86 protein-coding genes (2 of these 86 only partly in view) are annotated in these 115,343 nt (G+C 50.6%); 31 read left to right on the forward strand and 55 right to left on the reverse strand.

Translation table 11 applies throughout. The annotated features are described in order from the left end of the window. A protein-coding gene (locus tag BP71_RS08765; RefSeq protein ID WP_496378187.1) for a choice-of-anchor A family protein crosses the window boundary here: on the reverse strand, positions 1-1,691 show its 5' portion. Its footprint begins 391 nt before the window's first position; the window shows 1,691 of its 2,082 coding nt (coding positions 1-1,691); it begins with the start codon at positions 1,689-1,691; its stop codon lies off the left edge, out of view. 385 nt (positions 1,692-2,076) lie between these two features. Then, a complete protein-coding gene (locus BP71_RS08770) occupies positions 2,077-2,898 on the reverse strand; it encodes an XRE family transcriptional regulator (protein ID WP_496378189.1) in 822 nt (273 codons plus the stop codon). Positions 2,899-3,112: 214 nt separating this feature from the next. Between BP71_RS08770 and idi the strand changes: the two genes are divergently transcribed. Continuing rightward, the gene (idi, locus tag BP71_RS08775; protein WP_496378191.1) at positions 3,113-3,640 is read left to right on the forward strand and encodes an isopentenyl-diphosphate Delta-isomerase; all 528 of its coding nucleotides are present in this window, start codon (positions 3,113-3,115) and stop codon (positions 3,638-3,640) included. Positions 3,641-3,657: 17 nt separating this feature from the next. Here the strand turns inward: idi and BP71_RS08780 are convergent, their stop codons facing one another. The 6 genes from BP71_RS08780 to BP71_RS08805 form a co-directional block, all read right to left on the reverse strand. Next, positions 3,658-4,791 (reverse strand): NAD(P)/FAD-dependent oxidoreductase, encoded by a 1,134-nt coding sequence (locus tag BP71_RS08780; protein ID WP_496378193.1) that lies wholly within the window; start codon positions 4,789-4,791, stop codon positions 3,658-3,660. Next, positions 4,784-5,470: a methyltransferase domain-containing protein gene (locus tag BP71_RS08785; RefSeq protein WP_496378195.1), complete on the reverse strand. Its 687-nt coding sequence runs from the start codon at positions 5,468-5,470 to the stop codon at positions 4,784-4,786. The genes BP71_RS08780 and BP71_RS08785 overlap by 8 nt, the downstream gene beginning before the upstream one ends. Next, a complete protein-coding gene (locus BP71_RS08790; protein ID WP_496378197.1) occupies positions 5,463-7,421 on the reverse strand; it encodes a UbiA family prenyltransferase in 1,959 nt (652 codons plus the stop codon). The genes BP71_RS08785 and BP71_RS08790 overlap by 8 nt, the downstream gene beginning before the upstream one ends. A 121-nt stretch (positions 7,422-7,542) precedes the next feature. Continuing rightward, positions 7,543-8,379: a serine O-acetyltransferase gene (locus tag BP71_RS08795; protein WP_496378199.1), complete on the reverse strand. Its 837-nt coding sequence runs from the start codon at positions 8,377-8,379 to the stop codon at positions 7,543-7,545. A 15-nt stretch (positions 8,380-8,394) separates the two neighbouring features. Further along, on the reverse strand, positions 8,395-10,269 hold the full coding sequence (locus tag BP71_RS08800) for a family 2A encapsulin nanocompartment cargo protein cysteine desulfurase (protein ID WP_496378201.1): 1,875 nt from the start codon (positions 10,267-10,269) through the stop codon (positions 8,395-8,397). Next, on the reverse strand, positions 10,253-11,173 hold the full coding sequence (locus BP71_RS08805; protein WP_295923518.1) for a family 2A encapsulin nanocompartment shell protein: 921 nt from the start codon (positions 11,171-11,173) through the stop codon (positions 10,253-10,255). The genes BP71_RS08800 and BP71_RS08805 overlap by 17 nt, the downstream gene beginning before the upstream one ends. Before the next feature lie 402 nt (positions 11,174-11,575). Between BP71_RS08805 and BP71_RS08810 the strand changes: the two genes are divergently transcribed. After that, the gene (locus BP71_RS08810) at positions 11,576-12,025 is read left to right on the forward strand and encodes a transposase (protein ID WP_496378203.1); all 450 of its coding nucleotides are present in this window, start codon (positions 11,576-11,578) and stop codon (positions 12,023-12,025) included. 4 nt (positions 12,026-12,029) lie between these two features. On the opposite strand, the gene BP71_RS08815 is transcribed toward BP71_RS08810, so the two are convergent. Both BP71_RS08815 and BP71_RS08820 read right to left on the reverse strand, forming a co-directional pair. Beyond that, the gene (locus tag BP71_RS08815) at positions 12,030-12,455 is read right to left on the reverse strand and encodes a hypothetical protein (RefSeq protein WP_496378205.1); all 426 of its coding nucleotides are present in this window, start codon (positions 12,453-12,455) and stop codon (positions 12,030-12,032) included. Between the two features lie 115 nt (positions 12,456-12,570). After that, positions 12,571-13,650 carry a glycoside hydrolase family 26 protein gene (locus tag BP71_RS08820; RefSeq protein ID WP_496379013.1) on the reverse strand — a complete coding sequence of 360 codons (1,080 nt, stop codon included), beginning with the start codon at positions 13,648-13,650 and terminating at the stop codon, positions 12,571-12,573. A 240-nt stretch (positions 13,651-13,890) separates the two neighbouring features. On the opposite strand from BP71_RS08820, the gene BP71_RS08825 reads away from it, so the two are divergent. The 4 genes from BP71_RS08825 (at position 13,891) to BP71_RS08840 (ending at position 15,953) form a co-directional block, all read left to right on the forward strand. Further along, positions 13,891-14,370 carry an Lrp/AsnC family transcriptional regulator gene (locus BP71_RS08825; protein WP_496378207.1) on the forward strand — a complete coding sequence of 160 codons (480 nt, stop codon included), beginning with the start codon at positions 13,891-13,893 and terminating at the stop codon, positions 14,368-14,370. Positions 14,371-14,377: 7 nt separating this feature from the next. Continuing rightward, positions 14,378-15,325 (forward strand): EamA family transporter, encoded by a 948-nt coding sequence (locus tag BP71_RS08830; RefSeq protein WP_496378209.1) that lies wholly within the window; start codon positions 14,378-14,380, stop codon positions 15,323-15,325. Positions 15,326-15,432: 107 nt separating this feature from the next. Further along, positions 15,433-15,519: a chromate resistance protein ChrB domain-containing protein gene (locus BP71_RS08835; RefSeq protein WP_496379015.1), complete on the forward strand. Its 87-nt coding sequence runs from the start codon at positions 15,433-15,435 to the stop codon at positions 15,517-15,519. 47 nt (positions 15,520-15,566) lie between these two features. Then, positions 15,567-15,953 carry a hypothetical protein gene (locus BP71_RS08840; RefSeq protein ID WP_496378211.1) on the forward strand — a complete coding sequence of 129 codons (387 nt, stop codon included), beginning with the start codon at positions 15,567-15,569 and terminating at the stop codon, positions 15,951-15,953. A 9-nt stretch (positions 15,954-15,962) separates the two neighbouring features. Here BP71_RS08840 and BP71_RS08845 read toward each other — a convergent pair whose 3' ends face one another. From BP71_RS08845 to BP71_RS08870, 6 genes are all read right to left on the reverse strand, one after another. Further along, the gene (locus tag BP71_RS08845) at positions 15,963-16,214 is read right to left on the reverse strand and encodes a hypothetical protein (protein ID WP_295923500.1); all 252 of its coding nucleotides are present in this window, start codon (positions 16,212-16,214) and stop codon (positions 15,963-15,965) included. A 138-nt stretch (positions 16,215-16,352) separates the two neighbouring features. After that, on the reverse strand, positions 16,353-17,795 hold the full coding sequence (locus tag BP71_RS08850) for a SusD/RagB family nutrient-binding outer membrane lipoprotein (protein ID WP_496378213.1): 1,443 nt from the start codon (positions 17,793-17,795) through the stop codon (positions 16,353-16,355). A 13-nt stretch (positions 17,796-17,808) separates the two neighbouring features. Continuing rightward, the gene (locus tag BP71_RS08855) at positions 17,809-21,006 is read right to left on the reverse strand and encodes a SusC/RagA family TonB-linked outer membrane protein (protein ID WP_496378215.1); all 3,198 of its coding nucleotides are present in this window, start codon (positions 21,004-21,006) and stop codon (positions 17,809-17,811) included. Positions 21,007-21,121: 115 nt separating this feature from the next. Next, positions 21,122-22,300: a cysteine desulfurase family protein gene (locus tag BP71_RS08860; protein WP_496378217.1), complete on the reverse strand. Its 1,179-nt coding sequence runs from the start codon at positions 22,298-22,300 to the stop codon at positions 21,122-21,124. Positions 22,301-22,344: 44 nt separating this feature from the next. Then, on the reverse strand, positions 22,345-23,604 hold the full coding sequence (locus BP71_RS08865; RefSeq protein ID WP_496378219.1) for a peroxiredoxin family protein: 1,260 nt from the start codon (positions 23,602-23,604) through the stop codon (positions 22,345-22,347). 662 nt (positions 23,605-24,266) lie between these two features. Then, positions 24,267-25,655 carry a sulfatase family protein gene (locus BP71_RS08870; protein ID WP_496378221.1) on the reverse strand — a complete coding sequence of 463 codons (1,389 nt, stop codon included), beginning with the start codon at positions 25,653-25,655 and terminating at the stop codon, positions 24,267-24,269. Positions 25,656-25,847: 192 nt separating this feature from the next. Between BP71_RS08870 and BP71_RS08875 the strand changes: the two genes are divergently transcribed. Next, the gene (locus tag BP71_RS08875; RefSeq protein ID WP_496378223.1) at positions 25,848-30,170 is read left to right on the forward strand and encodes an FG-GAP-like repeat-containing protein; all 4,323 of its coding nucleotides are present in this window, start codon (positions 25,848-25,850) and stop codon (positions 30,168-30,170) included. Positions 30,171-30,375: 205 nt separating this feature from the next. On the opposite strand, the gene BP71_RS08880 is transcribed toward BP71_RS08875, so the two are convergent. The 13 genes from BP71_RS08880 to nirB all read right to left on the reverse strand — a co-directional run bounded on the left by BP71_RS08880 (position 30,376) and on the right by nirB (position 48,959). Beyond that, complete coding sequence (locus BP71_RS08880; RefSeq protein WP_496378225.1) at positions 30,376-31,797, reverse strand: sulfatase; 1,422 nt, start codon at positions 31,795-31,797, stop codon at positions 30,376-30,378. Between the two features lie 426 nt (positions 31,798-32,223). After that, on the reverse strand, positions 32,224-33,852 hold the full coding sequence (locus BP71_RS08885; RefSeq protein WP_496378227.1) for an arylsulfatase: 1,629 nt from the start codon (positions 33,850-33,852) through the stop codon (positions 32,224-32,226). 133 nt (positions 33,853-33,985) lie between these two features. Continuing rightward, the gene (locus tag BP71_RS08890) at positions 33,986-35,419 is read right to left on the reverse strand and encodes a sulfatase (RefSeq protein ID WP_496378228.1); all 1,434 of its coding nucleotides are present in this window, start codon (positions 35,417-35,419) and stop codon (positions 33,986-33,988) included. A gap of 614 nt (positions 35,420-36,033) precedes the next feature. Beyond that, the gene (locus BP71_RS08895; protein WP_496378230.1) at positions 36,034-36,717 is read right to left on the reverse strand and encodes a LamG domain-containing protein; all 684 of its coding nucleotides are present in this window, start codon (positions 36,715-36,717) and stop codon (positions 36,034-36,036) included. Positions 36,718-36,771: 54 nt separating this feature from the next. Then, a complete protein-coding gene (locus BP71_RS08900; RefSeq protein ID WP_496378232.1) occupies positions 36,772-38,154 on the reverse strand; it encodes a sulfatase family protein in 1,383 nt (460 codons plus the stop codon). Positions 38,155-38,170: 16 nt separating this feature from the next. Then, the gene (locus tag BP71_RS08905) at positions 38,171-40,501 is read right to left on the reverse strand and encodes a sulfatase-like hydrolase/transferase (protein ID WP_496378233.1); all 2,331 of its coding nucleotides are present in this window, start codon (positions 40,499-40,501) and stop codon (positions 38,171-38,173) included. A 68-nt stretch (positions 40,502-40,569) separates the two neighbouring features. Continuing rightward, positions 40,570-41,502, reverse strand: coding sequence for a hypothetical protein (locus BP71_RS08910; protein ID WP_496378235.1), 933 nt, complete (start codon positions 41,500-41,502; stop codon positions 40,570-40,572). A gap of 431 nt (positions 41,503-41,933) precedes the next feature. Then, the gene (locus BP71_RS08915; RefSeq protein WP_496378237.1) at positions 41,934-42,767 is read right to left on the reverse strand and encodes a hypothetical protein; all 834 of its coding nucleotides are present in this window, start codon (positions 42,765-42,767) and stop codon (positions 41,934-41,936) included. 37 nt (positions 42,768-42,804) lie between these two features. Next, positions 42,805-43,716, reverse strand: a complete 912-nt coding sequence (locus tag BP71_RS08920) for a ThuA domain-containing protein (RefSeq protein WP_496378238.1) — start codon at positions 43,714-43,716, stop codon at positions 42,805-42,807. Between the two features lie 82 nt (positions 43,717-43,798). Beyond that, the gene (locus tag BP71_RS08925) at positions 43,799-44,461 is read right to left on the reverse strand and encodes a response regulator transcription factor (RefSeq protein ID WP_496378240.1); all 663 of its coding nucleotides are present in this window, start codon (positions 44,459-44,461) and stop codon (positions 43,799-43,801) included. A 30-nt stretch (positions 44,462-44,491) separates the two neighbouring features. Then, on the reverse strand, positions 44,492-45,922 hold the full coding sequence (locus tag BP71_RS08930) for an ATP-binding protein (RefSeq protein ID WP_496378242.1): 1,431 nt from the start codon (positions 45,920-45,922) through the stop codon (positions 44,492-44,494). A 75-nt stretch (positions 45,923-45,997) separates the two neighbouring features. Continuing rightward, positions 45,998-46,351: a nitrite reductase small subunit NirD gene (gene nirD, locus BP71_RS08935; RefSeq protein ID WP_496378244.1), complete on the reverse strand. Its 354-nt coding sequence runs from the start codon at positions 46,349-46,351 to the stop codon at positions 45,998-46,000. 91 nt (positions 46,352-46,442) lie between these two features. Next, on the reverse strand, positions 46,443-48,959 hold the full coding sequence (gene nirB / locus BP71_RS08940; RefSeq protein ID WP_496378246.1) for a nitrite reductase large subunit NirB: 2,517 nt from the start codon (positions 48,957-48,959) through the stop codon (positions 46,443-46,445). A 275-nt stretch (positions 48,960-49,234) separates the two neighbouring features. Between nirB and cobA the strand changes: the two genes are divergently transcribed. The 6 genes from cobA to BP71_RS08970 all read left to right on the forward strand — a co-directional run bounded on the left by cobA (position 49,235) and on the right by BP71_RS08970 (position 58,394). Next, positions 49,235-49,993, forward strand: a complete 759-nt coding sequence (cobA, locus tag BP71_RS08945; protein ID WP_496378248.1) for a uroporphyrinogen-III C-methyltransferase — start codon at positions 49,235-49,237, stop codon at positions 49,991-49,993. Between the two features lie 33 nt (positions 49,994-50,026). Then, positions 50,027-51,388, forward strand: a complete 1,362-nt coding sequence (locus tag BP71_RS08950) for an alginate export family protein (protein WP_496378250.1) — start codon at positions 50,027-50,029, stop codon at positions 51,386-51,388. Positions 51,389-51,427: 39 nt separating this feature from the next. Continuing rightward, positions 51,428-52,744, forward strand: a complete 1,317-nt coding sequence (locus BP71_RS08955; RefSeq protein WP_496378252.1) for an MFS transporter — start codon at positions 51,428-51,430, stop codon at positions 52,742-52,744. Between the two features lie 103 nt (positions 52,745-52,847). Then, the gene (locus BP71_RS08960) at positions 52,848-56,393 is read left to right on the forward strand and encodes a molybdopterin-dependent oxidoreductase (RefSeq protein WP_496378254.1); all 3,546 of its coding nucleotides are present in this window, start codon (positions 52,848-52,850) and stop codon (positions 56,391-56,393) included. Positions 56,394-56,406: 13 nt separating this feature from the next. After that, complete coding sequence (locus BP71_RS08965) at positions 56,407-57,891, forward strand: rubredoxin (RefSeq protein WP_496378256.1); 1,485 nt, start codon at positions 56,407-56,409, stop codon at positions 57,889-57,891. Between the two features lie 2 nt (positions 57,892-57,893). Beyond that, positions 57,894-58,394, forward strand: a complete 501-nt coding sequence (locus BP71_RS08970; protein ID WP_496378258.1) for a nitrate reductase associated protein — start codon at positions 57,894-57,896, stop codon at positions 58,392-58,394. Positions 58,395-58,419: 25 nt separating this feature from the next. Here BP71_RS08970 and BP71_RS08975 read toward each other — a convergent pair whose 3' ends face one another. From BP71_RS08975 to BP71_RS08985, 3 genes are all read right to left on the reverse strand, one after another. Then, positions 58,420-60,435 carry a metallophosphoesterase gene (locus BP71_RS08975; protein WP_496378259.1) on the reverse strand — a complete coding sequence of 672 codons (2,016 nt, stop codon included), beginning with the start codon at positions 60,433-60,435 and terminating at the stop codon, positions 58,420-58,422. 81 nt (positions 60,436-60,516) lie between these two features. Next, positions 60,517-62,742, reverse strand: coding sequence for a M1 family aminopeptidase (locus BP71_RS08980; protein ID WP_496378261.1), 2,226 nt, complete (start codon positions 62,740-62,742; stop codon positions 60,517-60,519). A gap of 105 nt (positions 62,743-62,847) precedes the next feature. Next, positions 62,848-63,555 (reverse strand): hypothetical protein, encoded by a 708-nt coding sequence (locus BP71_RS08985; RefSeq protein WP_496378263.1) that lies wholly within the window; start codon positions 63,553-63,555, stop codon positions 62,848-62,850. 329 nt (positions 63,556-63,884) lie between these two features. On the opposite strand from BP71_RS08985, the gene BP71_RS08990 reads away from it, so the two are divergent. After that, positions 63,885-64,274: a hypothetical protein gene (locus BP71_RS08990; RefSeq protein ID WP_496378265.1), complete on the forward strand. Its 390-nt coding sequence runs from the start codon at positions 63,885-63,887 to the stop codon at positions 64,272-64,274. Between the two features lie 8 nt (positions 64,275-64,282). On the opposite strand, the gene BP71_RS08995 is transcribed toward BP71_RS08990, so the two are convergent. Then, positions 64,283-64,477, reverse strand: coding sequence for a hypothetical protein (locus BP71_RS08995; protein WP_496378267.1), 195 nt, complete (start codon positions 64,475-64,477; stop codon positions 64,283-64,285). 14 nt (positions 64,478-64,491) lie between these two features. On the opposite strand from BP71_RS08995, the gene BP71_RS09000 reads away from it, so the two are divergent. From BP71_RS09000 to BP71_RS09040, 9 genes are all read left to right on the forward strand, one after another. After that, positions 64,492-64,896 (forward strand): hypothetical protein, encoded by a 405-nt coding sequence (locus BP71_RS09000; RefSeq protein ID WP_496378269.1) that lies wholly within the window; start codon positions 64,492-64,494, stop codon positions 64,894-64,896. A gap of 436 nt (positions 64,897-65,332) precedes the next feature. Continuing rightward, positions 65,333-66,109, forward strand: a complete 777-nt coding sequence (locus tag BP71_RS09005) for a DUF899 domain-containing protein (RefSeq protein ID WP_496378271.1) — start codon at positions 65,333-65,335, stop codon at positions 66,107-66,109. A 165-nt stretch (positions 66,110-66,274) separates the two neighbouring features. Further along, positions 66,275-66,925 (forward strand): RNA polymerase sigma-70 factor, encoded by a 651-nt coding sequence (locus tag BP71_RS09010; protein ID WP_496378273.1) that lies wholly within the window; start codon positions 66,275-66,277, stop codon positions 66,923-66,925. Between the two features lie 8 nt (positions 66,926-66,933). Continuing rightward, positions 66,934-67,920 carry a FecR family protein gene (locus BP71_RS09015; protein WP_496378275.1) on the forward strand — a complete coding sequence of 329 codons (987 nt, stop codon included), beginning with the start codon at positions 66,934-66,936 and terminating at the stop codon, positions 67,918-67,920. A gap of 4 nt (positions 67,921-67,924) precedes the next feature. Continuing rightward, positions 67,925-71,422, forward strand: coding sequence for a SusC/RagA family TonB-linked outer membrane protein (locus tag BP71_RS09020; protein WP_496378277.1), 3,498 nt, complete (start codon positions 67,925-67,927; stop codon positions 71,420-71,422). Positions 71,423-71,453: 31 nt separating this feature from the next. Continuing rightward, on the forward strand, positions 71,454-73,019 hold the full coding sequence (locus BP71_RS09025; protein ID WP_496378279.1) for a RagB/SusD family nutrient uptake outer membrane protein: 1,566 nt from the start codon (positions 71,454-71,456) through the stop codon (positions 73,017-73,019). Positions 73,020-73,070: 51 nt separating this feature from the next. After that, positions 73,071-73,958 (forward strand): DUF4380 domain-containing protein, encoded by an 888-nt coding sequence (locus BP71_RS09030; protein ID WP_496378281.1) that lies wholly within the window; start codon positions 73,071-73,073, stop codon positions 73,956-73,958. An 86-nt stretch (positions 73,959-74,044) separates the two neighbouring features. Then, entirely contained in the window at positions 74,045-76,213 is a 2,169-nt protein-coding gene (locus BP71_RS09035) for an outer membrane protein assembly factor BamB family protein (protein WP_496378283.1), read from the forward strand. 129 nt (positions 76,214-76,342) lie between these two features. Then, positions 76,343-76,753 carry a winged helix-turn-helix transcriptional regulator gene (locus BP71_RS09040; protein WP_496378285.1) on the forward strand — a complete coding sequence of 137 codons (411 nt, stop codon included), beginning with the start codon at positions 76,343-76,345 and terminating at the stop codon, positions 76,751-76,753. Here BP71_RS09040 and BP71_RS09045 read toward each other — a convergent pair. After that, positions 76,728-77,657, reverse strand: a complete 930-nt coding sequence (locus BP71_RS09045; protein ID WP_496378287.1) for a hypothetical protein — start codon at positions 77,655-77,657, stop codon at positions 76,728-76,730. The two genes, BP71_RS09040 and BP71_RS09045, sit on opposite strands and share 26 nt — an antisense overlap. A gap of 419 nt (positions 77,658-78,076) precedes the next feature. Here BP71_RS09045 and BP71_RS09050 point away from each other — a divergent pair, with 419 nt between their 5' ends. Beyond that, complete coding sequence (locus BP71_RS09050; RefSeq protein ID WP_496378289.1) at positions 78,077-79,666, forward strand: DUF4394 domain-containing protein; 1,590 nt, start codon at positions 78,077-78,079, stop codon at positions 79,664-79,666. Between the two features lie 196 nt (positions 79,667-79,862). Here BP71_RS09050 and BP71_RS09055 read toward each other — a convergent pair whose 3' ends face one another. From BP71_RS09055 to BP71_RS09070, 4 genes are all read right to left on the reverse strand, one after another. Continuing rightward, positions 79,863-81,122, reverse strand: coding sequence for an ankyrin repeat domain-containing protein (locus BP71_RS09055; protein WP_496378291.1), 1,260 nt, complete (start codon positions 81,120-81,122; stop codon positions 79,863-79,865). 163 nt (positions 81,123-81,285) lie between these two features. Then, the gene (locus tag BP71_RS09060; RefSeq protein WP_496378293.1) at positions 81,286-81,630 is read right to left on the reverse strand and encodes a hypothetical protein; all 345 of its coding nucleotides are present in this window, start codon (positions 81,628-81,630) and stop codon (positions 81,286-81,288) included. A gap of 156 nt (positions 81,631-81,786) precedes the next feature. After that, positions 81,787-81,966, reverse strand: coding sequence for a hypothetical protein (locus tag BP71_RS09065; RefSeq protein ID WP_496378295.1), 180 nt, complete (start codon positions 81,964-81,966; stop codon positions 81,787-81,789). A 53-nt stretch (positions 81,967-82,019) separates the two neighbouring features. After that, complete coding sequence (locus BP71_RS09070) at positions 82,020-84,986, reverse strand: glycosyltransferase family 117 protein (RefSeq protein ID WP_496378296.1); 2,967 nt, start codon at positions 84,984-84,986, stop codon at positions 82,020-82,022. 267 nt (positions 84,987-85,253) lie between these two features. Here BP71_RS09070 and BP71_RS09075 point away from each other — a divergent pair, with 267 nt between their 5' ends. Further along, complete coding sequence (locus BP71_RS09075) at positions 85,254-87,605, forward strand: ABC transporter permease (RefSeq protein WP_496378298.1); 2,352 nt, start codon at positions 85,254-85,256, stop codon at positions 87,603-87,605. Between the two features lie 63 nt (positions 87,606-87,668). Here the strand turns inward: BP71_RS09075 and BP71_RS09080 are convergent, their stop codons facing one another. From BP71_RS09080 to BP71_RS09095, 4 genes are all read right to left on the reverse strand, one after another. After that, positions 87,669-87,794, reverse strand: coding sequence for a hypothetical protein (locus BP71_RS09080; protein ID WP_496378300.1), 126 nt, complete (start codon positions 87,792-87,794; stop codon positions 87,669-87,671). Positions 87,795-87,987: 193 nt separating this feature from the next. Next, positions 87,988-88,638 carry a response regulator gene (locus tag BP71_RS09085; protein ID WP_496378302.1) on the reverse strand — a complete coding sequence of 217 codons (651 nt, stop codon included), beginning with the start codon at positions 88,636-88,638 and terminating at the stop codon, positions 87,988-87,990. Between the two features lie 81 nt (positions 88,639-88,719). Beyond that, positions 88,720-90,033 (reverse strand): sensor histidine kinase, encoded by a 1,314-nt coding sequence (locus BP71_RS09090; RefSeq protein ID WP_496378304.1) that lies wholly within the window; start codon positions 90,031-90,033, stop codon positions 88,720-88,722. A 473-nt stretch (positions 90,034-90,506) separates the two neighbouring features. Then, positions 90,507-90,713 carry a hypothetical protein gene (locus BP71_RS09095; protein ID WP_496378306.1) on the reverse strand — a complete coding sequence of 69 codons (207 nt, stop codon included), beginning with the start codon at positions 90,711-90,713 and terminating at the stop codon, positions 90,507-90,509. Positions 90,714-90,967: 254 nt separating this feature from the next. Between BP71_RS09095 and BP71_RS09100 the strand changes: the two genes are divergently transcribed. After that, complete coding sequence (locus tag BP71_RS09100) at positions 90,968-92,794, forward strand: DUF1800 domain-containing protein (protein WP_496378308.1); 1,827 nt, start codon at positions 90,968-90,970, stop codon at positions 92,792-92,794. A 19-nt stretch (positions 92,795-92,813) separates the two neighbouring features. After that, positions 92,814-94,082 (forward strand): DUF1501 domain-containing protein, encoded by a 1,269-nt coding sequence (locus tag BP71_RS09105; protein ID WP_496378310.1) that lies wholly within the window; start codon positions 92,814-92,816, stop codon positions 94,080-94,082. Between the two features lie 228 nt (positions 94,083-94,310). Here the strand turns inward: BP71_RS09105 and BP71_RS09110 are convergent, their stop codons facing one another. The 4 genes from BP71_RS09110 to BP71_RS09125 all read right to left on the reverse strand — a co-directional run bounded on the left by BP71_RS09110 (position 94,311) and on the right by BP71_RS09125 (position 97,182). Further along, on the reverse strand, positions 94,311-95,009 hold the full coding sequence (locus BP71_RS09110) for a DUF4097 family beta strand repeat-containing protein (protein WP_496378312.1): 699 nt from the start codon (positions 95,007-95,009) through the stop codon (positions 94,311-94,313). A gap of 24 nt (positions 95,010-95,033) precedes the next feature. Next, entirely contained in the window at positions 95,034-95,822 is a 789-nt protein-coding gene (locus tag BP71_RS09115; RefSeq protein ID WP_496378314.1) for a DUF4097 family beta strand repeat-containing protein, read from the reverse strand. Positions 95,823-95,921: 99 nt separating this feature from the next. Beyond that, positions 95,922-96,680 carry a HEAT repeat domain-containing protein gene (locus BP71_RS09120; protein ID WP_496378315.1) on the reverse strand — a complete coding sequence of 253 codons (759 nt, stop codon included), beginning with the start codon at positions 96,678-96,680 and terminating at the stop codon, positions 95,922-95,924. Next, positions 96,667-97,182 (reverse strand): GFO_1088 family ECF-type sigma factor, encoded by a 516-nt coding sequence (locus BP71_RS09125; protein WP_496378317.1) that lies wholly within the window; start codon positions 97,180-97,182, stop codon positions 96,667-96,669. Before BP71_RS09125 ends, BP71_RS09120 begins: the two co-directional genes overlap by 14 nt. A 203-nt stretch (positions 97,183-97,385) precedes the next feature. Here BP71_RS09125 and BP71_RS09130 point away from each other — a divergent pair, with 203 nt between their 5' ends. From BP71_RS09130 to BP71_RS09145, 4 genes are read left to right on the forward strand one after another with little or no spacing between them, the layout of a single operon-like run. Next, entirely contained in the window at positions 97,386-97,730 is a 345-nt protein-coding gene (locus tag BP71_RS09130) for a PadR family transcriptional regulator (RefSeq protein WP_090156215.1), read from the forward strand. A gap of 1 nt (position 97,731) precedes the next feature. Continuing rightward, positions 97,732-100,365: an ABC transporter permease gene (locus BP71_RS09135; protein ID WP_496378319.1), complete on the forward strand. Its 2,634-nt coding sequence runs from the start codon at positions 97,732-97,734 to the stop codon at positions 100,363-100,365. Between the two features lie 59 nt (positions 100,366-100,424). Beyond that, entirely contained in the window at positions 100,425-103,046 is a 2,622-nt protein-coding gene (locus BP71_RS09140) for an ABC transporter permease (RefSeq protein WP_496378321.1), read from the forward strand. A gap of 32 nt (positions 103,047-103,078) precedes the next feature. Beyond that, positions 103,079-103,894 carry a tetratricopeptide repeat protein gene (locus BP71_RS09145; RefSeq protein WP_496378323.1) on the forward strand — a complete coding sequence of 272 codons (816 nt, stop codon included), beginning with the start codon at positions 103,079-103,081 and terminating at the stop codon, positions 103,892-103,894. A 3-nt stretch (positions 103,895-103,897) separates the two neighbouring features. Here BP71_RS09145 and BP71_RS09150 read toward each other — a convergent pair whose 3' ends face one another. From BP71_RS09150 to BP71_RS09190, 9 genes are all read right to left on the reverse strand, one after another. After that, positions 103,898-105,529 (reverse strand): hypothetical protein, encoded by a 1,632-nt coding sequence (locus BP71_RS09150; protein WP_496378325.1) that lies wholly within the window; start codon positions 105,527-105,529, stop codon positions 103,898-103,900. Between the two features lie 37 nt (positions 105,530-105,566). Beyond that, a complete protein-coding gene (locus BP71_RS09155; protein WP_496378327.1) occupies positions 105,567-107,792 on the reverse strand; it encodes a hypothetical protein in 2,226 nt (741 codons plus the stop codon). Further along, positions 107,785-108,909, reverse strand: a complete 1,125-nt coding sequence (locus BP71_RS09160; RefSeq protein ID WP_496378329.1) for a BatA domain-containing protein — start codon at positions 108,907-108,909, stop codon at positions 107,785-107,787. The genes BP71_RS09155 and BP71_RS09160 overlap by 8 nt, the downstream gene beginning before the upstream one ends. Continuing rightward, positions 108,909-109,802 carry a DUF58 domain-containing protein gene (locus tag BP71_RS09165; RefSeq protein ID WP_496378331.1) on the reverse strand — a complete coding sequence of 298 codons (894 nt, stop codon included), beginning with the start codon at positions 109,800-109,802 and terminating at the stop codon, positions 108,909-108,911. The genes BP71_RS09160 and BP71_RS09165 overlap by 1 nt, the downstream gene beginning before the upstream one ends. A 21-nt stretch (positions 109,803-109,823) precedes the next feature. Then, the gene (locus BP71_RS09170) at positions 109,824-110,804 is read right to left on the reverse strand and encodes an AAA family ATPase (protein WP_496378333.1); all 981 of its coding nucleotides are present in this window, start codon (positions 110,802-110,804) and stop codon (positions 109,824-109,826) included. Between the two features lie 39 nt (positions 110,805-110,843). Beyond that, a complete protein-coding gene (locus BP71_RS09175; RefSeq protein WP_496378335.1) occupies positions 110,844-111,461 on the reverse strand; it encodes a DUF4159 domain-containing protein in 618 nt (205 codons plus the stop codon). 2 nt (positions 111,462-111,463) lie between these two features. Then, positions 111,464-112,801 (reverse strand): TldD/PmbA family protein, encoded by a 1,338-nt coding sequence (locus BP71_RS09180; RefSeq protein ID WP_496378336.1) that lies wholly within the window; start codon positions 112,799-112,801, stop codon positions 111,464-111,466. Positions 112,802-112,806: 5 nt separating this feature from the next. Beyond that, on the reverse strand, positions 112,807-114,444 hold the full coding sequence (locus BP71_RS09185) for a TldD/PmbA family protein (RefSeq protein WP_496378338.1): 1,638 nt from the start codon (positions 114,442-114,444) through the stop codon (positions 112,807-112,809). Between the two features lie 137 nt (positions 114,445-114,581). Beyond that, on the reverse strand, positions 114,582-115,343 hold the 3' portion of the coding sequence (locus tag BP71_RS09190) for a TldD/PmbA family protein (protein ID WP_496378340.1). It continues 558 nt past the right edge of the window; the window shows 762 of its 1,320 coding nt (coding positions 559-1,320); its start codon lies off the right edge, out of view; the stop codon is at positions 114,582-114,584.

The following is a 115,343-nucleotide window of genomic DNA, read 5'->3' on the forward strand; positions in this document are numbered from 1 at the left end:
TCATAATCTATTCTGGCAACGGCGCTGTATGTCCTCGCATCTGTTGAACGTTCGACTACAAAGTGTGAAAAATCGATCGCTTCGGATACCTTCCATTTCAGTTCCACGCTGCAATTTACATTTTGTGCGGTAAAACTCGCTAACTTAACCGGCAAAACTGTTGGCGGCGGCGGAACAGTGTAACATGTTGAGGTTGAAGCGGGGAAAGTAACTTCGACAACCTTCCATGAATCAACGGTCACTTTGATCTTCGCTCCATCATTACGCATCGATCCGTAACGATCGTCGATTTCCACCCATTTGCTACCCTGCTTTTCCCAACCAGGCCAAACAGCCCCGTTTCCGTTGATGTCCAGGGATGCTCCCGGAAAGAGGATGCTTCCGCTCAAAGGCTTGTCGTTGTCTTCCTGAATTACCTTTCCTTCTGAATTAATCCATTCGATTTTGGCTGTCAACCCGGTTGCATCAAAGTTAGGCGTTACGTTGTAATCCAACCAGGGCGCATTTTTATCACACTTGGAAGATACCGTTACATCGATTTTCTTCTCAACCGGCTCCGGAATCGACGGTAAAAACGGCCAGAAGTGAACTTCGTCGCGGTTGTGTACAAAGCTTTTTGCAATGATCTGCCCGTTGATGTTCCCGTTGTTTTCCTTAACTACATCGGCCTGTGGAGCGAAAATGGTCCCACTGATCTGTGCATTGCCGGCCAAAGTGATCGATTTTGTTGCGTCCGGAAAGTTGTAGAGCACATATGCACCCTGCGCATCAGACAGCCCGCCGAAACCTGGAAAATTGATCCGGGGATTGCCACCATTGGCCGCACAGAAAGTCGGGAAGTCTACGATATTGATGATCAATCCGAATTTTCCACCATAAGAAGCGTCTCCCAGGGAAGGACCGGTAGGGATTCCTTCTATATTTGAGTTCCCTATCTTGTTCCAAACGGCCGCTGAGACGGTCAGGATATTGATTTTGTTCGGATCTACTATGATTTTGGGATTGTTGCCGATTGCGCTGGGGTCGAGGTATGGGCCCATGGGCGCGGATGCCATGATGTTACCATTCTGATCTCGGATCGGCAGATTGTCCGCCATTTCTTTTAACTGGTTCGACCTTTTGGTCATTGTGACAAAGGCGGCGTCGATATCGATTTGTCCCGGACCTGTGCCGAATACGTTTTCACATACCGGGTTTACCAGATCGTTGACACTCGGTGACCAGGTATTAATATTTGCATTGATCGTGATATTGGGCGTTTCCCAGTACTGCCTGCTGCTTTCTGTAATTCGAATAGTCGAAGCTGCATTGTTGTTGTCTTTGTACCAGACTTTCAGGTTGGTACCCGAAGCATCCGATGGATTGCAGTTACCTATCTTGACATAGTTGTCGCCATTCACAGTCAGGCTTCCGTTGTTCAGTGTTACAGCTCCACGCACTGCGAGACCAATGGAGGCATTATTCACGAAAAACACGCCATGCTGCTTGTTGAAGCTGATCTGATACTGGTTGGTGGTCACATTTCCACCGACTGCAATGGGCCCTTCCGTTTCGTTAGACACCAGGGTGGCATTGCCTTTTACAAATATGTTGAACCGCTGAGCGGCAGAAGTTGGGCTTTGAGCTGATACATTAAGATTGTTCAGTGCTAATAGCGCTAGGAGGATTACGAATAAAGGTCTGACGAGCATGTTGAGTCTTTTTGATTTCTGACTCAACGAAATTAGACCGCCTGTTCCGATCAATTATTCTTTTTGTGACCACCTGGGGGTACTTTGGGGTGACAAAGGACATTCAAGGGGTTAACGAAACCTGAAAAATTGCACTTATCGAAGATTACGCACAACAACAAGCCAAGTATTCCTAGTCACATATCCGCAGATCTAACACTTCATTAGCATAGTAGTTCTACAAAAATATCTTAAAAACCCTCCATACTTGTAAATTTCTATGACTACCCGTGTTCAAAATGTTTTAAACCACTACCTTAACCCACTTTAACAATTATAACAATATCAAGATGAGCCAAGCTAACGTATAGCTACTGGTTATCGCCAAACGGCCTCCTGCATCCAATTATTTGTACGATGACCGTCTTTTCAATTCCTTGATCTCGTTCTGCATTTCCTGTAACATCCGCATCAGCTGTTGCATGTCGGTCTGCGGCTCAGGAAGCTGCTTACTGTGGAAACTGTAATACTCCCAAAGTTCAATCACTTCAGCGGCGGGGACGGTATAGGCAAAATACTGTTTATTGAACGATTGCAGCAGCATGGTACCGGCGGCATGATTGATCGTCACCTGTTTGAATACAAAATCCTGGTCCCCTTTTAGAATGACGATGCAGGGTGTTTCCGGTTTCAACGCCGTCCAGTCCTGCACGTAACGCGTGATAATGTCCGCACCTTCGGGAACGGGCAGCATCGAATCGCCCACTGTAGGGAACATCCTGAATGTGCCGTTCTTTGGAACGGTGGGCAGATTGAAACGTGGTAACGTCGCCAGGAACTCAGGATCGCTATACCCCGACCGGTAACCGGCCCTTGCCTGAACCGGCACGTATTCGATATTCTCCCTGTCTTCTTTGTCGACGGTAATCGCTAAAACACGGATCTGGTTTCCTTTCATAAATAGCTCACTCCCTTGTTCCAGATCTTTCAATTTCTGTTCAGAAAGCTTTCCGAGGTCCATTTTCAGGAGACTGTCGATACTCATGCGGAAATACTCTGAAAAATTGATCAGATCGTCGATGGTAGGATTGGCCGTCCGCCCGCTTTCATGTGCATTGAGTTTCACCCTGCTGATTCCCAGCTTCTCCGCCAGCGCCTCCTGGCTCAATTTCTCACGTGAACGAAGGAATTTGATATTGACCGACCAAAAAATGTCCTGAGCACCCATGGGTTGATATTTTTAAAATCAAACATAAGATATTAACAATATCAAAAGTAGCAGCAAATTTTAATTTTCCTACAAAAAGCGACTAAATTATTTTAGCTGACCCGTTTAGCCTGTTATTCGGGTACCAGTTTGACCTTTTATGGCGTTTTGGTGTTAAAGTAATTAGTAATCGGTTTGTATTTGAATGCCTGAAAAATCTGAAAACCCACGCCCCATGAATGACCAAGTTGTGCTTGTTGACGAAAAAGATGTAGCGATCGGCCTGATGCCCAAGCTGGAAGCCCACGAAAAAGGGTTGCTGCACCGGGCATTTTCCGTATTCATTTTTAATTCGAAGGGAGAAATGCTCCTGCAACAGCGGGCATTTGGCAAATATCATTCAGAAGGACTCTGGTCCAACACTTGCTGCAGTCATCCTTTTCCGGGAGAATCTGCCCACCATGGTGCCGTGAGGCGCTTACAGGAGGAAATGGGGATGGAAACGGGGCTACAATTCCTTTATACTTTTCAATACTGCGCCGGCTTGGATAAAGGCTTGACCGAAAACGAACTGGATCATGTATTCTGGGGTGTTTCCGATGTAAAACCACGCATTAATCCCGAGGAAGTTAATGACTACCGGTATATGTCGCTGGAAGCCATCAAGGCCGACATCGCTGATAATCCCGATCATTACACCGAATGGTTTAAGATCTGTGTGCCCGAAATTACCTCGAAAATCCGGTTGAAGTCACTGTTTTAAACGGCACTATGACCGGGCTAAAAAGGATCACCATGTGTGAGCGCTATGAGCCGTGAGGTTAGTGCCGGTAATTTATCGAGCACTTTCAATGCAATATCAGTCGTAACCGGCTTCCCGAACAGGCTCTGTAAATAGTAACCTGCCATGATGCGTTTCCGGAAAGCCCGGTTCCATGCCTTTTCATAATGCGTTGCTGCTTGCTCACGCGTTTGTTTCTTTTCAAAAAAATGCAAAAGCTCGGTGGCGAGCAATTGGGAGGCCCGCATACCCATGCTCATCCCGTTTCCGCAAAGCGGGGTAATGGAACCGGCCGCGTCGCCCAGGAGAAAAATCCCCTGCGCGCTCGTTTGCTTCTTACTAAAATGAACATTACTGATCACCAATGGCTGAGAAAAAAGGAATTCAGACTCAGTAAAATACCTTTTGAGCCATGGATTCCGGTAGAGCACGCGCTCTTCCATTGCCCCGATATCCTTTCCGCTTTCCTGTAAATTCCGGGCAGTAGTAAGGTAGCAAAGACAGTAGCGATTGTCTTCCACCCTGGAAATTCCGCAATACCCCTGACGGAAATTATGCAATTCGATCCGGTTGGACGGAAAATCTGTCCTGATGTGGTATTTGACGCCTATGTAATTACCGGCATTCTCCTCGGCACCCTGATCCAGATGTACAAACTGCGGAGTGTACTTGCCGTAACTGCCGCACACGACAGCAGCCCGATAATGTCCCCTGGAAGTATTGATTAGGAAATCACCGTTTCCTTCCCTTACGACAGACAACACCCTGCATTGCTCCAAAACAGTCACGCCCTTTCGGACGGCGATCGCAAACAGCTCCTTTTCCAGCATATACCGACTGATGCCAAAACCGCCCATTTTCAGGTCGTGATTCAGCAAATAGCCTTTCTCAGAACTGATTCCCAGCTTGCCGATCACAGGCAAATGCATATCGCTCAGGGCTACACCCAATCTTTCGAGAAAACCCCAGCTTTCCATTGAAATATACTCTCCGCAAACTTTATGAAAAGGATAGGTACCTTTTTCAAAAACAACCACGGGAATACCCTTGCCGGCAAGCTGTATCGCCAGGCAAAGTCCGGAGAGCCCACCACCGATCACGGCACATTCGAAGCGGTCGACCTGTTCATCCATATACGATCACCTCATGCCTGAACGCCCATTTATTCTTCACTGAAAAATGCTCAGCTCCTGCCCTGCGGAGAATATCGAGCCATTCTTTCTTTTTAAATCCGCGCAGCACCGATAGCGGTGCGTCGTTTTTGACCAGATAGGATTTCGAAAAAAGGCGTGTGAGCAGTTTAATGGAATAATGTGCCAATGGGTGACGTTCGAGGTCGTTGATCACTAATACGGCCTGTTGCTCTATGGCAAACTGCACCAAACCCGCCAACTGTTCATCGTACAGGTGGTGACAAAACAAACAGGCATGGATAATATCGATTTTCGGAAGGTGTTGCCCGGCATTGCGATAATCGTCATGAATGAGCACCACCCGTTCGCCCTCCAAGTTTCGGCTGGCATATTCGATGCAATCCTGTTTAAGGTCGATTCCGTACAGATCGAGGTCAAACCCGGCTTTCCGGTTCCAATGCGCTATGCGCCTGAGGGTATCTCCGCTACCGCAGCCGATATCTACCACGGTGTACGCCCGGCCCCTCTTAAGCACTTTTTTTAATGCGTCGAACGATATATTGTAGCCGCCCAGCCAGTGATTGATAAAATCGAGTTCGCGCAGATTCTGAAAAAGATCGTCCCTGGGAATGTCATCCCGATCGAGGAGTTCCTTCTGCAGACTTCTCACCTCAAACATACCGCAACTGCATGGTTTCGATACTCAAACCAGGCCCAAATGCCGCGCTGAAAATGCGGTTACCTTTATGCTCCGGTTTTGCTTTGGCCAACACCTCCTTCAACACAAACAAGACCGTGGGTGACGACATGTTACCATAATTCCGAAGCACATCGTAAGCTGGCGCCATCATACATTTATCCAACTCAAGGGCAGCTGCAAAATCATCGATAATGCGCTTGCCACCCGGATGGACGGCCCAATGCCGGAAATCTCCGGGTTTCAGCCCGACCGCATCGACCATCGGCCGGATATTATTCCGGATCAGGTCGGGCACGTACGACGACAAGTTCATGATAAAGCCCGTTTCCGACAATTGCCAGGCCATATCCGAATAGCCATTATGCAGGATCATTGAATGAAATGCATCGATCTGGACGGGATGGAGGTGCGCATCGTCTGGCCTCGACGATACAATGACCGCGGCCGATCCGTCACCGAAAAGCATGTTCGATAAAAGGTAATCGTCGTTGTACCGCTTTTGAAAGTGGATAGAGCATAGTTCCGTACACACCACCAGTACTTTCGCATTGGTGTGCGCACGACAGATCGCATCCGCACTTTTCAGCGCCAGAATGGCTGCGTTGCACCCCATAAAGTTCACGCTGCTGCGCTCGATCGTCGGGTTCAGTTTCAACTCGCGCATCAGTTCTACGTCCAGTCCGGGCGCAAAAAGGCCAGTGCAGGTCACAGTGATAAGGTGTGTAACTGATTTTTTGATTTGATCAAAATCCGGTATCTGCTCAATGGCTTTGCGGGATAAAGCAGTAGCATGTAACTGATACAGCTGCATCCGTTGCGTAAGCGTAGGCTCCGGCAGCAAAGATGCAGAGCGGTTGAAGAATTCGAACTGTTCGGGGTTCTTATCGAAATCGGCAATCACGGAATAACGCTTCTCGATGCCTGTCTTGCCCGCTACGATCCTGATCTTCCGCCTGGTGCTCGGATCGTCCGTGGAACGCAGATAAAAATCGGTGAGCACTTCCTGTGTATACCCATAATCCGGAACGGCTGTTTCAATAGCGGATAGATAACTCAATGGAATTCTGTTGATAATAATTAATACAATGAAACAACTATTCATGCAAATCGCGGCGATCCAGTTCATCCGCATCGTATTCTTGAAATTAGCCTGTCTGCGATCCTTCCAAACCATCCAAAACCAAATGCAGAACCAGGCTATGATGGGGAAGAAGAAAACCTGGACAATAAAAAAAATCATTCCAAGGTCCCTGGATGTAAAATACAAATAATAAAACACATTGCAGAGCACAAACATCGCCGATGTGAACAGAAACGTGCCAATATATCCCAGCTTATAGCTCAGCGTTGTGATACCGTCACGCAGGTCCTGCTCATGCTGATAGATCTGCGTCAGCGGATAGGCACCCGCAATCTGGAATGAACAGGCAAGCAACACATATACGTTAGTGGTATCCAGCCGTAATGCCGCACCGGAAATTCCGGCAATAGACATATAGTACGTAAATGCCCCCTGGAAAATCACAACCGTCAGAAAACCGATAACCGGATACTTTTTGAGCCTGATCTGCCGTGAGCTATATGCCCGTGATGCCGCAATGTAAAGCACCAGACAGATCGCAAACAAGGTGTTTACGAAAATCAATGCCAACAGGGTTGCGACCGCATCGAGAAAAAGCGTAAGATAAAAGAGTTGAATGGTGGGAAGCGGCGGTTTTTCGAGCCCGCCAATACTCGCGTCATCGCGATCAATATAGCTGTTGTAGCCATTGCTGGCCGGATAAACGAGCAAATGAACGATCAGGAAGCTCCATAATGCCTGCCGGTGCACGACGCTGTCGGCCTGGCTGTAAGCGAAGAGAAACAGCGGGGCCAGAAGAAAAGAAAAGGGTATTCTCAGCAGTTTGATCGTATTGCGGTCGAGGAACATGACGGGGGCTATGGGCGATCGGCCTCTGGCTTTAAGTTTAGGCGTTTGCTTTGGGCGTAATCTCGCCAAATTTAGCCGTAAACCAAAATTCGAAAGCTGATTGCCGGCCGCCTTGCCCTTCCTACCCTTTCCGCGTAATCCTCAATTGATGCGTATTGAACACCTGGGAATCGGGCTCGACGCTCCTTGTAAGAAAAACGCTTCCACCGATCACACTGTTTTCCCCTATCACCGTGTCTCCTCCCAGAACGGTTGTCCTGGCATAAATAATCACATTGTCTTCGACGGTAGGATGTCTTTTGGTATTATAAAGCTCCTTCGCGACCTGCAATGCTCCGAGGGTAACACCCTGATAAATACTGACATTTTTCCCGATCACCGCCGTGGACCCTATCACAATGCCTGTGCCATGATCGATCATAAAAGGAACTCCGATGGTGGCGGCAGGGTGAATATCCACACCTGTTTTCCCGTGCGCGTACTCCGCCAGGATACGGGGCAGAACAGGGATTTGCAAGGTACTGAGATGATTTGCGATACGGTAGACCGCAATGGCATAAAAACCCGGATAGGAAACGATCACCTCGTTCACACTGGTGGCTGCGGGGTCATACGCATGTATTTTACTCGCGTCGAGCCGCAGGTTTTTGTAAATCGTCTCCAGTGACTCGTAAAAGGAGGCTACTGTTTGTTCGATCTCCATTTTCCTGGGGTCGAGGTAGCTGAGCAGAATGTTTTCCAGATCGATCCGGTTCTTTTTAAGAATACCCTCGTAGGAAGTTTTCTTGGGTAAATGATTGCTGGGAAACAAAAACCGGATCAGATCGTCGAGCCAGGCTGTGGCATCATGCCAGGAAGGGGTCGCCTCCCATTCGGCATGATGTGTTTTTTTAAGAAGATCGATGAGTGACGGGGACATGGAGACTTCGGCTGTCAGCTTTCGGCTGTCGGACTTCAAGGGCTTTTTTAGATACTACACTACTCGATTAAAACCTGCAAAATCACTATGCGCCGATCGCCGACCGCCGGTTGCCGAAAGCCTCCTCAACACCCCTATCATCGTATCCACTTCTGCACAGGTGTTGTAGAATGCAAGTGACGGACGGACGGTCGTTTCAACACCAAACCGGCGCAGAATGGGCTGTGCACAATGGTGACCAGACCGCACGGCGATGCCTTCCTGATTCAATGCAGCACCCACCTCTTCCGTTTTATAGCCATTTAGGACAAATGACAGTACGGAAGCCTTTTCCTTTGCCGTGCCAATGATCCGCAAGCCCGGAACGTCTTTGATCAAATGGGTAGCATATTCCAGCAGGAAATGCTCGTACTGGTGGATTAGCTCTATTCCAATTCCCGTCACATAATCCAGGGCCGCCCCCAATCCCACGGCATCCGCAATATTTCCGGTACCTGCTTCAAAACGGGCTGGCGCTTTATGGTACTGAATATGCTCAAAAGTCACGTCGACGATCATATTGCCTCCTCCTTGCCAAGGTTGCGTCGCATTGAGCAGGTCTTCCTTTCCATACAACGCGCCAATGCCGGTCGGGCCAAAAACTTTGTGACCGGAAAAAACAAACCAGTCGCAATTCAGCCCACGCACGTCGGTACGCATATGCGAGACCGACTGGGCTCCATCCAGCAACACCCTGGCACCAACGGAATGGGCCATTTCAATGATCTGCTTCGCCGGCGTAACCGTACCCAGCGCATTGGATACCTGTGTAAATGAAACCAATCGGGTTTTTGGGTTCAGCAACCGGGCGTACTCGTCGAGCAGGACCTGCCCGTCGTCGTCCACCGGGATGACCTGAAGCCTTAACCCTTTTTTATCGGCCAACTGCTTCCAGGGGACGATGTTGGCATGGTGTTCGAGGTGGCTGACGATGATTTCGTCCCCGGCGTTCAGGTTTTGATCCCCCCAGGTTTTCGCTATCAAATTGATCGCCTCGGTGGTTCCCCGGACAAACACCACCTCGTTTACGGACCCGGCATTCAGGAATGCCCTTACTTTTTCCCTTGCCCCCTCATATGCATCCGTAGCGCGCGCTGCCAGCTCGTGGGCCGCGCGATGGATATTGGAATTCTCGTGTTCATAAAAATAGCTGACGCGGTCGATCACCTGCTGCGGTTTCTGAGTAGTGGCCGCATTGTCAAACCATATCAGTGGCTTACCGTTCACACGTTCCCGAAAAATCGGAAAATCAGAACGGATTTTATTGATATCAAACGGTATGCTGCCGATCGGAGATTGTACGGGCTGCCCCAACTGATCGCGTTCGCTTCCCACATGGATATTTCCTGCCGAAAAAGGCGAAAAAGATCTTGGTATCAGACTGGAAATACCAGGAATATTTGATCTGTCCGTCAGATTCTCATTCAAAAAATAGTATGACGGATTGCTGCTTGATCCACCGGCATAAGGTACCTGACTGTAATCGGGTATCTTTTTGAGCACACTGCTCAGATCATGCTCCGCGCCTGGCGAATAAGGCAGATGCTGCGCCTGCGAAACCGGTGCCGCGGCTGTGTTTCCGGGTGATATGCCGGTTCCGGCTGCCGAAGGAGGTACCTTGCCATCCGTAAAATGCGGATCGGGAAGGCTCGTTTGCGGCGCAGCTATGTCGAAATCCTGATGATGAGCGGGCGATTGCGCGCTCCCACCTTGCATGGCCTCCAGCATTTTCTGCATCCTGGGATGATCTTCCAGGTGCGGCGAGAACACCGGTGACGGTATTTCTCCCGGCAAAGCCTTGAAAAGTTCATTGGCAAGGTGTTCCAGTGCCGCTACGTCAGGCAAACCTGCCGAATGGCTGTCCGGAAAACCGTCAGTATTTATACTCATGATAGTTACCTATTTCTACGTTTTCCAGCACTGCAATCGCGTCGTCTACCAGTACCGCCAGTGAACAATACAGCGACACCAGGTAAGAAGCAATGGCCTTGTCATTGATACCCATAAACCTTACCGATAGTCCAGGTGATTGCTCTCCCGGCAGACCTGGCTGGTAAAGTCCGACGACGCCCTGGCGGCTTTCACCCGTCCGTAGCAGCAGGATTTTGGTCTTGCCATTCTCAATAGGAACTTTGTCGGAAGGAATAAGCGGAATACCCCGCCAGGTGATGAACTGCGACCCGAAAAGGGAGATCGTCGGTGGTGGTACGCCTTTGCGGGTACATTCGCGACCGAACGCCGCAATCGCCTTAGGGTGCAAAAGAAAGAAACCGGGTTCTTTCCAGACCTTAGTCAGCAATTCATCGAGATCATCCGGCGTTGGCGGGCCTAGGCGGGTGGATACCTTCTGTTTGTCGGCAATACTTGCCAGCAACCCGTATTCCTGGTTGTTGATCAGCTCGCTCTCCTGCCGCTCCTTAATGCTCTCGATTGTGAGGCGAAGCTGCTCGCTGATCTGGTTGTAGGGTTTGCTATACAGGTCAGAAACACGGGTATGAACATCCAGTACGGTATTAACGGCCGTTAGGTTATACTCTCTCGGATTTTCGACATAGTCAATAAAGGTATGAGGCAGTTCGCGCTCGTCGCGTCCGGAACAATCCACTTCCGCGGTGCTTCCCTCTTTCACTTTATTCAACCGATAAACGCCGGATTCAACAGGAATCCAGTTCAATAAGTGTGTCAGCCAGCGGGGGGTTATGGACTCGAACTGCGGGACGGTCCTGGTTGCAATCGCCAGCTGCCTTGCAGCAACATCGCCCAAAGCAGTTTGATTTTGATTTAACTTAGCCATTCTGTTATGATTGATTATAATGAAAAACGTGCTGCATTGCGCCCGTATGCAAGCCAAGGCGTTATCAGACAACCGATCACAAACATACGTCAACTAAAACTGGCGTGATCCGCGAAACACGCAACCTGCCACATCGTGATCCCCATCTCATTTACCTCGCCCACTGCTCGCCAAAGAAAATTACATCATATTCCAATTATCCTTACATTTATTAAAATATTATCACACAAAAACAACTCATGACCACTTTTAATTCGGCGTACATTTCTATGGTTTTAATAGGTTTTGTGGATTGAAGGATTGGGAAGCATACCACCGAAAATTATTCTATATTAATTCCATAGACTTTATATTATTTAATCTTTTTTGCTAGCTTTGAAAATCTAAAAGGATATATTCATTATGCAAGCGGGCAATCTGGTAGACATATATAAGAACGAGGAACTGGCAGCAGAGGCGTTCAAGGATTTCAGACTAAGGAAAGGTATTACCTGCAAGAAATGTGGCGGGACCCACCATTATTGGCTCGCTCCCAAGCAGCAGTTTCAATGCAAACAATGCCGCTTCCGGACAACGTTACAAAGCGGAACCGTTCTCGAAGGCAGCAAGCTGCCGATCTCCTACTTTTTCATCGCGGTATACATGATCCTGAAAAAAGGAAATGCTTTCACGATCCAGGAATTCCAGGAAGAAACCGGGCATAAATATTATGAGCCACTGTACGATTTCGTCCGGAAAGTAAAGGCCTATCTGAATGCCAACGATCAGAACGCGATCCTGATCGATCTCGTAGAGCTATTCAATTATCACCTCGTGACGCAGAAGTTTCAGGAGCAGGTGCTGCATGATTAGTGACCTAAAAAGTCATAATTACGGGTTCCGCATACTTTATGCCAGCATCTTTCAATTTAACATAGGCCCGGTAACCAAACCAATGCGCTCCTGCCGGAAACCCGACATTTGCTGTTTTCTCATTAGTATATTGTTTAGCGGGCAGATCAAATACGACTTTTTTATCTGTTAAGTCCGGATATTTATCCTTTACATCCTCGTCAAACGTGTAGACAATTCCATATTCCTCTATAGGTTTATCTCCCAGCTCATCGAATACCACCCGAAAAGTATTGATAACTCCACCCAACGCCATAAAAGTAACAGGCCCCGTTTGAAATGCGAGCTCTGCCTTGGGAGCGGCATCATGGCTACTACAAGACAAAACCCCTAAGGAGGAGAGAGATATAATTAAAAAGTAAGCCAGTCTTGATGATGCTTGTGTTTTCATTGCTAAAAAGTTTTCCGCAATGTTAGGCAAGCCTTAACCCTCGATTCATGCTTAATGTGCTACGGCACAATGTCGGTTAACTAAAGGCATACACTCGGTTATCATCTAGTATATCTCATTTATACACCTCCTTCAAATCCTTCTCAAACAATGTATAAGGATCATTGTAAAACTTCACAAAATCCGGGGCGCTGACTTGTCCAGGGAATGGCGCATAATAGTGCGTCGGACTCCTGGTGTCGTTGCGCCATACGAGCACGTAGGCGAGGTTCAGCTTTTCCGCTTTCAGCGTTTTGAGGAGTACCTCCGTCCACCAGACGGGGTTTGGAATGCTTTCGAGACCGGTTTCGGTGAACGCGGCAAGTTTGCCCGCTTTTTTGGCGTAATCCGAAACGATAACAAGCTTCTTCAGGCCTGCTTCCAGGTTATATTTCCCATCCCGGCCAAAGTCACCGTAGTTGTCCATCCCCACCATGTCCACCCATTCGTCGCCGGGATATCTTTCGAGGAATTCGGTCTGGGAACTGAATTTATTGTCGGGCGAGAATGCGTAAAGGAAGTTGTGAACACCCAGCTCGTCGCGCAGGTAGGAGACCGTAAACCGCCAGACTGCAATAAAATCCTCCTTAGCAGTATGTTTCTTGCCCCACCAGAACCAATCCCCGTCGAACTCATGGAACGGCCTGAAAATCATCGGGGCGAGGGTGCCATCCTTACCTTTCACCGAATGTGCAAAATCCGCGATCGTTTTGAGGATCAGCTTGTATTGCTCGTGATGCGAGCCGCCGGGCTTGATGAGCTTCATCGCCGCCACCGACACCGAATCTTTCCAGTAAAAGCCGCCGCCGGAAGCCGGGTTAGAAAAATGCCAGGCCACCGTGGTAATGCCCCCGCGATTATAGGTGTCGACCACATTTTTTCGGATTGCTGCTACATTCTTGGCAACGGCATCTGCCGGCTGCCCGGAAAAACCCATCAGGTCAATGCCGATCACCGCAGGATGAGAACCCGTCACCGATTTCACATCCGACCGCTCCTCGTCGCCGGCCCAGCCATGCCCGTACTCGGTCGCGTGCTGATGACCGAGCAGAATGTGATTTTCCGAAAGTCTTTTCAGGTTGCGGTACAAAGCTCTCGCTTCCGGCGTGGCTTTTGTATCAATCTGGCCCTTCACCAGGGTTACCTGACAGGCCATCCACGCGATGAAAAAAAAGGTACGTTTCATGGGCAACGGAGTTTAGAAATCAGTGACTTACAAATATGAAAAATTTCGGGATCGGCACATTCTACGATATCGACCCAATGCCTTCAAAAAAAATCTGAAAAACAGGGACACGATCGAACTTTTCACGAAACAATCGTGTATACAAAGAACTATATTCAATTATGAAACCACAATATTGAATATTATTCGGAATAACGATAACTTTACAGAATGATGAACGGAACAGATATCATTCTCGATAAAATAGACCTGAACATTCTCAGCCTTATGCAGGAGAATGCGCGTATGACCAATGCGGACCTTGCCCGCGAACTGGAAATGGCGCCTTCCGCCGTGCTGGAAAGGGTTAAAAAGCTGGAACAAAAACAGGTCATTCTCAAATACACGACCCGGATCAATCCCGTGGCCTTGCACCAGACCCTACTGGCATTCATTTCGATGAAGTCCTCTGAAGGAATGGGCAGCAATAATACGGCCAAGGAGCTGGCGAAGATTCCCGAAGTCCAGGAAGTACACCACATTGCGGGCGAAGACTGCTACATGGTGAAAGTCCGGACGGCCGATTCGGCATCGCTGATGGATCTGATGCGCAATAAGTTCAGCAAAATACCGAATATCCTGTCCACACGCACGACGATCGTTCTCGAAACGGTCAAGGAAGAGCAACAAATCGTTATACCAATTAAATGAAATCGCCATGCAAACATCAACAAAAGCTCCGTCCACACTCATGGTGGTGATCGCCTTCGCTACCGTGTACATCGTTTGGGGATCTACCTACTTCTTCATCCAGCGCGCACTGGCCGGCTTTCCGCCGTTCTTTCTGGGTGCATTTCGTTTTATCATCGCAGGCCTACTGATGCTGGGATGGAGCGTCATGCAAGGCGAAAACATCTTTTCCTGGAAAATAATGAAACCCGCCATTGTGACGGGTTTATTGCTTTTATTCGTCGGAAACGGTGTCGTGATCTGGGTCGAACAATTCCTGCCAAGTGCGATGGTGGCCATTATGGTATCTTCCTCCCCGCTCTGGTTTGTGTTGCTGGACAAACCGAAATGGTCTGAAAATTTGAGTAATAGGTCCACGATCGTAGGCTTACTGATCGGTTTCGCAGGGGTGGTTTTATTGTTCAGTGAAAAAATCATGGCGACCATGTCGTCCCTCAACAGTGGCCGCGATCTTTTTGCGATGGTGCTCGTCGTCATTGGCTCCATGGCCTGGGCGGGAGGTTCGTTGTATTCCAAATACAATTCGGTTTCCAACTCCGCTACCGTCAATTCGACCTGGCAAATGCTGGCAGCCGGTATTGCGTTTATCCCCGGCAGTCTTCTCTCCGGGGAATGGAGCTCGATAAATCTGGCTACGGTTCCGACCGACGCGTGGCTCGCCGCAGCATATCTGATCGCTTTCGGCTCCATTGCCGGCTTCAGTGCTTATGTATGGTTGCTCAAAGTTCAGCCCGCCACCAAAGTGAGCACTTATGCGTACGTAAACCCGGTTGTGGCGGTACTGCTGGGTATTTTCTTCGCCCATGAGTCCATTACACCCATGCAAATCTCCGGCCTGATCGTGATTCTGGGCAGCGTTTTGCTTGTTAACCTGCACCAATACAGAAAGCCCAAACAAGTAGCGGCTTCCTGCTAGTTATTACCTAAATTACATTCAAATAATGCGCAGATTATCAGTTTGCGGCATTTTGTATTCATAGCAATCGGTTGCCTATATTTGAAAACATAACTTCACATCATTCAATGAAATGGATCTCCCGTGAACTGCTCAAGATTGACCGCATTGCAAGCACATGGCTTATCCGGCACTTTCTAGATCCGGCGGCGTAGATTATTTACGCCCGAAACGGAAGTGTTGAGCCAGGCAGCATCCCATTGTGACATTTAGTAACGAGGGTACTACCACCAACTTCGACAGCTATTATGTAGTGGGGTTGCCTACCGGCATCAACATCTGGAAAACTCCGAAAATCGGATTTTCAGCGGAATTTGTGCCATTGATAAGGGCGGGAAAAGGGACGAGCAAGATGGCCAACTTTCTCTTTCATCCGGGCGTGCTGGTGACACTGGCGCCCGGACTCATGTTCGCCGGACGGGCCGCATTCGAAACGGCCGGGAGATACGGCTTTACACCGGTTTTGAACAAGATCGTGAAGAAAAACAAGAACAGCGGCTACTTTGTGGCGGTACCGGTGCCATTCCGCTTCGGGAACGGGCACCCGGCTTCCGTCACTGTTGGATTTCAATTTGGGATCACATTCTGATCACATGCATCAACACAAGGAGGCATCCATAATTCGCTCCACTTCCGAAATGTCGCGGTTGCGGCGGATCAGCACCATGATTTTCTCGAAATCGATCAGTTGGGACGCCTCAAAAGCGATCACTCCCACAAAACTTCTACCCTTACTGATAAAATTCAGGTGTTTGATCTTCGCGCCTTTCACAGACTCCACACTCGAAGTGATTTTGTGCAGACTCACGGCATTCCGGTAGATGATCCGGAGGAAAAAGGTTTTGCTCATTGTGCTAACGTTTAAGTGGTTTGTTGAGAATTTTACTGGCGGTCGGCTTGCGGAAACATTGTCCGGAAGCCGACCGCCTATTATTGTTACGCGATTAGGCACGGTTTGGTGCCAATTGGGCATATTAAATTTTGTTAATCAGAAAGCGTCGAACCAGAGTTTGGTTGTAAGCCGGTCTTCTCCCTGCGCTGCGACGGCCGCTTTATAGCTGGCTGCATTCAATGCCTGCTCACCGGTGGGGTAAGTCAGTCGGGAGGGAATTTTACCGTTCAAAACACCCGCATAAGCCGGTTTCAGCTGCGGATAATCCAGCCGGCGCCATTCTGCAAATGCTTCCAGGCCCTGACTGAACAATGCCAGCCACTTCTGATCTCCGATCGATTTCTTGTAGTTGGAGGCGTTGTAGGCGACTGAGGGCTGTGCCAGGTAAGCCGCTATCTCGGCATTGCCTACTTTAAACTGCTGCAACGATGCGGTTACGGCTGCTTTGTAAAGCTCGGCGGCATTGTCGGAAATGAAACCACGCTGCGCAGCTTCTGCCAGGTTGAAAAGCACTTCGGCGTAGTTCAGGAAAACGGCCGGGGACGTAGGCGCTGTAAAGTAATCGCCGAGTTTGGATGTTTTGGTGAAACCCAGTTTCGCTGCCGAATCCGCAGGGAGCCCATTCGTCACACCGATGTAACCTGTCGGCGTAGCATCGACGGTCTTGTTGGCAAAAACGGCGAGCCGCGGGTCTTTCAGCTCCTGCAACTTATCGATCACCGATTTGCTGACCCGGTAATCGTCGCGCGTTTCACGATCGCGGGCCACCGGATTCTGATTCGGGGAAGCCAGGTATACCAGCTGGGCAATTTCGTCGTTCGAGGCGATCAATCCGCTTCTGTTTGGGGCGAGTTCCGCCACGACAGCCTTGGCTGTCGCCGGATCTTTGTCCGCAATGCGCAACGCAATACGCAAGCGCAGGGAGTTCGCAAACTTTTTCCATTTGTTCAGATTGCCATTGTACACCAAATCTCCGCTGATCGGGCTGCCTGCCGGATCGATCAGATCAGCTGCTTTTTTCAGGTCGTTCAGCAATCCGATATACACATCCTTCTGGTCATCGTATTTGGGCGTCAGGGTGGTTTCCAGTTTTAATGCCTGACTGTAAGGAATGCTTCCGTACAAATCTGTCAGCAACTGGAATGACCACGATTTCAGGATCAGACCCACAGCCTGGTAATTCACATTACCCGTCTTCTCCCCGATCTTGATCACCGTTGCAAAGTCCGTCAGCCCCTGCGAATACAGGTTCGTCCAGACGTTCTGCACATTGGTAATACTCACCGTATATTTATCGGGGTCAGTGTACTGAATTTTGGCCCAATGCTGGATAAACAGCGTGGTCGTTTCCATTGATGCGTCCGAACCGAGCGTAATGTCGGCCGTGGACTTGATCGCGTTGGCCAGTACGTAATCCGGCTGCGCGTCGATCGCCTCATTGGGGTTCTGGTTCGTTTTTTCCAGCTCATCCTGGCAGGCGGTCAGCAGCAGACCGGTCGCAGCAATCACAATTCCTTTTGAAATAATATTTTTAAACATTTTAATGGTCGATTTAGAAGCCTATGGAAAGATTAAACCCGTAAGAAGCAGTAGTCGGAAGCTGCAATGATTCGAGCCCCTGACCGGTGTTGGCGGTGCTGAATGCCGTTTCCGGATCTATATTGTCCGCTTTCTTTTGCAGGAACGCCAGGTTTCTGCCGTAGAATGACAGGATCAGGCTTTGCATCTTGTATTTGGAAATCAGCGCCTGCGGGAATGCATAACCGAATTTAACCTCCCTTAACTTGATAAATGAAGCGTCGAAAACACTGGCTTCGTTGATACCGGCACTGTTGCTGTATACCCCCTTATAGTAGCGTTCTGCCGGAACGATGGTGCTATTCGGTTTGCCATCGGTCGTTACGCCTTTTGCGATGATACCGTCATCATACACGATCGCCCCCCCGGGTGCCGCTGCTCCGTTCTCGACCTGCACAGCCACACCAGATTTGTTGTTACCCGGGTAGTAGTAGGTTAAGCCGCCATGTTCGGCATCGCGACCGGGCAATGTCTGTTTCAAAACACCTGTATAGCGACCCGTTGCATTGGTAGCGGAGTAAATGGAGCCGCCTTGCTTGGTATCAATCAGTACGCTCAGATTAAATCCTTTGAATGAGAACGAGTTGGTGACACCACCCATCCATTTCGGCGTATAATGTCCGAGTACTTTCAGGTTTGGATCTTTGGTCGGAATCCCGTTGGAACCGATGATCTGCTCTCCTGCTTCGTTCCGCGCGAATGCCGAGCCGAACAATGCGCCATAGCCCAGGCCTTTGCTTGCATACACCGTCACACCATTTGTCCCCAATTTGTAATCGTTCAGAAAGCCTTCATCGTCCAGTTCTACCACCTTACTGCGGTTTCTTGAAAAATTGATCCCGACATCCCAGCGGAAACTGGAAGTGGTTTCAATGGCCTTTACATTCAGCATGGCTTCTACACCACGGTTATTAATATGCCCCGCATTCAGGAGCTTTTGCTTATAGCCGGTAGCGGGGCTCACATCCGCGCGCAGGATCTGGTTATAACTATCTGTATTATAGTAGCTCACATCCAGTCTCACGCGGTTGCGGAATAATGCGACATCGGCACCTACTTCGGTGGAACGTGTGATCTCGGGTTTCAGATCGGCACTCAGCAATACATCGGAAACTGTCAGCAACGGCGCGCTGCCGAATGGCTGGTTGAACGGATAGGTATTGATCAGCTGATAAGGGTCCGTGTCCTTCCCTACCTCTGCCCAGCCACCGCGTAATTTCGCATAGGTCAAAACGTTGCTTTTGATATCGAATGCGTCCGTCAGCACCAGGCTCGCATTAATGGAGGGATAGAAGTAAGAATTGTCTCCCTGCGGTAATGTCGACGACCAGTCGTTACGTGCCGTCAGGTTCAGGAACGCATAGTTCCGGAAGCCCAGCTGGGCGGAACTGAAAGCACTGTAAACCTTCTGCTTGCGAAGTACATTATAGGATACGAGCGGATCACGGGAGTTGTTGAGCGTATAAAGATTCGCAACGGCAAGCTTGGGTGCCTGCTGGAAGTTTTGTTCGTTGAAATTGCTGCGGAGGTTACCGCCTACCAGCCAGTCGAGTTCGAAGTCATCGCTCAGCGCTTTGCGGAAATTAAGGTTGAAGTCCGTATTATTCTCATTCACCACATAACTGTCCTCGGTATAAGACCCGAACGGTGTACCGTTGGTGCCGTAAGCGACGCGGAATTTGCGTTTGTCGTTATAGTAGTCGTTACCTGTGCGGACATTGGCGGTAAGCCAGTCGGTAACTTTATAGGAAAGGTTGACATTCCCGAAAAAACGGTCGCGGCGCTGCTGGGCAGTGTTTTCATACTGCAACAGGTACGGATTGCTGTAATAGCTGTGGTTCCAGTTATAGTCGAAACCGCCCTTGTTATAGTCCTTCAACAGCTCAGTATCCACCTGCCTCCCAAACCACAGGAATTGCAGCATGACACTGCTTCCTCTCCCCGAGGTACCGGGTAAGTTATCCGAACTGTTACGGGCAAAATTCGCACTGGTGGAGAGCGTCAGTTTATCATTAATGCGATAAGTGGTGTTGACACCGAATGAATTTTTGGAAATATCCGTATTCGGGATCACGCCTGTCTGCTTGCTATTATTGAAGGAGAACCGGTAGTCCAGTTTTTCGTTGGAGCCGGATACCGATACGCCGGTGGTGCGGGTATGGCCGGTTTCAAAGAAGTTTTTGACATTATCAGGATGCGCTACGAAAGGTACCGCCTCGCCGTTGGAAAAAAATTGCGGGATCAGCCGACCGTCCATTCTGGGGCCCCAGCTTTCGTCGGTCGCATCGTTGATACCGCCGCCTTTGCCATTCACATAGGAGAAAGCACCGCCCGTTCCCTGTCCGAATACATTCTGGTAGTCAGGCAGCACCAGCAGTTTTTCGGAAGAATATCCGAAGTTCAGATTCACGCCCAGCCCCTTCTGGCCCGATTTTCCGCTCTTGGTTTTGATCAGGATCACCCCATTGGACGCCCGTGAACCATAAAGCGCCGCGGCATTAGGTCCTTTCAAAACGCTGATGGACTCGATGTCGTTGGGATTAATGTCGGCAATCGCATTCGCGAAATCGCGTGAGCCATTCGCACCCGCTCCCAGCTGAGAGTTGTCGACCGGAATACCGTCCACCACAAACAGCGGCTGGTTGTTGCCCGCAATGGATGTTTCTCCCCGGATCACGATCCGCGATGACCCCATGCCGCCCTGGCTGTTGGTGATATTAACACCCGCTATCTTGCCCGACAATGCATTCACCAGGTTTCCTTCGCGCGCTTCGGCCACGTCTTTGGTCTGCAATTCCTGCACCGCATAACCCAGCGATTTCTTCTCTTTTGCAATGCCCAATGCCGTTACTACGACTTCCTGCAAAATCGTTTCATCGCTTTCCAGCTGCACGTCGAGGCGACCGTTTTGAGGGACAGGTAGTTCTATGGATTTTAAACCGATAAACGAAAATTTCAAGATGGAGCCCGGCTCTGTTTCAATGGAATAATTGCCATCCACATTGGTAGCCGTGCCTTTGGATGTGCCTTTGACGAGGATCGTAACACCCGGCAATGCCTCACCGTCTGTTTTGGAAGTTACCTTTCCGGTTACACTAACGCTTTGTGCCAGGGATGAGTAGGTCTGTAAAGCACTGTACAGAAGGAAGATAAGTACTAAATTTTTCTTCATGATGTGGAAATTAATAATCTATTTTACTAATAGACTTTGTATATAAAAGTAGTAACACTGCGGACGATCGGGGAAGTTCCAGAAAATTGCATTAAAGATAGAATAGCGAACTCGTCTAAGCCCAGCTGGCAATGCGCTTCCAACCGGTTCTGGAAGCGAAAGAAGGTTCAGCTTCATAAATCCTGGCCACAGCCTCTACGACGCGATCAAGCTCTTCGAAGGTATTGAACTTGCTGAATGAAAAGCGGACATTCTCCTTATCGGCCTCACACGCAAGCGCCCGGATCACGTGCGATGCGCCCCCGCCCGAGCACGCACTGCCACCTGAAACCGCAATACCGATCTGGTCCAGGCTATTGACGACGCTGCCTGTAGCGAGGCAGGGAAATGAGACGCTGAGCACAGCCGGCACACTGTTTTCGGCCGACTTGCTTTCGCCATTGTAACAAATACCATCGATTCCCGAGATTGCCAGTTTGGAAATCAGGTATTGTTTCAGTTTGGAGATTTTGGAGTGGCTCTGGGGAAGGTCGCGGTAGGCAACTTCTAGCGCTTTGGCCAGACCGACAATGCCTGTCACGTGCTCCGTTCCCCCGCGCTGGCCCCGCTCCTGCCCGCCGCCGTAGATCAGCGGTTTCAAATGGTGTTTTTGATTAATATAAACAAAGCCGACTCCTTTGGGACCATGGAACTTATGTGCGGAACCTACCAAAAAATCAATGTCGGCATCATGCAGATCGAAGCGCGCTTTGCCTATTGTCTGAGTGGTATCTGTCAGAAAAACAGCTCCATAACGTCTGGCCAGGACGCCTATCGCGTGAATATCCGTAAGATTACCAATCTCGTTATTCCCGTGCATGAGCGCGATGAGCGTGCGCGGGTTGGCGCGCAGGAGGTTTTCGAGATGGTACAAATCCACATTACCCCGCTCGTCGAGTTTTACGAAACTGGTTTCAATATCCCCCTCTTTTTCGTGGCGCTGCAGGGTTTGCAACACCGCTTTATGCTCGATGCGGCTCGTAATGGCGTGACTGAGCTCGTACCCCTGAATGGCACCGGTAATGGCAAGATTGATGCCTTCCGTTGCCCCGGAAGTAAAAACGATCTCTTCCGGTAATGCACCCAACAGGCCCGCCACGGTACGCCGCGCCTGTTCGATCGTTTCCCTGATCTTACGGCCCGGACCGTGTGCTGAAGAGGGATTTGCATAATGTGTGGTCAGAAATGGCAGGATCGCCTCAATCACTTCCGGGTCCAGCGCCGTTGTCGCCGCGTTGTCACAATAGATTTCCATATACCTCTGTGAATTAGTTTGTTGAATGAATTATAATCAGCCCGTTATGGCAGCGGCTCTGCGATCAGTTTCGTCAGATCGGCATTCCATTTGGTCACATAATCCTCGTAAAACTGCCCCGTTCCTTTGCCGGAAAAGCCGGTATGAATCTCCTTTACCTTGCCATCGCGACCAACAATGATCGTCGTCGGATATGCGAGGAACTTGTCGATAGCGGGCAGCTTCTCTGCCACCACATTACCGCCGACTTTGCCCGCAAACAGCAGATCATATTGGATATCGTAGCGGTTTTTGAGCTTCGTGAGTGTGTTTTTGGCAAATGCAAGATCATCTTTTGCTTCGAACGCCAGGCCTATCACTTCCACACCTTTGCTTTTGTTCTCTTTGAACCAGGGCGCCAGGAAAGTCACCTGATCGATGCAGTTGGGGCACCACGTGCCCATAATCTCGATCACTACCACTTTCCCTTTGTATTTTTCGTCGCTCAACGAAACGGCCTTGCCATCGAGGTCAGGAAAGGTAAAATCGAATTTTTCATAGCCTGGTTTCAAAAAAGTGAGCGCATAAGCGTCGGGTAGCGCAGCCTGATCGTCTTTGACAGCATCAAAACGGATTGGCTCTGCGTTAGCACCAATCGCGCCGGATATCGATCCGTCCGCATTAATCTTGCCTTTCACCAAGGCAGGGCTTGATCCCGTGAAACCCGAGAGGATGAATTCATCTCCATTCACGTTCCCCTCCAACTCACGGCTGTCGCCACTGACCGAAAGGATAATGCCGTTGATCTTGTTTCCTTTTTGCTCGAAAACCGCCACCCGGTCGGTCGGCTTTTCACCAGCATCTTTCGATTGGATTTTTACCAGCCATTTGCCTGAAAGGTCTGCCTTGGGGGTAATTTCCTTGCCCGGTTCGGTGAAGCGGTAGTCTCTCCCCGGCTGGGCTTCGAACAGATACACGCGGCTATTACCGGAAACAAGGCTTCGTTGCGCGCCGGTAAGACTTCCGTCGGCCTGAATTTTGGCAAACCAGGCATTTTCAAATGTATTGAGGCTGACCCGAATGGAATCGTTGCCTACCCGGCTCACCTGGAACTCATCCCGTCGCGCGCCGTTGATGGCTGTAAAAACCGGGGTTGGGGTATTGCCATTACGCACTTCAAAATTGAAAGGCACGTCATTCTGCCCTACCTTGAACACGCCGCGCCAAATGCCGTCGCGTATTTTGGCCTGTTGGGCTTGAATACAGAATGTGTGGAAAGAAAGGCCAATGGCCAAAGCATAGGAGCATAGTTTACTGGTCTTCATCGAGTGGTTGGTTATGCATACAAAAATCCTTAATCACTGTCCGCAGCCACGATGGCTCTGCACAGCCACGAATTTTCCCTAAACCAGCTTTCTGGCTGGGATGATAAAGGCACTCCGTTACTCCGGTGGTTGGATCGCAGATTTATCAATAGAATTAGGCTGGGGCACCTTACAAGTCACAGGTTGCCAGAAGATCTCAGAGCCTAACCTCTCCCTTCCTTCTTTATAAATCTATAAATTCGATAGACAAAGATTGTTAAAGATTTTAAGAATGCAAGAAGGTAGAAAAAAGTGTCGGAAAATAATTTTCAGTTTGCAGGAATACTGGTTATACATAAGCCACTAACCGTATGATAATCAAGACCTAAAATAGATTTTTATCAAAGCACCAAACTGGTGTCTTGCTGTTTTACGCATCCCGGGTAAATAATCACACCAAGAAGTTAGCTCTGGTATCGGGTCTAAAAACACTCGTAATGGACCGGCTCAAGGAGGCGGAATGCATGCTCGCGGTGGGGCATTACGATGGCGCATATTACATTGGAGGTTACCCGACCGAACTAGCCTTAAAAGTGATTGCCTGCAAAAAACTGGATGTAGAAATTTTTGACAAGACAGTCGTCCCGGAGAATATTGACAAGACAGATACCGAAAAACAGATGCTATTTTGCCGCGCTTTTCAAAACCTCATACCGTTTCCTCATCTGAACGAGCCGGGCTTTCTCTAACGGATTTTTAGCCAGGTTCGTCGTTTCGTACGGGTCCTTTCGTGTATCGTAGAGTTCTTCATACCCGTTTTCGATGTACTGCATATATTTAAGGTCGTTGGTTACGACGCCCTCCACTTTCGGCAGCCGCGGACTGCCCAGATACGTGTGTTCGTAGAAGTAATCGCTACGGGGAGTTGCCTTCTTTTGTTCAACAGCCATTAAATCGCAGCCCTGCATTCCTTCCGGGAGCAGTACACCGGCAAATGACAGGATCGTCGGCGCGATGTCTATATTCAATGCAAGCTGCCCGGATGATGTTCCTCTCAGGTGCCTCGGTACGCCTCCGCCGGAAACGATCAATGGAACGCGGATCGACTCTTCGAAACCGAACCACTTGCCTTCCAGCCCGTGCTCTCCCAAAGAGAAGCCATTATCCCCCATGAAAATAATAATGGTGTTCCCGTCGATTTTCAGGTTTTTAAGCTGCGCTACAAGATTTCCCACCACTTCATCTACGCCTGTGATGAGCCTGTAATAATCACGGGTTGTTTCCTGCCTGAGTTCAGGCGTGGATAGAAGTGGTTTCCAACGGTCACGGCCGATGTTTTGGTCGGTACGGAAAAATGCCGGCAGGCTGTCCCAATACTGTGGTGCAGCAGTGACCGGATCGGGGATTTTTACATTTTCATATAATGCCTTGAAACGTTCCTGCACCGGATACCTCGGCGGATTACCGTCCAGCTCGTGCGGCGCTTTGAAGCTCACTGAGAGGCAGAATGGCTCCTTACCTGCGAACAGGCCCAGGAATTGGGCAATATCTTTCCCAACGCTGTCTGTGTGGTGGGTGATGCGACCGCTGCCATTGATGAGTTCATAGGATGGCTGTCCTTCTTTTTTAGCCGCCCAATAATCAAAAAGCGTATCAGGCGGGTTCATCACCCCCACCCCGAACTTACCGATAAAACCGATCTTATAGCCGGCTTTTTTCAGCAAAGCAGGATAAGTATTCGCCAATGCTACCGGTTTGAAATCCGCATTGAAATCATTGATACCATGCCTCGACATATATTGCCCACTCAACAAGCTTGCACGGCTGACCATGCAAATCGCAGTCGTTACGTGGGCGTTTCTGAAAAGTATGCCCCGCCTGGCCAAAGCATCCAGGTGTGGCGTCCGGATCACCTTGTTCCCCATTGCGCCTAATGCATCCCATCGGTGATCGTCGGTAAGAAGAAAGACGATGTTGGGGCGATTCCGGGCCTGGACACAGGCGATATCACAAATCAGGAACAGTGTGGCTACCCATCCGAAGGACAATTGGCAAAAGTATCTCTTTCTCATTTCTAAAAGTTATCAGCAAAGACTAAAAAATCTGTGGGGCGTCCTTCAACGAACCGTCAAAACTATTCCTCGTTTACCGCCCACTCATCGTTACCGGCACACCAGTAATTCCTTTCCTATTACAACTAGCGCCAGCCATAATTTGTAGTTCAAATCAAAGCAACCTGTTGTCACTAAATGTACACAACACTTATGAAAAAAATCTATCATCGCGCGCACTATGCATTTATAGCTTGCCTGACGCTCGCAGTTTCGCTCTACCAGGCAGGCTCGTTTCTGCCCCTGCACTTCTCCACTTCCGGCAAAACAAAAAAACAGCCGGTACCAGCTTCAGCTATCTCCGAAGTAAGCAACAATCAGTCCTATTTTGACCAAATCACGTTGATGGAGTACAATATCAGCCCGGAACAAAACAACGGAATATTGCAAGCTCCTAACCGCGCCCAAAATCTGCGTGGCTACTTTCAGCCTGGTTTGGTGACGATCCAAAATCGTGTCGACGTTGCCCGTCCATTCAAGGTTTCCCTCGCTACCAGCGGAGTTTTTGCCGATGGCAATCTTATTCACCAGCCGGAGCACACTGCTGTCTCGAAAATCGACGAAAATCAAGTGCTGATCAGGCATTCCGGGTTTACCGAAGAATTTATCAACAGTCCGCAAGGAATCCGGGAGAATTTCATCATTCATGATGCCCCCGAAAAAACCAGGAATCTGGAAGTAAAATTGAAGGCCAGCGGTGCTACGATTACCCAGGATGCCAACGGAGAGCTGAGCATGCAATATGCGACGTCCGATTCACCTGACGGCTCAGGCCTGCATTACAGCGATCTTAAATGCTGGGACGCAAATGGCAGGATACTAGCCTCTTCCATGTCTTTTAAAGGCCAGGAAATCATTTTACACGTCGAAGCAGAAAATGCCGTGTATCCGGTCACTATCGACCCTATCATTACGCATGGGAATCCGGGAAACGCGGACACCAAACTATATGGCCTTACATCGCGCGACAATCTGGGATACTCTGTCCAGACAGCCGGCGACCTGAATGGCGACGGATACAGTGAAATCGTCGTGGGCGTAGTCGGATGGGACAATGGCATCACTAACCAGGGAGCCGTCTTCGTATATAACGGTTCCTCAACAGGTATACAAACCGGTTCGCTGGTAAAACTCGAAGGAAAGGTTTCTGATGCCCTGTTCGGTTATGCGGCCTCTACCGCGGGAGATATCAATGGGGACGGGCTTGGAGATCTTATTGTAGGCGCCCCACATTATCAGAACGGGCAACAATCAGAAGGGGCCATCTTCCTTTACTACGGCTCGCCATCCGGAGTCAGCACTACTGCCTCCGACACCATCGAAAGTGATTTGGCCAATGCAGAGCTCGGCAAAAGCGTCGCGCTGGCAGGTGATGTCGATAACAACGGCTACAGTGACGTCGTGGTGGGTGCTCCAAGCTATCAGAACAATGATCTTCGGGAAGGTGCTGCATTTGTCTACCTGGGTTCCTCCAATGGCTTGGTTGCATCTCCGACTATCCTTGAAAGTAACCAACCACAAGCTGCCCTCGGGATTTCTGTGGCAGGAGCTGGTGATGTAAATGGTGATGGATACAGCGACATTATAGCCGGCGCTCCGTACTACGACAATGGCGAGGATAATGAAGGGGTCGCTTTTGTTTATCTGGGTATTGCGATGGGTATCAAAACAGTTCCTGTTGCAACCTTGGAAAGTAATCAGGCCGGCGCATTACTTGGATCGTCGGTAGCCTCCGCGGGAGATTATAACGGTGACGGGCAAAGCGACGTCATCGCGGGAGCACCGAAATATGATAACAGTAAAGGAACTGCCTTTCTTTATCAGGGTATTGCAAATGGTGGAGTGTCGGCCACCCCGAAAGATACGCTTGATGCAAATCAACCCAACGCAGAGTTTGGGACCGCCGTGGCAAGTGCAGGCGACGTAGATGGAGACGGATTTTCCGATCTCATTGTAGGAGCACCATTTTATACCAATGGCTCATCCAAGGAAGGAGGCGCATTCGTCTACCATGGTACAGCTACCGGTATCAATTCACACGTCGCAGTCTTGGAGTCAGATCAGAATGAAGCCCAGATGGGTATCTCCGTGGCAAGTGCGGGAGACGTGAATGGAGACGGGTACAGTGATGTTATCAGTGGTGCTAATTTATACGACAATGCTTCCAACACCGACAACGGATCCGCTTTCGTTTTTCATGGTTCTGCTTCGGGTATCTTAGCCGCACCTACCATTATGTTGGGAGTCAACCAGTCCGGCGCACAATTTGGATACTCCGTTACCGGAGCAGGCGACCTTAATGGAGACGGGTTTAGCGACATCGTCGTTGGAGCTCCACAATATGACAATGGTTCAGGCAAATCAGGTGCGGTATTCATTTACTATGGTTCCTCCGCGGGAGTTCCGAAAAATTGGACAAACAAGCTCCACATCAGCCAATTTAACCAAACAGATACACAATTCGGTGCTTCCGTGTCTGCTGCCGGAGACGTGAACGGGGATGGTATCGGTGATCTGATCGTGGGCGCCCCATACTACGACGGATCTAGCTCAGATAACGGTGCTGCATTTGTTTACCATGGATCGCTGAACGGCGTCAGCATGGTTTGGAACCAAAAATTAGAAAGCAATCAAACCAATGCCTATCTGGGAACTTCCGTATCGGGCGCTGGCGACGTGAACGGAGACGGTATTCGGGACGTAATTGTCGGAGCCCCTGGTTTTGACAAGGTAGGATGCAGTAACTGCGGTGCGGCGTTCGTGTATCAGGGAACCACAGCCGGCGTCAGTTCTTTTTATACTGCGCTGGAGGGAACCCAATCCAATGCGCAAATGGGCTACTCCGTTGCTTCGGCCGGTGATGTCAACGGTGACGGCTACAACGACGTTATTACAGGAGCACCGACTTTCTCCAACGGACAGGCCTCAGAGGGTGCTGCGTTTGTTTACTACGGAGGAAAAAACGGAATAGATAAAACAAAATCAGATGTATTCGAATCCGGTGACCCCGGCGCTTGGATGGGATTCTCTGTTTCAAGCGGAGGCGATCTCAATGGGGATGGATTCAGTGAAATTCTCGTGGGCTCCCCCCTGTACCACAACAAGCCTGGGTCCTCGGAGGGCGCAGCTTTCATTTTTTACGGATCTGACCAGGGCCCGCAAGTCAACGGTAGTCTCAGATTGAAAGGGTTGCAAGCCGATGCACATTATGGCGCAGCCGTGGCCGGAGCGGGCGACGTGAACGGAGACGGATACAGTGACATGATCGTAGGCGCTCCCGAACATGACAGCGGCCAACCTAATGAGGGTAGCGGATTCGTATACTACGGATCTTCCACTGGCATTATTCCTGTCAATAGCATTTCAGTCGAAAGCAATTTCCAAGAGGCCCGGATGGGAGTTTCTGTTTCGGGCGCCGGCGATGTGAACGGGGATGGTTATAGTGATGTCATTATTGGGATGATTAATTTCAATCACGAATCAAACGATGGAGGGGTCAATTTGTCAATTGACGGCGGAGCGGCTTTTGTCTATCAGGGCAACCACGGCGGAAATGTGGTAGGAAACAATCTCCGTGTTTACAACTCAAATCTCGCCGCCGATCTCAATTACACCCAAATCCAACAGGCTAATTTTGGAGTAGGATTGCGTGTAAAATCATTCCTCGGTAGAAATAGCGCAAGGCTGGTGTGGGAAACCAAAAAAGAATCCGTTGCCTTTTTCAGCGAAGGAACTATTACAAACAGTACCAGCTTTTCAGGACAAACCAATCAATATGTCGATTTGGGAGGTCCGGGAACGGAGCTTAAGACGCCTGTCAACAAAGTGGGTTTCGACAATAAAATCAGGGCCCGCGCAAAATACAGTATGCTAAAAGCACTTACCGGGCAGATATATGGCCCTTGGAGGTTTCTTCCTACCTATACCCAGTCGTCATATACCATCCTCAATCAGCCGGCCTTACCGGTGACGCTAGTCAGTTTCTCAGCCAAAGCGATCGAAAACAATGTGCTATTGACCTGGGAAACCGCCACGGAAGAAAACAGTGACCGGTTTGAAATCCAGGGTAGCCCTAACGGAAAAGACTGGAAAACGCTGGCAACGCAGAAGTCACATGAAAACAAGCTGACCAGTAGTCAGTATTCCTATCTCGATTCGTCGGATTGGACGGGCTCAAAACGCTACTACCGCCTGAAAATGGTCGACCTCGACGAAACCTTTGCATTCAGTCACATCGAGTCCGTTACCCTGGATAAAAACATCATCACAAATGTTTTCCCGAATCCCACCAGCGGACAGCTTCGTTTTGACATGAAAGAAAAAATTGAAGAGGTCCAGATTTTCGCGGTGACAGGGCAAAAAGTCCATTCAATCAGAAACGCCAACGGAATTTCCAGTGTTGACCTCACTCATCTCCCAGCTGGTATCTATATCGTCAGGTTCAATGGTAAATCGATTCATGTAGTCAAACAATAGAAAATTTGCTTAAAAGAAAATGCTCTCAGTACATGGGAGCATTTTCTTTTTTGAAGTCATCCAATTCCATTGCCACAGTATTCGTCGGCCGGCAGGAACTGATCTTTTGCTTTGCCCCACTTTGTTATGGGCTTTTTCATATAAAAGTCAGGCTCCTTCAAATCTCTTACAGGTGATTACCTGTTGGGCTTTAAAAAGCTAATTATCATTTTCCCTGCTCTGTTACCGCGCCCGGATAACCCTTTTTCAACAATGCAGCCATTTCGTTAACTGTTATGATAAAATTGTTATCCTTTGCCAGATTGGTAAACTCACCGGGGTCTTTGTGATGATCGTACAGTTCCGTTCCCGCATTGCCGCCATCCCATTCGGTATATCGAAAACGCTCCGTGCGGACACTCCTGCCGAATATCTGACCTCTTTTTACCTGAGTATACGCCGGTTTATTCCAAACGGCGGTGGGATTTTTCAACAGCGGGGTTAAGCTCTTTCCCTGCAAATTCTGCTTCGGATCGAGACCGCATAGTTCGGCCAGCGTGGGATAAATATCTACCAGTTCAACCGTTCGGCCGGAGGCTTTTCCTTTGGTCCCACCCGGCACAACAATTATGAGCGGAACGCGGGCAGAATTTTCAAAAAGGCTTTGTTTCATCCATTGCCCGTGCTGGCCTACATTGTAGCCATGATCGCTCCAAAGCACAATGATTGTCTTTTCAGCGAGTTTCAGTTTATCCACCGCATCGATCAGCTTCCCTACTTGTGAATCCATGAAAGTGATCGTCGCATAATATGCCCGTAGTGCTTCGCGACGCTTCGCCTCATCCAAACCCCAATGCGGCGGCTTGGTAAATAATGCAGCCTCCGGCACATCGTCGAGGTCATTCGGGATCTCCTTCGGCAACGGCACCTGGTCTGCGGGATACATGTCGAAATATTTCTTGGGTGCCACATACGGAGTGTGCGGTCTGAAAAAACCTACTGCCAAAAAGAACGGTTCATTTTTCTTCTCCTTCATAATTTTGATGGCCTCATTGGCGATCATGCCGTCGGTCTGCTCGTCATCGGTACCTTCGGTCGCCCGCCACGCCAATGCGCTGCCGAGCCCACGATCAGGTGTCAGATTTTTGATCAGCGGCTCTTCGGTTTTGTCCCGTCCTTTGGGATTTACCCGGTAGTCCCAGGAATCAGGATCGTCCAACCCGTCCGTGCCAATCTGGCCCGGTACACCGTAATGGTAAATCTTCCCGACCCTCGCACTATAATAATTATTGTTTTTGAACAATTGTGGCAGGGTGACAACATCAGGCAGATTTTTGCGAAAATGGGTTTGCAGTTCATAGATCTTCGTTACATCGGGTCGCTGGCCGGTGAGCAACGATGAACGGCTTGGGCTACAAAGCGGAAACTGAGTATAAGCCTTATCAAACCGGACACCCCGTTTGGCCAGACGGTCGATATTCGGTGATTTCACGAACGTGTTTCCGTAAGTACCCAGGTCGTTGTTCAGGTCGTCGACGGCGATGAACAATACGTTATACTTCGGCTTCGCCCTCCCGTCGCCGGCAAATGTTGTAACATGAGTAAGTGAAAGCGCTGCGAGTGCCAGCAATGCGTATTTTTTAATCATCGGACGTTGGTTTAGTTGTTTAATCCCCTTCTCCGCGTCGGGACATCTTTAGCATTCATCACAGGCAACGACTTTGCCAGCCCCTTCCTGATAATCACATATTTTTAATTTTTTGCAAGATTCTTTCATTTCTGCGGATTGCCCTCATGGCCATATGGCCCCTATAATCATCGCTGTGGCATGTGTGTCGATATTTTTCGAACCTCGCTGCTTGATTTCCAATGCCATAAGTTGTAACCGACAAGTGGTTCCGGGTAGTACCCGGATTTTTCAGAAGCGGCACGACATTGTTGCCTTCCACGCCTTTTTGACGGGTAATTTACACAGTTCGGTCAGTGTTGGGTAAATATCCACCAGATTTACAGCGCGTTCCGAAGTACCATTTGCTTTCACGCCAAGGATTACATGCAGGTGCGAAGCAATAGGCTACCTGCCAGTCCCACCCGGTGCAGCCTGCTGTTTGGCTTTCTCATAATCATAAAACCATTTAAAGGTTTTGTCAAACTCCTCGGCACCCACGCGCTTGTACCAGGCCTCATATTGTTCCACCAGTTTTTTGGCAATGGCAGGCTGCTTTTCAAACTGATCGTTGAGCTCAGTCCGGTCCTTTTCGACGTCATATAATTGCCATTTCTCGGTCTTTTCGGCCACCAGTTTCCATTTACCGTCACGAAGTGCCCGATTGCCTTCGTGCTCCCAGAAAATCGGATTCTTCCGGTTCACTGGTTTACCTGTAAATGCGGGTTTCAAACTCGTACCTTCGAGCGGCTGAATGCGCTGCCCGGCAAATGTTTCAGGATATTTTGCTCCGCCCAGATCCACCACCGTAGCCATGATATCGATGATATGCCCTGGCTGACGTTCAAGTTTACCGTTTCTTGACGCTGGAATTCCGGCGGGCCACGACACGATCCCCGGCGATGATATGCCGCCTTCGTGTGTATGGTGTTTGTATGCCCAGAAAGGCGTACAAGCCGCCTCAGCCCAACCCTGCCCGAGAAAAACAGTTGATTTGGCTGCTCCCGGCTTTTCACCTTCGTAGCGCCCTTCGATGCCTGGCTCCGCGTTGCCGCCGTTGTCCGAGACAAACAGGATTACCGTGTTTTCAAACACCCCGCGTTTTTTCAAACCAGCTACCAGGTCGCCGATGCTTTTATCGAGACGGTAAATGACAGCCGCATAGATCGCCATCATGTCGTCATAGCGCTTTTTCTCATCATCAGTCAGGCTATCCCACTTTTTCACATTCGGGTTAATCGGCGGCAGCTTCCACGACGGATCGATCAGCCCCGATTTGATCTGGCGCTCATATCGTTCCTGCCGAAGCTTTTCCCAGCCTTTCAGGTATTTCCCTCTGAACCGGGCGATGTCCTCCTCCGGTGCCTGTAACGGAAAGTGGGGGGCATTGTGCGCCAGATAAAGCATAAACGGCTTCTTTTCGGTCAATGCCTCGTCAATGAAACGCAGGCCGTAGTCCGTCCACAGGTCGGTGGAATACCAGTCTTTGGGTAGTTTGTCGGAGCCATTGGGAATTTCCTGGCCATTCAGGAAAAGCTTTGCATTCTGCCCGGTACCATAGTAAAAACCTCCCGCAGGCGCATGCAGTGAACGGTCGAAGCCGCGATTAGAAGGATACACTCCGTGCTGATGACCCACATGCCACTTTCCGGTCATAGCTGTAAAATAGCCGACATTTTTCATGACCTCGGCGATCGTTACACTATGATGATTCAGCTGTCCGCGATAGGCCGGATGGTCGGCGCCCTTGTCGTCCATCATATGCCCGATGCCAGCCTGATGGCTATAAACGCCTGTGAGTAAAGCTGCACGCGTAGGACAGCAGCGGGCGGTGTTATAGAAATTGGTAAAGCGCACCCCGTTCTTCGCGAGCTGGTCGAGATTAGGCGTCGGTATTTCGCTTCCATAACAGCCCAGGTCCGCGAACCCGAGGTCGTCTGCCAGAATCACGATTACATTCGGTTTCTGCTGCGCCATCCCCGCCGAAACCGGCAGCACCGCAATCAGCAGTGATTTAATAATGTGTTTCAAATACATAATTGAGATGATTTATTGGTGTTACGCAAATTGTAAATGAGCATTTTCACTCACTGCTACCGCACGGCTATTTTTCCGGTGCTCAATGTCGCAGTGATCTGTAATGCTTTTTCATTTGAACAACTTTGAATGCTTATTTTCCGGTTACGGCAGGTGCATACTCCGGGTTCAATTGAGTGGGTACTGGCGCATTCGTCTGCTGTTTCCATACTTCTAGCTTTTCTTTCAACTCTTTTGCCTTGGCAGGATTGGATTTGGCAAGATCCTTCGTCTCGCCGATGTCCTCCCGGACATTGTAAAGCTCGATCCGCCCGTCTTCGTAAAACTGGTGCAGTTTGAAATCCCCGGAGCGGACGGTGCTCGCCGGACGTGTCCTGAATGCGTCCTTATTGCGTTTATCTCCCTTATAGGCTTCCAGATAGGCTGGAAAATGCCAGAAAATATCCCGCTGTGGTGTCTGCTTTTGCAACAGCAACGGCACGAAACTCTGTCCGTCCACTTCAGTATTCAACGGTTTTGGGATATTCGCCACTTCCAATAGTGTCGGGTAGAAATCGATGCCGATCACCGGGCTATCGGTTTGGGTCCCCGGCTTGGTTTTACCCGGCCATTTCACAATCAACGGCACACGTACACCGCCTTCATACAACATGCCTTTCGAACCGCGCAGCGGGTGCTGGGCGGTGACGGCACCCATTCCCCCATTATCTGAGAAGAACACAACCAGTGTATTCTCGGCCAGGCCCAACGCGTCCAGCTGTCGGAGCACACGCCCTATACCCTGATCGGCGCTCTCGATCATTGCTGCATACACCGGGTTATGATGGTAGGCCGTCCCTTTTTTACCTTTGTATTTTTGTATAATGTCGATTCTGGCTTCAATAGGGGTGTGGACTGCGAAGTATGACAGATATAAGAAAAAAGGCCTTTCCTGATGTGTATCCAGGAATTTCACGGCTTCGTCCGTCAGCCGGTCGGTCAGGTATTCACCTTCTTTGCCGGAAGCAATGCCCTCGTGCGGCGACCCTCTGCCATCTTTATTGTAGGGATAAAAATAGGAACTTGTACCACCGGTACCGCCAATCACGTGATCGAAGCCCTGGGCGTGCGCGTCAGCTCCCTTATTTTTTCCTCCCAATTGCCATTTACCGATCAAACCCGTACGGTAACCCGCATGTTTGAACTCTTCGGCAATGGTGACAAATGAAGGATCCAGCACGGTATTGTTTTGGATGGGAATCAGCTTTCTGTCCGCCGACTTGCCACGATCCGAATTACCGACGGTGTAAATGCCGTGCCGCGGCGTGTACTTGCCCGTCATCAGCGACGCCCTGCTTGGAGCACAGTTGGGGCCTACGGAGTATGCTTGCGTGAAGCGCAATCCCTCTCTGCCCAGTTTATCGATGTTCGGCGTCTCATAATACTGGCTCCCTGCCGAACTCAGGTCTGTCCATCCCCAATCATCGACGAGAATGAAAAGGATGTTTGGCTGTTTCTTCACCTGCGAATAGGATGGGTCACTCGTAAGAAGAAGGATCAGAAGCAAATTTGGAATAAGTCTTTTCATTTGATTCATGTCGTGCTATTTATACCAACTCATCATTCCGCTCGTCAATGCCAGTTTTCTGTTGCTTGTAGTTGGTAGTATTGATTCGTAATGTAAAAGGAAAATCATTTGCGGCTGTCACTGGACCTGCTTTAAGACCGATGCCGATGATCGGTAGCGGCCCTTCACAAACAACCATAACGGCATTTACTTGCCTCTGTATTCATCATACCCATCACCATTTCCCGGGCCAAGGAATGACTTAAAAAGCCTGTCAGATACAGAATCAGGTAAAAGCATTTTCTCATTACCGGTATTAAAAGGTTTTTGAAAAGTTCTGAAAGTAAATGACTGCCGTGTTTTCACAAAAAGTCGAACGCTCGCGCTCGCTCCTACCGCTATAACATATACGCAAAAGCGCACTTAAGTATGAAACCCTGCCCCTGTTGCAAAGCTTGACACAGGCATTTGTAAATGTACCGTCTGGAAATGATGGCTATTCCCGGTCGACAGGTTTAAATAAAATACTTACTCTATAAGTTCAATGGGCAAAGTAAATTTAAGGATGTCAATAAAGCAAGGATTAACTTGCTTTATTGATACATTTTTAGGCAACAGGCTTTATTACAACACTACTAGTCCAATTTAGTTACTTTCAAATCCGTGAAATGGCCGATAGTACCTGGCCCGATCCACAGACCAACTCCCCCACGAAGGTCCTTTCCCTGTTTCAGATCGTTGACAATCAGTGTAGGCTGAGCCGCACCATTGACGTAAAACTTCGCTGTTTCATCCTTTACCTCAATTTTCACTTTGGTCCATTCACCCGGAACCATATCTGCGTAGGCTTCATACTTCTCGGGCGTTTCTTTCCGCAACTTCTCCCACGGAAAACCCGGCTGGGATACGTACTGCGTGGAGTGATTACGACGAACCTGATCATCGGCGCGTCCGTTCGTCGGACGAATATAGAAGAGCTCCATTTTAGAAGTGTCTGCCGGGACGCGGAACGCAATGCCTACAAAACCCCTTGCGCCACCACCCGAATTCGCACCGGGCTGCCCTGAAATAGTAGCCTCGATGGTGCCATTGTGGAAACTGACTTCTTTCAGCAACGCGAGGGTTTTTTCATTAGCCGGGGGCTTGGGCATTTCCAGTTTTACAGCGGCTTTCTCCTTATAAGTCACCTCGGCGGCAGTAACCTGAAACGGCACGAGACCCGCAGGCTTCAAGGCGATATTTTGTGCTTCCACTGTGGACATTCCACTTGCGAAAAGAGCCAGGGAAAAGCCCAGGACGGTTGTTGCATTTTTTTTCATGGCCATGACGGTGTTTTCGAATGGTTAATAAATTCCTCCCCATTCGAAAACTACTCATTTACCATTACTTTTCCCAGCAGCCCTTTCTGCCCGCTTTTTAATATGGCTGTCGTCGGAAAGCATGCGTTGCACCAGTGCCGGCGGCGTTGCGCCAATTTTCTTCTTATAAGTTTCCAGCGACAACAGCAATGCGCTGGCTTTCTCCGGGTTAGATTTCAAAAGATTGTTCTGTTCACCAATGTCATTTTTGAGATTAAAAAGCAATGTATCTGTGGCCGGCACGATTACCGCGGCGCCGATTTTCACATCTTTTTGTGGTAACCGGATCTTCCAGTCTCCTTTGCGGTAAGCCTCGATGATGCCATTCGAATAGTAGGCAAACTCATCCCCTTTTCTCTTGCCGGTTCCAAACAGTACCGGGCTGATATCCTCGCCGTCGAGCGCCTTTTTGGTTTGTGTTTTCTGGCTGCCTGTCAGGCTGATAATGGTCGGGTAAAAATCGAGCTGCGACGCTAAATCTTCATAAACCGAGCCAGGCTTAATCTTGCCGGGCCAGTAAGCGACCATCGGCACCCGCTGGCCACCCTCGAATGTAGTGCCCTTGCCCTGGCGAAGCGGTCCGGCCGAACCTCCTTCCACGTCGAAGATCAGCCAGGGGCCATTATCGCTGGTGAATACAACCAGCGTGTTTTCTTCCAGTCCATTCTTTTTCAATGCCTTCACTACTTCGCCTACACTCCAGTCGAGCTCCTCGATCACGTCGCCATAAAGCCCTCTCTGAGATTTGCCCTCAAATGCAGGCGAGGCATAAATGGGCACGTGGGGCATGTTATGCGTGACGTAAAGAAAAAATGGCTTATCCTTATTCTGTCCAATAAAGCGGACCGCTTCTTTCGTGTAAGTCTGAGTAATGTATTTCTGATTGACCTTGATACTGTCGACGTCATTACCACGCAGGTACGCCACCCCCATCATGTCGTTGCTGTATGGAATGCCATAGTACTCGTCAAACCCGTTTTGGAGCGGCAGATACTGTCTGTGATGGCCCAAATGCCACTTTCCAAAAATCGCAGTGCGGTAGCCATTACCTTTCAGTGCCTCGGCTATCGTAACTTCTTCGGACGGGATGCCCGTAAAACTCTCCGGGAAAAACACGTGATCGATGCCCATCCGTCGTGGATAGCGCCCGGTAATGAGCGCTGCACGTGTAGGGCTGCATACGGGAGAACTGGAATAAAATGACGTCATTTTCAGTCCCTTGCTCGCCAGGTTATCAATATTCGGCGTGCGGATGTCGGTGGCACCGAACGTGCCGATATCGCCGTAACCGAGGTCGTCGGCCAGGATCACAACGATGTTGGGCTTACCTCCTCGGGGCTGTGCCTGGGTAGTCAGAACTGCAAGTAGCAGCGCGGCGCTCCATAGTAGTTTTTTCATAGCAGGTAATTGCTGATCATTGTTTATCCTTTAGTATTAAACCCACTTTCTCCCGATTCTCCTCTTGTTGTTCTATGACCAGCGATTTCACTGCTCCCCGGAATGGAAAAGTGCCATTGTACCACGACTTGGTAACCGGCGAATTCAAATCCTTCCCCACACTAAATCCGTCCGAAGACGCCGACGCCAGGTACTTGTTTCCATTGGGGACGGATCGTTCTGCCACTTTCTCCTGATTGATAGCCAGCGAGACTTTGTTATCTGTGGTAAATTCAATGCGGACCGTATTTTTTCCCTCTTTCAAAGGTCTTGGTGCTGTGAGCTGTATCTGTTTGACGCCATCATTCAACAGATAATGCAGCTTGTTTTCACCAATGAACAGGCTGCTCCCGCCTAATAACCCTCCATTGGCAAAAATGACACCCTGGGGATTGGTACCCGTTTCAATATCGGCCGTAATGCTGACCGCCCCCTTACCTATATAGACCCTTGTTTTAATGGTCGTACCTTCATAAATCACCGTTTTGGGCCGAATTGCGGGCGGGGCGAGCCCGGCACGAAAGTTTTTCAGCGGATACACATTGTATTTTTGTGCTTCTTCATCAAAAAGCTTTTTCAACGCTTCCAACTTCTCGGGATATTTCGCCGCGAGGTCATTGATCTCGTTCCAATCCTCGTTGATATGGTAGAGCTCCCATTTGTCGCGTTTGAAATCAGCGATAAAATTGATATCGTTGGTATTTTCCCCAAATGTGTTGCGTGGATGGTAAACACTCGCCTTCCAGCCATCGCTGTACATGGCCCTGCCGCCGTGCAGCTCGTAATACTGCCGGGTATGCCGCGAGGCAGCCTCTGCATTGCCAAAAGAGTAGGCCAGCGACGTACCGTGAAATGGCCATTGCTTGTAGCCGTTGATCTCGGCAGGGACCCGAATGCCAGTCAGTTCGATCGTCGTCGGCAAAATATCGGTTACGTGCGCATATTGCGTACGAAGGCCGCCCTTGTCCTGAACACCTTTCGGGTAATGCACGATCAGCGTGGTATGTGACGCGCCTTCGGCATTGACATCGCTTTTCCAGTACCGAAAGGGTGTATTGGTGGGCTGCGACCAGCCGAGCGGATAATTGGGGTAGCTGTACTCCGTCCCGATCTTGTCATACTGCGAGAACAGGAACTTAATATCGTCCCCCGCCGACTTTTCAGCTGTTCCCGTCGTGCCGGTGTAAGTCCCTTCTTTGCTTCCGCCATTGTCACCCACGATTAAGAATATCGCCGTGTTATCCAATTGACCAATTTGTTTCAGGTAGTCCACCACCCTTCCCACTTCATAATCGGTATAGGAAAGGAAACCTGCATACACCTCCATGAACCGCGCGTAAATTTTCTTTTCGTCGGCAGAAAGCGAATCCCACCGCTTGATACCTATCTGACGTGGTGGCAGTTGCGTCCCTTTTGGCACCAGTCCGGATGCCAGCTGCCGCTTGAAAACTTCCTCCCGGTAATGATCCCACCCACCATCGAATTTGCCCTTGTAACGGTCACTCCACTCGCGTGCCACATGATGCGGGGCATGCGCGGCACCAGTGGCTAAGTAGAGGAAAAATGGCTTGTCAGGATCGGCAGATTTCTGATTGGCCACATAAGAGATCGCCTTGTCGGCCAGCAATTGGTTCAAATGCTTTGTATTGGGCTCGATATCGATGGGCGTAGTCTCCTCTACCAGCTGCGGGTGCCATTGGTCGGTAGCGCCGCCAAGAAACCCGTAAAAGTGGTCGAAGCCGCGGCCTGTCGGATAGCGGTTGTAGGGGCCCGCAATGGTGAGGTCGCGCGGCTGGTTGCCGTGCCATTTACCCAAAGCAAAAGTGTTGTAGCCATTTTCCCGGAAAATCTCTGCCACTGTACCTGCCTCGAAGGGAATATTGCCGTTGTAGCCGGGCGCGCCTATTCCTAGCTCTGCATGATGCCCCATCGCGACAGCGTGCGGATTGCGGCCGGTGAGCAGGGACGCACGTGTAGGGCTGCATATCCCGGTAGTATGGAAATTGGTATAACGCAGACCATTATTCGCCAGTTTTTCAAAGTTGGGTGTCTCAATTAACCCGCCAAATGCGGAAGTGGCGCCAAAGCCCACGTCGTCCAGAAGTATCCAGACCACGTTGGGTGCGCCATTAGGTGCCTTGGGCTGTTCCTGCCACCATTGTTCGGTCTCTTCGATCGTTTTTCCGATTTTACCTCTGAAAGGTTGAACCGGATCGTGCTGCGCCAATGTATTCGCAGAAACAGCAGCGCTAAGCAATAACATGCCTAGCCGCTGCCTGGTCAGGGCGGACAATAGTTGTATTTTCATCAATTGAAGGGGAGAAGAAAAACGAACCCGGAAGCAACCATCCGTCGCGCCCGGGTTTATTATTGAACTTATTTTACAGCCTGAAATCTTTCCAATTTCTCTTTCCCGTCAGCGAGGCGCTTGGCATCTGCTTTCAGGTAGCCAAACTGATGAAGGTCTTTATCCGCGTTTACAGCTACCCAGAGCAGAAATTTCTTTGCCTCAGGATTGGAGTTATGCTTGTCAATGGAGAAATGCAGATCAGCCACCGGAACGTTTTTGATCTTTTCGGCTTCCAGCGCACTCAGCACCTGATCGAGATTTTCCAGGGATTTCTCCTCTTTCGATACCCGTCCGTTTCCGTCGAGATCTACCGGGATGATGGTGAGGCCTTCCACCGGCTTTCTGCTCTGAAGGTCATAGGCTAACCCCGGTGTCGTGTAGGTGATGCCGGTCTCGTCTTTTAGAAGTGCTTTGATCAGGTGTTCATCGGCTCCGGCAATGGCCTTACCTTTGATGTTCTGTTGCTCATATCCAAAGTATCTGGCGAAAGTCAACGGCGCTCCCGCTTTTTGCAGACGCGTGTAAATGGTATACTGCGTCGTCAGCGACTTGTCCTTTTCAGCATAAATGTCGTGGAAGAAGATCTGCTTATAACTCTTCTCATTCAGTCCTTCGTCCGCATACTCCTTAGCAAAGACCGATTTGGCGTTCGCTACCGGGATCAATGCGTAGCGTCCGATGGAAATGTACTCGCGCGTTTCTTTCACCTCTTTATCCTGATCGTAGGCCTCAATGAGCAGGTCGTATTTTTGCGGATCGGTAACAGTCCTGGTTTCTATGACGATCTGCGCCTTGGGATTTGCGGCCGTATATTCTTTGATCCACTTATCCACCAACGGATAGGCGAAACGTACGCCGGTAATAATGACTTTGTTGTCGGCCGGGTCCTGTGCAAAAACGGTTGGCAACGCGGCCAAGGAAAGGCCTGCTGCGAGCAGAATGGTCTTAAAATTTTTCATGATGATCAAAAATGGTTGAACTGTAAGGCCGCCCGGAAAGAAAGCGACCCGGTTAAAATGAAGTAACAGGAGAAAATCTTGGTAAATAGGGTCGTACGCCGCCTTCACGACTATCAACAACAGCAACAGTATACGGACACAGGAAAATTGGAAGAGCCCACCAAAGGCACAACTGAACGGTGCGAAGAATAGCGATTCATCGATTTCATGTTTTGAAAAAGATTGTTGACTCGATCCTGCGGGCTGGTGGTTAACCTGCAAAATCTACTAATTTGATAGACAAAGTAAGTTTAAAGAAATTTAAATAACAAGGGATTGATTTGTTTTTCAGTGAAAATGCGTGTACCAGATGGTTTTCGGTCCGGCAGAGGCGAATTTTGTAATCATCTGTATCAAGGGGCATGTCGTTGGAGATTGCCTGCTTTAATGCACTATTTCTCCTGGGGCACATTTTGATGGCCCCGCGTCCTGCGTTCCCCTTTCCTCCCACTCCATTTCTTTAGGTCCTTCCAGATTGTTTCAGGGTACAGGTTCACACCGTAACTGTAATAAAAACCGCTGAACCGTTTACGGAATTCACCCGATGATAATGCATTGCGATAACCGATTTGCGAATTGATCCCAGCCCAGCGAAACGCCCGATATTCGCCGTAAACTCCTACCTGCAAAGGAATAAAGTAATCCCTCCGCGAGCCGGTAGCCAGTCCGTCGAACAGATCACGGAAGCGGGTACTTTCATTTCCGATACCAATCTCCAAGGGGGTGGAAAGCACCCATCGCCTGTTCCTGATGGCAGTGTGCCAATAAGCGAAGTTGACGAAACGTACGTCTGTGGCGGTATAATAGGACAGGTTGAGTGTTCGTGAGAGGATCTTGCGCCAGTTTACCAGCCTGTGTGCCGCGTTGTACCCCAACCAGTAATAACCCGCCGTGATCCGGTTCCGTTTCTCACCATACGTAATACCCGCATTGACCCCGAAAATATTGATGTGCTTGCGCTGAATAAAAGTACCGCGCGTGTCAAAATTAAAGAATAGCTTCGTTTTCCGCGACGCGGTGATCGTGGAGTCTACCTGCGCCCGTACAATGCCCGTTCCGATCGCCAGGGCAACGATCAGGGCAATTTGAATGAATTTGTTAGGGCGCTTGCGTGGTTTCCGAAAACCGTATTTCATCTGGACTTCAAAACAAAACGGCAAGGCCTTGTCGTCGCATTCGCGTCCATAGCTGCCGGGTATTGCACTTAGCAACGCAAAACCGGCCAAAGTAATTTACGGATTAAAAAAATTTAATGCATGCAGATCAATTCACCCGCTTTGTGAGCGCATTCAGCTCATTCTCAGTGGGTGTCTTCGACGGCACTCCGTTGGCTGGGACGTCCATTCCTGCTGCCCAGGCCATGGCATTCAGTACCAGTTTTCTGAAATTATCATTCTGCCAGTTTTTATGGATATGTCCGCCCGTGAACCCAAATCCCCGGCCTCCATCCACCCGCTGAAAAGCCCAGGCAAGCGTTTGCGGTTCTTTTTTCGTGATCACGGCCTCACGCACCGCCGGGTTGTTGGAATGGGTCCCATCGGGACGGTTGAGCGTCGATTCGGGTGGTAATGCCTGCAAAATAGGTGTAACGCCTTTTGCATCGGCCGGAAAGCGCATATGGTAGTACCATTCGTCGGTGATATTGAAAGGTTTCACGCCCCGCGCAACGGGATGATCCGGAAAGCTGGAAAATTGGGCTTCCCAAACGGGGTTCACCGACCAGTTGATCTCGAAATAACCTCCAATCCATTTCAGGAAACGGTTGCCTGATTCACCTGCGGGCACTTCAAGCGCAAAATGCAGATTCACGATGCCGACTCCTCTGGCAACCAATGCGTCGACCTTGGCGGCATGTGGTAATGCCAGATGATCGCCCCCGCCATCGCAATAAAAAACGATAGCATCCGCGTCGTCGAGCACCGATTCGTCCTGTGGCCAGCCATTGTGGACGACCATCGCCTTGACGCCAGGCAGGCTGTCGTTCAGCGCTTTTGCCAGCAGGGTACTTCCTCCCTGATGCTCGTGTTCGCCTTTGCCATGACTGTCCGGGCCGGCTATCAAAACGATTTTCTTGCTGCTACCAGCATTTTTGCCAGCGGATGGCATCGGATTCTGGCCGAATGCCACCAGGCAGCTCAGCAACAAGGCGAATATGAAAGTGTGTTTCCTGTCCATCGCATCTTCGATTGAAGTGTAGGCCCACTCATGGTGAACTTTAAAATTTCTTCGACGGAGATTAAAAAAATCAGGCCATAGGTTACTTCATTGCAAGGCTGATCAGCTCGGCAGTGTTTTTCACATTGGCCTTTTTCATAATGCTGGCGCGCTGGTTAGCGACGGTATTGGAGCTGATGTCAAACTTTTCGGCGATGTCTTTGCTGCTCATGCCTTCTGTGAGGCATTTGAGGATTTGCTGCTCGCGCGGGGTGATGATTTTCCAAATCGATTTCTCTTTGACTTCCTCCCCGGCAGGCTTGCTGTCGGGAACTCGTGCCAGTTGTTTGAGCAAATTTTTGATGATAACCGAAGACGCATACGGAGGAAAATAGAGTTCACCTTTGGCAATGGCCCTGATGGCCCTCAGCATTTCATCGCGACTGGTATCCTTTTCCAGGTAGCCCGAAGCACCATTCAATGCGGAGGAAAGAACATAGTCGGTATTATTATGCATACTGAATACCAGTATTTTGACAGATGGAAACACTGGTACGATTTGCCTGATCACTTCAAGTCCCGGCATTCGAGGCATCGTCAGGTCGAGCAGGATCACATCGGGTTTTACCTTCTCCACCATCTCCCACACTTCGTCGCCATCGGAGGCTTCCCCTGCAATCACCAGGTCGTCCTCGTCTTCCAGGAGCGTAATAATCCCCTGCCTCACCACCGAATGGTCGTCCACTACCAAGATCCTAATGGCCATATGACAGATCAAATAATCAGTAACAAAAACTTACAAATCCACCTGGACGATCAACCTGGTACCACTGTCCACTTTGGAGATAATTTCCATTTCCCCATGGAGCAGGCTGGTGCGTGTACGGATATTTTCCATACCGTTCCGCGTCAGGAATTGACCATCTTCTGACTTCAAATTACTAATTAAAAAACCTTTTCCGTCATCGGCAATTTCCAAAAAGATGCGATTCTTATTTTGTTCCAATTTAATCTTGATCCGATCCGCATTCGCATGCTTCACCGCATTGTTTAATGCTTCCTGCGCAATGCGATAGAGCCCTATCTCGGTAGAATGGCCCAGTGGAATACGGTGCGCATCATCTCCCTCGAAGTCAATCCGGATCCCCGAAACATCCGCAGTTTGCTTGCAGAGCAACTTCAATGCCGATACCAGACCGAAATCACTTAATACCGACGGCATCAGGTTGAAAGAAATCTGGCGGGTGGTCTGGATGATGTCCTGAATGAGGGTAACCAGCTGGTCGAATCTTTTCTGATGCTTTTCGTCCAGAAACTGGACCGATTTCAATTTTTCCGCATGCAGCTTAAGGCCTGTCAGCATTTGTCCGATCCCGTCGTGCAATTCGAGGGCAAATCGTTTGCGCTCCTCCTCCTGGCCTTCGATGAGTGCGCCGGCCCTGATACGATCCTCCGCCAGCTGAAGTTCATATTTTTCCTCTTCCAGGCGTAACAACTCTTTCTGGGTTTCGAGTAACTGGATATTCGCCCCTTTCAGTTTCTGATTGGAAAGCTGCAGTGCATCTTCCGACTCGGTCAGCATATGTACGACCCGTCGGGTGGTATTAACGACGGGCCGGAAAATCAGCAATCCTTCGGCGATCAGCACGAGGATGGTCATCAGGTCGAGGATCCATTCAATGCGTTCCAGGTTTTCCAGCCGCTCAAAACTCTCTTTATCAAACTGGAAAACGATACGGTCCATTTTGGCCAGAAAGCGCGGTTCGTTTTCAAGTACCTGCCCCAATGCAACGCGCCGGTCGTCCGGTGCGGCCGAATCGCTGGCGACAATCTGAAAATTACTGTAAATGCGATCGAAGATCGGTGCCAGATCACGAAACATCGTATCCAACGGTTGGCTTTTCCAGGTCACAAATCCATTATCAACCGGAAGCTTCCTGTTTGTCAGATATTCATGGCTGCCATTCCAGAGTTCCAGCAGGGCGTCGAAACTGGCCGAATCACGGTGTTCGATCCCGTTCACTTTCAGCAACGCCAGTTTGGTAAGCCGTTGGCTCAGCATCCGCTGACGTCCGGCCACATTCACCACCCGGCTATCGTGGTTAAGACTACTGATTGTCCGCCTGATGAGAAACAACCCACTGACTGTCAGCATAGCTACTACAAAAAGGGCCACCACATAAAAACGTGTCAGGCTGCCCGCTACGCGTTTGTCAAGTCTCTCCATGTGCTCTGGACCCCGGAGTGGAAGCTCCGGGGTAAAAAAGTTTGATGTAGTTGGTGTTTTCACCAACTACCAGGGTTACAATCCGACGTAAACCCGGTTTTCTTTTACCATCACCGGAAACGTGCTGATCTGGTATTCATCGCCATTCAAACACTGTCCGGTTTGCAATGAAAAGGTTTTTTTGTGAAAAGGACAAGCAACTTTCGGTTCATCTTCCTGGCTGCCGATCATTCCGCGCGAAATGGCCATCTGCTGGCGGTGCGGACATTGATTGTCGGTGGCATACCACTCGCCCCTGCGGGTAAAATTAAAGATGGCGATCTGCCTGCCGCTGATGAATGCGCAACCGCCTCCGTCCTCGGGGATGTCGTCGACATAACAAGCCATGTGCCAGATTACTTTGTTGATTGTGTCTGTGATCGTTTCCATGTTTTCTTTGTCTTTCTCCAGGGGTTAAAACCCCTGGTTATGGTTAAAACCCCTGGTTATGGTATACTCTTTTTTTTCTTTATCCGCGGATTTATGCCCATTCGGCGGCACGCTTTTGCTCGCGCATGCCTTCGAATGTGATATTTGGGTCTTTAATGGGGGTGTTCACGAAATGTGTGAAACGCTTGCGCAACTCGGGGCTTTCCACCACTTCGCGCCACTCGCATTTATAAACGTCGATCAGGTTCTGCATATCCTTTTCCAACTCTTCGCAAATTCCCAGCACATCGTCCACCACTACTGCTTTCAGGTAGTTCATGCCGCCTTCCATTTTGTTGAGCCAGGTAGCGGTGCGCGTCAGCGGATCGGCTGTTTTGATGTAAAACATCAGGAAACGGTCAATCAGACGCAGGCAGGTTTCCTTATCTACGTCACTGGCCAGCAGCTGCGCATGCTGCGGCTTCGCTCCGCCATTTCCGCAAACGAACAGGTTCCAGCCTTTTTCAGTAGCAATAATGCCAAAGTCTTTGCTTTGCGCTTCCGCACATTCCCGCACGCAACCGGAAACCGCGGATTTAAGCTTATGCGGCGAACGTAACCCTTTATAACGGTCTTCCACTTCTATGGCAAAGCTCACGGAATCCTGCACACCAAAACGGCACCAGGTAGATCCTACACAGCTCTTCACTGTCCTCAATGATTTGCCGTATGCATGGCCACTTTCAAAACCGGCATCGATCAGCTCCTCCCAGATCGCAGGAAGGTCACCCAGGTGCGCACCGAAGAGATCGATCCGCTGGCCCCCTGTAATTTTGGTATACAACCCATATTTCTGGGCAACCTGACCGATTACGATCAGTTTTTCCGGCGTGATCTCACCGCCGGGAATCCGTGGCACTACCGAATAGGTTCCCCCCTTCTGGATATTAGCCAGGTAGCGGTCGTTCGAATCCTGCGCAACGGCGCGGTCTTTGGCCAGAATATTTTCGTTCCATAAACTCGCCAGCACCGAAGCAACCAACGGTTTGCATACCTCGCAGCCATCGCCCTTTCCGAAATGGTCGAGCACAGAGCCGTAAGTCCGCAGCCCGTTCATTTTCACGAGATCGAGCAGTTCCTGGCGCGAATAGTCGAAATGCTCGCAAACTACATTCCGGACATACACCCCTTTTTCCTTCATCACACCGGCAATGAGGTCTTTCACCATCGGCACACAGCCGCCACAACCGGTTCCGGCCTTGCACGACTTCTTCAATGCGTCGACCGTATTGCATCCGTTTTCACTTACATCGTGACAGATCATGCCCTTCGTCACCGCCTCGCACGAGCAGATCAGCGCGTCGTCGGGCAGGCTCATCACACCCGCACCCGCTTCCTCTTCCCCGCGTGAACCGAGGATCAGATCCTCTGAATCGGGCGGGAGAATGGTTTTGTTCTTACAGGTTTGCAGCAACATATTGTATTGCTCCGCGTCGCCTACCAGGATTCCGCCCAATAGCGTTTTGCCGTCGGTACTTACATTGATGCGCTTATAAACTCCTTTGGCTTTATTTTCATAACGAATAGTCCTGCATGCAGGCTCCTCCACGAAAGGATCGCCAAAGCTGGCCACATCGGTACCGATCAGTTTGAGCTTGGTCGACATATCAAACGGCAAGAACTCTTTTTCTCCGCCAATCAGCTGCGTCGCAACGACATCGGCCATCTCATAGCCCGGCGCAACCAGACCATAAATCATATGATGTGCCAATGCGCACTCCCCGATCGCAAAAATCGCGGGGTCAGAGGTCTGCAATTGGTTATTGACCACAATTCCACCGCGTGGGTGCGTCTCAAGACCGGCCACACGGGCGAGCTCATCGCGCGGGCGGATACCTGCCGAAATCACGAGCATATCCACATCCAGAAAAGAATTATCGGCAAACTGCATCCCTTCGATCTGGTCGCCGCCTATAATTTCCTGTGTGCTTTTCGACAAATGGATCTGAAGGCCGAGACTTTCCAGCTGACTTTGCAACATCCTTGAACCGGCATCATCTATTTGTCTCGGCATCAGTCTTGTCGCAAACTCAACGACGTGTGCCTCCTGTAAGCCCAGATCTAGCAACGCCTTAGCTGCCTCCAACCCGAGTAATCCACCTCCCAGCACTGCACCTTTTTTGGCCTTCCGCGCATGCGACTGGATCATTTCCAGATCTTCGATCGTCCTGTACACAAACACTCCTTCTTTTTCAACACCCGGAATGGACGGCACAAAAGCGCCTGAACCCGTAGCCAGCACCAGGTAGTCATAATATACTACATGACCATGGTGAGATCTCACCAGTTTTTCCTCCCTGTCGATATCCACCACCGGATCCGAAAGAAACAGCCTGATCTCGTTTTCCGAATACCAGTCGGCTCCCGCGAGCGTCAGGTCCTCCGCAGCCTTACCAGCAAAAAACTCACTCAAATGTACCCTATCATAGGCCACGCGCGGCTCTTCACCAAACACAGTTAGCGTCAACTGCTGATCACTTTTTTTCTTGGCCAGCAACTTTTCACAGAATTTGTAGCCCACCATTCCATTGCCCACTACAACGATCCGGATGTTTGAAACAGTTTTCATAGTAAATAATAACTATTAATTTGTAAAAACATTATTATTTTATTGTACTATTTTTATATTATCGTCTTATTATCATTTTTTCGATGAGTCAAAAGTAAATCGTGTTTATTCAATTTCCTAATTTTATATTCGTAAATATGGTTAAAATCAAACATAAATTTTGGCAAAATGATTGTTTTATAAAATTTCAATAGTAAATTTGAACCAACAATTAGCATAGTTACAAAATACTACATATAGTACATTTCCAATATTCACCCTATTATATATAAGAGATGGAAGCTAAACTGACACTGGTAGGCGCAGGCCCGGGAGATGCCGAACTGATCACATTAAAGGGGATTCGCGCGCTGCAAACCGCGGATGTGGTTTTGTACGACGAGCTCGCCAATGCCACGTTCCTGGAATTCGCCCCGGCTCACGCGTTGAAAATGTACGTGGGCAAAAAGGCGGGTAACCCTTCATTCTCGCAGGAAGAGATCAATGGCCTGATCGTCCGCCTGGCACGTAAGCGTGGTCATGTGGTGAGGCTCAAAGGAGGCGACCCTTTTGTTTTCGGTCGCGGACATGAGGAAATGGATTACGCCGGCGACCATGGCATTCCATGTGAAGTAGTACCCGGTATTTCCAGCAGCATCGCCGTTCCCGCCTCATTAGGGATTCCCGTAACCCGACGCGGCGTCAGCGAAAGCTTCTGGGTCATTACCGGTACCACGCAGGCCGGCGAACTATCGGACGACCTGCGCCTGGCCGCACAGTCCAGAGCCACGGTTATCGTCCTGATGGGCATGAGCAAACTGGAAGAGATTTGCGCACTATACAAACACTTCGGCCGGGGACACCTGCCCATGGCTGTCATACAAAACGGTACCCGGCCGAACGAAAAAAGCATTGTCGGGCAGGTATGGGAAATGCCCAGACTGGCACGCGAAGAAGGGATCGGCACACCTGCGATCATGGTTATGGGCGAAGTGGTTGCTCTGAGCCCCTCCTACGCAATGGAATACCTGCAAAGCATGCAAATGGCATTCTGAAATCCCCGCATTTCAACCTAAACGATCATAGAAATGAGAAAAGCTGTTTACCTCTTTTTGCTGGGTATTACCGGGGTTGGCCTGCTGGCCCCCACGCGAACGAATGCCCAATTCAGCCTTACGGGACAGTTAAGAACCCGGACGGAGTTGCTTGACGGACAAGGAAATATGCTTTCCAAAGGAGAAAAACCGGCCTTTTTCACCTCCCAGCGAACCCGGCTCAATGCGGGTTACAAAGGTTACAGGACGCAGTTTTTTGTAGCGGTGCAGGATGTGCGGGTTTGGGGACAGGACGCCTCTACCAACAATCGCATCACCAATTCGGCCATGAATGGACTCATGCTGCACGAGGCCTGGGGCGAGATAAGCCTGCTAGACACCAATCAGACCAAACTCGGGAAGGAATTTGCATTGAAGGTGGGCCGCCAGGAGCTGCTCTACGACGACAGCCGCGTACTCGGCAATCTCGACTGGCTGCAACAGGCACGACGACACGATGCCGCGCTGATCAAGTACGGCAACAATGGTTTCACTGCCCATCTGGGTTTTGCGTATAACCAAAACCGTGAGCTAAAAACCGGCACTTTATACGATGGCGTGCCTGTGGGTTACCCGGCCGGAACGAACGGGATCGGAACCATGTACAAATCGCTTCAGTTCCTCTACCTGGGTAAAAAGCTGAAACAGGGCACCGCTTCTTTCCTCGTTGTAAAAGATGATTTTCAGAAATACACAACAGATACTACCGGTGCGAAGAAACTGGCCAATGGCTCCTGGGGACGGGTGACAATGGGCCCCTACCTTCAGACCAGGATCGGTAAAGGCTGGACCCTGACCGCCAATGCTTATTATCAGACAGGTAAAGACAAGGATGGTCGCTCTCTAAGCGCCTACATGTATTCTGTCCGGGGGTTGTATGCGCTGAGCCGTGCATTTTCCATTGGTCCCGGCTTTGACTACACCTCCGGTACAGCTACCGGTTCACGCAAAAACCACACGTTCGATCCGCTCTATGGTACACCACACAAGTTCTGGGGCCAAATGGACTATTTCTATGCTGCCAATGGCTTTGGTAAAGGCGGCCTGGCTGACTTTTATGTGAACACGACAATCAAGGCCTCAGAAAGGCTTTCCGTCCAGGCAGACCTGCATCAGTTTTCGACTGCCGCAGAAATCAGGGACACAGGTGATAACAAGAAGCTTTCTTCCAACTTCGGCAACGAGCTCGACATTATCGCCAATTATAATCTGACCAAAAACATCAGTTTCCAGGGCGGTTATTGCACTTTCCTGTCCACCAGTAGCCTGGCGCAGGTGAAAGGCATCAAAAACCCGCAGAAAATGTCCAACTGGGCTTACCTGATGATCAATATCAAACCTGAATTTTTGAAATAAGCTTCTGTCACAACCATTAATCTCAAAACTCTTATTACTATGGAAACGACCAATAAGCCGCTTGAAAAATTGAACATATTCAGCTTCAAAGGTGTACAGATGCGTACTTTCCATCTCACCTGGATGGCTTTCTTTCTCTGCTTTTTCGGATGGTTCGGACTCGCGCCGTTGATGACCGTCGTCAAAACGGACCTCGGCCTGACCAAAGGCCAGATTGGCAACATCATCATCGCCTCCGTAGCAGCTACCGTCATTGCCCGCATCGCAATCGGTAAACTTTGCGACTCGTGGGGTCCCCGCAAAACCTATACCGCACTGATGGGTATCTGTTCCATTCCGGTCATGACCGTCGGACTGGTTCATTCCTATGAAGGTTTTTTACTGTTCCGCCTTGCCATCGGCGTGATCGGCGCATCATTTGTTGTCACACAATACCACACATCCGTGATGTTCGACAAGAAGATCATCGGTACCGCCAATGCGGTGGCCGGCGGCTGGGGTAACCTCGGCGGCGGGATCACCAACATGGTGATGCCTCTCATCTTCGCCGGATTCGTTGGCGCGGGTTACCTGCCCGAATCGGCCTGGAGAATCGCCATGGTGATTCCCGGAGCCGCTCTGCTGATCTTTGCTTTTGTTTACTACTTCTTTACCAAAGATACCCCTGCAGGAAACTTCGAGGAACTAGCCATCGCAAATCCTAAGGCAGTGAAAACAAAGGGCACACTAGGCATCGCAATGCGCGATCCACGCACCTGGGCACTATTCCTGGCTTACGGCGCCTGCTTCGGAATCGAGATCACATTCGACAATGTGGCTGCATTGTATTTCTTCGAAAACTTCGATACATCCCTGGCTACAGCCGGCATTCTGGCTGGCACGTTCGGATTTATGAATATTTTTGCCCGCGCTGTGGGAGGCATCGTTGCGGATAAGGTTGGCAACAAATATGGCATGCTTGGAAAAGGCCGCCTGCTGGCGCTGTTGCTCGTCCTGGAAGGAATCGGGATTGCCATGTTCGCGCAAAGCGGCAGCATTGTCGGTGCAGTAATTACCATGCTGTGCTTCGCCATGTTCCTGAAAATGGCTAATGGAGCTACCTATGCAATTGTTCCCTTTATCAACCAGAAAGCGATCGGTTCCGTGAGCGGGATCGTAGGTGCGGGCGGTAACGTGGGCGCAGTACTCGCTGGTTTCCTGTTTAAATCCAGCTCGATCTCCTACTCACAAGCATTCATGTACATAGGCGTAGCCATCGCCTGCATCGCGGCCATCGTCGCATTGATCAATTTCGAAAAAACACAAACCGTTACCGCCGAAAGCGGACAACTGGAACCCGCGGAGGTCAAAGCATAATCCCTTTCCCAACAGCCGAAGCCACCGAATGGGCTCTTGTTTATAGCCACCGGGATGCTCCTCCGAACCACAATCATTCAATTCAATCATTTTACCCATTGCCATGAACTCAGCAACAAACTCCTACAAATCGACCTGCTGCTACTGCGGTGTGGGCTGCGGGGTCGTGGTGACGAAGGAAAGTAATGGCCAACTGAGCCTGGAGGGCGATAAGGAGCACCCATCCAACAAGGGGATGCTCTGCTCCAAGGGAATGAACCTGCACTATACAGTGATGGACCAGTCGGACCGTCTGCTGTACCCGCAGATGCGGCTGAACCGCTCGATGCCGCTCCAAAAGGCAAGCTGGGACGAAGCATTGGAAAGGGCGGCTACGGTTTTCAAAACACTAATCAAAAAGTTCGGACCGGATTCCGTGGCATTCTATGTCTCCGGACAATGTCTGACCGAAGAATACTACCTGGTCAACAAGCTTATCAAGGGCTTTATCGGATCCAATAACATCGACACCAACTCCCGTCTGTGCATGAGTTCGGCGGTGGTCGGTTACAAGTTGGCACTGGGCGAGGACAGCGTGCCGGTTTGCTATGATGATATCGAGGCGGCCGATGTCATGTTTGTGACCGGCGCGAACCCTGCCTGGTGCCATCCCATAATCTGGAGACGTGTAGAGGCACATAAAAATGCCAGCCCGGACATCAAGATCATTTGCGTAGACCCGCGACGCACCGATACGGCGCGTTCTTCGGACCTGCATCTCCAGATTCGTCCGGGAACCGACATTGTACTCAATAACGCGATCGGAAGATTGCTGATCGAAAATGACCATGTCGATACGCAGTTTATCAGCGATCACACCGACGGGTTTGAATCATTCCGGCTGAGGGTAATGCAGCGCACTGTCGCGGAAGCCGCCGAAATATGCGGTGTCGCTTCCGCCGACATTGCCTTGGCGGCCGAATGGATCGGCCAGGCCAAAGGGTTCCTTTCACTCTGGACCATGGGGCTGAATCAGTCGGTGATCGGAGTCAACAAAAATCTCTCGCTGATCAACCTGCATTTAATTACCGGCAAGATCGGCAAACCTGGTAACGGCCCTTTCTCGCTCACGGGTCAGCCGAATGCAATGGGCGGGCGCGAAACCGGCGGGCTTGCCAATATCCTGCCTGGTCACCGCGAAGTGGTGAATCCCGCACATCGCGAAGAAATGGAGCAATTCTGGAACACACCCGTCCGGATTGCCGACAAACCGGGTTTAACGGCTACCGAAATGTTCGAAGCACTGGCAGATGACCGCCTGAAAGCGATCTGGATCATCAATACCAATCCACTGGTGAGCATGCCGGACATCAATACCGTGGAAAGCGCATTAAAAAAGTCCCGTTTCGTTGTGGTTCAGGATGTTTCCAGCCGCGCCGACACCGTACACTTCGCCGATGTGGTGCTGCCGGCGGCCGCGTGGCTGGAAAAGGACGGCACCATGACCAACGCCGAAAGACGCATTACCTATCTCCCCAAAGTACTCGATGCACCGGGCGAAGCCTTGCCGGATTCGGAAATCCTCTGGCGCTTCGCACAAAAAATGGGCTTTGGTGAGGCTTTTGATTACAAAACTACTTCGGAAGTCTACGACGAATACACAAAGGTGACAGCGGGAACGAGTATAGATGTCACGGGCGTAAATCACGCATTATTGCAAGAACGCAGGAGCGTACAATGGCCATTGTCTGCGAACAGCGGTCGACTATCGGCCCCCTCAACTGAATCCGTAGGAACCAAACGTCTTTTCACCGACCATCAATTCTACACACCCAACAAAAGAGCTCAGATCCACTCCCTCAGCGACGAAAACGCATCTGAACCCACAACCCCTCAATTTCCGCTGGTTTTAACGAGTGGTAGGATAAGAGACCAGTGGCACACGATGACCAAAACCGGCCGGGTGGCGAAGCTGAACAAGCACATCCCCCAGCCTTTCCTGCAAATCCATCCAGACGACGCCCGCCAAAGGGGCATTAAGGAAGGCAGTCTGGTGGAAGTAAGAAGCCGCCGCGGGGAGGTACGCGTGAAGGCACAACTAAGCGAGGATGTGCGGGCAGGGTTATGTTTCCTCCCAATGCACTGGGGCAAGATCCTCGGCAGCAATCTCGTTCGCGCCAATAATGTAACCAATGCCTTGGTGGACCCGAAATCCAAGGAACCCGACTTCAAGTTCTCCGCCGTCCAGGTCAGTTTATATCAAAAACCGGTTGAAAAAATCATCATCATCGGTGCGGGTTCAGCCGGGTTAGGTTTTATCAATAGTTATCGCGCCCTGAATGCGGAGGATGAGATCCATGTCTTTTCCAAAGAAATATACCCTTTTTACAACCGGGTCATGCTGCCGGATTATATCAGCGGCTCGCAGACCTGGGAACAACTGGTAAAGCTGCGCGAAGAACAGTTTGCAGAAAACGCCATTACCGTGCATAAAGGCGTGAGCATCCTGCATATCGACCGGAAAAACAAAACCGTGATCGACAGCAACGGACAGGAGCATGCCTACGATAAGCTCATCCTGGGCATGGGCAGCCGGGCATTTATGCCCAAAGGTGTCCCGAATCTCCCGGGGATCTTCAATATGCGCTCACGGCTCGACGCGGATTCGCTGCTGCCATTCCTGAAACAACCCGACCCCCATGCGGTGATCGTCGGGGGCGGTATTCTGGGGTTGGAGCTGGCGGCTTCATTCCGCGAGATGAATGTCAAAGTGAGTGTCATCCAGCGCAGCGGCCGCTTTATGGAACGTCAGCTCGACCCATTGGGCAGCGAACTGCTCTATAAAGAGCTCATGGACAGAGGTATTGAAACTTATTTCAATGATGAGGTAGCTACCTTCTCGGGATCGGATACCGTGGAGGGAATCAGGCTGAAATCGGGGCGGAAAATCCAGTGCCAGGTGGTTGTACTGGCCATTGGAACCGTCCCGACCATCGAACTGGCACAGGAAGCCGGCCTCGAATGCAAGCGTGGCGTGATGGTGAACGACTATATGCAAACTTCCGACGAGGCCATTTATGCGGCTGGCGAAATTGCAGAATGGAACGGTCAGATGTGGGGCATCACCCTGGCGGCCGAGCAGCAGGCCGAAGTGATCGCACAATATCTCGCCGGGGACATTTCACAACCCTACAAAGGCAGCACATCGATGAACATCCTTAAAATGGAAGGCCTGCATTTGTGCAGTATCGGCATGACGGAAGTTCCGGCCAACGATGCGGCGTATGAGCAGATCGTGTTTATCGATCAATCGAAAAGATATTACAAAAAATGCATCGTGTACCGCGACAAGCTGGTGGGTGCAATCCTGATCGGCGACAAAAACGAATTTCTGGAGTTCCGTGACCTGATCGCGAATGGCATAGAACTTTCCGAAAAACGGTTGCAGCTTTTGCGCGCCAGCCAGAAGGCCGATCCGATGGTAGGCAAACTCGTATGCTCTTGCAACAATGTAGGCCAGGGCAATCTCGAAAAGGTCATTACCGGCGGTTGCAGCGATTTCCAGAAACTCTGCCAGACGACCGGCGCGGGAACGGGCTGTGGCTCCTGTCGGCCGGAGGTACGATCGATACTTGAAAAAATGCTTGAATCCACTCTCGTTGCGGGATAAACCAGCCGAAATCATGCGCGACTACTATCACATCAAGATCAACCTGCCGGGCGGCATTGCGTCACCGGGCCACCTGAAAGACATCCTTTCGGCAGCGTGGAACGCGAATGTCAGAAATGTGCGTTTTGGATCCAGGCAGCAGATGCTGATGACCGTGCACTACGAGGATATGCGGTTTCTGGAAAGCGATTTCAAGAAACTGGGTATACTGTACGAGGTCAATACCGACCGGCGGCCCAATATGGTGAGTTCCTACTGCGGCGAAGAGGTGTTCCGGACCGGGCAATGGCTCAATGCGAACGAATACCATTCCGTACTGGATAGTTTTGATTTCGAACCGGGCTTCCAACCAGGTCTGAAAATCAATATTTCCGATTCAAATCAAAGCTTTACGCCCTTTTTTACCGGAAATCTCAACTTTATTTCTTCTCCGGAGCCGCATTTCTGGTATTTATATGTCAGACTGAAACAGACCAACATTGTTTTCAGGTGGGACGACCTGGTTTACACGGACGAGATCGGCCGTCTCTCGAAGATCCTGGAAGAATGCATGCTCGAAGACGGGATTAACGAAGAAGCCGCATTGAAATCGGTGGTGGCCGAACGGGTACGGTTCGTTTCTCAGCCGGTACAGCAAGAACTCGAACTACCTTCGTTTTCCCTGCCTTACTATGAAGGCTTTAATCGCTATGAATCAAGGACCTGGCTTGGGCTTTACCGGCGCGACGAAGAATTCCCGATCGAGTTTTTGCTCGATATCTGCGAATTATGCCTGAAAACGCGCATCGGGGAGATCTGCGCTACACCCTGGAAATCATTGGTTATTAAAAACATACAAGACCAGCATCGCGAAGCATGGAGCAATGTCCTTGGAAAACACAATATCAATGTCCGCCATGCAGCCAACGAGCTCGCGTGGCAAACCGAGGACCACAATGCCGACGGCGCGGAGCTCAAAAACCAGCTGATCCGGTATTTCTCCAAAAATGACACCCGTACATTCGGGCTCTGTTTCGGCATACAAACCCGGCCTAAATCAGAGGTCTTCGGCTCCATACTGATCCGAAAAAGACCATTACTGCGAATCGGACAACTGCCGGTTTTCAGCGTGTACGATCTTTATTACACTGAAAATTTCAACCCCAACAGCCGCATTCAATTGCCATTTGAAAAGGGGTTGTTCAAAATACATTTGCCTGCTCAACTGGAACGTCTTTGCAGGCGGTTTAACAATCAGCGATCCAGGGATACTCTGAAAACTATGCTGTCCGAGCCCGACGAAACGAAAGCGACTGTCAAAACGGCGAAGATTGTCCACCAATGCCCTGATTGCCTGACTGTTTATGACCCCGAGTATGGCGACATCCTCGGCGACATCCCGCCAGGGACCGCCTTCGAAGACCTTCCCGCCGGCTATTCCTGTGCCACTTGTGACAGCGGCAAAGCCATATTCGTACCCGTGGAGTTAACCAGATCATCACACCTTGAACCTGTCTGACCATGACCGCTACACCTGCCATTCAAACCCGTTTTTTTGCATTTGAAAGCGACTTTGTTGACAGCTTGCGCTGCATTCCGATGGTCGTCCGCTACAAGCTCGATACCTGCCGTGTAAAGCTGCAACTTTCCGACTGGGCCAAGTTCAATTATCAGGAAAAAGACCAGTTAGCCGAACTATCCTGCCATACAGAGGTAGAAATAAATGCTTATGCCGACTTTGTGAATGCATTGGTTTGGAAATACACCAACAGCATACCGAGCCTGCTCAAAAACCTCGATCCGGCATGGATATGCGCACAGGTACCTATGGAGGTGCGCGAGAAGGTGCAGGAGTGGAACTGCCCTGTCATTTCCGCCAGTCAATGGATGCAGCTGGATGTACTCGAACGCTTCGCATTGGTAAAGCTAAGCCGGTCGGGGCACGAAGGGCGGAATTTTCCGCGTGCGCTGGCGGAATTTGGATTGCCTACCGCATCCGGGCGATCGGTGTCAATGCACTGAAACGATATCTTCAAGCTTGGCAGATTCAGTGCACTATTATTTTCCTGACGACCTTTTCTCTTCCAAACGCGGCAGTAATAATGTAGGTACCCGGCGTTAACTTCCCCAGCGAAACAGTACCCGGAGCATTGCTTTGTTTAAAATGTCGTTGCAGTAAGATCTGACCTTTTTGATTAGTTAAAATCAAGCCGTATTCTTCAAAACCGCCGGCGATCTCCACAAATACTTCCTGATTGGCAGATGGGTTGGGCTTGACAATGAGTTGGTCATCGGCTAATGCATCGAGTATCCTTACAACGACTATACCGGAAAATTGCCATCTTCCATCCCAATCCACTTCTTTAAGCCGATAGTAAACTTTTTCTCTAAAAAACTGATTCGACAGCCCTTCGTCGCTAAACCGATAAAAACGTTCGATATCAGATTCCCCGGATGCATTCAGTTTCCCGATAGAAGTAAAAGTACGCCCATCCCAGGAGCGTTCAACTACAAAATAATCCGCCTTCGCTTCCTCCGCAGTGCGCCATCTTAACAAGGCTCTTCCACTCTGAAATGATCCGGAGAAATGGCTGAATCGTACCGGTAGCGGATTGGTCACGACGACCTTCATTGTATCACTGAGACATGTAAGTCCGTCACTAACAACGTACTCCGTTGTTATGCCAGGAGATACATCGATGGCGCCGGTCGTGGCTCCGGTATTCCACACATAATTCCCGACGTACGAAGCTTTCAGAGCGACGCTCTGTCCCTTCTCAATTTGAATCGAATCGTTCCGGTTGACGTCCTTGACAATCGTAAACCGGTCACGCACGGCCCCACCGGACGCAATCCATTTCATGTCGAGCCGGTTACCCTCCACCTCCAGCAGCAGTGCTCCTCCGTACGATGCACTGGCGAAAGGGAGCGCGTCGTGAGGGTATCCGGCTTGGGTGGCGCCGAGTTGCCCGGCCGAACCCGCGACCACATAAACGGTCCCCTTGTTTCCGACAGTGCTTTTTACATAAGGGCATGAATCCGCTGAGCCATCGTACTTGCCTGAAGAATTGCTGATGTTATGAGCATTCGCATCAAACGTTGCCTCCAGACCATAATGTCCATTCATTAACTTCGACCTCTCATAGTCATGGCTGTGCCCGCACAAAATGACGTCAACCCCACCACGCTCCAGAATACGAATGAAATTCCCCCTGATCTTGACCAATTCCGATTCCGTGTCTGAATCGTGGGAGCCCTTGGTATACGGTGGATCATGCCAGTAGGCAACTACCCAATCCTTGTTGGTATTTGCGGCCAGATCTTGCTTGATCCATTGCACCTGTTTTCCCAGGGTGTCGTATAGCCGGGTCGCGTCGGCTTCCTTTCCGTAAGAATCAAGCGCTAGAAAATGGATATTTCCATAGTCGAACGAATAAAAAGACTCTGTACCGGACGGCGTCCCCCCTGCTTCGCCGCCGGACGGCACCGTAAAGATGTCGTAATAAGGGATCTTGTGATCCAGTTGCCTCGTCGCACTGTTGGCATATTCATGATTTCCCGGACTCGGGTACAGCGGCAATTGCTTTAAAAATCTGTCTTTATAAATATTGAAGAAATTGCTCTGGTATTCGGCATCCGTCCCATTCATATATGCATTGTCGCCCAGCAATATCCAGGCATCCATATACTCATTACCACAGTACTCCAGTAGCTTATCTCTTGCATTGAGCTGGTTCGCAGAATTGTTCCCACAATCTCCCAACGCCCCGATCCGATATTTCCCTCGCATCCCTGGCTGCGGGGCCGTCTTGAAATAATTGTCGGCATTACCCTGCAAAAGGAGCTGCGAGGAGCCGATGGAATAATAATACCTCACATTGGGCTCGAGTCCTGTCAGTACGACTTCATGGTCGGTTACAAGAGTAGCGCTGTCGACCGTGTTCGTAAGCGCACCGGCCTGCATTCCGAAGGATACCCGGCTATCTGTGGGAATGTCAGTCCGCCAGCGGATAACAATGCTCTGTGAAGTGGCTGATTGAAGATAAGGCCCTCTCAACAGCATAGGTACAAAGTACCGGAGTACGAAAGGAAAAGTTGCATATCATAGTTAAAATAGTGTGCTTGACTCAAATGAAATACTACTCTATTCTTTGAGGAATTTAAAAATAGCTCCCCCTGATGCCGGGGCCAGAAAATACAGCCCTGGTTTTAAGTACCGCACATCGAGCTGTTTATCTTCCCAGCCTACCGGTTGGCGACTCAGGAGTATTTGATTTCCTTTGGAATCATAGATAACAAATTCGCCTGCGTTATAACCCCTCTTCGAAAGGCGCAGGTGGAGATAATCCTTCACCGGGTTAGGATACACTGTTAGCGCATCACTACCGGGCCCGCATTGGGATGGCACAATACGGGTTACCTGCGTTTTGCCATCCACATCGTGTTCCACTATCCGATAGTAACTTATCCCCACCGACGGTTCGGGATCGTCGAATGCATATTGATGGAGTCTTTTCGAATTTCCCGTCGCATCTGTTTCACCTAATGTGCGCCACGTAAAGGCATCATCGCTCTTTTGCACCTCAAAATAATCCGCATTCACTTCCTCCGACGTTTCCCAGCTCAGCCGGACGACCCCGTTGGTACAGCGGGCATCGAACTTGCTGAATATCACCGGCAACGGATCTGTGGTCTTGGTCAGTGTGTTATTCCTCGTAATGAGCCATGCATCCGGGTCAAAATATACTTCTGTGGCTTCGAAGCCGAGGTTTTCTAAAAATAGCTCTCCATTGGAGGTATTACTCAGCACTACGAGTTTCTGCTGATTGGTCCCCGCATTGCGGAACAGCAGCGGCACCGGCAGCTGAAAAAATCCAACGGAGGCATGCGATTGTGTCTGGTTCAGCTTCACCTGAACCGAGTTGCCCGCAACATACCATTCCACCTGATACGACGGATAGCCCTGTCCGGTGAACCATTGGTTGAAAAAATAGGTAAGATCCTTCCCGCTGGCTGTTTCCAGATGATTTTTCAGTATTGCAGTGGTGGCAAAACCATAGGCCACGACCGGGTCGTTGATATAGTTTTGTACTGCGTTAAAAAAAGTAGCGTCACCCAATACCCACCGCAACATGTAAAGCAGATGCGAGCCTTTGAGGTAACTGAGTCGATTGCTGAAAATGCGGTTCACATCGTTCACATTGTCCACCCAAACTGATCCGCCCGGCTGAGATGTGATACTGTTGATCTCGTTGGTCCGGTTGTTTTTTGTAACAGCCGGGTATTTGTTTTCCATGTAAATGCTCGACAAATGGGTCGCGAAGCCTTCGTTCAGCCAAATATCCTCCCAACTCCCGCAAGTAACCTTATCGCCAAACCACTGATGCGCCAATTCGTGTGCGACCAGGTTTTCCTGTACATTGACCATAAACGAGCAGGTCTGATGCTCCATTCCACCACCCCAGCCAAACTGCACGTGGCCGTATTTCTCTTTTTTGAACGGGTAGTCCCCGAAAAGATTACTGAACAGCACCATCGCGTCAAGGGTGTTCTGGGCCCCGGCCTGAAATGCAGCCTGGCTTTCCGGATAACAATATGTTTTGAATGGCACCGTAGTTCCTCCGATGACCACGGTATGATCGAATATGTTGTAATTGGTGACCGCAAATGCTACCAGATAGCTGGCAATAGCATACCGGTGCTTCCAATGGGTACGTGTTTTAGCTCCCGCCACCGGGGTTTCGCTCTGCAGCAGGCCGTTAGATGCAGCTTTGTAGGCAACCGGGTGCGTCACGTAAATATCGATCGAATCCGCTTTGTCGTCGAGCCCATTCTTGCAGGGCCACCAGTCCCGGCTGCCATAGGGTTCGCTTAATGTCCAGATCACCGGCGTGGCTCCCGGACCGTGCGTGGCAGCGACGAATGCCCCTCCCGCAACAGGAGGAGCCCCCTCGTAGGTAATGGTAACCGAATCTTTGGTCCCGGCCGTCAGCGCCGATTGAAGCGTGATTGTCAGCAAATTGGCTGCCTGAGAAAAAGAAACGGGTGTGCCATGTTGCTGTACAGAGGATACAGTAAGAGCGTCTGCCAGGTCCAATGCAATCACACTCCCGGCTGCGGTCATTAGGAAATGAGGAGTAACCACCCCTTTGATGTACCTGACTGCCGGATCAACCTCCCACTCGCAACGGTAGTATCGGATATCGAAATTACCTGAAGCCTGAGTCCGCAATGCAGCCTCGGAGACATTCCATCTCGCACCGGCTGCCCGGCTTTCGATCGCCGGGACTTCAAGACTGTGAAAAACGGGCTCCTGTGCAAATAATCTGCCGAAGACGATCAGCAGGATAGGCAATAAATATCTATTCATAGCGCGACCAGGCCAGTAAGTATATCATTTTCAAACTACTAACTTAACCAATCGCCGGCAATTACAGGGCAATTTCCCTGCAAATGATCAAACGGGCAGGTTTGGCTAGAGACTGGTCAGTCCGTCACAAAAAGCAAGCAACTGCTTTAAATCCGTCCGATTGCCGAAATCGACCTTGTTTTCACGCAGATACCGCGCCACCTGGCGCTTATGAAGACCATAAACGGTCAGGAAACTCCGCCGCGAGACCACGTGATAAACGCGGTTATGATCTATCAGGAAATATGATGATCTCACGGACCAGGATTGGTCTGTCGAGTTGTTCTCCCATTGAAAATGGCCGCCCTGGTTACTCACCAAAAGACTGGCAGATGTGCTGCCTGCCGAAGCAGAAAAACGCTGTCCCGAATGGCTGAGCTTGGTTCCGGTAGCCTGGGGTTGTACCCTTTCTCCCAGAAAAACTTTTCCGTATCTCGCTACCGCTTCCATATCGCCGTGGGTTTCCGAAAGAAAAAAGGTCTTATCAGCTATTTCGACACGATCGATATACGCTTTACCGGTCACCAGGAGCGTGTCCGCCAACGGACCGATAAACTGGATCTGCCCATACTGGTAGTTATAGTTCAGTTTCGCCGGCCTCTTCGTTCCGTTGGCGAAATAAACCGTTCCGTAGATGAATTCAGGGTACCGGTACACATGGGATGCCCCACCGGAGAGCGGCACGTGAGCGGCCTTCGCGAATCCGGAATTGTTTTGTCCGGTCAGCCGGCATACCATACTAATGAACATCAGGGACAGGAGTAGCTTTTTCATCTTGTTCAGGAATAGAGTTAACAATTGTCTGATAGTAACTTAAAGATGTTAGTTGCCAATGCGTTATACTCCTTTTACTCCCGGCTGTCATGAAAAAAAATAATTTAGCTAGCGTATTGTGCAAAATGACGAAAAACTCTACAATTCTGCCTGAATAAAAAGGCACAATTTGGTATTTTTAGTAATATTAATACTACATATTGAACTCTAAACGTATATATTGTCGTTCATACAGTCTGTCTGAGACAATCAACGTTAAGAAATTAAAAAAACTGGGCTGTGGGCATAGTTTTGGTGCCCAAACGTCCTGAAATCAAGCGACCCACATGATGGAAATCGGAACTATCAAGGCGGTTCATATATATGTTCACCGTCAGCTATATATGACAGCCGAGCTCGAACTCAATCTGAAAGGAGTAAATTATACGTTTGGTGGACACGAAGTATTTCTTTCAGGCATGCACGGAGGCAGCTCCTGCGACGCCCCTTACCTGGGCAGGTTTCTTTTCAGGTGCATGCAAATCTGCAATGTCGACAGCTGGGACCTCCTGAAAAGCTCAAAGGTGCTGGTGGAGATCAACAGCGGTAAAGTTATTGCCATCGCTGATACCGCCGGCAATAACTGGTTCAATCCCGCCAGGGAATTTGAAATAATGGAGCGGGAAAAAGAGCAAAACGAGACAACCTACAAAGAAGATCGCAGGACAACGTCCGGATGAATGCGGGTCTATTCCAGCCTGATCTCATAGGTTTCGTCCACAGATTTTTCCGGTACGGCCAGCTCTAGGTACTCTGCCTGGTTAACCCGCAGGTAATTTTCGACGGCTAATATTGCATCGTTCTCCGATGCTGCTCCTGATACCGACAGAACCGCTCCGGGTTCCAGCTTTCCTTCTGCATTCTGGTTTTTTACACTTGGCATGGCAGTCTTCTTTGATGGATACCCAAAGCCCGCCGGACGCGAACATCCGGCAGGCTGTCATGAATGAATTCGGTTACTTCTGTGGAATAGTAGTTGGTGTTGTTGCGCCACCGGGCACAGTCGACGACGGTACTGTGGTACTTTGCGGAACCGTCGAAGGCGTTGTCGTGGTACCCGGGATGGTGCTTCTGGGCACGTTGCTGTTATTAGGTAACGTGCTCTGCTGTAATGAACCGGGTGTCGTGGTTCTTGGTACCGCATTAGGGTCGGTTGGGGTTACAGGCACTGTCGTAGACGGCACTGTGGTGCTGTTTGGTACAGTCGTGCTGCTAGGCACTGTTGTACTGGAAGGCACGGTACTTTGCGGTACAGTTGAAGGCTGGACGGTACTACCCGGCACGGTCGTTGACGATGGCTGAGTGGTAGTGCTGCCCGGTTTTACCGCTCCCGGTAATGTCGACGGCTGAACAGTGCTGCCCGGCACCGTTTGGGGTTGGGTAGTGTTGCCCGGATACGTCGACGGCTGCGTCGTTGTAGGTGCAGGCGTTGTCGATGTGGAAGGAGTCGTAGTCTGGGCCATTGCCGCAGCCGATCCCAAAAGCGCTAATGCGATGATATTCAATTTCAAGACTTTCATAACGATGCTATATTTAGTTGATGAATCATTTCAAGAACAGGCAGTTGTATACCAAGAACCGTGCCAGCATCCGGACCGCGTGCGGAATCCCATCTCCGTCATTTGAAAAATCCTGTTTCGGAATTTGTCTCAAACACCCCCCAAAATAGACGTTTTTACACATGCTGTTTGCAACAAAGAATAGTGAGCTTTGTATAAATCATAAACCTTTGACTACCATGGAAAAACAACCGGACACGCTAACTGGCTCAATGGAAGAAAACCTCGCGGAACATCGCATCGTATCCCAGGAGGAATGGACCAGGGCCCGCAAGGAACTCCTTAAAAAAGAAAAGGAACTCACCTACCTCAATGACGAGCTCAGCCGGCAACGTCGCGATTTGCCTTGGGTGAAGGTCGACAAATCCTATATTTTCGAAGGACCGGAAGGAAAGCTCTGGTTATCAGACCTTTTCTACGGAAAAAGCCAACTGATTGTTTATCATTTCATGTTTGCGCCCGAATGGGAAGAAGGCTGCCCCGGCTGCTCGTTCCTGGCCGACCACATCGACGGCGCCAACCTGCACCTGAAACACCATGACGTGTCGGTGGTAGTGATATCCCGGGCACCGCTGGCCAAACTGCTCGCATTTAAGAAACGGATGGATTGGAAATTCAACTGGGTTTCGTCCAATGGGAGCGATTTCAATTACGACTATCGCGTTTCATTTACGGATGAACAATTAAAGAACGGAACTGTCTATTACAACTTCGAATATGCCAAACATGACGAAGGCGCAGAGTCACCGGGGACCAGCGTGTTTTACAAGGACCCGGCCGGTAACATTTTCCACACTTATTCCAGCTATGGCCGCGGCGGCGACATCCTGATCGGCGCACACAACTACCTGGATTTAACTCCCAAAGGCCGAAATGAAGACGGTATCATGGACTGGATGCGCCATCATGACAAATATGAGGATTTCAAGGACGATTCGGGCAGTTGCTGCCATTAGCAGCAGCCTCCCTCGCCTGTTCAGATATTTCGCATTTGTCTTTTTTCGTGCTATTATATTCTGCATTGAGGAGATTTATAATTTTTTTATTCGCAACATAGGGAAAAGTAGTCTTTAATTGTCTGGCGGGTGTAATTGTAAGCCAGCCCTTTTGACATCTCACTGATGACTGCTTTTCCGCTTAACCCACTGGAAGAAGATTTTCCCGGCCAAACGCCGGAAAATCACGACCACGCAAAGTCCGAGGCCATCGTCCCTGATGACGAATGGCTGTTGCGGAGGCTGTTTACCGAAGATCCTGAAAAGGCCTGCGAGCTGCTTTTCCGGCGGTACTACGTGAACCTGTGCAATCACACCATCCGCTTTGTTCATTCCAGGGAAGTGGCTGAGGACATCGTGTCCGAAATTTTCACCACATTCTGGCAAAACCAGACTTTCCGGCAAGTCACGACCTCCTATCGGGCGTATCTCTACAAATCGGTCCGTCACCGTGCGTACAATCACCTCAAATGGCAGGTCCGCTTCCAGCATTCCGCCGATGAGCCGGTACACCTTTCAGAAAGTCCAAGCCCGCACGAAGCACTGCAATATTCGGAACTCCATCAGAAGATCGAGCTCATTATCCGCGAGCTGCCCGCACAATGTCGTCGCGCTTACCTTTTGAAGCGTGTCGAAGGGAAAAAATACGACGAAATAGCACAGGAAATGAAGATCAGCGCCAAGGCAGTGGAAGCACTCGTCAGCCGGGCGCTCAGCCGTCTGCGGAAGGAGTTATCTGCGCATTGGGTCCTGTTCATTATGCTCTTTTTTTGCTAATCCGCACCATGAAGGAATCTATTATCCGATTATTGCTATTTGAATTCTTTGAGGGAAAAACGACGTCCATTCAGCGGAAAATGATCGAAGAATGGTTAACTGAGGAGCCCAATCAGGAACTTTTCTACCGCTACCTCGATGAATGGGAAAGCGAACACCCGCAGTTTGGCCCCGATCAGGAAATCGCCCTTGAACGCTTCCGATCGGTTATGGCGGGTGCCAGCGAAATGGGACTGTCCGACAAGGCTCCGGAACCGGTAAGATCGCTCCCGACGTGGCGCTGGCTCTGGGTAGCAGCCGCGGTATCGCTGTTAGCCGCTGGAATGGGATTCCAAAAACAGATCCGGTACAAGTCTCTTGAATCGGCTCCCGGAAAAACCGTAACCTACCGGCTGAACGAAGGCACAGAAGTGCTGCTGAATTCCAATTCAAGACTTTTAGTACCCCGCTTCGGCTTCCTGGGCAATGAGCGGGAGGTTTTTCTGGACGGTGAAGCCGAGTTCAAAGTCACCCACACCCGAAACAACGATCGTTTTGTCGTACGAATGGGTGATCGCTACCGGATTGAAGTGCTGGGAACCGAATTCGTCGCGTTCTCGCGGGAGCGTGGAAAAAGGGTATTCCTGAAAGAGGGGAAAGTCAAACTCGGGTTGCCGGAAGGAAAACAGGTTTACATGAAGCCCGGGAATCTCTTTGTCTCCGGCCAAAATGGTTCCTACAAAATGACGGCGCCGGCCGACACCCGCCCGTACACGGCCTGGAAAGAGCAAACATTCTATTTCAACAACACACTGCTGTCGGACGTCGCGCTGCAGATCGGCGAGCAGTTCAATATCAACGTACGTATACCAGATACGTTACTGGCACAACGAAGGATCGGCGGCATCTACAAAGCCGAACAGGCGGACGATCTGTTGCAGATCTTGTCCGAACTCATGCAAATAGAGGTCATCCAGAAAGAGGACCACATCGAACTGTCTATTCCTAAACCTTAATAATATGTCCAATCCATTACTTACCAAATCAGGGCTGGTACTGATCGCGCTGCTGATGGGCCGGGGAGCAATTGCACAAAACGTCGCGTTTGTGCAGCCTTCGCGGCTTCATCCGGAACGTCAGAATGGCCCGGAGACCCAGAAGCTGAAAGAAGCCCTCCTCGAACTCGGTAAAAAGTATCAGGTCAACATCGTTTTCGAAGAATCGACGGTCCAGGGCATTTCGATCACCATTTCTCCGGAAGCAGGCAATGTCAAGCTTGAAAAAAGGCTCGAATCGCTTCTAAATCCTAACAATCTGGAATTCAGGAAGTCGAGAAAGGGCACTTACCTGATCGTCAGGAAGCAGGTGAAAAAGACCGCCTACGAACAGCCGCAGACCACCGATGTACCGAAGGACGAGCCAATGCCCGGCACTCCCGCGCCCACGGAGGCACGAATCCCCGCAACCGACATACAAATCGCCACTATTTCGGTCAAAGGCCGGGTATTCGATGCCAAAGGCGATGGTCTGCCCGGTGTCAGCATTGTAGTGAAGGGTACAAACCGGGGCGTCACCACCGACGCCTCCGGGGCCTATCAGGTCACTGTCGACGATGCAAGTTCTGCATTGATTTTCAGCTTTGTAGGCTTCGCTAGTCAGGAAGTAGTGGTTGGCAACCGGACCACGCTGGATATCGTGATGACCGAAAATGTGAACGCGCTGGAAGAACTGGTGGTAATAGGTTACGGCGAGCAATCGCGAAAAGACCTGGTCGGTTCGGTGGGCGTATTGAACAGAAAAAACTTTGGAGATGTGGGTGTGAGCAATACCTCGCAACTATTGCAGGGTAAAATCGCGGGCGTGCAGGTGGTCAACAACAGCGGCGTGCCCGGTGCCGGTGCGCAGATCGTCGTTCGTGGTACCGGCTCCTTCACCAGCGCCGCACCGCTCTATGTCATCGACGGTATCCAGAGCGATGCGACAATGTTCAACTCGCTCAGCCCGTACGACATCGAGTACATCAGCGTGCTGAAAGACGCCTCTTCCGTTGCGATATATGGCGCGCAGGGTGCCAACGGTGTGGTGGTGGTAACAACCCGCCTCCCTAAAACCGGGAAACCCCGCGTGACCTACAATGGCTACGTGGGTATTTCCAGGCCATGGAAACAATTCGATATGCTCAATGCGCAGCAATACACCGATCTGGTGAAGGAGTGGTATACCAACTACGGCCAGCCCCTTCCGCCACGCCTGGCGACACCAGAGGCCAATATCACGAAGACCGACTGGCAGAAGGAAATGTTCCGGACCGCCAAAATGAGCGAACATCATATCAACATCGGCGGAGGTACCGAACACGTCACTTACAGTTTTTCAACCGGTTATACCAAACAGGAAAGCCAGGTCGTGGACCTTAATTTCACCCGCGCCAACTTCCGCTTCAACCTGGAAGAATTTATCGGCAAACGCATCAAGCTGGGCCAGCAGCTCAACATCCGCTACCAGGTGTCGGACGGCAACACAGCCAACATCCTCAATGGCCTGCGTATGCCTCCCTATATTTCCGTTTATGACCCTACCAACCTCCTGGGCGGCTACGGTATCGCCACCAGCGCCAGGGACGGTAACGACTCTCAAAATCCGCTGATTATTCCTAACCTCTACGACACCAAGAACCGCAATCTGAACAACTACCTGCAACTCTATGCCGAACTCGATATCATCGAGGGTCTGCGGTTCCGCACCCAGTTCGGAGGCACTTACAATTTTAACCAGAACTATTCCTATAATCCCACCTATGCGGGCAACCAGCTGGTTACCCAAAGCCAGATTTCGGAGGGGTACGGGTACAACCTGAGCTACATTCTTGAAAATTATTTTACCTACAACAGACAGTTCAAAGACCACGGCCTGACCCTTACGGCGGGTAACTCCTATCGGGACGGCTATTTGTCGAGGTCTGTAAACCTGGTGGGAAGCAACTTTGCCAATACCGAAATTCACCAGATCGGCGTAGCCAAAACAGTGAATTTCAGCTCGGGGTCGGCCAACTCCAACTCCCGGTTCATCTCCTATTTCGCACGTGTGAATTATAATTTCAAAGAAAAATACATCCTGACCTTAACGGGCCGCCGCGATGCTACCTCGCTTTTCAGCAAGGATAACCGCGTGGGCTACTTTCCCTCGGCGGGTCTGGGTTGGCGGATCTCGGATGAAGCATTCATGAAGAACATCCCATTCATTTCCGATCTGAAATTGCGGACCAGTTGGGGTAAAACAGGAAACTCCAATATCGCCGGCTTCTCTTATCAGTCGACTGTATGGACAGGCTCGGGTAACAGCGTGGTGTATCCGTTGGGCCCCAATGAAACGCTCGTCAACGGTGCCACGGTGACGGTTCCCTCCACGCCTAACCTGAAATGGGAAGAAACTTCTACCATCGACGTGGGATTGGACGCGACATTCTTTCACAACCATTTCAGTGTGAGCGCCGGATATTACAACCGGAAGAATAAGGACCTGCTCGTGGAAGTTCCGGTTGCATTATCAACCGGTTACGGCGGCGTGAGCGGCGCGTCGGCCAGCCAGCTGATCAACGCAGCTTCGGCATTCAACAAGGGGTTTGAGCTGACATTGGGCTACAACGGAACTGCCAAAGACCTGCGTTACAGTATCAATGTAAACGGGGCCTACAACAAAAACCAGGTTACTTCCCTCGGAACCCAGGGTGCGGTACCGATCATCAGCGGCGCATTCTACTCCGTTCCGGCCATGTCGCGCACCGAAGTAGGCCATCCGATCGGTGCATTTTACGGCTATAAATACGACCATGTGGCGATCGATAATGCGGATATCGAAAAATACAACGCATTGGCCCGCCAGAAAACCGGTGACCCGAATGCCGTGTACCAGGCTGGTCTGCTACCCGGGGACCGTATTTTTCAGGATGTCGACGGGGACGGGCAGGTTACCCTCACCGACCAGACATTTCTCGGCAGTCCCATTCCGAAACTTACTTATGGCGTGGATGTTAACCTGAACTACAGAAATTTCGATTTCATGGCAACCCTGCAGGGCGTAGCAGGTATCGATATTATCAATGGCACGAAATACTATCTCGAAGGCGTAGCCCTGCCATTTAACACCAAAACCACTGTGCTGAACCGCTGGCAGAAGCCCGGCGACGTGACCGACATTGCGCGTGCAGGCCAGAACTACGGTACTGCGGCCAACCTCCGCAACTCGTCCTGGTATGTCGAAAACGGCGCCTACGCCCGGGTACGCAATGTGACGCTCGGGTACACGGTCCCCGGCACGAAGATCAAACCCTCAACGGGCAACGTCATTTCCAGCCTGCGCGTATACCTCACAGCCCAGAACCTGTTCACATTCACTAATTACTCCGGCTACGATCCCGAGGTCACCGGTAGCGGCAACTTCATCTTCGGAAGAGGCATCGATACCGGCCAGGTACCACAGCCGAGAACATTCATGCTCGGTTTGCAACTCGGGTTCTAGAAAAAACTTAAAGCTTTTTAAACAGAAAGACATGAAAAGGATAAAGCTATTTCTGTGTACAGCTATGTTTCTTACTGCTTGCAGCGACAGCCTGCTCGACGTCAAGAACGAGAATACCTACACGGATGAAACCTATTTCAAAACCAAAACGCAGTTCAACGAGGCGATCATCGCTACCTATACGGTGTTCAGCCACATGGGAATGATGTCACGGGAATGGTACTTCATCTTCGATCTGCTGGCCAACGAGGCCGAACGGTCCAGTGCCCTGGTCGGAACCGAGCTGCAACTCACCGATTACAGTTTTACGAATAACAACGAAGACATCGTAGGGCTGTGGTCATCCCTTTACCGGATGGTTTTCCGTGCCAACCTTGCATTGAAAGTAATGGAAACCTGGCAGCCTGCCGACGCTTCCGAGGAAACCCTGAAAAAACAGTACATCGCCGAAGCGCACTGGCTACGTGGTTTCGCTTACTTTAATCTGGTAACCAACTGGGGGCGTGTGCCATTGAAAATGACTTACGATGATTCCAAAACAAATTCCAGCCCGAGGGCCTCCGTGGAGGAATTGTGGAGGGTGGTCGAGAACGAGTTCACCCTCGCCATCCCCGACCTTCCCGTGGAATACCAGGCCGATCAGAAAGGGCGTGCGACCAAGGGCGCGGCCATAGGGTTCCTGGGAAAAACTTATCTCTTCCAGAAAAAATATGATCAAGCCGTGACAGAGCTCACCAAGCTTACCACCGCTCCGTTCACTTATGCCCTGGATCCCAGCTACGACCATTTGTTTGGAGAAGACAATATCAATACGCCGGAAGTCCTTTTTGCGGTCAACCATGTGTACACCACTTCCAATACCCAGTATTATATGTTTGGCGGCTGGGAAGGGGAAGACGGCAAGACATTCCACACCGGCCGTGCCCAGGAGTATGGTTTCAATGATTGGGAAAACGTAACGATTTCCAATGCGCTCGTGGCTGCCCACAAATACAACGACCCGGCGACAGGCACCGCGGGCTATATCGATCCACGCGCGGCGCTGACTTTTTACGGCAGCAAAGCCAATGGCGGCGACACCGAGTATTGCGACCATTGCGCAGCTGGCCCCATTCAGTTCCCATTTGATTTTTACAGTAACCGGTACCGCAAATATGAGCCCTACGAATTTCAGAAATACACCGAAGCCCCGATGAGCGGCATCAACACACACGTCATGCGCTACGCGGATGTGTTACTCATGCTCGCGGAGAGCCATATCGAGAAAGCAAGTCCGGATCTGGCCAAGGGTATTTCGTATATCAACCAGGTGAGGAACCGGCCCAGCGTGATGGCAAAAAACTACCCTTCGTCTTTGAGCCAGGCCGACGCGCGCACCGCACTGCGCCGTGAACGCCGGATCGAGCTTGCCGGTGAGCAGTCGCGCTGGTTTGACCTCATCCGTTGGGGCATAGCGAAGGAAACGCTCAATACCGAACATCCCGAAGGACCCGGCCAATACCCATTCCTGGACAAGCACGTGCTGCTTCCCATTCCGATCGCGGAAAGAAACGCCAATCAGGCATTGGCAGCGGATATCGCTAACGACTGGAATTAACCGGTGGTGACGGCATTCAACATCGGTTTAATGGCGGCATGCTCATGTTTCATGGCATGCCTGCCATCTTTTGGACAGGCGCGTGTGGTACCTGAAGCCGCAAATGGCCGGTACACCATTGCATTGGAACGGCAGATCATGAAAATTAACCCGGCAAACGGAGCGCGGATTACTTCTTTGCTTCTGGAAGGTGAAGATTTCCTGACCGACAGCACCGTCAACGATTTCAACTGGGGATCGACATTCTGGGTGAGCCCCCAGAGCGACTGGAACTGGCCTCCTTCGGCGGAAATCGACAATAAGCCGTATCGGGCGAAAGTCCTGGATAATGCAGTTATTCTGACAAGTTCGAGAGACCCCAAAACCGGACTGGTGGTGGTAAAGGAAATATCAGGTAATGCAAATGATCAATCCTTCGTCGTAAAATACACGATCCGGAACGAGTCGGATCAGGACCGGCGCGCGGCCCCCTGGGAAGTAACCCGCGTGCATACGGGAGGAACTGCATTTTTCCCGGCCGGGAAAGACCAGGCCCGCGGTGGTTTGCTTTCGTCGACCTCGGTTAGCAACGGTATTTTCTGGTATGTTTATCAAAAAGACAAACTACCTGGGAAAGGTGACCGCCAAATTTACGCGGACGGTGCGGAAGGCTGGCTCGCCCAGTTAAACGGGGACAGAATCCTGATCAAGAAGTTTCCGGATCTCGCACCGGAACAAACCGCACCCAAGGAAGGCGAGGTAGAGCTTTTTGCCAGCGAAGTTACCGCAGATAATCCAGGCTATGTGGAAATCGAACATCAAGGCACCTATGAAACTTTAAAACCAGGTGCTTCAACCACCTGGACCACCACCTGGTTCCTCAGAAAATTACCCCCGGGCGTGAACCGCTCGCCCGGCAGTCGCAGCCTGGTCGACTACGTCCGGAAAATAGTAAAATGACCTGCACAGGTACTTTACCATACATTCGCTGCAATACGCCCTACGATCCCTAAACCTTTTTTCGAGAAGTTGAACTTCACCATTTTATGATTGGAATTGACAAACTTCAAAAACCATTTTTCAAGAAGAAATCCGTCCTGATCCCTGCCGTCGCGGCTTTCGTGGGATTGGCCGCCTACCAGGCCCGCGATGTGGAAGACCGTTCCTGGAGCATCTATAAGGCCGATGCGGAAAGCACCAGTTACTCCCGCCTCGACCAGATCAATATTTCCAATGTGAGTCAGTTACAACCAGCCTGGACCCATTCCTTCCACGACATGAAAGCAGAGAGCCGTGCCGGAAGCAGCGAATGTAACCCGATTGTCATCGACGGAGTGATGTATGCCACTTCGGCCAAGCATTGGGCCTACGCCATCGATGCTGAAACAGGGAAGCAAATATGGGCCTTTGATCCCTTCGAAGGTGCAGAAGGAGGCGGTGTGAGCCGCGGCGTCACGTATTGGGAAGACGGGGAGGACAAACGCATTCTCTTCACGGGAGGTGACATGCTCTTTGCGCTCGACGCCCGTACCGGCAAACCCATTCTATCGTTTGGGAAAAATGGTAAGGTAAGCATGAATGTCGGCCTGCGCGACGATCCTGAAACCATTTCTGTGATCCCCACTTCACCGGGCATTGTCTTCAACGACCTGCTGATCATGGGTGCCGAGGTGTCCGAGCTTTATGGAGCCCAACCGGGCTATATCCGCGCTTATAACTGTAAAACCGGCAAGTTGGAATGGACTTTCCACACCATACCGCTGCCCGGGGAACCTGGCTACGAAAGCTGGCCGAAAGATGCCTACAAATATGCAGGCGGCGTCAACGACTGGGCGGGAATGAGCCTGGACACCAAACGCGGTATGGTGTTTCTGGCATTGGGATCGCCTTCCTACGACTTTTATGGTGCGGACCGCAAAGGCGACAACCTCTATGGAAACAGCGTGGTAGCACTGAATGCCGCCACGGGCAAATATATCTGGCATTACCAGCTGGTGCACCATGACCTTTGGGATTATGACCTGCCAGCTCCACCGAACCTGGTTACAGTAAAACGGGAAGGACGGGATATCGATGCCGTGGCGCAGGTGACCAAGCATGGCTTTGTATTCCTGTTCAATCGCGAAACCGGCGAGCCGCTGTTTCCCATCGAAGAGCGCAAAGTGCCTGCTTCCAACATCCCGGGTGAACACACATCCCCTACCCAACCTTTCCCGCTAAAACCCAAGCCATTTGCCCGGCAATGGATGACCGAGGCCGACCTGACCCATTATACCAACGCCGGACATGATTCTATCGTGAAAAAGTTTCGGTCGATGCGGTATGAAGGGCTCTTCACCCCACCCGACCTGAAAGGCACGCTGATGTTGCCCGGCAGTCGCGGGGGCGCTGAATGGGGAGGAGCGGCCTACGACCCTTCCACGACCGTGCTATTTGTAAAATCCAACGATTCGCCTGAGATCCAGTCGATGAAGAAAGTAGATACGGAACAGGAAGCCAAAGACCAGACGGTCTATGACCAGGGGAAAACCCTGTACATGACGTACTGCGTGGCCTGTCATGGCAAGGACAAAAATGGCGACGAGCCTACTTATCCCTCGCTGATCGGGCTCCGAAACCGCATGACCCGCGAAGCAGCACTCGATAAGATCAAAAAAGGCGGTGGCAAAATGCCCGCATTCGCAAGTGCGATCAAAGGAAAGGAAAAAGGCATGATCGCATTCCTCTACGACCGGCCCCAGAATTCGAGCAAGGTCACCAAACTGGAAACCGGCCAGACGCAGAAAGGGGCCGATAAATACCTGAACCTTACCGCCTACGGCCACTTCCGGGACCCGAATGGAAATCCCGCCCTTAAAGCCCCCTGGGGGACCCTCAATGCTATCAATCTCAGCACAGGCGACTACGAGTGGCAGATCCCACTGGGTAACGATGCCAAACGACAAGAAAAAGGTGGGCCCGAAACCGGACAGGAAGGCTCCGCCGGCCCTATTGTAACAGCCGGAGGCCTGGTGTTCATCAGCGGCACCCAGGACCGCAAACTGCGGGCATTCGACAAAAAAACGGGTAAATTACTTTGGCAAACCGAACTGCCGGGTGTGGCGAACGCTACGGCATCCACCTATATGAGTGGCGGAAAACAGTACGTGGCGCTGTCCGTTGGCGGTACGAAGGACAATCCGTCCGGATTTATGATGGCATTCCGGCTGCCGTGAGCGTTTGGCTTAATCGGGGAAGAAGCTGATTTTTCATTTTGATTCTTTGACGAAATTACCTACTTTTACTATACAAATTATAGTAATGAACAAAAGGTTAGCAATAACCTTTTTGATAGTCAAATCAGAATGGCATTTACACATCATCACGGCCCACGTCCTTCTCCCAGCCAATGCAACAGCAAGTTGAATGCAGCTGGCGACGCACTTTACGTAATCGGCGGGAAATGGAGATTGCGGATTATCCTTGCCCTGGCAGAAGGCCACAAGCGGTTCAACGACATTCAGCGGGCTATCACCGGCATATCCGCCAGGGTTTTGTCCAATGAGCTAAAAGAACTGGAAATCAACGGGTTTATTACCCGGAACGTCTATACCGATTTTCCCATTGTGATCGAGTACGCACTCACCACGTATGCCGACACACTGTCGCCAGTCCTCGAATCTCTGATCGAATGGGGTGAAATGCATCGCCAAAAGATCAGGAGTGAAGGTAGCGGTGTGCCGACAAGGGTTACTGCTCTGGCAGCGACACCGTAAGATGCCACATGTCGCCCGAATTGGTCACCTTTTCGGTTCCCCATTGTCCCGGGCCGCCATCTGCGCGGAGGTAAACGCTGAAAACCAGCGTCGTGATCTGTGAGCCTTTGATCAGCAGGCTTCCACAGGCAGCACCATTATCGCAATTCCCGGTTATTGGGGTTTTAGAATGCAGAATCTTGGTTTTTGATATGTCAATCTGCATCTGCTCATTGCCAGATAGCTTTGTCAAAGTCAGGGAGGGTGTTTGCAGCTCCAGCTCAGTGGCAAACCCCAGGCGCTTACCCCCGAAATTGGTGGTCGCCCCCAAGCCAATAAATGATAAAACGGGATCCGTAACCGGTCGGTTGAATTGCAGGCGCAACTTGCCGTAGTAGTAGCGGCTCGTATCCGATTTCGATGCATTGGATGCCATCAGCGGTTTCGCTGACAGGAATATCTGTAAACCTGCATTCATATACAGATTGATTCCCTTCCCTGACGGTCCCTGCGGGTGGGCGGTAAAGATTGTCCGCGCAGTATCCGCATAATAATAGTTGTTGTTGACCACAGGAGCCCCCTTTACATGCGTAGCACTCGCGCCGGATGAAGCCCCAAAAGTAAGGCCGGTAACATGCTGGGGGACATTGACGTAAGTTTGATCATCAAAGCTGAATGTCAGAGATAACGGCGACCGCAGCTCCTGAAAATAAATCCCGTCGTCGGTACTGCCATTTTTGTTATGAAAAAAATTCAGCGTCTGTGGAATGGATGTAGGCCCCTTCGGGACAGGTAGCCCACGGCTGTTATTGACGCCGTCCTGAACAAATTCCAACGTACCCTGAGCATTGACAGAACCAGCTAGTCCGGCAAACAACATGAGGAACCGAACCGCAATTAGCGGCCCTAGTGAAGGTTTTAGCATGTGTGAAAAATTAAATGTCGTCGAGATATGTGTGCAATATAAGCGTTAAAAAGCAAGGTATTTACTACTGCCTGGCCTGATCTGCAACTTTGTCGAATAGTACAGCTTAATCTTTTGATACTACTATGCCACTACCTTGTCGCATTAATTTACAAATTAAGTATTTGATTATTAAGCTAATGTCATGATGCAATTAATTTCCCTGTTCCCAGTTCCTTATCAGCGGCATTAAATGAGCAAAATACTCTTCTCGCAAGCCAATAGCGACCCAGCCCCGCATATGAGCTGTCAAAGCGCCTTTCCAGGTAAAATCACAAATTAAACAAGGGTTATATTAACATTTAACCCATGCACTTAATCCAAAGGGGCTCATCGAGCGTATGTGGCTTTGTCTAACTACATAACTCAATCAAGATCTTATGAAATTACTCGACTTATTCCCGAGACCCGTTGCCTCAGCACTGGCCCTTATTCTTGCCTTTTCGTTGGTATCCTGTGAAGATCACCGTGTGCCGCCGATGATACAGTCGTTACCCGACAGGATTTTCTATGCATTGTCGGACAACAACCAGCTACACGAAATCAACATCCAAAATACCGCCAGCCCGGTCCGCTCTTTTGTTGTAACGGGTCTCGGGCAGGAAGAAGTCATCAAAACCATTGACTTCCGCCCGGCGACAGGGCAGCTTTATGCGATCAGCTCCCTGAACAATCTGTACCAGATCAATGTAAAGACAGGCGACCAGGAAGGTAAAGCTACTCGCATTGGTACGACACCCCTCTCGACCACACTGAATGGCAGCGTCGGCTTCGACTTTAACCCTACCGTGGATCGAATCCGTGTGGTGACTACATCAGGGCAAAACCTGCGCGTTCATCCGGAGACGGGAGCTGTCACAATGGATTCGCCGTTAACCGGTTATACCAACCCGATGATCGGGGCTGTGGCCTACACCAACAGCCTTGCAGGGGTAACAGCTCCTCCGTCGGGAGTGGGTACTACTTTGTACGACATCGACGCTTCCACCGATATGCTATACACACAAAACCCGCCGAACGCCGGTGAACTCGTCCAGGCGAAATCGCTGGGTCTCGACATCCAGGAAGTTGGCGGCTTCGACATCTCTCCCGACGTAAGCCCCTCCGACGTGTATCCGATCGCGTCCGTGAAATTCGGTGACAAATGGGAGCTGAATTTTGTCAATCTCAGTACCGGAAAACTCCAAAAACTGGGAGAATTTCCTTCAAACCTGAATATTACAGGAATCGCAATTCCTCCGATGCCAGTCGCCTACGCATTAACCGAGGGAGGCACCCTCAAAATTTTCAATCCTGAAACGGGCAGCGAATACGCTACCAAGACCATCACGCTCGCGGCCGGCGTCACGCTGGAAGGCATCGACATTCGTCCGGCAAACGGCAGATTATATGCATTAGGCAGCAATAGCAAAATATATGGCATTGACCTGGGTACGGGAGCTGCGGCTGAACTGGTGAGCCTGAAGACTAACATGGATATACCTGTAACATTGAGCGGCACCTATTTCGGCGTGGATTTCAATCCCGCTGCCGATCGTCTGCGCGTCGTCAGCGATAATGGGCAAAACCTGCGCATCAACGTGAACGACGGCGTCACGACCATCGACGGAGCCTTGAAAATAGGCATGGCCGGTCCTACACCCCATGTTACGGCTGCTGCGTATACCAATAGCTACCCGGGTGTTGTGGCGGCCAACACCGCCTTGTACGATATCGATACCCAGAGTAATACCCTGTACAAGCAAACTCCTCCAAACGATGGCATTCTGGTCGATCCGAAGGCAATGGGTGCCGATATCAGTCCTGTTGCAGGATTCGATATCGGTAATGTGTCAGGCAAGGGATATGGCATCTTCACGGTGGCTGGCATCACCAGTTGTTATACCATCGACTTGTCATCGGGAGCTATTGCATCAAAATTTCCATTCAGCGGCCCGGTGAAGGGGCTCGCATTAGGGTTCGGCCTGTAAAGCCATCTTCCATAGACACAAAAAAGACGCGCTTCCGGCGTCTTTTTTGTGTCTATAATTTGTTCTCGCTGCTGTGGTTCAGTAATCACTCCCCGATGTACATGTTTGCGGGGAAGAACTTACCCTTTGTATAAGTAATCGTATCTACCGCTTCCGCCGTGTTCCGAACTTTATTGATCCTCACGAACTTCGCTATTTACATCACCTTCTCCTGCAAAATCTTCGCAACGCTTTCGTGCAATGGCGGGTGCAAATCACTCAGCAACCACCACGTATGTATTTTCGCGCCGGCATCGACGAGTTTCCTTACGACCAGCAAGTGATCCGGCCGCAGCCCTTCATGCGCAGTAGCCCATAACGTCTGATCCAGTACCGTTCCACCGAACTCATTGCGGGCTTCCAGCGGCGCCTTGTGTGCCAGCAGGAGATCTGCCATGTCGGAATAGCCAAAATAACCCGCCCAATGCAACGCCGTCCAGTCGCGCAAATCTTTCGACGCGGGGCTGACCCCTTTACTCAACAGAAAGCGGACTGTCTCAACGCGATCGAGCATGGCAGCCCAAACAAATGCCAGCGCCAGATTGGCTTCCGGTGTCGGCTTCACTTTAAGCCAGCTTACATTCACGAGCGGCGCACCTGCGAGAAGCTTTCCGTCATTTCCCAAATAACCGGCGAGTTGTTCAATGTACCCCATGGCCGTGGCAACGACCACATTATCGACGCGGGCGCCCCTTTGAACCAACACGTCGGCCACTTCCGGATAGTGAAAATAGATCGCCGTTAACAGCGGCGCACCGTCATCGTGCACTCCGTTGACCGCCGCACCGTGGTCCAGGAGCTTCTCAGCCAGCCGCGATTGCAAACCTGCCTTTGCAGGATGTGAGCTGGACACCAGTAGTTCGAGCGTAGTCCCCCATTTGCTTTCATAAACTTCCGCAAAAGCGTCCGGTTCGGCACCTGCCAACAGTAGTGCGTCGGCGATTTCCAACGCATTGGGAGGAGTGAGCTGGCGATAATTTTCGATGCCATTAGCTGAAACGTAATGCAACAAAGTTGCCTGGTGTCCGCGAGAGGAACGCTCACGAACGATGCCGGGATGAGTGCTCAACAATGCAATGAGCGTTCCGAGGTCGCCGTGGACTACCGCCTCCACGGCACGCTCAAACCGCGCAGCCTGAGAGTCCGGGTCGCGTAGGTCGTCAATATGCTTTAACAATACCGGCCAATCTTCAAAACCCAGTTCCCTCGCCGTGACGAGCCTGGCATCCTCGATGCTGAAGTTAGTCTCGGGTTTGTTTAACTGCGTTAGTTTCCATGGCTCCGGATGAAATTTTTGAACGTGTTTGACCGTATCGTTGCGCATTGAACGGCAAGCATCCAGTAATTTCAAAGCCTGTTGCTCATAGTAGTTACGGCTGGGGTCAGGAATCAGCGGGATTATATCGGTAGTGTTCATAGGCCGGCTATTAAGGGGGCTAAACTTGGACTATTCGCGCATTTAATATAGACTTATTAAAGTAAATAATATATTATTTAACACCCCATTTTAGCGCTATTTCTGCCCATGGACAAACCGGCGCACGCTTTTACTGCTGATTATCCACTTTTTCCTGACCACTTCAACAGTTCCTGGATCGAAAATGGTCAGTACCGTAACTTCCGGAAGATAGTTGCCCGGCCGGCAATGCAAAATCTGCGTCCCCGAGCAACTCCCCTACATCTCCCAGATACTGATAACTATTACCTGAATTAACGTCGAAGCCGTGCACACCGCCCCCATCGGCCGCAGTGATGCTGAGCGCATCGGAGATTTTGTTATTGTTCTGAATGGCGGCGCCGTTGGCGCCAATCACCACGAGGGGCAAACTGGATGTAATGGAAGTTTGTGAAATGGCCTGAAAGCAATTCACTAAGGGGATCACAACAGAGATCCATTTGGCATTTAGACGTAATTTTTGAGCCATAAACGAAATTACAATTAACTTTTATTGACATAGAATTTATTCGTCAAATTATACTTACATAATAAATATAAAAGTTAATCATTTCGTAATACAAATATGAGAGGCTTATTTATCCAAAGGAAGTTTTTTACTGATCAGAATTATTAAAAGTATTCGTTAAGGCTCTAATGGCTCCCAAATGCGAATATCTATCCAATTATGTGTTGTTAAATCTGTCGAATAAATTTCAACAAACATTTTATTTTCCGCATCGTATTCCCCATCTCTCCACTCGTCTTCGTCCACACGCTTGAAGCGCACCAATAAACCATTTTCGGGCAAGGTGTTCTGATCCATATCGGTTTCTGTTGTTTAAATCAAAACGGATAAAAAACCTTGCCCGGCAACTCTTACCTGCTGTACATGTTGAAAGCCGTCAGGTGTTTCCTGAAAATCGCCTCGTAATGATCGGCTTCCTTATCCTCTTTGGCTCTGCGGCACTCCTGGACAACGCTCTGTAGTATAAAGAGATCGGCATTGACATCCCGGTTACGCTCCCCATTCTTCTCTTTCACCCACGAAAGGTTTTCATCGGAACGCAGGGCCATCGCCCGTGCCGAATCCAGCGCCTTTTGCTTCTCTCCCACATCAAACAAAGCCCCTACAAATCCAACTGACACCTGGTCGAACGGTATCGTATCGTCAGGCATCACGGCCATGGCTTTATCAACCACCTTCCTGGCTTTGTCGATGCGGTTTTCAGCAATGAGCTGCTGTGCAAGACGCAGGAAGGACAACCGTGCTGTAAACACCGGGGAGCCGCGATAGGTATCGTCATAGTACACTTTCGGGTTATTCATTTCACGCCACGACATTTTGTTCATCATGTTGTCGTACATCACATCCGAATTTACATAACCGTCTGATGCTCCCGGCACACGCACCGGCAACAGGCGATAGGCATAACCTTCGAGCTGGAGATATTCCTGTAAACCGAGATTATGCGAAGAACCCATCGTCGAAGAAAAATAAACCGGGCGTTTCCAGTTGTTGCTGGCAATAATGTCGAGCATCACCAGATCCCCTTTCAGCAAGTCCGTCTCTCCTATTTTCCAGCTCATGGAATCACTCAGGTACGGCGCCAGCTCATCTTTAACGATCTTCATATCCTTCACCTGTCGCGTATTGACCGGCAGAAACAAAGTAGCTGAAGGTAGAATAGACGTCATTTCGCCACTGGTAAGCGGCACCTGGATCGCCTTATTGTCCTGCCCGATCAGTTCCAGGTATTCTTTCAGGTTAATACCGGCTTTCACAGCCGGAATCTCGTAAAACGGCAGATAATCGTTTTTGCCCAGCTGATAATGATTGGAATCCAGCGATAAAGGCAACGCATCGGACTGATTGATCTTTCTTTTCAGTTGTTCGATATACCAGTCTAAGCCCAGGAATGTCTGCACACACACGCGCACATCCGTGCGAAACCCTTCCACTTCCTGCACATACCAGAGCGGAAAAGTGTCATTGTCTCCCCCTGTAAAGAGGATTGCGTTGGGCGCGCAGGAATTGAGCAGGTTGCGGGCAAAATCGACCGAATGGTACCGGTCGGAACGGTCGTGGCTGTCCCAGCCCCGCGCCACCATCACCACCGGAACCGACAGGCTCAGCGCGCCTGCGACACCGGCCCGCCAGGCCGGCCTGCGCACTACTTTTTCCAGCAAACCGGCGACTGCTATCACCCCGAAACCGATCCACATACAAAAGATGTAGAACGACCCGACGTAGATATAATCACGCTCGCGGGGCTCGCTCGGCGGCGAGTTCAGGTAAAAAACCAACGCAACACCGGTCAATGCAAAAAGTAGCCCCAATACCAGCAGATCTTTACGGCGGCGGTAATACATGAATACGATTCCGGCTACGCCCAGCAAGAAAGGCAGCATCAGGAAGTTGTTATGGCCTCTGTTCTGCGCAATGCTTTTCGGATAGGAAGAAACTGCATCCCACGGTAACAGCGCTCCGGCACCTTCCTGATCGCTCTCACGGCCCGCAAAGTTCCACAGAAAATAGCGCCAGTACATATGCCCAAACTGGTGCGAAAACATGTACGACAGATTATGCCGCAGGGTCGGTTTCTCCCCCTCCGCCAGGCCAGCCATCTGCTGGTACAGCTTAGGGTGGCCGGGCTGTAAACTGGACATGCGCGGCAACAGCATATTGCTGCCAGACTCGTACTCATAGATCGGCTTGTAATCTGTCAATACATATTTACCGTCCTTTTTAGTATAAATGGGTGCACCGCGCTTCTGGCTCACCGGCCTCGATACAAATGACGGACCGTAAAGCAAAGGCCGACTCTCGTATTGTTCCCGTTTGAGGTAGTAGACAAACCGCAATACGTCACTGGGATTATTTTCATTGATTGGCGTATTATAACCAGACCGTACCAGGACCAATGCATAGGAAGCATACCCTACCAGAATAAATGCGAGGGACAACAGCCCGGTATTGAGCAGCACCTTATTGGTGCGGTGCGAATACCGGATGCACCAGACCAGCCCGCCAAGAAAGATTACGATAAAGAAAGTGATACCCGTGTTGTAGGGAAGCCCGAGCGAGTTGACAAAAAATATCTCGAATTTCCCAGCCAGTTCGGGCAGGCCGGGAATGATGCCGGCGTTGATAACCGCGAGGATCAGTAAACCGCACAACAATGCGACTGATGCGCCCCAAAAACCGGGTTTGGGATATTTTTTGAAATAATAAACCAGTGAAAGTGCTGGAATAGTAACCAGGTTGAGCAAATGCACGCCGATCGACAAGCCCACCAGGTAGGCGATCAGGATAAGCCATCGGTTCGCGGTAGCGGGATCTTCGATACGCTCCCATTTGAAGACTGCCCATATCACGATTGCAGTGAAGAATGACGACAATCCATAAACCTCGGCTTCCACCGCCGAAAACCAGAACGAATCCGACCAGGCATAGGAAAGCGCCCCCACCACGGCCGCCCCTGTGACAAGCCATGCATTCGTGCCACTTTCTTCCCCAGACTCACCGACAAGTTTCTGTGCAAGCAAAATGATGGTTTTGAACAGGAAGAATATCGTAAAGGCACTGCTTAGCACGGAAACAATGTTGACCCAGTAAGCTACGCGGGTGACATCTCCCAAAGCAAGGAGCGAAAACAATCGCCCGATCAGCAGGAACAAGGGTGCACCCGGCGGGTGCGGCACCTGTAATTTAAAGGCACAGGCAATAAATTCACCACAGTCCCAGAAGCTGGCGGTCTGCTCCATGGTGCGCACATAGGTAACCAGCGCGATGGCAAAAACGGCCCAGGCTACGGCATCATTCCATTTCTTGAAAGGTTTCATGATTGAAGGTGTTTTGAATAATATCCCAAAACTATCGAACACCCTCTGCCGGGGCAGATCTCAGGGTCTTAAAAAAAGTTAACGGAAAGCCCTGTGAGTGAGGCTTTAACTTTCTTTAACAAAGCATGCTTCTTCCACGACACCAAATGGATACATCGCCGCCGCGGATCACCGCACAACACACATGTAACTAAATAATTACAAACAACATGCAACTTTATGCTGAGCTTTTTCATCTGATCGCTATGACCTTAACCCGAACCAGCCATGCTTAGAAACTACCTTAAAATCGCGATCCGCAGCCTGCTGAAAAACAAACTATTTTCCTTCATCAATATCTTCGGCCTGGCCCTGGGTATGACGTGCAGCCTGCTCATAGGGCTGTGGGTCAGGGATGAAATCTCTTTCAATAAATTTTACCCAGGCCTGAATGACATCTATTTCGTGCGCTCGGGTTATGAAGAGAATGGTCAGTCCGGTGTGAGCGACGTTACTCCCGGCCCCTGGCTGGAAGCATTAGAGAAGAATGTCCCCGAAATCGAAGCCGTTACCAAAATTACTTACAACCGCGACCTGCTGTTTAAAGCCGGAGAAAAATCGACCAAGGAAAGTGGTGTCTACGCCACCCCGGGCTTTTTCAGAATATTCAGGACTCTTTTTATAGCAGGATCCGCCGACAAGGCGATCGATCAGCCCACATCCATCGCCATCTCCCGAAAACTGGCTGATAAGTACTTCGGAACAGCCCGGGCCGTAGGAAAATCGATCCGGCTCGACAACGCGAGGGATTTCATCGTAAGTGCCGTATTTGAAGACATACCTCAGAATTCGTCCGTACGGTTCGACTGGATCGTAAATTTCGCGGTACAGGAGCAGGACTGGATGAAATGGTGGGGAAATTCCAGTTTCAAGACCTACGCCATGCTGACACCGGGTGCCGATCCGCAACACGCGGAGAAGATTATGCGGCAGGTGATCAAAAAAGTAGCCCCTCCCGCACTAACCAGCTTCCCTCTGCTTCAAAAGATGTCCGACGTTTACCTCTATTCCGAATATACGGGTCTGAAGTCGACCGGAGGCCGAATCGAATACGTCCGTATATTCTCCATCGTGGCGGTTTTTATCTTGCTCATAGCTTGTGTTAATTTTATGAACCTTGCTACCGCGCGCTCGGTCAACCGCGCCCGGGAAGTTGGGGTCCGGAAAGTGGTCGGTGCCGAAAAGAAATACCTGGTGATGCAGTTTTTGGGCGAGTCGCTGATCGTCAGTCTCTCCGCCGCGGTCCTTGCCATTCTTTTCACCTTCTCATTGCTTCCGTCTTTCAATGAAGCGGTGAAAAAAAATATTGTGCTGACTCCGGGCGACCCCACACTTTGGGGAGCCCTCATCGCGCTGATCACCATCACGGGTGTCGTCGCAGGAAGTTACCCGGCTCTTTACCTCTCGGCTCTGCAGCCGGTGCGCATTCTGAAAGGGCGGCTTACGTTCACCAACAGCAGTCTTTATCTCCGTAAAGGGTTGGTCGTGTTCCAATTCGGCATTTCGATCTTCCTGATCATCGGAATGCTCGTGATCGGCGACCAGATGAACTATATTCAAACCAAACGGCTGGGCATCGACCGCGAGAATATCGTTTACGTACCTCTGGAAGGTGATTTACCCAACAAGCTGGAAGCATTTCGCCAGGAAGTCCTGTCCTCCCCGTCCATCGCATCCGCCACTACCTCGGGTTCAATCCCGACCGACATCGGCAGCAACTCAGGCGACCTGGATTGGCCCGGCCGTGACAAAACAGCAGATAACACGGTACAGGCCACCTTTGTCGGCTACGATTTTGCAAAAACCATGAATATCACTATGGCCGACGGCAGGGATTTCGCAAAGGGCTTTGCCGCTGATACCGCCAACTACATTATCAACGAGGCGACGGCGCGAATGATGAAAATGAAGGATCCCGTGGGCAGGCAGGTCAAATTTTGGATGGGTACGGGAACGATCGTCGGCGTGATGAAAGACTTTCACATCGCCTCATTCCACACCGGCATCAAACCCCTCATCCTGGTATGCTACAAAGGCCTTAATACCGAGTATCTGATGGTCAGAACGCGCCCCGGACAAACCCGGCAAGCCATCGCACATCTGGAAACTTTAACAAAATCATTTAATCCCAACTATCCCTTCAGCTACCACTTTCTGGATGAAGAATTTGAAAGAATGTACAGCTCCGAGCTGATCATTCACATCCTGATCCGTTTCTTTGGCGTGATCGCCATTCTTATTTCCTGCCTGGGCCTGCTCGGACTGGCAGCCTTCACTGCCCAGCAGAGGACCAGGGAAATCGGGATAAGGAAAGTATTGGGGGCTAATGTGGCCCACGTGGTGGCATTGCTGTCCAAAGACTTTGTCGTACTCGTGCTCATCGCCATCGTCGTGGCATCACCGCTTGCATGGTACGTGATGAACCTCTGGCTGGCCGATTTTGCCTATCATATCGATATGTCGTGGAGCATGCTGGCGACAGCCGGCCTCCTGGCAACGACGATCGCTTTGGCAACAGTAAGCTTTCAGAGCATCGGTGCAGCACTCGCAGATCCGGTTAAATCGCTCAAAGCAGAATAAAAAAAGGAGCGTTTCAGTCCTGCATCGGGCTGAAACGCTCCTGCCAGCAAACCGGAGGATGGCTCAAAAAAGCAAATAAATGGCGTAGAGCAGGGAAGTCCACAGCGCGGCTCCTGCGATAACCGTGATCATCACACCACCCAAAAAAGGCAGCTCGGCGGGCTTTGAAAGTTTTATTGACCTTTCCATTATCCAGAAACAATTAACACTAATGACAGAGGATGGGACTGCAACAGAATCAGTTACAATTTCCGGTCATAAAATTAATGGATAGAAATGAATTGTAAAGTAGCCTGAATTAAATGTACTAATCCTAAGATATCGACGAATAATAGTAGCTATTCGACATTTTATTAGTATAAATTCATAGATTGCCTCAAATTCAGCTAAATCCGGCCTTTCTCCGCTTGTAAATCTCCACTTTTTTGAACAGTTCGAGGATATTGGTGACTTCCAGTTTTTCGAAAATCCGGGCCTTATAAGTCGATACCGTACTTTCCTTGATATGGAGATCGATCGCAATGTCCTTCGTCCACTTTCCGGTCAATAGCATATCCATAATCTCGAGTTCACGATTTGAGAGGATTTCCAGCGGACTCTCCTTGCTTTCCCTTTCCAGCAAAGTATTATTGACCAGCTGGTCCTGGATAAGATTGCTGATATAGGTTCCTCCGTTGAGAACGGACGTAATCGCTTTTTCCAGCTCTTCGTTAGAAGTATCTTTGGGCAAAAACCCGTTTGCACCCGCCTTTATGTAGTGAATCGCGTACAATTCTTCATCCTGGGACGAGAAGATCAATATCTTCACCTTGCTCTGAATGTCCCGGATTTTGCCGATCATATTGAACGCTTCACCGCCGGGGATCTTGATATCGAGGATGACAAGGTCAAAAAACCTCGATTGAAGAAGTTTAAGTGTTTCGTTAAAAGTGCCTGCTTCGATCACTGTGACCGAAGATAAAAAATCCTCTATTAAAAGCTTCACACCCATTCGTACGATCGAATGGTCTTCTACCAGCAAAACTGTTTTCATTCAAATGCCTGTTACTTCAAATCAGTTTTAAAAGTAGTTTAATATAAATAAAATTTTATGTAGAAAATTGACTACATCAAGTTATTTTGTAAAAATAATGTGAACCGATGTTCCGGCTGGTAGATTTGGCCTCGCAAGTAACCGCGCGCGTATCATCGGACTGATCTCTTTTACAATCAACAACCCCATTCCGAAGTTCTGCTTCGCATCCTCAGAGGCCGGCAGCTCCCTGGCATCACTGTTGATCCAGCCGCTCACCGACGCGTCCATGCCCGGTCCCGTATCATGCACAATCACGTGCAGTTCGTCCCGAAAATCCTCGGTGGTAATACTAATAATGCCTCCGTTGGTAGCTTTGTTTGCGTTGTCGATGAGATTGTGCAGAACAATGCTCACCAGTTGCAGGTTGTTCTTGATGATCACCCCCGGCTTCACGCCATTCACAAATTCGTTTGCATTGACCTCCGCGTCGTGCATAAAAATCGCGAATTTCTGATCCACGAGTTCATTCACGTCGAGGTAGCTGAATTGCACCCCCTCGTTCTTGTACCGGAACTCGGTATACTCCAGCAGGTTCTTCATAAAGTGGTACAACCGATAGCTCGACTGGCTGATCGCCCGCACCGTGGGCAGATCGGGATGGTTGCGGGCAAGGCGGCCGGTGGTAGTCATCAGAAACCGGAGCGGGCTCTTGATATCATGAGAAATGCTGGCGATCAAATGCTTCTGATGGATGTATTCGGTTTCCAGTTTTTTCCGCGAGTCTTGCAGATAGGCCAGGCTGGCACTTAGTTCGCTGCTACGCGCGTCCAGATCGCTGATCGTATCATAAAAGGAGCTGAAAAAGTAATAGTTGATCAGGACCAGAAACACAAAATTGTGAAAAAGCAGGACCGCGATCGTAAAGCTGCCTGACCCCTCGGGCCCCCAGGGGATATTCATGCCGAGATGGTGCCCCAGGAGTACATACAGAATGAAGGGGATCACCGTCACAAAGGAGTAGATAAGGCCCCAGCGGTTACCCAACCCGTAGAATGCGCAGATACTTACGATCACAACATATTGCAGGGTCACGAGGTCGAATCCGTTCTGGAAAATGAACAGGTTCGTCCAGATAATACCCATAAAAATCAGAACAGCTGTGTGGATGGCCTTTCGCCATTGAAAACCCATTGTCACGGCGGTGTAAAAAATCATCGCCACACCCAGCAGTACAGCGACGCGGATTGCTTGCAAACGGTAATTCTCCGCAATGTAAAAGATAAGCAGAAGCGTCGTGGTAAATATCCTCAGGTAAAGTGCATAGGATAGTACTTTAATGCGGGCCCGATTGAGAATATTGAACTCTTCCCTTAGTTGTTTTCGAACAGGCCATTCCAGAATCGATCGGATCATTTACGCATGGTTTCAAATTCAGCCCCGTACCGCTATGACTATACGAAGTGATATGGAACTAGGACAGAGTGTATGCAGAAAGAGCCAAATCTACCTAAAAATCGTAACAGATATTGTAGAGAAATTGCTACATTCCAAACAATAGCCGTCTACATACTGTTTTTACCAGGGTCTTAAATTTGTATGCGCTCGCAGTTGGACAGACCAAACACATGCGATCCTGAGAAAAGCGGGAGTCCTAAATGCTATGAAGTAGCTTATAAATGTTGAGTATAATCTTACACCTTCCGGCGCTGCTGAGCAGGTGTTTTTTATTTGCCGGGATCGAGGACTATTCAGGTTGAGTGAAGCCGCGCAGCATACACTCACCGATCAGGACTGTTCTTTGATTGGATATTCTGACTCTGCCACCCGGGTGGCGCGGCAATGAAATAAAGAGGAACGTAGTGTGAGTGTGTGTAGCGTTCGTAACGTTATTTGCCGGCCTTATCCTGCGCCTGCTTCTTCGCCTTCTTCACCTCTCCCGGTGTAAATTCACCATTGATCCATCTGACAAAATTTTTGGATTGAACCTGATAAACCTGGGCGGAAAGCGGCTTCAAGTCCGACTTTTCGATTTCAAGAAGATAATCAGCCAGAAGCCTGTTGATTTCTTCCAAATATTTACTTTGCGTTTTCATGCGAGGATTTTGTGTTTTACAAATAAAGAACTATTCTGATAATCAATCAAGTGCGTGATTTTCCAATCACGTTGCAAGTATAAACCATTCCGCTCTTTCCGTTTTCTGTTTTGTGGTGAGAACACTGAATTTGAGGGTGTAAACTACCCTTCGTGGGGAGAGCAAAATATCCTATCAAATCCCTTCAGTGAGCATTAAACTTTTACTACAAGACATTGTCCAAGCCTCGCTACCACTCAAATAAACAATGTGTTATGGAGGTAAAAGCTAAACTTTTAATCGCAGCTACACTGTTTTTGACAACCGGATACCTGCCCTTACGTGAACACCCTGCCTCTGATGTTTTCCCATATCGCCAGGCCGGGCTCACGAAAGAACAAGCCGCCGCACACCTGCTAAGCCGGTTTACATATGGTCCTCATCCCGGAGAAACAGACCATATCGTACAAATGGGCCTGGAAAACTGGTTTGAGGAGCAGCTGGACGGAAACCTTCCGGACGAATACCTGGCCAAACGGCTTGCTGATTACCCCGCACTGCAACTGAGCAATGCGGAAATTGTGGTAAAATACCCCAAAAACGGGCAACTGATCAGAATGGCTGTTCATGACGGCTTCATCAGCAAGGATTCCATCGCCTCCGCCGGGAAGAAAGCATACCGCGAAGAGGTGGCCGCTTATATGAAAGAAAAAGGATATCTGCCACAGAAAGAACTCTTCCGGCAGCTGATCAACCAGAAGATCCTCCGGGCGGCGTATTCCCGTAATCAGCTCCGGGAAGTACTAACCGACTTTTGGTACAACCATTTCAATGTCTCCCTTACTAAAAACCAATGTGCACCATTCATACCGGCTTACGAACGTGACGTGATCCGGCCGCATGTGACAGGAAGATTCGGTGATCTGCTCCTTTCCACGGCCCAGTCGCCAGCCATGCTGTACTATCTCGACAACTTCAGCAGCGCATCCCCATTGGACCGGCAAGCCGACATCCGGCACTTTCGGAAACCCAAAAACAATGTGAACGCCCTGGAGAAGATTGCAAAGGCACGAAAGAACCGGGGCCTCAATGAAAACTACGCACGGGAAATAATGGAACTACATACCCTCGGCGTGGACGGCGGGTACACGCAGCAGGATGTCACCGAAGCCGCCCGCATCCTCACCGGATGGACCGTTGTTCCCATGGGCACATCTAGAGATACAGCGAAAGGAACTGAAAAACGATACACCCGCGATATCCAATCTGTCCGCAAAGGCGACTTCCTTTTCACACCCAAACGACACGATACCGGAGAGAAAATGGTATTGGGACAAAAATTCGCGGCTGGCGGCGGGTACGAAGAAGGTGTAGCATTACTCGGCATGTTGGCCGGTCACCCGTCGACCGCCCGGTTGATCTGCAAGAAACTGGCCATACGATTCGTAAGCGATGCGCCTCCGCAAACGCTGATCGATCAAATGGTGAATACCTTTGAAACCAGGAATGGGAACATCGCGGCGGTGCTCACGACTATGGTATATGCACCGGAGTTCTGGCAAAAGGACATCCTGAGAGAGAAAACCAAGTCCCCCTTCGAACTGGTGATCAGTTCGATCAGGGGACTGGATGCCCACATACAAACCCCTGATCAGCTATATACATGGATCAGCCGGATGGGACAGGACATCTACCATTATCAGGCTCCGACAGGCTTCCCCGATAATGCCAGATACTGGATCAACACCGGTGCATTGCTCAACCGGATGAACTTCGGGCTCGCGGTCTCCGGCGGACGCATTCCCGGCATTCACGTGGACCTGGCCCGTATCAATCAGTACCGGGAACCGGAAAGCACCGCTGCGGCAATGCACACCTATGGCAGTCTGATCATGCCCGGACGCGACCTGTCGCCAACTTTCCTCCGGCTCACACCGATGCTGACCGCCCCCGACCTGGAAAGAAAAGTCGGAAAAGCGGCAATGCAAGCGGATACTTCGATAACCGGCAGCCGGCAATCGCAAATGCTAACACCTGCCGGTAATATGCTGGCACAGGTTGTGGGCATATTGATCGGCTCCCCTGAATTTCAGCGCAGATAACCCCAAAAACGTAAGACTTATGATCACAAGAAGAGGGTTTTTAAAATCGGGTAGCTTAACGATGTTCGGCGTCGGCCTGGGCGGGGTGCCCGATTTCCTGACCAGAGCCGCTGCTTCCAGGCCCAACGGCACCCAATTCGGCAAAAAGAAGGTAATGGTATGCATTTTCCAGCGTGGCGCAATGGATGGGCTTATGGCAGTATCGCCTTTCAATGACCCGTATTTGAAAGCCGCGAGACCTACCCTTTTCATGTCGCCGTCTCAAAGCGCTTCTGCAAAGCCGCTCATCGACCTGAACGGGGAGTTTGGCCTGCATCCCTCCTTCCTGCCGCTGGAAAGTCTTTTTCGCGAAAAGCAGCTGGCGATCGTACATGGTATCGGTTCACCCAACCAGACGCGCTCTCATTTCGATGCCCAGGATTATATGGAATCGGGCACGCCATTCCGTAAGGGAACACCGAGCGGATGGCTGAACCGCGCCGCCGGACTTTTAGGGCACGAATCGGCCTCACCCTTTCAGGCCGTCAGCGTCACATCTTCCATGCCCCGCTCACTGTACGGCGACAACCCGTCGATGGCCATCAGCAACTTACAGGATTTTGCGATTAAGGTGAAAGGCAGTCCGGTCCAAACCAGCATGGCCGCCCGGTCTTTTGAAGAGTTGTATGACCAGACGTCGCAAAATCTTCTGAAAGAAACAGGTAAGGAAAGCTTTGATGCGATGAAAATACTGCAAAGCGCATCCGTAAGCAGGTACCAGCCTGCCCATGGGGCCGACTATCCGAAATCACCATTGGGCAACGCATTGAAACAGATCGCGCAGCTCATTAAAATGGAGATCGGGCTTGAAATCGCTTTTGCTGAGTCCGGGGGCTGGGACACTCATTTTAACCAGGGTACGCAAAACGGTGTTTTCGCCCGAAATGCTGCCGACCTGGCTAATAGCATTGCGGCATTCTGGACCGATCTCGATGTTTTTCGCAACAGGATCACCGTGATGACGATGACGGAATTCGGCCGCACGGTCAAACAGAATGGCACCGGCGGAACGGATCATGGGCGGGCGTCCTGTAATTTTATCCTGAGTAATGATGTAAAAGGTGGGATTGTTCACGGGAAAATTGCCCCGCTGGCTACGGAAAACCTGGAAGACGGCCGGGATTTACCGGTAACCACCGATTTTAGAGCTGTTTTCAGCGAAGTTGCCGGTGCGGCGCTGGGCATTCACAACGACCACCAACTGTTTCCCGAATGGAACGGATCAAAGATTGGAATCATGAAGGGGTAGGTATGCTGTTCTCGAAAAATCTGAACCGCCCGAAACAGCGACAGGTGACGGTATCCTATATACTTTTAAGAAAAACTGCATGGTGAACAAAGGATATGGAGGGCCCAGCATGTTCGCACCAAATCCATTTACAGACAAGGCTTTGAGTTCTCCAGACACCTCCTGTCAAAGCAATGGGGCAGGATCGTTCGCCGACCACCACCCCGTTGCTTTGACCTCAAAACGCTCCTAATCCTTTTTCCGCAGATACACGTTGTTGCTGATCGATTCCAACGTCACGTCGGGTCCGCCCCCGTTGAACTTGCCTTCCAGCAGGTAACCTACGATCGGGTTTTTCTCCTTCTTCTTTCCAAAGTCGATGTCCAGATCGGAATAGACTTCACCCGTAATGGTTTTTACCGCTACATTCGCCCCCTTCGACTTTGGCCAGGTCATATCCACAAACCCGCTGATCGTCTTGGCGAACACCGTCGTAGTCGCGCCCTGGATATCGATGTTCCCATTGATAGTTTCCAGTTTCAGCTTGGCCTGACGAGGTAAATTGACCTCATAGCTGATTTCACTGCATACGTAGTAGTTGTTTTCACCGTCGTTTGTGCGCCAGGTGTGCTTCTCGCCCGGGCAGTCCTCCCCCTTTCCATTTTTCAGCAGTTCCTTGTCAAAATCCGTTTTCAGGATCATTTCATCGGCCGTACTGGCCGTGGTGACGAGGAATGCCTCATTCAGTTTGTTCTGGTTGATCTTCACTTTTATATGAACCGACACCTCAGCCTTGTCCCAATACCGGACGCGGATGCTGTCTCCGAAACGGAGGTTGAGATTGACAGTCTTCCCGTTTTCATAAGGCAACTTCTTATCAATGATCTTCTGGGCAATTGCCGGTTGTAATGCGAGGCTCAGGATGGCCAGTATTAATATATTTTTCATGGTAATAGATGCGATTTACAGTGGCTACTTCTGTTTGCGGATATAAATGTTGCTGCTGATGGTATTGAGCGTCATCTCGACTCCTCCGCCGTTGATCGATCCGTCGATATTTGCGGCGCCACCTACTTTCGACATCCCATCCTTGCTGTTTTTGGTCCCGAGATCGAAATCCGTGTACATTTCGCCGTTGATAGACCGGAGTTTCAGGTTCGATTTGGCGGCAGCTGGCAGCGTAATGTCGATCTCCCCGCTGATAGAGGAAATAGCGGTCGGCTTTCCCTGCGAGAGCGTCGAGAACGTGGCGGTAACTTCACCGCTGGTGGTATTCGCCACTACCGGACCGGTGATGTTATTGAGCGTGATATTGGCGCTGTTTGTTTTGACTTCCAGGTCTCCATCCATGTTGGAGATCGTCAGCCCCGAACCACCCTGCCAGTTGGTTTCGTGGAAAAGCACCGCAACCTGCCTCGGGAGCTTAATCGTATATTTCACCGACTTGCGCGTTGCTTTCTCTATTCTCAGACCCGACGCATCCGGCGTAACAGACAGCCCTATGCCCGAGTTGTCGACCGCGGTATAGTAGAGTGGCTTCAGACCCTTGGCACGATCCGGCGGCGCCTCGTAGCCCGAAGAGGCCTGAATGATCACGTCGTCGCTGTTGTGCCCTTCGATTTTGACAACACTGGAATTGAGTTCCAGCACCACCTTTTTATCCTTCGAATTAGCGAGTTTGGTCTTGTATTCGAGATTTTGCGCGTGCGCAATGCTCAGGCTCCAAAGGAAGCCCGCGCTTATAAGCAGTACTTTTTTCATGGTTTGATTAAAATAAATGGTACTTGAGATATTGACTTGTTTGATTTTCTTTATGAACCCAGGCCCGAAGGCCTGGGCTGTTGATATGCCTCGGCCGCGTTACACGTCGGCATTCAGTCGGTTTACGCCCTCCGTTGCTTTCAACCGCACCACGTCCAGCACTTCCTGGTCGCGGGCCAGCTGCTGAAACTGATCGACGGCCCGCTTCTCCTTGATCGCCACCAGTGCTTCGATCAGCGATATCTGAATGTTCGGGTCAGTCTGGATCGCCAGCGACTGGATCAGCGCCTCTTTCACATCGGCTTCGTTGGCAAAGTGCGTCAACGCCTGACAGGCAGCCAACCGCACGTTCACATTGGCATCGAAGTTGAGCGTATTGATCAAAAGTTGGGTAATATCGCGATCAGCGGCATCAATGGTATAGCTCTGGTTTACCGCCTGGATTCTTTCACTGGCGGAAGTACTCGTCATTTGTTCGAATGCCAGCACTTTTTTCATCTCCGTCACCTCTTCCGCTTCGCCGAACGCAGTCACATTGCCGGACCTGGCCTGGATCAGCCAGCCCGCACCGAATCCTACCAGCAATAATGCAAGCCCCGCAGCTATACGAACCAGCCAGCTACCCAAACGGCGCACCGGCCCCTGCTTCGGCGGATCCAGCTTCAAAGCCAGCTCATGGTTGAATCCCAATGACGGGTACTCATTTTTTGCCTGTATAAAATAACCAAACTGCGCGGCATGGCTTTGCAAATGCATCGGTACGTCCCCGTTCTGGAAATACTGCTTCAATGTGCGTTCCTCCTCCAGACTGGTGTCCCCGTCGTAGTATTTCTCCAATAGTCTTTCAATATGCTCCATAGTTGTCAGCCTTTAAGTAGTTCTCCCGCAGCTTTTGCCTGGCCCGCGAGAGGATCGTCCGGATGTTGGCGTTGCTCAACCCCGTCACGTCTTCGATTTCTTCTAATGTATACTCCTCCACATCCCGCAGGTGCAGCACCAGTTTCTGCTGTTCCGGAAGGTCGCCTATCAGCCGGTGTATGAGTCCCGCGCTATCGCTGTTCTCGACCTGCCTGTAAGGGGAAACATCCGCTGCCTGCATCGCCACCATATCCGTTTCGTGACTCGTTTTCTGTTTGTGATGTGATTTTAGCCTGTCGAGACAAAGATTTTTGGTCATCTGTACTGCCAGCGCTTCCACGCTCTGGTAACTTTCCAGCTGCTGCCGGTTGGTCCAGAGCCTCAGCAACACATCCTGAATGGCGTCCTCTGCCTCCTCGCGGTTACGAAGGAACATCTGCGCCAGACGGAACAGGCGCCCCTGGACGGGAAGAATGCGTTGGTTGAAGGCTTGTAAATCCATATTCACTAGCATAGACGACCGGTTACCGGAAACGTTACGGGATTTACGAAAAAATTTTTATCCTGCGTCCAGCCCCGAACAAAACTGTTCGCTTTCGGACAAGCGTACGGCATAGAAAAGCTCCGCAATTAGCTAAAAAAGGCATTTTTACATTGTGGCAAAGTATTTGTTTTGCATTATTACAACTAATAAGCTGTGCGGACATGAAAAGAACTTTTCTCGGGGAATTTGAAGAAATCGTCCTGCTGGTGGTGGCCGGTTGTACCGAAGAAGCCTATGGCGTGACAATTTGGGAGCGCGTGCAGGAATACACGGGCCGGTCTGTTTCACTGAGCGCGGTGCACGCTACTTTATACCGGCTCGAAGAAAAAGGGTTCCTTACCTCCGAAATGGGCGGTGCCACAGCCGAGCGAGGCGGCCGGCGGAAGCGTTTTTTCAGCATCACCAACTATGGTAACCGCGCATTGCAGGAGATCAATGAGATCCGCCAGCAACTCTGGCAGGCTATTCCGGCCGAAAAGCTGCAACCCAAGCTTAGCTTTTCATGATATGGAAAAGGCACAACAGCATAACAATCCGCCCCGTTGGATCGACCGGCTGCTTACGATCGTCATCGCACCGCACTTCCTGGAAGACATCCTGGGAGATCTGCACGAGGTATATGCGCAGCAGACGCTGCACGGTACCGTTCGAACGCCCCGGCTACGGTACCTGTTTGCAGCATTGCGGTACATAAGGCCCTATTTTATAAAACGCAGGCCCAGCGCCTATTCCCCCACCTATATTTTTAGCCCAGCCATGATCCGGAACTATCTCAAAATTTCAATTCGTACGCTCGCCAAGAACAAGGCTTACAGCTTCATCAACATTACAGGACTCGCCCTGGGCATGGGCGTAGCCATCCTGATCGGCCTCTGGATTTACGACGAACTTTCATTCGATCGTTATTTCAAAAATTACGACCGCATTGCCCAGGTATCGCAGCATCAGACTTTCAACGGTCAAATCGGGACGCAAACGTCGCTTCCATTCCCGATCGGTGATGAGATCCGGCGTAACTATGGCGCGGATTTCAAATACGTGGTAATGGCCTCCTGGAGCAACAAGCATATCCTGGCGTCCGGAGATAAAAAGTTCTCCAAAAACGGGACATTCATCGAACCCGACGGACCGGAAATGCTTAGTCTCCGCATGCTCCACGGCACACGTTCGGGCCTGAAAGACCCCTATTCCATCATGTTGTCAGAGTCTGTTGCAAAAGCCTATTTTGGAGATAGAGACCCGATTGACAAAACCATCAAGATCGACAACAACCTCCATGTGAAAGTAACGGGTGTATACGAGGATTTCCCCCATAACACCTCATTCAGCCAAATGGCATTCATGATGCCCTGGCAACTGATGATCGTCGCCAATCCCTGGCTCAAAACGATGGAGGATCCGTGGCGCCCCAATGCCTATCAAACCTTCGTGCAACTGATCGACCACGCCGACATCAATCAGGCCTCAGCACGTATCAAGGACATTAAAGTCAAAAACATCAATAAAGAGCAACTGAAATACAAACCGGAGGTATTCCTGAATGCCATGAGCGACTGGCACTTATTTTCCGAGTTCAAAGGTGGTCACCGGACAGGCGGGCGGATTGAGTTTGTATGGCTTTTTGGTACGATAGGTGTGTTTGTGTTGTTGCTGGCCTGTATCAATTTCATGAACCTCAGCACAGCGCGTTCTGAAAAACGTGCCAAGGAGGTCGGCATCAGAAAGGCTGTGGGATCATTGCGCAACCAGTTGGTGACCCAATTCTTCACTGAGTCATTCCTGGTCGTCGGATTAGCATTTATACTTTCTATTGTGCTGGTCCTGCTTTGCCTGCCATTTTTTAATGAGGTCGCAGACAAAAAGATGGAAATGCCCTGGACGAAGCTTGGATTCTGGGTTGCAAGTATCGGTTTTAGCGTGATTACAGCCGTCATCGCCGGTAGCTACCCGGCCTTATACCTGTCGTCCTTCCAGCCGGTGAAGGTGCTCAAAGGTGCTTTCCGGGCCGGGCGGTTCGCAGCCATGCCCCGCAAGGTACTGGTGGTTGTCCAGTTTTCGGTGTCCATTATACTTATCATCGGTACTGCGGTTGTATTCCGGCAGATTCAGTTTGCCAAAAACCGTCCGGTGGGTTACAGCCGCGATGGCCTCCTTGCGCTCTTTATGACTACCCAGGACATTCACAAGCACTTTGATGCGGTAAAGCTGGAACTGAAAAACAGTGGCGCAATTGCCGAAATCGCCGAATCCAACAGTCCCACCACCGAATCGTGGTCATCCACGAGCGGGTTTGAATGGAAGGGCAAAGACCCCGAACAGTCGGTCGACTTTGCATTCGACGAAGTTTCCTACGATTACGGAAAAACGGTCGGCTGGCAGTTTTTGCAGGGGCGTGATTTCTCCCGGGAGTTCGCCACCGATTCGGTTGCATTGGTCGTGAACGAAACGGCCGTCAAATTCATGGGATTACAAAATCCGGTGGACGAACCGCTGACCTGGTTCAAGAAACCGTACAAGATCGTCGGTGTAATTAAGGACATGGTCGTACAATCGCCCTACGCACAGGTGCGTCCGCTGTTTTTCTGTCTGTCGTCGCAGGGAGGTAGTGTCATGAATATCCGGCTCAACCCATCCCTGAGCTCGTCGACATCATTGCAGAAGATCAAGACGGTTTTCGAAAAATATGATCCGGGCTCACCGTTCGAATATGAGTTTGTGGATGAAGTGTATTCCCGCAAGTTCTTCGACGAAGTCAGGATCGGCAAGCTGACGACTTTTTTCTCTCTGCTTGCGATACTGATCAGTTGCCTGGGCCTTTTCGGGGTTGCCTCCTACATGGCCGAACAGCGTACCAAGGAAATTGGTGTCCGCAAGGTACTGGGTGCTACGATTTTCAGTGTATGGGGCTTGCTGTCGCGTGATTTTGTACTGCTGGTCTGCGTGGCATTCCTCATCGCAACGCCCGTTGCCTACTATTTTCTGGAAAACTGGCTCGCGAAATACGAGTACCGTACCACTATTGCCTGGTGGATATTCGTTTTGACCGGTGTGGGCACGTTGCTTATCACGCTGGTGACGGTCAGCTTTCAAGCGATCAAGGCAGCCACGATGAACCCGGTCCGCAGCCTGCGGTCGGAGTAACGGGTTATAATACCGCGCCGGCCCCAGCAAATTTTCCAAGTCTTTCTTAACTCGAAATCATGCGTGACCACCGCCCTCCCCGCTGGGCAGATTACCTGCTCGAACAGTTCGTCAACCCCCATTTCCTGGAAGACATTCAAGGAAACCTGGAAGAGGTTTTTGCGCGGCGCGTACGCGAAAAAGGCATCGCATATGCGCGCCGGGAATACGCTGTTGCGGCGATCCGGCACCTTAGACCCTATTTTTTGAAGAAAAACAAAAGTTCCTATCCTTCCGTATCCAACCTGAGTACCGATATGCTGAAAAACTATTTTATCTCCGCCTGGCGCCATTTCATGAAAAACAGGCAATTTACACTGCTGAATGTAGTCGGTTTATCTACCGGATTAGTCTGTACCCTACTTATTTACCTTTGGGTAACCGACGAACTTCGGTTCGACAAATTCCATGAAAAGGATAACCGCCTGTACCAGGTGATGATCCACGAAAAAGGAGGCGACGGCCTGGTGACCTCGGAAGGTACCGGCGGTATCTTGCGGGAATTCCTGATCAGGGATATGCCGGAAGTCGAAATGACGGTCAGTACCACGCCGCAATCTTGGTTCCAGAAGTTTAACCTGACGCACGATAACCGGACCATCAGCGCCGCAGGCAACTTCGCCAGCTCCAATTACTTTCAGATATTCTCTTTCCCGCTTTTGCAGGGCAACGTCCATTCCGTCCTGACTGACAAAAATACGGTTGCCATTTCAGAACAACTGGCGGTCCGGCTATTTGGATCGTCTGAAAAGGCCATGAACCAGACGCTCGAATGGAAATGGCAGGCATTTTCGCGCAAATGCCAGGTGAATGGCGTCTTCAAAGACATGCCCCACAATTCATCCGAACAATGCGATTTCGTAATCCCGATGAGCGCGTGGGACGATGTACTGCCACAAAGCGGCATGCCCAATACCGCCAGTGGCCCTTTTCACAACTTCGTGGTACTCAGGCCCGGTGCCAATGCGCATTTGTTTGAACAAAAACTAAGTGGTTTTGCGAAAAAGCGCTTCAAGGACAAAAACGCTACGCTGTTTGTCAGAAAATACTCCGACGGTTACCTCTATAGCAAGTATGAAAACGGCGTCCAGGCAGGCGGCAGAATCGAATATGTCAAGCTTTTCGGAGCTATTGCGGTCTTTATCCTCCTCATTGCCTGCATTAATTTCATGAACCTGTCCACGGCCAAAGCATCGGTGCGGGTGAAAGAAGTCGGGGTCAAAAAAGCGCTCGGCGCGGGAAGGCTTACCTTGATCTACCAATTCCTGGGCGAATCAATGCTCATGAGCTTCATAACAGTCTTGCTGGCGGTGATCATTGTCTTTCTGGCGTTACCCCGGTTCAACCTGCTTACCGGTAAGCATCTCGTTCTGCATTTCGAATGGCCACTGCTCGCCTCGCTGCTTGCAATCACGATCCTGACCGGCCTGCTGGCAGGCAGCTATCCTGCATTATACCTGTCCCGCTTCAATCCCGCACTTACCTTGAAAGGAAAGTTGCTCAGTTCGATCGGCGAATTGTGGGTTCGCAAGGGACTGGTGGTGTTTCAGTTCAGCGTCTCGGTGGTGTTTATCATTTCGGTGCTGGTGGTTTACCGGCAGATTGGCTTTGTCCAGACCAAGAATCCTGGCTACGACAAGGATAATATGATCTACTTCGAAACGGAAGGCAAGTCTGCCGAGAAAATGGAAACCTTTCTCGCGCAACTAAAATCGATGCCAGGCGTCGTGAATGCGTCCAGTATCCAGCAAAAGATCATTCTTCCCGCCTTCCTGCCCGGAACCGGCGGCGGGGTTCGCTGGGATGGTAAGAATACCGATGACCAGGTCCGTTTTTACCGGATGCCTGTCAACTACGACCTGATTGAAACGATGGGCATACAAATGTCGGCCGGACGCAGCTTTTCACGGTCCTACGGTTCCGACGCCAACAGCATTGTCATCAACGAATCGGCCGCCAAAGCGATGGAAATCAAAGATCCGGTCGGCAAAACGATCACCATCGGCGGAAAGGAGCAGCGTATTGTGGGAGTTGCCAAAGACTTCCATTTTAACTCATTACACGAAAAAATCAAGCCGTTCATTCTCTATTTGTCCCCCGCAGAGACTATGCTGGTCATGGTAAAAATCGCGGCAGGAAAACAAACGGAGACCATCGCCCGCTTGCAGGATTTTTACCGGACATTCAATCCTGGTTATTCATTTGACTATAAGTTCCTTGACCACGACTACCAGGTCCAGTACGCGTCTGAAAAACTGATGGGCGAGCTTGCCCGGTATTTTGCCATTCTGGCCATCATTATCTCATACCTAGGGCTCTTCGGGCTGGCGGCATTTACGGCGGAGCGGCGCAAAAAGGAAATCGGTGTTCGTAAAGTACTGGGAGCCAGTACAGCGGGCGTGGTTGCAATGCTATCGAAGGAATTCCTGGTGCTGATTCTCGCCGCTATTGTGGTAGCGTTTCCGCTTGCGTGGTGGCTGATGCACCAGTGGCTTCAAAGTTTCGCTTACCATGTTTCCGTCAGCACGGGTATTTTCGCAGGTACTGCGGCATTGATGATCATCATCACATTGGCTACCATCAGCTTCCAGTCGGTCAGGGCAGCATTGACGAACCCGACGAAGTCGCTGAAATCGGAGTGATCGATGTTATAGTCAAAGATAAGCCATCCACTATGAACCGCATCGCGCTGCTGTTACCGCTTCTGTTTCCGGGTTTATGCGCATTGGCACAAACCGCGGCAACAGATTGCCTCCTGCAACACACACAGGACAGCCTCGTACACGCCTATGCGCGCCGGGCCCACCGGTTTGGGTGGGAGGACGCGCGCTGGGATATGACTTTCGACTCACTGCTCGCCATATGCCCCCATATCTCGGAAGTTTACCAGGAAAAGGGCTTCCGGCAGATCGCAAAGGGCGACGTTCAAAAAGCCATCACTTATAGCGATAAAGCAGTGGAGCTCGACCCTAAGCGCTGGCTGGGCTACCGCGGCTATCTGCATTGCCTGATTACAAAGAATTTTAAGCAGGCTATTACCGATCTGGAAGCAGCCGAACAGCTCACGCCCAATGCATTCACGATGGACCATACCTTCTCATTTTTCCTGGCATTGAGCCATATGGAGCTGGGCAACTATCCGCAGGCCGAAAAGTATTTTATCAAAGACATTACCCAGCAAAAGCGTGGGGAGGGCCACAATGACTTGCATTTCAATACACTGCTATATTTTGGCATACTGTACTACCTGATGAATGAGTTCGATCAGGCTGAAATGCGGCTGAACGAATGCCTGCAACTTTACGAAATGCATCCGATGGCTAATTACTATATGGGCATGACCATGAAAGTTACCGGGAACAAACGTCAGAACGGCTATTTCGAAAAGGCTCGCCAAGCCATGCAGGACGGTTACGCATTGAACGAACCCAACCTGCGCTTCGCAAAATTTCCGCGGCAGGTCACGATAGAGGACATTGAGAAACGGTGACGATCACAGCTTGGGCTCCACCCAAAGCACTGCCAAACAAACCATTAGCCAGGCATACCACAACCAGCCCGGCAACTTCCGGGAGGTCTGCGCGTCTTCCGCTGTGTTCTTCATACCCAGCTTTTGAGCGGAGTGAATAAAATGCTGCATTTGCGATGCGTACCGAAGCGGCGAGTAATCCTGCACATAGAACTCCGTACCCGGCGGATCATTCAGAGCTAACCAGCCCGATTGCACCGGCAGGTAAGTAGCAGTAGCCGAAAGATTATTCAATGCGGAAATGTTTGTAAAAACGGTATCCCGGCCTATTGTCAGAAACCGTGGCACCGGCTGGTAGTTGTTCAACTGTAATGCGGCCGGTACATCCTTGAAAACCGGGGCATCACACCAGATAACAGCTCCTTTTGCAGGACGCACGTACGCAAGTATTTCACTCCATACTTTCCCGTAAGCAGCGCTGTCGCCGGAAAACTGCATCGCAAAAGTCTCATTCAGGAGGCTTACGGCGATTTTTCCGGTTGTCTTTTCGGTCATCACGGTATAATGCGGTGCCTTGGTCTGAAAACCGCGCGTCTCGAAACGGAACGGCTGCGCAGTGAGTAAATCCGCCACCGGCACCGACTCCTCATTGGAAACTTTCACAGCCTGAAAGCCCGTACCCAATGCGGCATTGATCGCCCTCAGCTCCGTCAATGGCTCGTCCAATTGTAAAAAAAGCACGCTATTCCCTGCATTCACTACCTTTCGGACGGCCCCATCAGCGGCATTCGACGCCGTGGTGATAATAAGGTCGGGCTCAGCGGGGCGGTTGATTTTCAGTCTATTTTGTATGTTTTTGGCTAATGCGGCTTCATATATAACAGCGTGGCCCTGCTTTCCGAGCCAGGTAGCCAGGTTACGGGTTTCAAAATCGGGGTTATCGAGCAGGAAACGGACCGTGAGCTTTTCTTCCGGCTGCGCGAAGAAGCGGAGCGTGTCGATCGTCCTGCCGCCGAGATGCAGCGTCGTGGTGGTACGGCCTTCGGTGAATGCAGGAAATTCGAGCAGAAGGCGGTTTGTACCGGCATTCAACTGTAAACTATCCAGCGTCTGGCCGCCATACCGGATCTGTAACATCTGCCTTTCCCCCGTTTGAATGCTGCCTTCGATCCTTTGCAATTCGCCTTTCCGCAGTATCCCTTTCCAATGCAAGTCGCGGACTTCGCCCGTTGCGAAATAGGGCAGCCATCGCACTTCCGGCGGGTTTCCGGACTGGCGGATCGCTGCCAGAACAGCATCGTCGAACTGCTGTCCGGCGATTATGAGCGTATCCAACTCCCTGCTACGGAGCTCGTCCGCCCCGATCACGTCGGCGCCGCGTAAACTGTCGCGCATGTGAACGGCAACTTCCGGGGGGACATTTTCAGCAATCAGCAATCCTACTTTTGAGCGGGTACTGGATTTAAAATAAGGATCGAGCAGCCACGCCAACACACTTATCCAAAGCAACGCATTCAAAACCAACCTAATACCAAACCTTCCCGAATGACGATGCCGCGCGACGAGCATTCCGCATTGCACAGCCAGCAACACTAATGCTACAATCACCAGCAGCAGGTTTACAGGTTGGGCCCAGTTGAAATCGGTATGGATCATTCAGTTTTAAATTCTTTCTAAATTTTCTGGTAACAGGCTAACGCAATGCCTTTCGGAATGCCGCTTCCAATTTTTTACCGCTCGTCCACGACGGCCGGCTTTGCAATGTGGGATCCGTTCGCTTGTATAAATCGCGCTTCAAATCCGCTATCTCACTCACATTCAACGCCCGGCCAGCGGCGAGCTTCTGCAATGCGGCTATGGTATTCCAGTTTTGCAAGCCGCCATTGAACGGCCCGCTGTCGGTCAGCCGCTGCGTCAATTGCATGCTCAAAGCAGCCAGTTTCGCCTGCTCCGGTTTATGCGGATGTTCTTTTTCCAGGTAACCGAGCATGGTCGCAGCCAGCGCAGCGGTTGGTTGTTGGTCAAACTGCTTTTCGTAGTCCCATTTGGTCGCCAGGTCTTTCAATTCGCCAGTCAGCCGCTTCTCCTTTTCTTTGATCGGCGGCGGGTCGTAACCACTCTTTTTGACATAAGTTCGTGCCTTTTGCTGGGCAGTTTTGAGGTATTCCAATGCCTTGTGCTCAAATGGAAGCGCTTTTTCAGGTTCATAGGTGCGCAAATGCAGCTCCGATTGCCACATTTGTTCCAAAGCCATTTTCAACAGGCTGCGCGTCGACTGCTCGTAAAAAGTATTCGTCTCGGCATCGTCGTGCGAATGCGTGTATTGCTCCATCAATGCGGCAAGCGGGTCCTTCTCACCCGCGGGCTCCTGCTTGTGCTCATGTGCGTGGCCGTCCGCCGGGTCGCCTCCGGACGGCTTGCCGTCTGGCGATTCTCCCACGCGCGACTCGGCCCCTTCTCCCTGGCCGTCGGAATGATGCGTAAATGCATCTATAACATTGCCTGCATCAGCCCCCGCCCCGTCGCCACCGATACTGGTTTCGAATTCCTCGCCCAGATATTGCCCATACCGCAACCTCAGCACTTTCTGATCGAACCCGATTTCGTTGGAAGTGGAATTGAATTCGTTGGTTTTCAACCTTTTCCGTTTGGCAATCAATTTTTCGGTGTCGATAATGATTTGCCGCTGGCTCCGGAAATATTCGGGCATAATGTTCACGGCCATGGTTGCCAGCTCGGCTTCTTCGATTTTCGCAGTGTCCATAAATACAATAAAATAGGTATCACTTTTGCTAAAATTCGCTTCCGGCTCGCGGTTATCGGCCGCTGCCCAATAGTAGTAAAGCTCGTCGCCGGGCGTGAAGTTAAGGGCATTGAGATCGATGGTTTTCTGAATTTCCGCCTCCTTGAAACCAGCCGGGCCTACCGGCATCCGTATTTCCCTGAACTTGACGTTTTCACCCGAACCACGGGCCACGGTAGCGACGATGAACGCCTGCCTGACCCTGAAATCGTCGGATATTCTGGCGGAAACGGTGATGTTGTTCGGGTCTTTCAGATGATGATAGCGGTAGAGCTCTTTTGAGGCCGGCTCGATGCGCGGCACCAGGTCGGGCGATGCTTCCAGTTTGTAAAAATCGGATTGATAGATCAGTGAATCTCTCCAATAACCTTTGATAGAATACAGGCCGGAACCGGCAATGCGGTCTTTATGGACAAATGAACCGCTGTATTCGTGCAGGGCAACCTTCTCGCCCCGGCTGTTGGTAATGTAAACCGACAACCCCGCAGGATCGCTGAACCGCACCGTCCATTCAACGCCAGAGCCCACTATCGAGCTGATATTCAAATCATCCGATTCTCTTCCCACCAGCCCTGTGTAACCCGGCGGAGTCACTTTCACATGAGCCGAATGGTACCGGGGAACGGCCTGCCGTTCAGTTTTGGGCAAGACAGCCTGTACCGACCGGCTATTACCAGGTTTCTTACGTTGGCTAGTTAAAACCCACCATCCATGGTTAATTGCCACAGCCAGCAACAAGATGCCGAAATACACCCAGACGCCACGGTAGACCGCCCGGCGCGGGAAAGAAATTTCACTGGCGGCGATCCGTTCAAGCTGCATTTGCTCCGCAGTATTCAGATCTTGCTTGTCGAGGAGATCGAGACTGTATTCCGCGCCCGGATTATGCTGGTGGATAAGCGAGATCGCGACGCGCTTCTTATCGGTAAAAGCCTTGGTTACCACCAGCCCGATCACCAAGCCGACCGTTACAACCAGTTCAACTAACCATACACGGTCCCCCAGGAAAGCACGGGCCACGAGGCGAAACGACACGCCCAGCAAAAAGAATTTCAACAGCGCCAGCCATTGCATATGCGTGTTCACCGATTTGACGAGCTTCCTTAAATCAGCCATGTTTTCCCGCCGGTTTTCGAAGCGCCAGCCAGCGCTCTGTGATCATCAAACAAACCAGAATAAGCAACAACCAGGGCCGCAGATTCGCCTCGCTTTGTGCATTCGTTGCAAGTATTTTTGTAAACAATGCATGAAGCTGGCCTTTGCTCAAAAACGGGCCATCCGCTTTGAACTTCATGCGTTTCACGATTAAATCGCCGAGCCATTCGGGAAACCGCCCGCTTTCGACCAGCTCTGAACCGGTAACATCCAGGCTATCCCGCAGCTGGACCACATTCAGCGGAGCGCCCCAATGCAGGATGTTGCCCGAGACAATGTACATCGTTTCCGGCATCGGATCGGCCACCGGCTGGTTGGTGAATACCCAGTCGTATCGTTTTTCCGGATTTTTCTGTTTTTCCAATTCAAAATTAAAACCGTACACTTCCGCGAGCGCATTCAGCGCGGCAGTTACGGTTTTCTCCTCGTCGGCGTCACGGTAATCGAGCAAAATGCGGACAGGCGTTCTTGCCGCCAATGCTGTTTTGTTTAATTCAAAAGGCTTATTCTGGGTTGAATCAGTCGCGGGGAAGAGCTGGTAATCGCCGGGGACATATACCCGCGGGAATTCGTCCGGTGACAGGTCATTTTTGAAATACAACTTAAAAACCCCCTCCTTACCCATTGCCAATGCATTGATATTCTGCTGCAAATGCGCAAGCCCCTGACCACTGGCGGGTAACTCGTTCAATGCACCCACGGTTTCGGGTGTAATGCCCGCCCAATAGGCTTTTTCGCCCTTTTTCAGGGCCGTTTCCAGTTCGAAGCGATAAGTTTCGGTTACCAGCCGGTCGGGTTGGATCAAATGCACCACTTCGGGCTGTGCGACCCCTTTCAGCCATTCGGGGACGGGTTTACTCAATATCAAGACTATTAATGCAACCAGCAGGCAACGCAAAAGCATCAGCCAAACCTCATTGAGGCGCAAGCCACGGTGTTGGAGCGTCGTTTGCTCGCCCAGCCAGCGCATAGCGGCCCATTCGATTGTTTTTCCCTTTTTCTGATACCAGAAATGGAGCGCCACCGGCATCACCACGGCCAACATTCCCCAAAGCATGTATGGTTGCAGGAACATCATCAGCCTTTTCTTCTCGTTAAAAATGCTTTCAATACCATACCGATCGGCTCGCTCATACGCGCCCGTACCAGGCGCACGTGGGGAATTTGCAGCGCCGTTTTCAGGTCGGCCAGGTAGGCCTGCATGGAAGTGTGGTACTGCACCGCAACAGCACCGGCATCCAGCTCGATCTCGCCGCCGCTTTCGAGGTCTTTGAAGCGGTAGAAACCTTTCAGGTCAAAATCCATCTCCTGATCTCCGAGAATTTGGAAAATCACGATTTCGCGATACGGCCCGGCCAGCGAGCGGATCCACGAAAGCCATTCATCCCCTACCTGCAACAAATCGCTCACAAATATGACCTGCTCTTTTTTCTTAGACTGAAAATCAACCTTTTGTAGCGAGGATCCCTGCCAAGGCCCGTCCGCGGACGTCTTTTCCAAACCGACCAATATCTTCTGAAACGCCTGCCTGGCCGACGAAGCCGAGCCCGTGCCACTAATCGTCTCCACACGCCCGGCTTTCAAGCCGTACAGACTCATCTGATCATTTTGAATGTAGCACAAATAGGCCAGGGAAGCCAGCAGCACCTGCGCATATTGCAGCCTACTAACGCCGTTCTCGGTATAATTCATCGAGCCGGACAAGTCTAGCATCAACCGGATCTGCCGGTCGCTTTCCGTCGACGACTCCCGGACGAGGTGTTTGTCTGTCCTTGCAAAAAGCTTCCAGTCGATGCGTTTCGGGTCATCGCCGGGCTCGTAATGCCGGTATTGTTCAAATTCGATGCCGATCCCGGAGCGCTTGCTGGAATGGATACCCAGCATCAGCTCGTCACTGACCAGCTTGCCGGTCAGTTGCAGGTTTTTGAGCTTGATAAGGCTGGCCGCCAGTAGTCCGGTTGATTTTTGCATCGTCTTGTATTCCAAATATCATTACCTCAGCGCCGCCAGCAACTCGTCTATCACCTGATCGCTGGTAATCCCCTCGGCTTCTGCCCTGAAATTCATGGCAATGCGGTGCCGTAACACCGGAAATGCCAGTGTGCGAATATCGTCGGGAATGACCGAAAACCGCTCGTGCAACACCGCACGCGCCTTCGCACACAGCACGAGCGCCTGCCCCGCACGAGGCCCCGCACCCCAGTCGCACCACTCCTTTATAAATTCCGAGTTGGTATTCTCCGGCCGTGTGGAACGCACCAGCTGATTGATCTGCATCAGTAATTCATCGGCAATATGCACCTGCCGGGTCAGTTTCTGTAAATCGACCATGTCCTGATCCGACAAAATACGCGCGATTTCAGGCTTTCCCGTGCCGGTAGTGGTGCGCAGGACATCGAGCTCTTCGTCTTCACTCGGGTAGCCCAGTTTGATATACAACAAAAACCGGTCGAGCTGCGCCTCCGGAAGCGGATAAGTACCGGCCTGTTCGATCGGGTTCTGGGTGGCGATGATCAGGAAAGGGTTGGGCAATGCATAGTTTTCGCCGCCGTACGTCACGCTTTTCTCCTGCATGGCTTCCAGGAGCGCTGCCTGCGTTTTAGGCGGCGTCCGGTTGATCTCGTCGGCTAGTACTACATTGGCAAATATCGGCCCCTGGTTAAATTTGAAGAACTTCTTCCCGGTTTCATGGTCTTCTTCCAGGATCTCCGTTCCTACAATGTCTCCGGGCATCAGATCGGGCGTAAACTGTATCCGCCGGAAACTCATATGCAACGCCTCGGACATCGTTTTGACCATCAACGTCTTGGCCAACCCGGGTACCCCTTCCAAAAGACAATGCCCCGACGCGAGTAATGCAATCAGAATTTCGTCGATAGCATCCTTTTGCCCGACAATCATTTTAGCGATTTCGGTTTTTAGAAGCGGCAATTTAGCAACGAGGTTCCGGTAATGAGTTGTTGTGCTTTCCAATTTGAATGAGTGAATGAGTGAATGTTTTTGCAGACCGCCCTATCCCGTCAAGGCATATACCACAATATTCACCCCAAAACGCGTATTATCAACGGCCAGGAAACGTTTGTTCCGGAAATCGTAGTCCCACTCGCAGCCGTAATCTTTGTTGCTGTACAGGACGCCGATCTTTCCGTTGATCGTGATCGCTTTGAGATAGTCGTGCACGAGGTCGTCGCCCCAGCCGTTCAGCTCGAAGGAGGTGGTCGGCGGGCCATCGGCAAATTTGAAAAAACTGTGGTAAACAGGATGGTCGTTGGGGATTTTCTGCAAGGCTTTCGGGCCAAACGTCCGGGCCATTTCCTGCTCAAACGACTTAGCAAAAAGGCCGTCGATATCGTGGTTGCAATCGTCGACGAACACGAAACCGCCATTCTGCACATACCGTTTGAAATGGTCGCGCTCCTGGGCCGAAAATTCCACCAGCTTATGCCCGCTCATATAGCAGAATGGGCTTTTGAATATTTCGTTACTGCTCAGCTGTACGACTTTTTCCTTCTCGTCGACCGGGATCGTGGTGTACTCAACCAGCGAATGCAGCAAATTGGATGGCATTCGCTGGTCGGTATCCCAGTTACCGGAGGTGTATTGGATTCTGGTGAAGAAAAAAGGTTTCAATACTAAACTGCGTCAGACAACGATGAGAATGTGAACTCCCGGATTTTCATCGGCGGGATCAGATAATTGCTATTGCTTTCGGTACTCACTACGCGCTCGGGCTTGCCGAGCGTTTCTAGGTTATTGAGCATGATCACCGGACTTTCGTTAAAACGGAAGTTTTTGATCGGATGTTTGATCACACCGTTTTCAATGTAAAAAGTCCCGTCGCGGGTTAGGCCTGTGAGCAGGAGTGTCTGCGGGTCGACCTCGCGGATATACCAGAGTTTGGTCACTAAAATACCGCGTTGCGTGGATTTGATCAGCTCTTCCATGCTCGCTGTACCACCGGCCATGATCACGTTCGTCGGGAACGGCACCGGTTTTACATTGTTCTTTTGCGCCCAATAGCGCGAATAGATCAGGTTTTTAACCACCCCATTCTCGATCCAGCTGATCTTGTTGGCTGCCTGTCCATCGCCCGCCCAGGGCGACGCCGGCAAATCCGGGTTAGTCGGGTCAGAATAGATATTAACCCGCTCATCGACGATCTTCTCGTTCAACTTGCTTTTCCCACCGGTTTTACTCAAAAAAGAGCGGCCTTCGTCGGCGCTTCTTGCATCGAAATTGAAGAAAATATTTTCCAGAAGTACCGCCGCTGCCGTCGGTTCCAGGATCACCGTGTATTTGCCGGGTTCCAATGCTTTTGCATCGACAGAACCTTTCGATTTCTGAATGGCGATTTTCGTTGCGGCGGCAGTATCGAGCTTGGTTACATCGCTATAACCTTTTGCCACATAACCCGAGCCTTTCCCGTCGGGCGTCCGCACGGTAAGCGAAAAATTCACGCTCGTGCTTGGGTAATAGGCAAAAAGGCCTTTGGAATTCATGATGGCCGAATAGCCTTTCTGATTTTCGAGAAAACCGGCCGCGGTCATGTTCTGCGAACGCGTCAGGTCCAGGCTTTTGGCGACCGCCCCGGCACGATAATCGGGGTTAATGCCGGCCGTGGATTCAAAGAAACCAACGGATTTCAAATAGGTCTGCGGTTCGAGCATACCTACATATTCCGGGTTCTCAGGCGCCAGTTGCGCAAGTTCTTCCGATCTTCTCACTACTTTTTCAAACGACTCGTCGCTGAATTCATCTATCGTCGCAATGCCTACTTTCTTCCCGAATGCAGACTGGACCTGCAAGTTCTGGTTGATCAATGACCCGCTCGTCGACACTTCGTTCCGGGCATATCGCAGATTCCCCCGCTCCTCGCCCAGGATACTCACCTCGCATTCATCCGCTTTGGAATAGCTCAGCACTTTCTGACACAGCGCTTTTGCTTCTGATTCTGATAAAATGATTGACATGGCTGTTATAGTTTTCTGGCGGTGTTGATCACATTTACTCCATTGAAACGCGCAGTCGAACTGCCGTGCGACACGGCGCTGGACTGCATAGGCTGCCCCTTGCCGTCGAAAAACGATCCGCCGAGGCGGTAGTCACGATCATCGCAAACCTGCACGCAGGAGTTCCAGAATTCCTGTGTATTCGACTGGTACGCCACATCTTTGAGCATACCCGCTATCTTGCCGTCTTTGATTTCATAATACAGCTGCCCGCCGAACTGGAAGTTATAACGCTGCTGATCAATGGAGAACGAACCATCGCCTACGATATAAATGCCTTTTTTAACGTCCTTGATCATATCGTCTACCGACAGAGGCGTTTTACCCGCCGCCAACGACACATTCGGCATGCGCTGAAACTGTACCGAGCTCCAACTGTCGGCATAGCAGCAGCCGTGCGATTCTTTGGCACCGATAATGTGCGCCTGATCACGAATGGCCTGATAGTTCACCAGCACGCCATCCTTTACGAGGTCCCATTGTTTGGTATTGACCCCTTCATCATCCCAGCCGACGGCGCCGAGAGAGCCTACCTGCAATTTATCTGCCACCAGATTCACCTGCTTGCTGCCGTACTGAAAATTTTTGGACTGCCATTTATCCAACGTGGCGAAAGAAGTTCCTGCGAAATTGGCCTCATAACCCAGCACACGGTCGAGTTCCAACGGGTGGCCTACCGATTCATGGATGGTGAGCCACAAATGTGAAGGATCCAGTACCAAATCATACTTCCCCGCTTCGACCGACTTGGCCGTAAGTTTCTCTTTGGCTTGTTTCGCGCCAGCCGTGGCATCTTCCAGCATGTCATAACCTTTGTTGTAACGGGTCGTTATGCCGGTTACCTTATCCGCCGGGTTCGACTGCAGATAGTCGTAACCCATGCCCATCGGTGCACTCAACGACCTGCGCGTTTCGAACTTCCCTGTTTTGGGATCAATGGCCGTCACGTTGAAAAGCGGCCAGATCCGATGAATGTCCTGATCGATATAGGAGCCGTCCGTGGAGGCGAAATATTTCTGTTCGTTCACCTGAAACAGGATCGAGTTCACATAGTTGGCGCCGTTCTTCATGGCCGCGTCGTTCACCGACAGCAGGAGGTCCACCTTTTCCTTGATGGGCACTTCAAATGCATTTTTTTTAATAGGTGCCTTCCAGCTTACCTCTCCAAAGCCTTTTTGCGAGGCGAGCTGCACGGGTTCCTTCATGAGTTTCGCATTCGCCTTGGCAATCGCAACAGCCTCTTCTGCGGCTTTCGCCAGTTGCATTTCACTCTTGGCATCCACCACTGCTGCAAAACCCCAGCAGCCATTCGCAATGACCCTTACTCCGACACCATAAGATTCGGTATTGACAATGTTCTCCACTTTGTCTTCCCGGGTAGTCACATACTGGTTAAGGTAGCGGCCGATACGAACATCGGCATAGGAAGCGCCTTTCGATTTAGCTGCATTGAGGGCCGCATCGGCCAGCCGCTTTTTCATAGCTACGTCGTCACCAGGCATCAGAAATGCCTCAGGGCCGACAGGCCTGCCTGTTGCAAAGCCCGGCAACATGAACGCTCCCGTTCCCAGCCCGGCCAATTGGATAAAATCTCGTCGTTTCAAAGTGTAGATGTTTAGCTAATAGTGATGATTGGGTGAGTTGAATAAAGTGCAATTCATAAGTTAATGAATGACTGCACGTTGATCAACTCACCTGGTATGGGTGGCCGGATAGCGGGTTAAATGGATTACATTTTGTGCTATACCGCGTCGGAAAGGCTGGTAAATGTGAAATCCCGGATTTTCAATGGGGGGATCAGATTACCGCCGGCGCGCACGGGTTTGCCCATGGCTTCTACGTTGTTGAGCATAATCACCGGGCTTTCATTGAACCGGAAATTTTTTACGGGATACTTGATCTGTCCGTTTTCAATGTAAAAAGTACCGTCGCGGGTCAGGCCGGTGTACAGCAAAGTCTGGGGATCCACGCTCCGGATATACCAGAAGCGTGTGACCAGAATGCCTTTTTCGGTTCCTTTGATCAGATCGGCGATGGATTCGGTACCGCCCTGGAACACGATCGCGCCCGGAGGCGGGATCGCTTTTACACCTTTTTTATCAGCCCAGAAACGGGAGTAGTACATATTTTTAACAACGCCGTTTTCGATCCAGGTTACTTTTTCCTGAGGACGCCCATCCCCTCCACCGAAAGGCGATCCGGGAATTTCGGCATGCATCGGATCGGAGTAGATCGTTACCCGCTCATCGAAGAGCTTTTCCCCCAGACGGGTTCCCCCGCCTTTCTTCCCCAAAAAACTCCGGCCTTCATCGGCACTGCGGGCATCCATATTCCGCATCATGTTCATCACCAGGTCCTGAGCCGCTGTGGGTTCAAGGATCACAGTATACTTGCCAGGTTCCAGTGCCTTTGCATTGGTCGAGGCCAATGCTTTTTGCATGGCGATTTCGGTGGCCACGCGGGCGTCAAATTTGGAAAGATCATTGTAATCCCTTGCCACATA

The organism is Dyadobacter ginsengisoli DSM 21015 (genome assembly GCF_059568735.1).

What these genes read in the sequence shown, in the direction of transcription:
- BP71_RS09005 (WP_496378271.1), top strand. Translation starts at nt 65,333, where the DNA reads ATGGAAAAACAACCGGACACGCTAACTGGCTCAATGGAAGAAAACCTC.
- BP71_RS08965 (WP_496378256.1), top strand. Translation starts at nt 56,407, where the DNA reads ATGCGCGACTACTATCACATCAAGATCAACCTGCCGGGCGGCATTGCG.
- BP71_RS09145 (WP_496378323.1), top strand. Translation starts at nt 103,079, where the DNA reads ATGAACCGCATCGCGCTGCTGTTACCGCTTCTGTTTCCGGGTTTATGC.
- nirD (WP_496378244.1), bottom strand. Translation starts at nt 46,351, where the DNA reads ATGGAAACGATCACAGACACAATCAACAAAGTAATCTGGCACATGGCT.
- BP71_RS09075 (WP_496378298.1), top strand. Translation starts at nt 85,254, where the DNA reads ATGCTTAGAAACTACCTTAAAATCGCGATCCGCAGCCTGCTGAAAAAC.
- BP71_RS08855 (WP_496378215.1), bottom strand. Translation starts at nt 21,006, where the DNA reads ATGAAGAAAAATTTAGTACTTATCTTCCTTCTGTACAGTGCTTTACAG.
- BP71_RS09130 (WP_090156215.1), top strand. Translation starts at nt 97,386, where the DNA reads ATGAAAAGAACTTTTCTCGGGGAATTTGAAGAAATCGTCCTGCTGGTG.
- BP71_RS08930 (WP_496378242.1), bottom strand. Translation starts at nt 45,922, where the DNA reads ATGGAGAGACTTGACAAACGCGTAGCGGGCAGCCTGACACGTTTTTAT.
- BP71_RS08925 (WP_496378240.1), bottom strand. Translation starts at nt 44,461, where the DNA reads ATGGCCATTAGGATCTTGGTAGTGGACGACCATTCGGTGGTGAGGCAG.
- BP71_RS08910 (WP_496378235.1), bottom strand. Translation starts at nt 41,502, where the DNA reads ATGAAAAATTTTAAGACCATTCTGCTCGCAGCAGGCCTTTCCTTGGCC.
- BP71_RS08900 (WP_496378232.1), bottom strand. Translation starts at nt 38,154, where the DNA reads ATGAAAAAACTACTATGGAGCGCCGCGCTGCTACTTGCAGTTCTGACT.
- BP71_RS08990 (WP_496378265.1), top strand. Translation starts at nt 63,885, where the DNA reads ATGGAAATCGGAACTATCAAGGCGGTTCATATATATGTTCACCGTCAG.
- BP71_RS08970 (WP_496378258.1), top strand. Translation starts at nt 57,894, where the DNA reads ATGACCGCTACACCTGCCATTCAAACCCGTTTTTTTGCATTTGAAAGC.
- BP71_RS09030 (WP_496378281.1), top strand. Translation starts at nt 73,071, where the DNA reads ATGGCATGCCTGCCATCTTTTGGACAGGCGCGTGTGGTACCTGAAGCC.
- BP71_RS08815 (WP_496378205.1), bottom strand. Translation starts at nt 12,455, where the DNA reads ATGAAAACACAAGCATCATCAAGACTGGCTTACTTTTTAATTATATCT.
- BP71_RS09000 (WP_496378269.1), top strand. Translation starts at nt 64,492, where the DNA reads ATGGATACCCAAAGCCCGCCGGACGCGAACATCCGGCAGGCTGTCATG.
- BP71_RS09095 (WP_496378306.1), bottom strand. Translation starts at nt 90,713, where the DNA reads ATGAAAACGCAAAGTAAATATTTGGAAGAAATCAACAGGCTTCTGGCT.
- BP71_RS08905 (WP_496378233.1), bottom strand. Translation starts at nt 40,501, where the DNA reads ATGAAAATACAACTATTGTCCGCCCTGACCAGGCAGCGGCTAGGCATG.
- BP71_RS08805 (WP_295923518.1), bottom strand. Translation starts at nt 11,173, where the DNA reads ATGGCTAAGTTAAATCAAAATCAAACTGCTTTGGGCGATGTTGCTGCA.
- BP71_RS08830 (WP_496378209.1), top strand. Translation starts at nt 14,378, where the DNA reads ATGCAAACATCAACAAAAGCTCCGTCCACACTCATGGTGGTGATCGCC.
- BP71_RS08885 (WP_496378227.1), bottom strand. Translation starts at nt 33,852, where the DNA reads ATGTATTTGAAACACATTATTAAATCACTGCTGATTGCGGTGCTGCCG.
- BP71_RS08995 (WP_496378267.1), bottom strand. Translation starts at nt 64,477, where the DNA reads ATGCCAAGTGTAAAAAACCAGAATGCAGAAGGAAAGCTGGAACCCGGA.
- idi (WP_496378191.1), top strand. Translation starts at nt 3,113, where the DNA reads ATGAATGACCAAGTTGTGCTTGTTGACGAAAAAGATGTAGCGATCGGC.
- BP71_RS09150 (WP_496378325.1), bottom strand. Translation starts at nt 105,529, where the DNA reads ATGATCCATACCGATTTCAACTGGGCCCAACCTGTAAACCTGCTGCTG.
- BP71_RS08875 (WP_496378223.1), top strand. Translation starts at nt 25,848, where the DNA reads ATGAAAAAAATCTATCATCGCGCGCACTATGCATTTATAGCTTGCCTG.
- BP71_RS08820 (WP_496379013.1), bottom strand. Translation starts at nt 13,650, where the DNA reads ATGGCCTGTCAGGTAACCCTGGTGAAGGGCCAGATTGATACAAAAGCC.
- BP71_RS09015 (WP_496378275.1), top strand. Translation starts at nt 66,934, where the DNA reads ATGAAGGAATCTATTATCCGATTATTGCTATTTGAATTCTTTGAGGGA.
- BP71_RS08770 (WP_496378189.1), bottom strand. Translation starts at nt 2,898, where the DNA reads ATGGGTGCTCAGGACATTTTTTGGTCGGTCAATATCAAATTCCTTCGT.
- BP71_RS08825 (WP_496378207.1), top strand. Translation starts at nt 13,891, where the DNA reads ATGATGAACGGAACAGATATCATTCTCGATAAAATAGACCTGAACATT.
- BP71_RS08880 (WP_496378225.1), bottom strand. Translation starts at nt 31,797, where the DNA reads ATGATTAAAAAATACGCATTGCTGGCACTCGCAGCGCTTTCACTTACT.
- BP71_RS09035 (WP_496378283.1), top strand. Translation starts at nt 74,045, where the DNA reads ATGATTGGAATTGACAAACTTCAAAAACCATTTTTCAAGAAGAAATCC.
- BP71_RS08890 (WP_496378228.1), bottom strand. Translation starts at nt 35,419, where the DNA reads ATGAAAAGACTTATTCCAAATTTGCTTCTGATCCTTCTTCTTACGAGT.
- BP71_RS09080 (WP_496378300.1), bottom strand. Translation starts at nt 87,794, where the DNA reads ATGGAAAGGTCAATAAAACTTTCAAAGCCCGCCGAGCTGCCTTTTTTG.
- BP71_RS09165 (WP_496378331.1), bottom strand. Translation starts at nt 109,802, where the DNA reads ATGCAAAAATCAACCGGACTACTGGCGGCCAGCCTTATCAAGCTCAAA.
- BP71_RS08985 (WP_496378263.1), bottom strand. Translation starts at nt 63,555, where the DNA reads ATGAAAAAGCTACTCCTGTCCCTGATGTTCATTAGTATGGTATGCCGG.
- BP71_RS08785 (WP_496378195.1), bottom strand. Translation starts at nt 5,470, where the DNA reads ATGTTTGAGGTGAGAAGTCTGCAGAAGGAACTCCTCGATCGGGATGAC.
- BP71_RS09115 (WP_496378314.1), bottom strand. Translation starts at nt 95,822, where the DNA reads ATGAAAAAAGTACTGCTTATAAGCGCGGGCTTCCTTTGGAGCCTGAGC.
- cobA (WP_496378248.1), top strand. Translation starts at nt 49,235, where the DNA reads ATGGAAGCTAAACTGACACTGGTAGGCGCAGGCCCGGGAGATGCCGAA.
- BP71_RS09155 (WP_496378327.1), bottom strand. Translation starts at nt 107,792, where the DNA reads ATGGCTGATTTAAGGAAGCTCGTCAAATCGGTGAACACGCATATGCAA.
- BP71_RS08870 (WP_496378221.1), bottom strand. Translation starts at nt 25,655, where the DNA reads ATGAGAAAGAGATACTTTTGCCAATTGTCCTTCGGATGGGTAGCCACA.
- BP71_RS08810 (WP_496378203.1), top strand. Translation starts at nt 11,576, where the DNA reads ATGCAAGCGGGCAATCTGGTAGACATATATAAGAACGAGGAACTGGCA.
- BP71_RS08835 (WP_496379015.1), top strand. Translation starts at nt 15,433, where the DNA reads ATGAAATGGATCTCCCGTGAACTGCTCAAGATTGACCGCATTGCAAGC.
- BP71_RS09180 (WP_496378336.1), bottom strand. Translation starts at nt 112,801, where the DNA reads ATGTCAATCATTTTATCAGAATCAGAAGCAAAAGCGCTGTGTCAGAAA.
- BP71_RS09010 (WP_496378273.1), top strand. Translation starts at nt 66,275, where the DNA reads ATGACTGCTTTTCCGCTTAACCCACTGGAAGAAGATTTTCCCGGCCAA.
- BP71_RS08895 (WP_496378230.1), bottom strand. Translation starts at nt 36,717, where the DNA reads ATGAAAAAAAATGCAACAACCGTCCTGGGCTTTTCCCTGGCTCTTTTC.
- BP71_RS09070 (WP_496378296.1), bottom strand. Translation starts at nt 84,986, where the DNA reads ATGAAACCTTTCAAGAAATGGAATGATGCCGTAGCCTGGGCCGTTTTT.
- BP71_RS09110 (WP_496378312.1), bottom strand. Translation starts at nt 95,009, where the DNA reads ATGAAAAATATATTAATACTGGCCATCCTGAGCCTCGCATTACAACCG.
- BP71_RS08980 (WP_496378261.1), bottom strand. Translation starts at nt 62,742, where the DNA reads ATGAATAGATATTTATTGCCTATCCTGCTGATCGTCTTCGGCAGATTA.
- BP71_RS08860 (WP_496378217.1), bottom strand. Translation starts at nt 22,300, where the DNA reads ATGGAAATCTATTGTGACAACGCGGCGACAACGGCGCTGGACCCGGAA.
- BP71_RS08790 (WP_496378197.1), bottom strand. Translation starts at nt 7,421, where the DNA reads ATGTTCCTCGACCGCAATACGATCAAACTGCTGAGAATACCCTTTTCT.
- BP71_RS09120 (WP_496378315.1), bottom strand. Translation starts at nt 96,680, where the DNA reads ATGGAGCATATTGAAAGACTATTGGAGAAATACTACGACGGGGACACC.
- BP71_RS08845 (WP_295923500.1), bottom strand. Translation starts at nt 16,214, where the DNA reads ATGAGCAAAACCTTTTTCCTCCGGATCATCTACCGGAATGCCGTGAGT.
- BP71_RS09090 (WP_496378304.1), bottom strand. Translation starts at nt 90,033, where the DNA reads ATGATCCGATCGATTCTGGAATGGCCTGTTCGAAAACAACTAAGGGAA.
- BP71_RS09060 (WP_496378293.1), bottom strand. Translation starts at nt 81,630, where the DNA reads ATGGCTCAAAAATTACGTCTAAATGCCAAATGGATCTCTGTTGTGATC.
- BP71_RS09160 (WP_496378329.1), bottom strand. Translation starts at nt 108,909, where the DNA reads ATGATGTTCCTGCAACCATACATGCTTTGGGGAATGTTGGCCGTGGTG.
- BP71_RS08850 (WP_496378213.1), bottom strand. Translation starts at nt 17,795, where the DNA reads ATGTTTAAAAATATTATTTCAAAAGGAATTGTGATTGCTGCGACCGGT.
- BP71_RS09135 (WP_496378319.1), top strand. Translation starts at nt 97,732, where the DNA reads ATGGAAAAGGCACAACAGCATAACAATCCGCCCCGTTGGATCGACCGG.
- BP71_RS09050 (WP_496378289.1), top strand. Translation starts at nt 78,077, where the DNA reads ATGAAATTACTCGACTTATTCCCGAGACCCGTTGCCTCAGCACTGGCC.
- BP71_RS08950 (WP_496378250.1), top strand. Translation starts at nt 50,027, where the DNA reads ATGAGAAAAGCTGTTTACCTCTTTTTGCTGGGTATTACCGGGGTTGGC.
- BP71_RS08975 (WP_496378259.1), bottom strand. Translation starts at nt 60,435, where the DNA reads ATGCTGTTGAGAGGGCCTTATCTTCAATCAGCCACTTCACAGAGCATT.
- BP71_RS09105 (WP_496378310.1), top strand. Translation starts at nt 92,814, where the DNA reads ATGATCACAAGAAGAGGGTTTTTAAAATCGGGTAGCTTAACGATGTTC.
- BP71_RS09100 (WP_496378308.1), top strand. Translation starts at nt 90,968, where the DNA reads ATGGAGGTAAAAGCTAAACTTTTAATCGCAGCTACACTGTTTTTGACA.
- BP71_RS08920 (WP_496378238.1), bottom strand. Translation starts at nt 43,716, where the DNA reads ATGGACAGGAAACACACTTTCATATTCGCCTTGTTGCTGAGCTGCCTG.
- BP71_RS09055 (WP_496378291.1), bottom strand. Translation starts at nt 81,122, where the DNA reads ATGAACACTACCGATATAATCCCGCTGATTCCTGACCCCAGCCGTAAC.
- BP71_RS09140 (WP_496378321.1), top strand. Translation starts at nt 100,425, where the DNA reads ATGCGTGACCACCGCCCTCCCCGCTGGGCAGATTACCTGCTCGAACAG.
- nirB (WP_496378246.1), bottom strand. Translation starts at nt 48,959, where the DNA reads ATGAAAACTGTTTCAAACATCCGGATCGTTGTAGTGGGCAATGGAATG.
- BP71_RS09045 (WP_496378287.1), bottom strand. Translation starts at nt 77,657, where the DNA reads ATGCTAAAACCTTCACTAGGGCCGCTAATTGCGGTTCGGTTCCTCATG.
- BP71_RS08780 (WP_496378193.1), bottom strand. Translation starts at nt 4,791, where the DNA reads ATGGATGAACAGGTCGACCGCTTCGAATGTGCCGTGATCGGTGGTGGG.
- BP71_RS08865 (WP_496378219.1), bottom strand. Translation starts at nt 23,604, where the DNA reads ATGAAGACCAGTAAACTATGCTCCTATGCTTTGGCCATTGGCCTTTCT.
- BP71_RS08800 (WP_496378201.1), bottom strand. Translation starts at nt 10,269, where the DNA reads ATGAGTATAAATACTGACGGTTTTCCGGACAGCCATTCGGCAGGTTTG.
- BP71_RS08960 (WP_496378254.1), top strand. Translation starts at nt 52,848, where the DNA reads ATGAACTCAGCAACAAACTCCTACAAATCGACCTGCTGCTACTGCGGT.
- BP71_RS09020 (WP_496378277.1), top strand. Translation starts at nt 67,925, where the DNA reads ATGTCCAATCCATTACTTACCAAATCAGGGCTGGTACTGATCGCGCTG.
- BP71_RS09125 (WP_496378317.1), bottom strand. Translation starts at nt 97,182, where the DNA reads ATGGATTTACAAGCCTTCAACCAACGCATTCTTCCCGTCCAGGGGCGC.
- BP71_RS09025 (WP_496378279.1), top strand. Translation starts at nt 71,454, where the DNA reads ATGAAAAGGATAAAGCTATTTCTGTGTACAGCTATGTTTCTTACTGCT.
- BP71_RS08955 (WP_496378252.1), top strand. Translation starts at nt 51,428, where the DNA reads ATGGAAACGACCAATAAGCCGCTTGAAAAATTGAACATATTCAGCTTC.
- BP71_RS09085 (WP_496378302.1), bottom strand. Translation starts at nt 88,638, where the DNA reads ATGAAAACAGTTTTGCTGGTAGAAGACCATTCGATCGTACGAATGGGT.
- BP71_RS09065 (WP_496378295.1), bottom strand. Translation starts at nt 81,966, where the DNA reads ATGGATCAGAACACCTTGCCCGAAAATGGTTTATTGGTGCGCTTCAAG.
- BP71_RS09040 (WP_496378285.1), top strand. Translation starts at nt 76,343, where the DNA reads ATGGCATTTACACATCATCACGGCCCACGTCCTTCTCCCAGCCAATGC.